This window comes from Microcella alkalica, assembly GCF_014137945.1.
GTDB lineage: Bacteria > Actinomycetota > Actinomycetes > Actinomycetales > Microbacteriaceae > Microcella > Microcella alkalica.
The window spans coordinates 226,719-313,518 of the sequence record NZ_JACGWX010000003.1; the positions used below are offsets into that span (position 1 = coordinate 226,719).

At 71.2% G+C, this 86,800-nt stretch carries 90 protein-coding genes, 4 tRNA genes, 1 pseudogene and 1 riboswitch (1 of these 96 running past the window's edge); of the genes and pseudogenes, 34 read left to right on the forward strand and 61 right to left on the reverse strand.

What is annotated here, in order from left to right; all coding sequences use genetic code 11:
• Together sufU and FHX53_RS07860 are read right to left on the reverse strand one after the other, a co-directional pair.
• Positions 1–461 carry the 5' portion of a Fe-S cluster assembly sulfur transfer protein SufU gene (gene sufU / locus FHX53_RS07855; RefSeq protein WP_182490800.1) on the reverse strand. Its footprint begins 10 nt before the window's first position, so 461 of the gene's 471 nt are visible here — the first part of the coding sequence; the start codon lies at positions 459–461; its stop codon lies off the left edge, out of view.
• Positions 458–1,813 carry a SufS family cysteine desulfurase gene (locus FHX53_RS07860; RefSeq protein ID WP_182490801.1) on the reverse strand — a complete coding sequence of 452 codons (1,356 nt, stop codon included), beginning with the start codon at positions 1,811–1,813 and terminating at the stop codon, positions 458–460. The genes sufU and FHX53_RS07860 overlap by 4 nt, the downstream gene beginning before the upstream one ends.
• Before the next feature lie 170 nt (positions 1,814–1,983).
• Here FHX53_RS07860 and FHX53_RS07865 point away from each other — a divergent pair, with 170 nt between their 5' ends.
• On the forward strand, positions 1,984–2,724 hold the full coding sequence (locus tag FHX53_RS07865) for a helix-turn-helix transcriptional regulator (RefSeq protein ID WP_182490802.1): 741 nt from the start codon (positions 1,984–1,986) through the stop codon (positions 2,722–2,724).
• 67 nt (positions 2,725–2,791) lie between these two features.
• Positions 2,792–3,067, forward strand: coding sequence for a DUF1206 domain-containing protein (locus FHX53_RS07870; protein WP_182490803.1), 276 nt, complete (start codon positions 2,792–2,794; stop codon positions 3,065–3,067).
• Positions 3,068–3,122: 55 nt separating this feature from the next.
• On the opposite strand, the gene FHX53_RS07875 is transcribed toward FHX53_RS07870, so the two are convergent.
• The 3 genes from FHX53_RS07875 to FHX53_RS07885 are packed head-to-tail and all read right to left on the reverse strand — an operon-like array spanning position 3,123 to position 5,979.
• Positions 3,123–4,496 (reverse strand): NAD(P)(+) transhydrogenase (Re/Si-specific) subunit beta, encoded by a 1,374-nt coding sequence (locus tag FHX53_RS07875; protein WP_182490804.1) that lies wholly within the window; start codon positions 4,494–4,496, stop codon positions 3,123–3,125.
• Complete coding sequence (locus FHX53_RS07880) at positions 4,493–4,807, reverse strand: NAD(P) transhydrogenase subunit alpha part 2 (protein WP_182490805.1); 315 nt, start codon at positions 4,805–4,807, stop codon at positions 4,493–4,495. The genes FHX53_RS07875 and FHX53_RS07880 overlap by 4 nt, the downstream gene beginning before the upstream one ends.
• Complete coding sequence (locus FHX53_RS07885; RefSeq protein ID WP_182490806.1) at positions 4,807–5,979, reverse strand: Re/Si-specific NAD(P)(+) transhydrogenase subunit alpha; 1,173 nt, start codon at positions 5,977–5,979, stop codon at positions 4,807–4,809. Before FHX53_RS07885 ends, FHX53_RS07880 begins: the two co-directional genes overlap by 1 nt.
• Before the next feature lie 358 nt (positions 5,980–6,337).
• Between FHX53_RS07885 and FHX53_RS07890 the strand changes: the two genes are divergently transcribed.
• From FHX53_RS07890 to FHX53_RS07905, 4 genes are read left to right on the forward strand one after another with little or no spacing between them, the layout of a single operon-like run.
• On the forward strand, positions 6,338–7,363 hold the full coding sequence (locus tag FHX53_RS07890) for an iron-containing redox enzyme family protein (protein WP_182490899.1): 1,026 nt from the start codon (positions 6,338–6,340) through the stop codon (positions 7,361–7,363).
• Positions 7,360–8,334: a glycosyltransferase family 2 protein gene (locus tag FHX53_RS07895; protein WP_343050909.1), complete on the forward strand. Its 975-nt coding sequence runs from the start codon at positions 7,360–7,362 to the stop codon at positions 8,332–8,334. Before FHX53_RS07890 ends, FHX53_RS07895 begins: the two co-directional genes overlap by 4 nt.
• Positions 8,327–8,542: a CDGSH iron-sulfur domain-containing protein gene (locus FHX53_RS07900; protein WP_182490807.1), complete on the forward strand. Its 216-nt coding sequence runs from the start codon at positions 8,327–8,329 to the stop codon at positions 8,540–8,542. The genes FHX53_RS07895 and FHX53_RS07900 overlap by 8 nt, the downstream gene beginning before the upstream one ends.
• Before the next feature lie 20 nt (positions 8,543–8,562).
• On the forward strand, positions 8,563–9,117 hold the full coding sequence (locus FHX53_RS07905; protein ID WP_182490808.1) for a dihydrofolate reductase family protein: 555 nt from the start codon (positions 8,563–8,565) through the stop codon (positions 9,115–9,117).
• 9 nt (positions 9,118–9,126) lie between these two features.
• Here FHX53_RS07905 and FHX53_RS07910 read toward each other — a convergent pair whose 3' ends face one another.
• From FHX53_RS07910 to galU, 5 genes are all read right to left on the reverse strand, one after another.
• Positions 9,127–9,351: an SCO4848 family membrane protein gene (locus tag FHX53_RS07910; protein ID WP_182490809.1), complete on the reverse strand. Its 225-nt coding sequence runs from the start codon at positions 9,349–9,351 to the stop codon at positions 9,127–9,129.
• Positions 9,352–9,430: 79 nt separating this feature from the next.
• A tRNA-Ala gene (locus tag FHX53_RS07915) sits at positions 9,431–9,503 on the reverse strand.
• Between the two features lie 48 nt (positions 9,504–9,551).
• Positions 9,552–10,547, reverse strand: a complete 996-nt coding sequence (locus FHX53_RS07920) for a hypothetical protein (RefSeq protein WP_182490810.1) — start codon at positions 10,545–10,547, stop codon at positions 9,552–9,554.
• A gap of 27 nt (positions 10,548–10,574) precedes the next feature.
• The gene (locus FHX53_RS07925) at positions 10,575–11,228 is read right to left on the reverse strand and encodes a GNAT family N-acetyltransferase (RefSeq protein WP_182490811.1); all 654 of its coding nucleotides are present in this window, start codon (positions 11,226–11,228) and stop codon (positions 10,575–10,577) included.
• Positions 11,229–11,234: 6 nt separating this feature from the next.
• Positions 11,235–12,125: a UTP--glucose-1-phosphate uridylyltransferase GalU gene (galU, locus tag FHX53_RS07930; RefSeq protein WP_182490812.1), complete on the reverse strand. Its 891-nt coding sequence runs from the start codon at positions 12,123–12,125 to the stop codon at positions 11,235–11,237.
• A 58-nt stretch (positions 12,126–12,183) separates the two neighbouring features.
• Between galU and FHX53_RS07935 the strand changes: the two genes are divergently transcribed.
• The 3 genes from FHX53_RS07935 to mscL all read left to right on the forward strand — a co-directional run bounded on the left by FHX53_RS07935 (position 12,184) and on the right by mscL (position 13,665).
• Positions 12,184–12,786, forward strand: coding sequence for a 5-formyltetrahydrofolate cyclo-ligase (locus FHX53_RS07935; protein ID WP_182490813.1), 603 nt, complete (start codon positions 12,184–12,186; stop codon positions 12,784–12,786).
• A gap of 76 nt (positions 12,787–12,862) precedes the next feature.
• Complete coding sequence (locus tag FHX53_RS07940; RefSeq protein ID WP_182490814.1) at positions 12,863–13,156, forward strand: FmdB family zinc ribbon protein; 294 nt, start codon at positions 12,863–12,865, stop codon at positions 13,154–13,156.
• A gap of 71 nt (positions 13,157–13,227) precedes the next feature.
• Positions 13,228–13,665 (forward strand): large conductance mechanosensitive channel protein MscL, encoded by a 438-nt coding sequence (mscL, locus tag FHX53_RS07945; protein WP_182490815.1) that lies wholly within the window; start codon positions 13,228–13,230, stop codon positions 13,663–13,665.
• A 122-nt stretch (positions 13,666–13,787) separates the two neighbouring features.
• On the opposite strand, the gene FHX53_RS07950 is transcribed toward mscL, so the two are convergent.
• The 4 genes from FHX53_RS07950 to FHX53_RS07965 all read right to left on the reverse strand — a co-directional run bounded on the left by FHX53_RS07950 (position 13,788) and on the right by FHX53_RS07965 (position 20,088).
• Positions 13,788–14,063, reverse strand: coding sequence for a hypothetical protein (locus FHX53_RS07950; RefSeq protein WP_182490816.1), 276 nt, complete (start codon positions 14,061–14,063; stop codon positions 13,788–13,790).
• A 6-nt stretch (positions 14,064–14,069) separates the two neighbouring features.
• Positions 14,070–17,873: a DEAD/DEAH box helicase gene (locus FHX53_RS07955; RefSeq protein WP_343050910.1), complete on the reverse strand. Its 3,804-nt coding sequence runs from the start codon at positions 17,871–17,873 to the stop codon at positions 14,070–14,072.
• An 80-nt stretch (positions 17,874–17,953) separates the two neighbouring features.
• Entirely contained in the window at positions 17,954–19,330 is a 1,377-nt protein-coding gene (locus tag FHX53_RS07960) for a GNAT family N-acetyltransferase (protein WP_182490817.1), read from the reverse strand.
• A complete protein-coding gene (locus tag FHX53_RS07965; protein WP_182490818.1) occupies positions 19,327–20,088 on the reverse strand; it encodes a CDP-alcohol phosphatidyltransferase family protein in 762 nt (253 codons plus the stop codon). The genes FHX53_RS07960 and FHX53_RS07965 overlap by 4 nt, the downstream gene beginning before the upstream one ends.
• A 356-nt stretch (positions 20,089–20,444) precedes the next feature.
• Between FHX53_RS07965 and FHX53_RS07970 the strand changes: the two genes are divergently transcribed.
• On the forward strand, positions 20,445–20,777 hold the full coding sequence (locus tag FHX53_RS07970; RefSeq protein WP_182490819.1) for a ribonuclease E inhibitor RraB: 333 nt from the start codon (positions 20,445–20,447) through the stop codon (positions 20,775–20,777).
• On the opposite strand, the gene FHX53_RS13465 is transcribed toward FHX53_RS07970, so the two are convergent.
• Genes FHX53_RS13465 through FHX53_RS07990 form a run of 4 tightly spaced genes read right to left on the reverse strand, consistent with a single transcriptional unit; the run spans position 20,764 to position 24,739 of the window.
• The gene (locus tag FHX53_RS13465; protein ID WP_220476290.1) at positions 20,764–21,456 is read right to left on the reverse strand and encodes an HIT family protein; all 693 of its coding nucleotides are present in this window, start codon (positions 21,454–21,456) and stop codon (positions 20,764–20,766) included. The genes FHX53_RS07970 and FHX53_RS13465 overlap by 14 nt on opposite strands.
• Positions 21,457–21,479: 23 nt before the next feature.
• On the reverse strand, positions 21,480–21,872 hold the full coding sequence (locus tag FHX53_RS07980; RefSeq protein ID WP_182490820.1) for an iron chaperone: 393 nt from the start codon (positions 21,870–21,872) through the stop codon (positions 21,480–21,482).
• 51 nt (positions 21,873–21,923) lie between these two features.
• Positions 21,924–23,648 (reverse strand): amidase, encoded by a 1,725-nt coding sequence (locus FHX53_RS07985; protein ID WP_182490821.1) that lies wholly within the window; start codon positions 23,646–23,648, stop codon positions 21,924–21,926.
• Positions 23,645–24,739 carry an agmatine deiminase family protein gene (locus tag FHX53_RS07990; RefSeq protein ID WP_182490822.1) on the reverse strand — a complete coding sequence of 365 codons (1,095 nt, stop codon included), beginning with the start codon at positions 24,737–24,739 and terminating at the stop codon, positions 23,645–23,647. The genes FHX53_RS07985 and FHX53_RS07990 overlap by 4 nt, the downstream gene beginning before the upstream one ends.
• Before the next feature lie 102 nt (positions 24,740–24,841).
• On the opposite strand from FHX53_RS07990, the gene FHX53_RS07995 reads away from it, so the two are divergent.
• Positions 24,842–25,525, forward strand: a complete 684-nt coding sequence (locus FHX53_RS07995) for a TetR family transcriptional regulator C-terminal domain-containing protein (RefSeq protein WP_182490823.1) — start codon at positions 24,842–24,844, stop codon at positions 25,523–25,525.
• Between the two features lie 393 nt (positions 25,526–25,918).
• Here FHX53_RS07995 and FHX53_RS08000 read toward each other — a convergent pair whose 3' ends face one another.
• The 4 genes from FHX53_RS08000 to FHX53_RS08015 form a co-directional block, all read right to left on the reverse strand.
• The gene (locus FHX53_RS08000; protein WP_182490824.1) at positions 25,919–26,731 is read right to left on the reverse strand and encodes an ABC transporter permease; all 813 of its coding nucleotides are present in this window, start codon (positions 26,729–26,731) and stop codon (positions 25,919–25,921) included.
• A gap of 11 nt (positions 26,732–26,742) precedes the next feature.
• On the reverse strand, positions 26,743–27,612 hold the full coding sequence (locus FHX53_RS08005) for an ABC transporter permease subunit (protein WP_182490825.1): 870 nt from the start codon (positions 27,610–27,612) through the stop codon (positions 26,743–26,745).
• 117 nt (positions 27,613–27,729) lie between these two features.
• Positions 27,730–28,908: an extracellular solute-binding protein gene (locus FHX53_RS08010; protein WP_182490826.1), complete on the reverse strand. Its 1,179-nt coding sequence runs from the start codon at positions 28,906–28,908 to the stop codon at positions 27,730–27,732.
• Positions 28,909–29,030: 122 nt separating this feature from the next.
• On the reverse strand, positions 29,031–30,071 hold the full coding sequence (locus tag FHX53_RS08015) for an ABC transporter ATP-binding protein (RefSeq protein ID WP_182490827.1): 1,041 nt from the start codon (positions 30,069–30,071) through the stop codon (positions 29,031–29,033).
• A 127-nt stretch (positions 30,072–30,198) separates the two neighbouring features.
• On the opposite strand from FHX53_RS08015, the gene FHX53_RS08020 reads away from it, so the two are divergent.
• Positions 30,199–31,056, forward strand: a complete 858-nt coding sequence (locus tag FHX53_RS08020; RefSeq protein ID WP_182490828.1) for a FadR/GntR family transcriptional regulator — start codon at positions 30,199–30,201, stop codon at positions 31,054–31,056.
• Positions 31,053–31,772, forward strand: a complete 720-nt coding sequence (locus tag FHX53_RS08025; protein WP_182490829.1) for a cache domain-containing protein — start codon at positions 31,053–31,055, stop codon at positions 31,770–31,772. The genes FHX53_RS08020 and FHX53_RS08025 overlap by 4 nt, the downstream gene beginning before the upstream one ends.
• A gap of 4 nt (positions 31,773–31,776) precedes the next feature.
• Here the strand turns inward: FHX53_RS08025 and FHX53_RS08030 are convergent, their stop codons facing one another.
• Complete coding sequence (locus tag FHX53_RS08030; protein ID WP_425488307.1) at positions 31,777–32,934, reverse strand: Glu/Leu/Phe/Val dehydrogenase family protein; 1,158 nt, start codon at positions 32,932–32,934, stop codon at positions 31,777–31,779.
• Between the two features lie 94 nt (positions 32,935–33,028).
• Between FHX53_RS08030 and FHX53_RS08035 the strand changes: the two genes are divergently transcribed.
• The 3 genes from FHX53_RS08035 to FHX53_RS08045 all read left to right on the forward strand — a co-directional run bounded on the left by FHX53_RS08035 (position 33,029) and on the right by FHX53_RS08045 (position 36,006).
• Positions 33,029–33,499, forward strand: a complete 471-nt coding sequence (locus FHX53_RS08035; protein ID WP_182490830.1) for an Lrp/AsnC family transcriptional regulator — start codon at positions 33,029–33,031, stop codon at positions 33,497–33,499.
• A gap of 211 nt (positions 33,500–33,710) precedes the next feature.
• A complete protein-coding gene (locus FHX53_RS08040; RefSeq protein WP_182490831.1) occupies positions 33,711–34,292 on the forward strand; it encodes a PadR family transcriptional regulator in 582 nt (193 codons plus the stop codon).
• 82 nt (positions 34,293–34,374) lie between these two features.
• On the forward strand, positions 34,375–36,006 hold the full coding sequence (locus FHX53_RS08045) for an ABC1 kinase family protein (protein ID WP_182490902.1): 1,632 nt from the start codon (positions 34,375–34,377) through the stop codon (positions 36,004–36,006).
• A gap of 4 nt (positions 36,007–36,010) precedes the next feature.
• On the opposite strand, the gene FHX53_RS08050 is transcribed toward FHX53_RS08045, so the two are convergent.
• Together FHX53_RS08050 and FHX53_RS08055 are read right to left on the reverse strand one after the other, a co-directional pair.
• Positions 36,011–36,601 (reverse strand): hypothetical protein, encoded by a 591-nt coding sequence (locus FHX53_RS08050; protein ID WP_182490832.1) that lies wholly within the window; start codon positions 36,599–36,601, stop codon positions 36,011–36,013.
• A gap of 260 nt (positions 36,602–36,861) precedes the next feature.
• Positions 36,862–36,936: transfer RNA gene (locus FHX53_RS08055), tRNA-Arg, on the reverse strand.
• Positions 36,937–37,016: 80 nt separating this feature from the next.
• Between FHX53_RS08055 and FHX53_RS08060 the strand changes: the two genes are divergently transcribed.
• Both FHX53_RS08060 and FHX53_RS08065 read left to right on the forward strand, forming a co-directional pair.
• Complete coding sequence (locus tag FHX53_RS08060) at positions 37,017–37,391, forward strand: iron chaperone (RefSeq protein WP_182490833.1); 375 nt, start codon at positions 37,017–37,019, stop codon at positions 37,389–37,391.
• Between the two features lie 34 nt (positions 37,392–37,425).
• Entirely contained in the window at positions 37,426–37,614 is a 189-nt protein-coding gene (locus tag FHX53_RS08065) for a hypothetical protein (protein ID WP_182490834.1), read from the forward strand.
• 49 nt (positions 37,615–37,663) lie between these two features.
• Here FHX53_RS08065 and FHX53_RS08070 read toward each other — a convergent pair whose 3' ends face one another.
• The 3 genes from FHX53_RS08070 to FHX53_RS08080 form a co-directional block, all read right to left on the reverse strand.
• Complete coding sequence (locus FHX53_RS08070) at positions 37,664–38,164, reverse strand: HNH endonuclease (protein WP_182490835.1); 501 nt, start codon at positions 38,162–38,164, stop codon at positions 37,664–37,666.
• Positions 38,165–38,526: 362 nt separating this feature from the next.
• Entirely contained in the window at positions 38,527–39,216 is a 690-nt protein-coding gene (locus FHX53_RS08075; protein WP_182490836.1) for a C40 family peptidase, read from the reverse strand.
• Positions 39,217–39,528: 312 nt separating this feature from the next.
• Positions 39,529–40,218, reverse strand: a complete 690-nt coding sequence (locus tag FHX53_RS08080; protein ID WP_182490837.1) for an iron-dependent transcriptional repressor DtxR — start codon at positions 40,216–40,218, stop codon at positions 39,529–39,531.
• Between the two features lie 92 nt (positions 40,219–40,310).
• Between FHX53_RS08080 and serC the strand changes: the two genes are divergently transcribed.
• The gene (gene serC / locus FHX53_RS08085) at positions 40,311–41,426 is read left to right on the forward strand and encodes a phosphoserine transaminase (protein WP_182490838.1); all 1,116 of its coding nucleotides are present in this window, start codon (positions 40,311–40,313) and stop codon (positions 41,424–41,426) included.
• Between the two features lie 15 nt (positions 41,427–41,441).
• Complete coding sequence (locus tag FHX53_RS08090) at positions 41,442–41,660, forward strand: hypothetical protein (protein ID WP_182490839.1); 219 nt, start codon at positions 41,442–41,444, stop codon at positions 41,658–41,660.
• Between the two features lie 18 nt (positions 41,661–41,678).
• On the opposite strand, the gene FHX53_RS08095 is transcribed toward FHX53_RS08090, so the two are convergent.
• The gene (locus tag FHX53_RS08095) at positions 41,679–42,290 is read right to left on the reverse strand and encodes a DUF3027 domain-containing protein (protein ID WP_343050911.1); all 612 of its coding nucleotides are present in this window, start codon (positions 42,288–42,290) and stop codon (positions 41,679–41,681) included.
• Between the two features lie 10 nt (positions 42,291–42,300).
• Positions 42,301–42,681: a cold-shock protein gene (locus FHX53_RS08100; protein WP_055856929.1), complete on the reverse strand. Its 381-nt coding sequence runs from the start codon at positions 42,679–42,681 to the stop codon at positions 42,301–42,303.
• Between the two features lie 128 nt (positions 42,682–42,809).
• Between FHX53_RS08100 and FHX53_RS08105 the strand changes: the two genes are divergently transcribed.
• The 3 genes from FHX53_RS08105 (at position 42,810) to FHX53_RS08115 (ending at position 46,689) form a co-directional block, all read left to right on the forward strand.
• A complete protein-coding gene (locus FHX53_RS08105) occupies positions 42,810–43,061 on the forward strand; it encodes a hypothetical protein (RefSeq protein WP_055856932.1) in 252 nt (83 codons plus the stop codon).
• Positions 43,048–44,949 (forward strand): helicase-associated domain-containing protein, encoded by a 1,902-nt coding sequence (locus FHX53_RS08110; protein WP_182490841.1) that lies wholly within the window; start codon positions 43,048–43,050, stop codon positions 44,947–44,949. The genes FHX53_RS08105 and FHX53_RS08110 overlap by 14 nt, the downstream gene beginning before the upstream one ends.
• A gap of 87 nt (positions 44,950–45,036) precedes the next feature.
• Positions 45,037–46,689: a DNA repair helicase XPB gene (locus FHX53_RS08115; RefSeq protein WP_182490842.1), complete on the forward strand. Its 1,653-nt coding sequence runs from the start codon at positions 45,037–45,039 to the stop codon at positions 46,687–46,689.
• On the opposite strand, the gene FHX53_RS08120 is transcribed toward FHX53_RS08115, so the two are convergent.
• The 3 genes from FHX53_RS08120 to FHX53_RS08130 all read right to left on the reverse strand — a co-directional run bounded on the left by FHX53_RS08120 (position 46,644) and on the right by FHX53_RS08130 (position 48,897).
• Positions 46,644–47,024 carry a hypothetical protein gene (locus FHX53_RS08120; RefSeq protein ID WP_182490843.1) on the reverse strand — a complete coding sequence of 127 codons (381 nt, stop codon included), beginning with the start codon at positions 47,022–47,024 and terminating at the stop codon, positions 46,644–46,646. The two genes, FHX53_RS08115 and FHX53_RS08120, sit on opposite strands and share 46 nt — an antisense overlap.
• A 153-nt stretch (positions 47,025–47,177) precedes the next feature.
• Positions 47,178–48,173 (reverse strand): UDP-glucose 4-epimerase GalE, encoded by a 996-nt coding sequence (gene galE, locus FHX53_RS08125; protein ID WP_343050914.1) that lies wholly within the window; start codon positions 48,171–48,173, stop codon positions 47,178–47,180.
• A gap of 10 nt (positions 48,174–48,183) precedes the next feature.
• Entirely contained in the window at positions 48,184–48,897 is a 714-nt protein-coding gene (locus tag FHX53_RS08130) for an alpha/beta fold hydrolase (RefSeq protein WP_182490845.1), read from the reverse strand.
• A 135-nt stretch (positions 48,898–49,032) separates the two neighbouring features.
• On the opposite strand from FHX53_RS08130, the gene FHX53_RS08135 reads away from it, so the two are divergent.
• Genes FHX53_RS08135 through FHX53_RS08145 form a run of 3 tightly spaced genes read left to right on the forward strand, consistent with a single transcriptional unit; the run spans position 49,033 to position 51,818 of the window.
• Entirely contained in the window at positions 49,033–49,725 is a 693-nt protein-coding gene (locus tag FHX53_RS08135; protein ID WP_055896996.1) for a response regulator transcription factor, read from the forward strand.
• Between the two features lie 28 nt (positions 49,726–49,753).
• Positions 49,754–51,475 carry a sensor histidine kinase gene (locus FHX53_RS08140; RefSeq protein WP_182490846.1) on the forward strand — a complete coding sequence of 574 codons (1,722 nt, stop codon included), beginning with the start codon at positions 49,754–49,756 and terminating at the stop codon, positions 51,473–51,475.
• 52 nt (positions 51,476–51,527) lie between these two features.
• On the forward strand, positions 51,528–51,818 hold the full coding sequence (locus tag FHX53_RS08145) for a WXG100 family type VII secretion target (protein ID WP_055856949.1): 291 nt from the start codon (positions 51,528–51,530) through the stop codon (positions 51,816–51,818).
• Between the two features lie 77 nt (positions 51,819–51,895).
• Here the strand turns inward: FHX53_RS08145 and groL are convergent, their stop codons facing one another.
• From groL to FHX53_RS08180, 7 genes are all read right to left on the reverse strand, one after another.
• Positions 51,896–53,524 carry a chaperonin GroEL gene (gene groL / locus FHX53_RS08150; RefSeq protein WP_182490847.1) on the reverse strand — a complete coding sequence of 543 codons (1,629 nt, stop codon included), beginning with the start codon at positions 53,522–53,524 and terminating at the stop codon, positions 51,896–51,898.
• Between the two features lie 132 nt (positions 53,525–53,656).
• Positions 53,657–54,715 (reverse strand): DUF3048 domain-containing protein, encoded by a 1,059-nt coding sequence (locus FHX53_RS08155; RefSeq protein WP_182490848.1) that lies wholly within the window; start codon positions 54,713–54,715, stop codon positions 53,657–53,659.
• 58 nt (positions 54,716–54,773) lie between these two features.
• Positions 54,774–54,977 (reverse strand): cold-shock protein, encoded by a 204-nt coding sequence (locus FHX53_RS08160; RefSeq protein WP_182490849.1) that lies wholly within the window; start codon positions 54,975–54,977, stop codon positions 54,774–54,776.
• 144 nt (positions 54,978–55,121) lie between these two features.
• Positions 55,122–55,670, reverse strand: coding sequence for a LytR C-terminal domain-containing protein (locus tag FHX53_RS08165; RefSeq protein WP_182490850.1), 549 nt, complete (start codon positions 55,668–55,670; stop codon positions 55,122–55,124).
• 87 nt (positions 55,671–55,757) lie between these two features.
• The gene (locus FHX53_RS08170) at positions 55,758–56,024 is read right to left on the reverse strand and encodes a DUF3263 domain-containing protein (RefSeq protein WP_182490851.1); all 267 of its coding nucleotides are present in this window, start codon (positions 56,022–56,024) and stop codon (positions 55,758–55,760) included.
• Positions 56,025–56,080: 56 nt separating this feature from the next.
• On the reverse strand, positions 56,081–57,055 hold the full coding sequence (locus FHX53_RS08175) for a DUF2332 family protein (protein WP_182490852.1): 975 nt from the start codon (positions 57,053–57,055) through the stop codon (positions 56,081–56,083).
• Between the two features lie 38 nt (positions 57,056–57,093).
• Positions 57,094–57,561, reverse strand: coding sequence for a GNAT family N-acetyltransferase (locus FHX53_RS08180; protein WP_220476292.1), 468 nt, complete (start codon positions 57,559–57,561; stop codon positions 57,094–57,096).
• A 57-nt stretch (positions 57,562–57,618) separates the two neighbouring features.
• Between FHX53_RS08180 and msrB the strand changes: the two genes are divergently transcribed.
• Positions 57,619–58,044, forward strand: coding sequence for a peptide-methionine (R)-S-oxide reductase MsrB (msrB, locus tag FHX53_RS08185; RefSeq protein ID WP_182490853.1), 426 nt, complete (start codon positions 57,619–57,621; stop codon positions 58,042–58,044).
• Positions 58,045–58,056: 12 nt separating this feature from the next.
• Here msrB and FHX53_RS08190 read toward each other — a convergent pair whose 3' ends face one another.
• Entirely contained in the window at positions 58,057–59,469 is a 1,413-nt protein-coding gene (locus tag FHX53_RS08190) for an LLM class flavin-dependent oxidoreductase (protein WP_182490854.1), read from the reverse strand.
• 162 nt (positions 59,470–59,631) lie between these two features.
• Between FHX53_RS08190 and msuE the strand changes: the two genes are divergently transcribed.
• Positions 59,632–60,213 carry an FMN reductase gene (msuE, locus tag FHX53_RS08195; protein WP_182490855.1) on the forward strand — a complete coding sequence of 194 codons (582 nt, stop codon included), beginning with the start codon at positions 59,632–59,634 and terminating at the stop codon, positions 60,211–60,213.
• Here msuE and FHX53_RS08200 read toward each other — a convergent pair.
• The 11 genes from FHX53_RS08200 to FHX53_RS08250 form a co-directional block, all read right to left on the reverse strand.
• Complete coding sequence (locus FHX53_RS08200) at positions 60,210–61,187, reverse strand: DMT family transporter (protein WP_182490856.1); 978 nt, start codon at positions 61,185–61,187, stop codon at positions 60,210–60,212. The genes msuE and FHX53_RS08200 overlap by 4 nt on opposite strands.
• Before the next feature lie 92 nt (positions 61,188–61,279).
• Positions 61,280–61,355 (reverse strand) — tRNA-Thr (locus tag FHX53_RS08205).
• Between the two features lie 99 nt (positions 61,356–61,454).
• A complete protein-coding gene (locus FHX53_RS08210; RefSeq protein ID WP_182490857.1) occupies positions 61,455–62,996 on the reverse strand; it encodes an alpha/beta fold hydrolase in 1,542 nt (513 codons plus the stop codon).
• A complete protein-coding gene (locus tag FHX53_RS08215; RefSeq protein WP_182490858.1) occupies positions 62,993–64,147 on the reverse strand; it encodes a DNA polymerase III subunit delta' in 1,155 nt (384 codons plus the stop codon). The genes FHX53_RS08210 and FHX53_RS08215 overlap by 4 nt, the downstream gene beginning before the upstream one ends.
• A complete protein-coding gene (tmk, locus tag FHX53_RS08220; RefSeq protein ID WP_182490859.1) occupies positions 64,144–64,776 on the reverse strand; it encodes a dTMP kinase in 633 nt (210 codons plus the stop codon). The genes FHX53_RS08215 and tmk overlap by 4 nt, the downstream gene beginning before the upstream one ends.
• 5 nt (positions 64,777–64,781) lie before the next feature.
• Complete coding sequence (gene topA, locus FHX53_RS08225; RefSeq protein WP_182490860.1) at positions 64,782–67,553, reverse strand: type I DNA topoisomerase; 2,772 nt, start codon at positions 67,551–67,553, stop codon at positions 64,782–64,784.
• A gap of 126 nt (positions 67,554–67,679) precedes the next feature.
• Entirely contained in the window at positions 67,680–68,000 is a 321-nt protein-coding gene (locus FHX53_RS08230; RefSeq protein ID WP_182490861.1) for an Rv3654c family TadE-like protein, read from the reverse strand.
• Positions 68,000–68,344 (reverse strand): TadE family type IV pilus minor pilin, encoded by a 345-nt coding sequence (locus FHX53_RS08235; protein ID WP_182490862.1) that lies wholly within the window; start codon positions 68,342–68,344, stop codon positions 68,000–68,002. Before FHX53_RS08235 ends, FHX53_RS08230 begins: the two co-directional genes overlap by 1 nt.
• Positions 68,341–68,532: a DUF4244 domain-containing protein gene (locus FHX53_RS13820; RefSeq protein ID WP_343050925.1), complete on the reverse strand. Its 192-nt coding sequence runs from the start codon at positions 68,530–68,532 to the stop codon at positions 68,341–68,343. Before FHX53_RS13820 ends, FHX53_RS08235 begins: the two co-directional genes overlap by 4 nt.
• Before the next feature lie 225 nt (positions 68,533–68,757).
• Positions 68,758–69,672, reverse strand: a complete 915-nt coding sequence (locus FHX53_RS08245) for a type II secretion system F family protein (protein WP_182490864.1) — start codon at positions 69,670–69,672, stop codon at positions 68,758–68,760.
• Positions 69,669–70,688, reverse strand: a complete 1,020-nt coding sequence (locus FHX53_RS08250; RefSeq protein ID WP_182490865.1) for a TadA family conjugal transfer-associated ATPase — start codon at positions 70,686–70,688, stop codon at positions 69,669–69,671. Before FHX53_RS08250 ends, FHX53_RS08245 begins: the two co-directional genes overlap by 4 nt.
• Before the next feature lie 486 nt (positions 70,689–71,174).
• Between FHX53_RS08250 and acs the strand changes: the two genes are divergently transcribed.
• Positions 71,175–73,124, forward strand: a complete 1,950-nt coding sequence (gene acs, locus FHX53_RS08255) for an acetate--CoA ligase (protein ID WP_182490866.1) — start codon at positions 71,175–71,177, stop codon at positions 73,122–73,124.
• 82 nt (positions 73,125–73,206) lie between these two features.
• On the opposite strand, the gene FHX53_RS08260 is transcribed toward acs, so the two are convergent.
• Entirely contained in the window at positions 73,207–73,671 is a 465-nt protein-coding gene (locus tag FHX53_RS08260; protein ID WP_182490867.1) for a RidA family protein, read from the reverse strand.
• 11 nt (positions 73,672–73,682) lie between these two features.
• Positions 73,683–73,826: pseudogene (sp36, locus tag FHX53_RS08265) on the reverse strand (Sp36 family protein); the annotation flags it as partial.
• A 50-nt stretch (positions 73,827–73,876) separates the two neighbouring features.
• Here sp36 and FHX53_RS08270 point away from each other — a divergent pair.
• From FHX53_RS08270 to FHX53_RS08280, 3 genes are all read left to right on the forward strand, one after another.
• Positions 73,877–76,519: a transglycosylase domain-containing protein gene (locus FHX53_RS08270; protein WP_182490869.1), complete on the forward strand. Its 2,643-nt coding sequence runs from the start codon at positions 73,877–73,879 to the stop codon at positions 76,517–76,519.
• Positions 76,506–77,462, forward strand: a complete 957-nt coding sequence (locus FHX53_RS08275) for a metallophosphoesterase (RefSeq protein ID WP_182490870.1) — start codon at positions 76,506–76,508, stop codon at positions 77,460–77,462. Before FHX53_RS08270 ends, FHX53_RS08275 begins: the two co-directional genes overlap by 14 nt.
• Before the next feature lie 24 nt (positions 77,463–77,486).
• Positions 77,487–77,560 (forward strand) — tRNA-Pro (locus FHX53_RS08280).
• A 253-nt stretch (positions 77,561–77,813) separates the two neighbouring features.
• Here FHX53_RS08280 and FHX53_RS08285 read toward each other — a convergent pair.
• From FHX53_RS08285 to FHX53_RS08295, 3 genes are all read right to left on the reverse strand, one after another.
• On the reverse strand, positions 77,814–78,482 hold the full coding sequence (locus FHX53_RS08285; protein ID WP_182490871.1) for a thymidine kinase: 669 nt from the start codon (positions 78,480–78,482) through the stop codon (positions 77,814–77,816).
• Positions 78,482–79,138 (reverse strand): response regulator transcription factor, encoded by a 657-nt coding sequence (locus tag FHX53_RS08290; RefSeq protein ID WP_182490872.1) that lies wholly within the window; start codon positions 79,136–79,138, stop codon positions 78,482–78,484. The genes FHX53_RS08285 and FHX53_RS08290 overlap by 1 nt, the downstream gene beginning before the upstream one ends.
• 79 nt (positions 79,139–79,217) lie before the next feature.
• Positions 79,218–80,300, reverse strand: coding sequence for an Rv2578c family radical SAM protein (locus FHX53_RS08295; RefSeq protein WP_182490873.1), 1,083 nt, complete (start codon positions 80,298–80,300; stop codon positions 79,218–79,220).
• Between the two features lie 78 nt (positions 80,301–80,378).
• On the opposite strand from FHX53_RS08295, the gene FHX53_RS08300 reads away from it, so the two are divergent.
• Together FHX53_RS08300 and FHX53_RS08305 are read left to right on the forward strand one after the other, a co-directional pair.
• Positions 80,379–81,140 (forward strand): LamB/YcsF family protein, encoded by a 762-nt coding sequence (locus FHX53_RS08300; protein WP_182490874.1) that lies wholly within the window; start codon positions 80,379–80,381, stop codon positions 81,138–81,140.
• On the forward strand, positions 81,137–82,768 hold the full coding sequence (locus FHX53_RS08305) for a 5-oxoprolinase subunit B/C family protein (protein ID WP_182490875.1): 1,632 nt from the start codon (positions 81,137–81,139) through the stop codon (positions 82,766–82,768). The genes FHX53_RS08300 and FHX53_RS08305 overlap by 4 nt, the downstream gene beginning before the upstream one ends.
• A gap of 10 nt (positions 82,769–82,778) precedes the next feature.
• Here the strand turns inward: FHX53_RS08305 and FHX53_RS08310 are convergent, their stop codons facing one another.
• The 4 genes from FHX53_RS08310 to FHX53_RS08325 form a co-directional block, all read right to left on the reverse strand.
• Positions 82,779–83,687 (reverse strand): bifunctional methylenetetrahydrofolate dehydrogenase/methenyltetrahydrofolate cyclohydrolase, encoded by a 909-nt coding sequence (locus FHX53_RS08310; RefSeq protein ID WP_182490876.1) that lies wholly within the window; start codon positions 83,685–83,687, stop codon positions 82,779–82,781.
• A gap of 2 nt (positions 83,688–83,689) precedes the next feature.
• On the reverse strand, positions 83,690–84,964 hold the full coding sequence (gene glyA / locus FHX53_RS08315; protein ID WP_182490877.1) for a serine hydroxymethyltransferase: 1,275 nt from the start codon (positions 84,962–84,964) through the stop codon (positions 83,690–83,692).
• A gap of 51 nt (positions 84,965–85,015) precedes the next feature.
• A riboswitch (ZMP/ZTP riboswitch) is annotated at positions 85,016–85,099 on the reverse strand.
• A gap of 46 nt (positions 85,100–85,145) precedes the next feature.
• The gene (locus FHX53_RS08320; protein WP_182490878.1) at positions 85,146–86,420 is read right to left on the reverse strand and encodes an MFS transporter; all 1,275 of its coding nucleotides are present in this window, start codon (positions 86,418–86,420) and stop codon (positions 85,146–85,148) included.
• Between the two features lie 69 nt (positions 86,421–86,489).
• The coding region (locus FHX53_RS08325) for a hypothetical protein (RefSeq protein ID WP_220476293.1) at positions 86,490–86,800 on the reverse strand (311 nt) is incomplete at its 5' end.

The window sequence follows — 86,800 nt, forward strand, 5'->3', positions numbered from 1 at the left end:
ACGCCCGTGCGCCGGAGTAGCAGGTCCTCCGCCGCGACCCAGGCGAGCATCGCGCATTTCACGCGCGCGACGTACTTCGAGACGCCGCTGAGGGCCGCGGCGTCGCCGAAGCGCTCCTCGTCGAGCGGGATCGCCCCGCGCGAGCGCAGCGCCTCGCGGAAATCCTCGATGAGCGCGGTCAGCTCCTCCGGCGTCCAGGGCTCGCCCTCGGCGGCCCTCTCCTCCGCGAGCGTCGCCAGCAGCGAAGCGCTCGCCTGAGAGATCGAGCAGCCGCTGCCCTCCCACGCGACATCCGCGATGCGGTCGCCCGCGGCATCCCACCGCAGCGTGAGCGTGACCTCGTCGCCGCAGACAGGATTGCGCTGGTGGCTCGTCTCGTCGCGTGCCACCAGGCCCGTGCCGTGAGGGTGCTTCGCGTGATCCATGATGATCTGCTGGTACAGCTGCTCGAGGTCGCTCATGCTCCCGCCCCCTCGCCGAGACCGAAGAACGGGCGGATGCCCGCGACCGCGTCGATCGCGAGATCGAGCTCGTCCGGCGTCGTGTGGATTCCCGCGCTCAGCCGGAGACTCGCGCTCACGCCGAAGCGGCGGTGCAGCGGCTGCGCGCAGTGGTGGCCGACGCGCGCCGCGATGCCGCGGTCGTCGAGCACCTGACCGGCGTCGTGCGCGTGCACGCCGTCGATGACGATCGAGGCGAGGGCCACGCGCGGCGCCGGGTTGTCGACGCCGAGCATGCGGACGCCCGGTACGCGCACGAGGCCGTCGAGGAGGCGCGCGGCGAGTGCGTGCTCGGTCGCGGCGATGCGCGCCATGCCGAACTCCTCGACGAAGCGGACCGCCGCGGCGAGCCCGACCGCCTGCGAGAGACGGGGAGTGCCGGGCTCGAAGCGCTGCGGCGACGGCAGGTACTCGGCGCGGTCCATGGTGACGGTCGTGATCATCGAGCCGCCGTAGAGGAACGGCGGAAGCGCGTCGAGGAGCTCCGCGCGGCCGTAGAGCACGCCGATGCCCGTCGGGCCGTAGAGCTTGTGGCCGCTGAACACGGCGACGTCGACGTCGAGCTCTCGCGGCCTCAGCGGCAGATGCGGGGCCGACTGGCACGCGTCGAGAACGACGAGCGCGCCCACCGCGCGAGCGAGCGGAACGAGCCGATCGAGGGGCGTCACGGCGCCCGTCACGTTCGAGACGTGCGTCACGGCCAGCACGCGCGTGCGCTCGCCGATGATCTCCGCGGCCGCGTCGAGGTCGAGCCCGCCGTGGTCCAGCACCGGGATGTACCGCAGCGTCGCGCCCGTGCGGGCCGCGAGCTCCTGCCACGGGATGAGGTTGGCGTGGTGCTCGAGCTCGGTGACGACGATCTCGTCGCCCTCATGCAGCGCGAAGCGCGCGGCGTCGGTGTGCGACCCGGCTCCCCTGCCGCTGCTCGCGGTGCCGAGCGCGTACGCGACGAGGTTGAGCGCCTCGGTAGCGTGGCTCGTGAACACGACCTCGTTGTCGTCGACGCCGAGGAAGCGCGCGATCGTGTCACGGGCATCCTCGTACGCCTCGGTGGCCTCGCCGGCGAGGAAGTGGGCTCCGCGGTTGACGGCTGCGTTCGAGGTGCGCACGAAGTCGCTCTCGGCATCGATCACCGAGTCCGGCTTCTGCGCGGTGGCCGCCGAGTCGAGGTAGACGAGGGGATGCCCGTGCACCTCACGGCGCAGGATCGGGAAACGGGCGCGGATGCCCTCGATCTCGGCGGAGGTCAGCGGGGTGGCGAGCACCCTTCCAGGGTAGGCCGTGCCGCTGGGGCGCGAGCATGTTCGCTGCATGCACTACGAGGAGAAATTCGTCAATCCCTTTCCGCAGACCACGTCATGTGCTCGGATTGCGGAGATGCATCGGCGGCCCGCGCCGCCCCGAACACCCTTGAGAGTCAATCGATGACGAGAGCCGCCTGCGCCGGCCCCGCCCCCGCCCCCGCCCCCCTCCCCGCGGCCCGATGAGGGAGAGCGAACTCCTGACCTGCCTCGCCGAGCTCGCCCGCATCTGCGCGAATCGGCCCGAGCGCACGTCGTTCGCGAGCTCGCTCGTGCTGCAGGTGCTGCGCCCGTTCGAGGCACGCAGCGCTGCGGTGGGCGTGATCGACAGTCAGAGCTTCCTGGACGTGCGCACGATGTTCGGGTTCCCTGCGGGCGTGCTCCGAGACGGGCCTCGGTATCCGCTCCGGAGTCCCATTCCACTGGCGGACTCCGTGCGTCGCGGCGTCGTCGTCGAGGGCACGGTTCCCGAGCTGACGGCTCGATACCAGGGCTTGGAGGGTCTCGAGCTCCGCGGGGCCCACGTCATCTGCCTGCCGCTCCTCTTCCGCAGCGCCACCATCGGTGGAGTGGCCATCGCGACCGACATCGCCCCCGATCACGCCCGGCACGCCGTCTTCTGGTCGGCCGTCGCCGACCTCGTGTCTGCGTCGATCGCGAGCGACGAGCCCACGCCGCCCGCGCGAGACCGCCCGCGCCGCTCGGCCCCGCTGAACCCGCGCCAGCGCGAGATCCTCGCGCACATGCAGCAGGGGCGCACGAACGCCCAGATCGCGCGCGCGATGAACTTCGGCACGTCCACGATCGGGCATGACATCATGCGAATCTTCGACGCCCTCGGCGTCGAGTCGAGGCGGGAAGCGGTCGCCGAGGCGGAGCGGGCGGGGCTTCTCGCGCCCAGGGAGCACGACTCCGTCGAGTAGCGGACGGCCGGCTGCGACCGGTCAACCCCCTGCCGTGGGGCCCTCCCGATCCGCTCTCATGGAGTGCATGAACGACATCGACGCTCGTCCTGAATCCGCACCCGACCCCACGCCGTCGTCCGGCTGGGGGCTCATCGCTCCCGGGGCGGTCCTCCTCATCATCGGGATCACGGTCGCCGCGGTGATGTTCGGCCGCGAGACTCCGGGCTCGAACGATCCGGGCGAGTTCATCGCCTGGAACGCCGGCCTCACGATCGGCGCTGCGGTCCTGGCGGGTATCGGCGCGCTGCTGCTGGCGCTGGGCTTCGTCCGTCGGCGACGCCGCGCCGCCGATCGCCGCTGACGACCGTCGCGCGGTGCGAGGCCTGCTCGGGCCCCGCACCGCGCGATGATCGACGCTAGAGCGCCTTGACCGCGCCGAGCACCTTCGTGAGCGACTCCTTCGCGTCGCCGAACAGGAGCGTCGTCTGCGGCTCGAACAGGAGCTCGTTCTCGATGCCGGCGAATCCGGGGCGCATGGAGCGCTTGAGGAAGACGACCTGACGCGCGGACGCGACATCGAGGATGGGCATACCGTAGATCGGCGATCCGGGGCTCGACTTCGCCGCGGGGTTCACGACGTCGTTCGCGCCGACCACGAGAGCGACATCGGCGGTCTTGAACTGCGGGTTGACCTCGTCCATCTCCTGCAGCACCTCGTACGGGACGTTGGCCTCGGCGAGGAGCACGTTCATGTGCCCGGGCATGCGGCCGGCGACGGGGTGGATGCCGAAGACGACCTCGATGCCCTTGGCCTCGAGCGTCGTGGCGAGCTCGGCCATCGTGTGCTGCGCCTGAGCGACGGCGAGGCCGTAACCGGGGACGACGATGACGCGCTGGGCATAGCCGAGCAGGATAGCGACGTCCTCCGCGCTCGACGAGCGCACCGGGCGGTCGGAGGCGATCGTCGAGCCCGCGGTCGATCCGCCCTTGAACGCCCCGAACAGGATGCCCGCGACGCTGCGCCCCATCGCCGACGCCATCGCGCGGGTCAGGATCGTGCCAGAGGCTCCGACGAGCGTGCCCGCGACGAGCAGGAGCGTGTTGCCGAGCACGAGGCCGGAAGCGGCGACCGTGAGGCCCGTGAAAGCGTTGAGCAGCGAGATCACGATCGGCACGTCCGCGCCGCCGACCGGCAGCACGAACAGCACGCCGAGCACGAGTCCGAGCGCGAGCAGCACGTACGCGGCTGTCGGGTCGCTGGTCACGACGAGCCAGCCCGCCGCGGCGACCGACGCGATCGCGACGACCGCCATGACGACCGGGCCGCCGGGGAAGACGATCGGTCGGGTCGGCATGAGCTCCTGCAGCTTCGCGAAGGTGATGACCGAGCCGGAGAACGAAACCGCGCCGACGAGCACCGTGAAGGCGACCGCGGCGACCGCGCCGATGCCCTCCACGTGCGTGAGCTCGAGCAGAGCGACGAGCGCCGCGGCGCCGCCGCCGACGCCGTTGAACAGCGCGACGAGCTGCGGCATCTGCGTCATCGCGACCTTCCGCGAGACCGGGGCCGCGATCGCCGAGCCGACGAGGATCGTCGCGATGATGAGCGCGACGTTGTCGAGCTCGGTCGACAGGAACACCGTCACGAGGGCGATGACCGCGCCGGCCGCGCCGATGAGGTTGCCGCGTCGCGCCGACTTCGGCGAGCTGAGGCCCTTGAGGGCGAGGATGAAGCAGACCGCGGCGACCAGGTAGAGCAGCGCCGTCCATTCGACCGACAGGATGCTCATCGCGCGCCCTCCTCGGTCGTCGCCTTCGCGACCGGCTTGCGCCCGCCGAACATCTCGAGCATGCGGTCGGTGACGACGAACCCGCCCACGAGGTTGATCGTCGCGAGAAGGACGGCGATGAGCGCGACGATCAGCAGACCGACGTTCTCGGCCTGACCGGCGACGATGATCGCGCCGACCAGGATGATGCCGTGGATGGCGTTGGCGCCCGACATGAGGGGCGTGTGCAGGGTGCTGGAGACCTTCGAGACGACTTCGAAGCCGACGAAGACCGAGAGCACGAAGAAGGTCAGCAGGGTGATGGGGTCCATCAGTGCGCTCCCGTCGTTCCGGTCGAGGAGGTGGCGGCGGCCGCGATCGCGGCGGCCGTGGGCTCGTGGCGCACCTCGCCCGCGTGGGCGAGGCAGGCGCCGGCGATGACCTCGTCGTCGAAGTCGGGCGCGATGACGCCCTCGACGGTCATGAGCCCGATGAGGTTGGCGATGTTCTGAGCGAGCAGGCGGCTCGCGTCGAAGGCCATGGTCGAGGGGGCGTCCTTCATCCCCACGATCGTGACGAATCCGCCGGAGACCTCGACCCGGGCATCCTCGCCCGCGACCGCGCCCTCGACGTTGCCGCCCGTCTCGGCGGCGAGGTCGACGATGACGGACCCGGACTTCATGCCCTGCAGCATCGATGCGGTGATGAGGCGCGGCGCCGGGCGGCCGGGGATGGCCGCCGTCGTGATGATGACGTCGGCGTCGGCGACGTGCGGCGCGAGCAGTTCGCGCTGGCGGTCGGCGCGGTCGGCGGCGAGCTCCTTGGCGTACCCGCCTGCGGCGTCGGCCGCGGCGTCGAGGTCGAGGTGGATGAACGTGCCGCCCATCGAGCGCACTTCATCGGCGGATGCCGAGCGCACGTCGTACGCCGAGACCTTCGCACCGAGGCGCTTCGCCGTCGCGATCGCCTGCAAGCCCGCGACGCCGGCGCCGAGCACGAGGACGCGCGCGGGCGGGATCGTGCCGGCCGCGGTCATGTAGAGCGGGAAGAAGCGCGGGAAGCGCATCCCCGCCTCAAGGACGCAGCGGTAGCCCGCGATGAGCGACTGCGAGGTGAGGGCGTCCATCGACTGCGCGCGCGAGATGCGCGGGATGAGCTCGAGCGAGAAGGCGGTGACGCCATGCGCGGCGAACGCTGCGACCCCCTCGAGCTCGGAGGCGGGGGAGCCGAAGCCCACCGTGACTGCGCCGCTCGGCAGCGAGGCGATCGTCGCGCCGTCGAGCGGACGCACGTGCGCGAGCACGTCGACGCCGCTCAGGTCGATCGCGTCGACGAGCGTCGCGCCCGCTGCCTCGTAGTCGGCGTCGGCGTAGCCGGCGGCGAGACCGGCGCTTCTCTCGATCGTCACGGTGAGGCCGTTCTTCAGATACTGCGCCGTCGAAGCGGGTGTCGCGGCGACGCGGCGCTCCCCCTCGATCGGTTCGCGGCGGACGGCGATGTCCATGCAGCTCCCTCGGTCGTGTGCTGTGGTGTTGGTGCACTGTATCCATCAGGAGCGTGGGAATCGATGTTCATTCTGACTGGACAGAGTGAAGGAACAGCGAATCTTTCGCATGAGGAAAGACGGACGAGCGGGAACAGCACTCCGGCGCTCGGCAGGAGAGCCAAAGAGTGACTCGCGCAACCCCGTTTCGCGCAGCGGGCGATCACGGAAACATGGCTCGCATGATCAAGAGAGCTATCGGAGCAGCGATCGTCGCCTGGGCCGCTCGACGAGTCGTCGCAGGCATCGAACGCAGGCGGTCTCGCCGCCGAGTGCGGTCCTACCCGAATCCCGCGCTGTGACGCGCGCCGTGCAGACCATGCGCGCCCCCGGATCCCGCGGCGCTGTCAGCGCTGCCGTGATCGACGTCCTTCTCGCCGACCCCGACGCCGCCGACGGCCCGCTCGAGCGCCTTCGCGAAGCGACCGACGGTCGCGCAGCGGCGGATGCCCTCCTCGACGAGGATCTGCAGCTCGCCCTCTTCCTCCTCTACGAGCAGCACTACACGGGGATGGACGCGGCGAGCGAGCGGTGGGAGTGGGACTCCCGTCTGATCGCGGCGCGACGGACGCTCGAGAGGCTCCACGAGTCCGAGCTCACGGCCCGCGTCACCATTCCGGGCACTCCGGAGGCCGAGGCGTCCGCCGTCGCGGAGACGCTGTTCGCACTGACCACGCCGACTCCCGGCCCGAGCCTCGCCCGGGCGGTGGCCGCCGACGCAACAGCCGACCAGCTTCGCGAGTTCCTCATCCTGCGCTCCATCTACACGCTCAAAGAGGCGGACCCGCACAGCTGGGGGATCCCGCGACTGCGCGGGCGACCCAAGGCAGCCCTGGTAGAGGTTCAGAGCGACGAGTACGGCGGCGGCCGACCCGAACGGGTCCACGCGACGATGTTCGCCCGGGCGATGCGCGCCGCCGGGCTCGACGACGCCTACGGGGCCTACCTCGACGCCGTCCCCGCGGCGACGCTCGCCTCGATGAACACGATGTCGATGTTCGGGCTCCACCGTCGGTGGATAGGGGCCCTGTGCGGCCACCTCGCCGCGTTCGAGATGACCTCGTCGCTGCCCAGCCGAATGGTCGCCAAAGGAGTCCGCCGACTCGGCTTCGGCGACGAGGTCGCGGCCTACTTCGACGAGCACGTGGAAGCGGATGCCGTGCATGAGCAGGTCGCGGCGCGGGACCTCGCTGGCGGCCTGGCCGAGCAGCAGCCCGAACTCGTCGAGGACATCCTCTTCGGCGCCGCCGCCTGTCTCCTCGTCGACGGCCTCGCGGCGGAGCATGCGCGGCTCGCGTGGGCAGAGGATCGGAGCGCCCTGCGGGATGCGACGGTCGGGGTGTGATCGGGCGCGAGCTCGGGGATTGCGAGTACCTGATCCCTCTCCGATGGAATGATGACGGCCCGCTCGAGGAGTTCACCGCCTATCTCCGCGAGATCGCACTGGCGATGCCCGTCACCGTCGTCGACGGCTCGCCGGAGGCGCTCTGGCGCCACCACCGGGAGGTCTGGAGCGGCATCGCCGCTCGCCACCTCCGGGCGCCCGGCCGGACGGGGAACGGGAAGACGGATGGCGTGCTCGCGGGCCTCGCCGTGACGACTGCTGTCGTGGTCGTCATCGCCGACGACGACGTCCGTTGGGGTCGTGCCGGACTCACTCGGGCTCTCAGCCTGCTCGACGGCGCCGCGATCGTGCGCCCTCAGAACGTCTTCGATCCCCTTCCGTGGCACGCGAGATGGGACACCGCTCGCAGCCTCATCAACCGCTCGATGCGCTCGGATTACCCCGGCACCCTCGTGCTCCGTCGTGCGGCGCTCCCGTCCGACTCCGACGGCGCTCCGCACTACGACGGCGATGCGCTCTTCGAGAACCTCGAGCTCATCCGCACCGTGATCGCGCGCGGCGGACGCGAGGTCCGCGCGGACGACCTCTTCGTGCAACGGCGACCGCCGACCGTTCGACGATTCATCGAGCAGAGAGTGCGGCAGGCCTACGACAGCGGCGCGCAGCCCTGGCGGCTCGCCGTCGAACTGGCCGTGCTGCCGAGCATCCTCCTCGCGGAGCGTCCCCTCCGGCGCGGGCTCCTCGTCGCCGCCGCGACCGTCCTGCTCGCGGAGATCGGACTGCGGCGAGCGCACGGGCGCGAGGTCTTCCCCGCGAGCTCGGCAGCGTGGGCTCCCCTCTGGGGGCTCGAGAGGATGATCTGCGCCTGGATCGCCGTGCTGCATCGAGCAGCAGGCGGGATGCCGTACCGAGGGCGGCGGCTGCGGCTGGCCGCCCACAGCGTGCGTCACCTCCGGAGAGCCCATGCCTGAGGCGGGGTGGCGAGGCGACGGGCCCGGCGAGATCATCGTCTGCCCGAACGGGCCGCTGCTCGTGCGCGGCGACGTCGATCTCGTCGACGCGGACGGAGCTCCCGTCGAACGCCGTCGTGCGACCGTCGCCGTCTGCCGGTGCGGGGCGTCCGCCATCAAGCCGTGGTGCGACGGCAGTCACAAGCTGATGCCGCGCGACGAGCCGTGAGCGCTGGGTAGCGTGAGGCCATGTCACGCCTCGTGTACTCGGTCGCTTGCTCTCTCGACGGTTACAACTCCGACGCAGGGGGCGGCTTCGACTGGGCCCTCCCGAGCGACGAGGTCGTCAGGGCGATCAATGACGACATGGACGGCATCTGCACGTTCCTCTACGGACGGCGGATGTACGAGACGATGTCCGGCTGGGAGACCGAGCCGGAGTGGGCCGACACCCCACAGATGGCGCGCTTCGCCGAGATCTGGCAGCGCGCGGAGAAGGTCGTCTACTCTCGGACCCTCGAGCGCGTTGTCACAACGAGGACGCGGCTCGAGCGCGAGCTCACCGCTGAGTCGATCGCACGCGCCCTCGACTCGGCTGCCGGGGACGTGACGATCGAGGGGCCGACCCTCGCCGCGACGGCCTTCCGGCTCGGCCTCGTCGACGTCGTCCAGCTCCTGATCTGCCCCGTGATCGTCGGCGGCGGCATCCGCGCCCTCCCCGACGATGCGCGTCTCGCCCTGCGGCTCGTACGCGAGCGGCGGTTCGAGAACGGCATGGTGCAGATCACGTACGAGCGGCTCTGAGCGCCCGCGTCAGCCGACGATGAGGAGCACCGCGGCGATCGCCGAGAGCACGGCGATGGCGAGAGCGATCGCGATGAGCACGACGTGCACGTGGAAGAAGGCGGTCGGCCGACCGTCGGCATCGCGCGAGCGGGGGTCGGCGGCGATGCGCGGGTAGAACCGCGGCCACACGACGATATTGAAGACGGCGCCGAGAAGCAGAGCGATGATGGCGGTGACGACAGGAGCATCCATTGTTCGACGCTAGCGCGCTCGAGCGAGCTCCGAACGAGCGAGAACCCCGGCGCAGCCGAGCCGGGGTTCTGCGTTCCGGTGGACCTGAGGGGATTCGAACCCCTGACCTCTTCATTGCGAACGAAGCGCGCTACCAACTGCGCCACAGGCCCGTGAACGACGACAACACTATCACTGCGGACGAGGGCGTCCGCACGTGCTCAGCCGGCCGCGCGACGCCGGGCGAGCACCTCGTCGAGGTCGGGCGCCGCGGTCGGCAGCCCGTCGAGGAGACCCATGCGCGCGAACCGGCTCACGGGCTCGGAGGTGCTGCGCCCGGTCGCGTCAGCAGCAGGGACGGCGACCGGAGCGGCAGGAACGGGGGCCGCCTCGGCGAGGTGCGAGGCGGCGGGGGATGCGGCGCTCGCGACCGCGGGCGCGCTCGGCGCCGTCGCTGCGCGCTGCGCTCTCTCCGCCTCGGCCGCGGCGGCGGCGAGCACCGCGGTGTGGTCGATCGAGCCGAGGCCGGGGCGGCCGGAGCTCGCGGTGGGCACCGCGAGGTAGCGCGGCTTCGGCAGCGGCACGGGCGTCCAGTCGCGCGGCTCGGCGGCGCGGGAGGACGACTCGGCGGCAACGGCGAAATCCACGAATCGCGGGGCGCGGCGGGGCGCGGAGACTCCGGTCGAGCGGCGGCGCGTGGCGCGAGCGAGCCCAACGAGCAGAGTGATCCCGCTCACGACGATGAACGCGGAGAGGGTCGTCCAGGCCCACGCCCCTGTCGCGGCCGACGCGACGGCACCGATGACGGCAGCGAGCGTGAGCAGCGACGTGACCAGCCGGGAGCGGCGCACGCGCGCCTGTCCGCGCTGGGCGGCATCGACCTCCGCGGCGAGACCGGGAGCGGTCTGCTGCAGCCGTTCGCGAACCGCTCGCTGCGCGGCGGCCTCGCGAGCCCGGGCGATCGCCTGCTCCTCGCGGTGACGCGCCGCGAGAGTGCGCTCCTGGTTGGCGACCTCGCGCGCCGTCATCTCGGCCCGCACCGCCTCGGGCAGCTCGGCTGTCTGCGCCATGATGCGCAGGGTCTGCTGCAGTCGCAGGGCGTTCCGCTCGGTCGACAGGTACTCGGTTCGGCGGCGCCACATCGGCACGAGGTAGACGAGCCAGAGCCCCGCGGCAAGCGCGATGAGGATCGCCGTTCCGCCGCCTGTGAACTCCATGGCCGCAACGGTATGCCCGAGCGGACGCTACGGCAGGGCGATCCCCCGGCGTGCCGCGATGAGGTCGACCTCGGGGATGCTCGCTGCCGTCGCGGGGGCGCGTCCGGCCCGCCAGCGCTGCAGAACCCCCTGCGGCACCTCTTCGACCGTGAGCGCGAAGCAGAAGTGATCGCGCCAGTCGCCGTTGATGTGGATGTATCGGCGACGAAGACCCTCGTAGCGGAAGCCGAGCTTCTCCACGACTCGGAGGCTCGGGCCGTTCTCAGGGCGGATGCAGATCTCCATCCGGTGCAGCCCGAGGGTGAAGAAGACGTGGTCGGTCGCGAGGGCGACGGCGGTGGGGGTGATTCCGCGACCGGCGAAGCGCTCCCCCACCCAGTAGCCGATCGTCGCGGAGGCGAGCGAGCCGTAGGTCATGCCGGAGACGTTGAGCTGACCGGCGAGCTCCCCGCCGCTCTCGATGACGAACGGCAGCCCTGATCCGGTGCGGGCGGCGGCGAGGAGGCCCCGGATGCTCCCCCGCGTGTCCCACGACACGGGAGCGACGGGGCTCGTCGCCTCCCACGGGCGCAGCCACGCGCGGTTCGCGAGCAGCTCGCGCTCGAGCGCCTTGGCGTCGCGGACGCGGATGGGCCGGAGAGTCGTGGCCCCGTCGCGGAGGGTCGGGATGCTCGTCGCCACTGCCGGTCAGTCGAGGGTCGCGGCGAAGTCGCGCAGCCAGGGCCGCAGGTCGACGCCGAGGTCCTCCCGCTCGACTGCGAGCTGGACGATCGCCTTGATGTAGTCGAGCCGGTCGCCCGTGTCGTACCGGCGGCCGCGGAACACGACGCCGTAGACGCCGCCGGAGGCGTCGTCGTTCGCGAGCTCGAGCAGGGCATCCGTCAGCTGGATCTCGCCGCCCTTGCCCGGCTGCGTGTGCTCGAGGACCGCGAATATCTCAGGCTTGAGCACGTACCGACCGATGATCGCGTAGTTCGAGGGGGCCTCGCCCTGAGAGGGCTTCTCGACGAGACCGGTGATGCGGACGACGTCGTCGTCCTCGGTCCCCTCGACGGTGGCGATGCCGTACATGTGGGTCTGCGAGGCGGGCACCTCGAGGAGGGCGACGACGGTGGCGTCGCGCATATGGTGCACCTCGGTCATGCGCGACAGTAGGGGGTCGCGGGGGTCGATGATGTCATCACCGAGGAGGACGGCGAACGGCTCGTGACCGACGTGCATCTTCGCGCGGAGGACGGCGTGGCCGAGCCCGAGCGGATCGCCCTGGCGGACGTAGTGCACGTCGGCGAGGTCGGTCGAGTACTCGACCTTCCGCAGCCTCTCGCGGTCGCCCTTCGCCTCGAGCGTCTGCTCGAGCTCGTACATGCGGTCGAAGTGGTTCTCCAGGGCCGCCTTGTTGCGCCCCGTGATCATGAGGACGTCGCGCAGTCCTGCGCCGACCGCCTCCTCCACCACGTACTGGATGGCCGGCTTGTCGACGACGGGGAGCATCTCCTTGGGCATGGCTTTCGTCGCCGGGAGGAAGCGCGTTCCGAGCCCGGCGGCGGGAATGACGGCCTTCGTGAGTGCGGGAGTCATGCCCGCAACCCTAGCGAAACGCCTTCGGCGGGCATCCGGTGAACTCTAGGATTGGCTCATGCCGAGCGACGCCGAGCAGGCCGCCCACGCCAAGCGCGCCCTCCGAGCCGAGCTCCGCGAGCGCCGCCGGATCCGCCCCCGGCACGAGCGCGAGGTCGCGGAGGAGGAGCTCACACGGCAGCTGATCGCGCTCGTCTCCGAACTCGGTCCTCGCCGCCTCAGCTGCTACCTGTCCACCCCCGATGAGCCGCCGACGCGCGGGTTCCTCGACTGGGCGCGCGAGCAGGGCATCGAGGTGCTCCTGCCGGTGTCGCGCGATGACGGCCTGCTCGACTGGGCGCCGTTGCCGGCATCGGGGGCGGATGCCCTCGCCGAGCTCGTCGATGCGGCGGGCTTGCCCGTGCCGGACGCCGAGCTGCTGAGCCCCCTCGCGATCAACGACGCCGGGCTCATCCTCGTGCCGGCCGCCGCCGTCGACCGCTCGGGCATGCGGATGGGCTGGGGCCGCGGATACTTCGACAAGACCCTCGGCTCGATGGAACGCAGGCCCCCCGTGTTCGCCGTCGTCTTCGACGACGAGCTCGTCGACGAGCTGCCGAGCGAGCCGCACGACGAGCGCGTCGACGGGATCGTCACGCCGAGCGGCACGACGCGGTTCTGAGGATCCGGCCGGGCGAAGGTAACAGCGCGGTCGAGCGGGCACCCGCGCGACCGTATCCTTGTCCAGGAGGATCGCCATGCCCACGTACTCGTACCGCTGCACGGAATGCTCGACCGCGTTCGACATCCAGCAGGCGTTCGCCGACGATTCGCTCACCGAGTGCCCCGAGTGCTCGGGCCGGCTCCGCAAGCTCTTCTCCGCGGTCGGCGTGACCTTCAACGGGTCGGGCTTCTACCGCACGGACAGCCGTGCGGGCGCGTCGACGGGCGGCTCGTCGACCGACTCGCCCGGCGACTCGTCGGGAGTGTCGAGCACCTCGACGTCGTCGGCGGCCCCGGCTGCCGCGAGCGCTCCCGCCGCCGCGAGCTGACCGGTTCGCGGTCCCGTCACGCCGCCGGTTAGGGTCGAGGCATCGTCAGCCACCACACCCTCGGGGGTTCCATGTTCAGCGGCTTCAAGGCCTTCATCCTGCGCGGCAACGTCATCGAGCTCGCCGTCGCCGTCGTCGTCGGCACGGCGTTCACCGCCCTCGTCAACGCGATCGTCACCGCGGTCATCAACCCGGCGATCGGGGCGCTCTTCAGCGCCAAGAGCCTCAGCACGGCCCTCGTCGTCGAGATCCCGACCGTCATGGGCGACGAGCCTGCGAGGCTCATGGTCGGCGCTGTGCTCGCCGCGCTCCTGAACTTCCTCATCGTCGCGGCCGTTGTGTACTTCGCCCTCGTCATGCCCATGAACGCCCTCGCCAAGCGAGCCGAGGCAGCCCGGCAGGCGGGTCAGCCGGTCACCGCGGCCGACGAGCCGCCGTCCGAGCGTGAACTGCTCAGCGATATCCGCGATCTGCTCGCGCGGCGCGACGCGGCCGGGCCCCAGGCCTAGGGCGACGCGGGGCGCGGAGAGCCGCGGCCCTGGCCGCCGCCCCCAGCGGCAGCCCGACGCCCGGCCAGAGCCCGGCGAGAATCCGCGTTCGAGGCGTGACCGGATCAGGCCCCGCTCGCCGATCAGTAGTGCGGAGGCTTCTCGGCCGTCAGTCGCGCATCGTTCTCGTCGACACGGTGGCGCTCCGGCTCGCCGATCGGGCTCGGGTCGCTTCCGGGCGGGGGCGGCGTCGTCGCGCGCCTGCGCTGGGGCGGTCGCCGCGGCTCGGCCGGAATGGACGCGACGGTCGCGGTCTCGCCGGGTGCGGGCTTGCCGGGTGCGGGCTTGCCGGGTGCGCATGCCCGGTCTGCAGGGGCCTGATCCTCGGCGGGGAGGCGCTCGGCCATGTCGTCGACCACCGCGGCCTATCGAGGCATCGGGGGCAGCGCGTCGATCGGCTGCGTCTCGCTGAGCGCGGCACGGTGCCGGGCGGCTGCGGCCTCGGTCGCCGCCGAGGGGCGCCCGGTCGAGCCGGCACTCGCACCCGCCATCGCGGCGATGCGGTCGGCCACGGCGTCGGGCTGGCTGAACAGCTCGAAGACGTGCACGCGGGCGTAGTGCCAGCCGAGGCGACGCAGCAGGTCGGGTCGCAGGCGCAGCGACTCGCGCAGGCTCATCTCCATGAGCGATGCGTCGGTGTCGACCGCTATGCAGTAGCCGCCGCGGCTCGCGACGAGCCGGAACTTCCCGCGGTGTCCGAGGGAAACACGCAGTCCGCGTGCCTCGAGGCGACGCGCCAGATCGATGAGCATCGGGTCGCTGTCGTCGGGCAGCTCGATGCGCGAGCGTCGCGCCTCGATGTCGGCGAGGAGGTCGGCGAGGGCGCGCGCGCCGTGCGAGAGGCGATCGTCGTCCAGGTCCTCGGCGCGGACGCTGCTGACGATCCGGACGAACCGGCGGGCGCGGGTCATCGCGACGGCGAGCAGACGGTCTCCGCCAGGGCGGCCGAGCGCGCCGAACTCGCTCAGCACCCGGCCGTGCGGCGTGCGGCCGAAGCCGATCGAGAAGATCACTCGGTCTCGGCTCTGAGCGACGGCCTGCTCGATCGTGAGCACCGCGAACGGCTCGGGGCGGTCTCCGAGCACGAAGTCGTGCAGGTCCGGGCGCGTGCCGATCGCCTCGAGCACGGCGGCATGCACGCGCGAAGCGTGCTTCGCGCTCGCCGTGATGACCATGAGCGACTCGTGCGGCCGCGCCGTCGCGTGCTCGAGCACGAGATCGACGACGCGCTCGACCTCGACATCGACGCTCTCGATCGCTCCCGATTCGTCGTCGGGCATCCCGACGCCGTCGGCGAGGTAGTCAACCGCGATCGACGGGTGCCCGAGGAAGGACCCGGCCCAGGGCAGCGAGTCGATGCGGCCGGCGTAGAAGCGGCGGTTGACGAGCTCGGCGAGGTCCTCGCCGCCGGCGCGGTACGAGCGGGTGAGTGACATCGACGGCAGCAGCTCGGCCAGCTGGAAGAGGGCCGAGGCGGCGTGCCGGGCATCCACGTCGGAATCGCCATCGGGCGCGTCGGCGTCGAGCGCGACGGTGAAAGGCGAGGGGGTCTGGGTCACCGGGTCGCCGATCGCGACGACCTGCCTGGCCCGGCGGATCGCCCCGGCGACCTCGGGGATCGTCACGGCCCCGGCGTCGAGCAGGAAGACCGCGTCGAACGGGATGTCATCGCTGATGCCGTGGATGTCGTACGGCGAGGCGAGCCACACGGGAGCGATCGGCCGACTGAGGTGCGGGGCGCACTTCTGCAGATCGCCCGAGGTGAGCATCCCCGCCTTGAGCAGCGCCTTCAGCGCGGCCGCCTCGTCCGGCCAGTCGGTGATCCCGATCGACCAGTTCTCGGCGAGCTGCCACGCGAGCAGCGACGCGGTGCCCGCGGCGTGCGCCTCATCGACGAGGCGGAAGTCGGCCTCGAGCCGGTCGAGGACGGCGGTGTCGGCGCCGAGCAGAGCCCGGTCGCTCTGCAGCAGGGCGTCGAGCGCCGAGCGCCACCACGCGAGCTCGAGCTCGGCCGCGACCTGGTCGTGCGGCACGTGGCGCGCCGACAGGTCGCTCAGCAGCGGGCCGACCTCCCAGCGCTCCATCTCGCGCAGCAGCTCGGTGCGCTCCTGCAGGTTGTTGAGCACATCGCTCTCTGCGGCGAGCGACGCCACGAGCTCGACGAGATCGGCGATGCGGCGCTGGCGCAGCAGCTGGGGCTTCGACTCGTGCCCGAGCGGGGCATCCAGGGCGTCGAGATCCTGCTCCACCTGCTGGAAGGCGTGATGCACGTCCGCGATGCCGACGGGCACCTGAGGGGTGATGCCGACGGGGACGAAGCGCTGCCAGAGCACGCGCTGCTGCTGGATGCGGGTGAGCGCCTCGTGCAGATCGCCGATGTGGACGCCCGGACGCAGGTACTCCTTCGCGAGCGACTTCAGGCGCCGGCGGGTCGAGGCGGGCATCGACGAGCCCTCGCGGCGCGGGGCGGTCGCCGCGATGAGCTCGCTGAGCGAGCGGTCGAACACGGAGGGCTGGAACTTGTCGAGGGTGTCGCGGATGTCGATGAGCAGCCGCAGGTAGATGCCGAGCTCGGCGACCGACTCGAACGGGCGCATGTGCGTCGAGCCGATGAGGGCGTTGGCCCGCTCGAGCAGACGGGGAAGCAGCTCGTGATGGAGTCGCTTCGCGCGGTCGTGGGCGCGCTCGGCCTCCTGGCCCGTCGAGAACCGGGCACCGTACCAGGGCGAGTCGTCGGGACCGTACTTGAACTGCCCGAGCTGCGCGGCCTGCACCATGACCGAGCTCGCGTGAGCGCGGTCCTTCGCGAGCAGCTCGACGGCCTGGCGGCTCAGTCGCGCGCGCGTCGTCGGCGGCGTCGGCAGCAGAGCGAGGCGGCTGAGCTCGGTGACGCAGTCGTACACGCTGATGCCGAGCGCGGCGTCGGGGCGCGCGAGCGCCTCCCGGTAGTCGACGAGCACGCCGCGCAGCCGGGCGAGGGCCTCGTTGACATCGGCCACCTGCGGCCGCGAGGCCTTCTCGTTGCGTGAGATCGCACGGATGACATCGCGACGCAGCGACCGTGAGGTGACCGCGATGCCGGGAAGACCGATCTCCGCGAAGCGACTCGCGACCGATCGCACGCTCGCGCGGCGCGGGCTCACGACGAGCACGCGCTTGTTCTGTGCGACCAGGGCTCCGACCGCGTTGACGACGGTCTGAGTGCCGCCCGTGCCCGGCAGCGTCTTCACGACGATCGAGTTGCCCGCGGCGATGCTCGCGATGACCTGCTCCTGCTCGGCGTCGGCGTCCAGCAGCAGCAGGTCGGTCTCGGGCGGCCGCTTGTCGGCGTGCACGAGCTCGACCGGAGTCGAGCTCTCGCGCACCGCCCATCGCGCGCTCTGATTGCCGGCGAGGGCGTCGAGCACGGGATGCGCGAGGTCGTGCGCGTCGGCCGCCATCGGTGCGCCGATCTCGGCGAAGGTGCTCACGACGAGGCGTGGCGAGATCGTGAAGCCGTCGAGGTGGGCGGTCAGCCCGCGCAGCCGATCGAGGGGCGGGTTGGGCTTGAAGGTGCCCTCGTCGTCGGTGAGGGCGACGAAGGCGTGGGTGTCGAGGTGCAGCGAGAACTGCTGCGAGAGAGCGCGGACCAGGGCGGGGTTCACGGCCACGGCCCCACGGAGCGTGAGCTCGACATCCCGGCCCCGGCGACGCAGGCGCAGCGGACGCAGCAGGAGCGGCGCGCGGTAGTCGGCGCCGTCGTGGTGCCAGGCGACCATGCCGATGCCGAGGGCGACGGCGTCGATGCCGCGCACGCTCGCGAGCTCGAGGCCCTTGTCGGCGATGCGCTCGGCGGCGAACCGTGCGCGGCGCAGGGCGATGTCGTCGCGCACGAGGTTGCTCAGCAGGGTGGGACTCCCGGCGATGAATCGGGCGAGGCCCCCCGGGTGGCTCGTGCCGAGCTCGATGCGCGTGCGGTCGGAGTCGTCGAAGTGCAGCAGAGGCGACCGGCCGCCGAGAGCCGCCAGCTCATCCCGCCAGCGCTCCCACACCGGGGTCGCGATGTTGCCGACGCTCACCGTCGGGTCGCCGATCGTGAGCGCGCTCGCGCTCGTGCCCCCGGCTGCCGAGGTCGCGGGAGCGTCGTCGTCAGCGACATCGGGATCGTCGTATCGGTCGGCACGCCACACGCCGACACCCTACGCGCGGTGCGGGCCCTCTTCGGGGATTGCGCACCGTTCGGCGGCAAATCGGGCGGGCGCTCCGGGTCTCACGCGATCTCGAGCACGACGACCGACACGGCGATCGTGACGGCGATCGGCTCATCGCGCGCGACGAGCAGGTCGCTGAGGGCCTCGCGCTGCTGATGGAAGGCGTTCGGCCCCATCATCACGAGGTCGAGCACCTGGTCGCGACCGAGCTCGTGCACCGCTCGAACCCGCGTCGACGAGACCAACCGGGCGCCCGGGATGCTCGCCTCCGCCTCCTCCGCCTTGCCGGCCGGCACACGCAGCAGACGCAGGCTCTCGACGAGCTCGCGATGATGGTCAGCCTCGGGCACCGCGATCACGACTCGCGCGCGGGGGGCGAGGATCCGCTCGAGCTCGGCTGCGCCGCGCTCTCCGCCGCCCGGCGCGAACACCCGGAGCACGACGTCGACGCTCGCATCCTGCACGGGAACCCCCCGCCAGACGTCGCTCGCCACGGCCGCGAGCCGCTCGTGCGCGCGGGCCGCGCGGCGCAGGGCGGGAACGGAGGCGTCGAGCACGATGCCGCGCAGCGATGGCCGCGCGTCGAGGACGCGCGCCGCGTGCCAGCCGGTTCCGCCGCCGAGGTCGACGAGCCAGCGCGCATCCACCGGTACGGCCTCGGCGATCGCCGCCGCGATGGCGTCGTGGGCGCCAGAGGCCTGCACGCGCTCTCGGGCCTCGACCATCGCCACCGTGTCGCCCGTCGCGGTCGAGGCCCCGCCCCGCAGGCTCGCATAGCCCTGGCGGGCGACGTCGAAGTGATGGCCCGCCTCGCATCGGACTCCCCCGTCGACGCGCTCGAGCGCCTCGCGGCAGAGCGGGCACTCGACGATCTCGAGGGCGGCGGTCAGAGCGTCGGAGTCGTGCGGCGGGGCCGGGGTCACGCCGCTACTGTACGGGTCGCTCCAGACGACCTCGCCCCGCTCGTCGTTCGTGACGTGCTGCGCGATGAACCCGACCTTCGCGGCGACACGCAGAGACGCGAGGTTGCTCGCCGCGATCGTGGTCCAGAGCCGCTCGCGTCCCGTGCGCCAGGCGGCGGCGATGAGCTCGTAAGCCGCCTCGGTCGCGAGCCCGTGGCCGCGGACGGCCGGCAGGAGCTCCGAGACGAGCTCTGGCTCGTCGACGGTGGCGCGACCGGGGATGAGCGCGATGTAGCCGACCGGCCAGCGCTCGCCCGCGAGCCGCAGCATCCGCAGGCCGAGGCCGTGCTGAGCGAGGCCGTGCTCGAGAGCGGGGATCCGTTCGAGGATCGTGGCAGGATCCGCCGGCTCCCCTCCGCGCGCCGCGCAGATGGCGGCGTAGGCGACTGCGTCGTCCGAGTGGAAAGGGGTGAGCGCGAGACGCTCGGTCGTCAGCTCGGTGTCGAGGGGGCGGTAGGGAGCGGTGCGCGTCATGCTGCCACCTCCCCGAGCGAGCCTCGGGCATCCCTCGCGGACGCCGCATCGCGCCTCGCGCCCACGAGCCGGCCGATCGCGCGCGCTCCGATGATGACCTCGACGACGGCGGCCGGCCTCATCCACGCCGAGCGGGGCAGATCGACGACTCCGCCGCGCGCGAAGCTCACCGCGGCGAGCGCCGCGACCGGTGCCGCCCACGCCGCGAACGTGATCGCGCGCCACGTCGGGCTCGGCTCGTGCTTGAGCACGAACCACGTCCAGAGCACGGTGTCGGAGAGGTAGTCGCCCTGCGTGCCGAAGCGCGTGACCGTTCCCGTGCCACGCGCGAGCTTCCCGTCGACGAAGTCGGTCGCGAGCGCGAGGACGGGCACGGCACCGCCGAGGCGGGCGGACGCCGCGGGCAGATTGGCTCGTGCGATCGTGAGCAGGTTGGGGGCTCCGAGCGTGCGGCGCTGCTCGAGCATCCCCAGGTGGGTGACGGTCATGATCCAGCTCGTGAGCACCCAGGCGCGCCCCCTGGGGTGCGCGAGGGCCGCCATCGCGGCGTGCACCGCGGTCGCCTCGACGACCGCGCGCGGCCGCTTGCGCGCCTCGAGGATGCTGCGCGCCGTCGTCTCGACGACGAATCGACCCCAGGCGCCCGGCCCGAATCGCCCCGCACGCAGGCCATCGAGGAGCGCGTTCGACGCGGCTCGACTGTCGTCGGCCGTGAGGGCACGACGATGCGACGCGTCGCGCGCGCGCGCTCGGGTCATGCGCACCTCCTGGAGGAAGGCTAGGACTAACGGGAGGAGAACTCGATACCCGCGTCAGGGTGCCATTCGTGACGCAGCCGCGCCGGTGCGCACCCCGGCCTCGAGCAGGGCATCCCAGCCCGATGCATCGAGGGCATCGAGGGCATCGAGCCGGGGGGCGGTGGACGCGACCGCGCACGGTGACGGCATCCAAGCCGTCGAGCGGGAGCCCGCCGAGATCCCAGGCGTTGTGGAGCCCGCTGATGGGGAGCGCACGCGCCATGGAGTCACAGGAATACGAATCCTCAGGTATTGCGAGTGAGTTCTGCGGCGCTCGACTACGCGGGCGCGCCCCGGCGGGTCTATGCTCGACCGCCGTGGGAGACATCCGGCCGCACCTGACCTCGAACGTCGAGCAGTTCAGCCAGCGCATCAAGATGCGGGATGACGTCGACCTCCCCCGTGAGGTCGAGCACTTCGCCAACTTCGCCGCCATCAAGGATGCCCGCGGGGCCGCTCGCGACCTCGAGGCGCTCGGGTACGCGGTGTCGGTGACCCGCCGCATGATCTTCCGCGCGACGCTGCGCGCGACGAAGCAGTCGACCGTCGACATCGAGACCGCCGACGCGATGGTCGAGGAGGTCTTCGGGGTGGTCGAGTCCCGTCGCGGCGACTACGACGGCTGGGGTGCTCCGGTCATTCAGCGGTAGGCGCCGGCTCGGGCGCCGATTCCGGCTCGGTGCTGACCGGGCCCTCGAGGTCGACTTCGTGCGGCTGCGCTAGCGGGCCCTCGGGCTCCTCCTTGATGCCCGAAAGCTCCCGGAGCTGCGCAGTGATCGCGTCGCGGAGCGGCTGGTGCCCCGGCTTGTACTGATGAAGGTCGTCCGTCCAGTGCGTCTCGCGGTAGTCCCAGACGGGGCGCTGGGCCTTCGGCCCCTCCCACTCGTAGCGGGGGAAGACGTGCGCGTGCACGTACTCGTCGGTGTTGCCGAGGATCTCGATGTTGACGCGGCGAAACGCCGGGTCCTTCTCGATGCAGGCGCGCTCGACCGCGACCGCGAGGAGGTCCAGGTCGGCGAGGAACTGCAGGCGCTGCTCGCGAGTGAGCTCGCTCAGCATCGCGGCATCGCGGTGCTTGCTGATCAGGAGCGAGTAGCCGGGCAGGAACTGCGTGTCGCCGACGACGGCCCAGCCGCTCGATAGCTCGAGCATGACCATGGGGTTCTCGCCTCGCGCGCTCGCCCCGACGCGGTCGTCGCGCCACGAGATCGCGGAGTCCTCCGAGGAGGAGGGGGAGGAGGAGGAGGAGGGATGCGCGCTGCCGACGGGAGCGGAGCCGGTGGGGACGTCGGCGGGATCCGCGTCGGCCTTCTTCGAGAAGAGGTTCATGAGGCGACCCTACTGAAGCGGATTCAGCCGCGTGCGGGGGTTGCGTGCTCAGGGCGCTCGTGCTCGGGGCGCTCGTGCTCGGCGGCGTGGCGCGCAGCGTGCTCGGCGATCCGTGTCACGAGCTCGTACGGCATGGGCTTGGAGTACAGCAGATTGACCGTGTCCTTCGCCGACCGGTACTCCGCGATCGCCGCCTCGAACTCCTCGTCGCCGCCCGGGACGGGGTAGATGCCCGCGTGGTTCTTCCATCCCGCGAAGTGCAGCCAACAACCGCCGTCGAGTCGGATGGCGGGCATCCCGTACCGGATGCGCTCGTCGCCGCCCGGGGATGCGGCCCGGATGGCCTGACGGAGGCCGCGCAGGATCGGCTGCACATCGGTCGGGAATCGCGCGATGTAGTCGTCGACGTCGCTCATGGTGCCGCCAGCATGAACCCCGGGCGAGAGAAGGTCAAGAGCGCGTCTGGATCACAGCTCGGGCGCCCGCGGCGCGGCGACGCGAGTCACCCCGAGCGTCGAACCCGGTTCGTTCGCCGACGCCTCGAACGCGGCGGCGAGACCGAGGAGGCGCGCGTCGTCGTAGGCGCGACCGGCGAAGGTGAGCCCCACGGGCATTCCGATGTCGCTCATCAGCCCCATGCCTACCTGGACGCACGGGATGCCGAGGTGGCGCGGCACCAGGTTGCCGTTCGCGACCCAGGTTCCGTTGCGCCAGGCGAGCTCGGCGCTCGCGGGGTTCACGTCGGCATCAGCAGGGCCCACGTCGGCAACGGCGGGGAACACGACGGCATCGAGCCCGAGATCGTCCATCCACGCCTCGAGGTCGACTCGACGCGCCTCCTCGAGCCCGCGGACGCCCGCCTCGACATTGGGGATTTCCGTGAGCGCCGGCACGCCGTCGCGTCGGGCCCTGCGCACGTACTCCTCGAGCGGCACGTCCTCGGGCGCGAACCGACCGAGGTGGTCGTCGTACCGACCGGGGAGCGCGCCCGGTGAGGTCGGAAAGATGAGCTCGGGGTCGACGTCGGCGAGATGCTGAAGGTTGGGGTCGCCGTTCGCCTGCAGGAACTCCTCCCAGCCCCACATCGAGAGCTCCCACAGCTCGGAGTCGGCGAATCCTGCGGGCACGAGTCCGCGCGCGGTCAGAGAGCGGTCAACCGCACGACCGCGGCTCTCGTAGTTCGTCACGACCGGGAAGTCGACCTCGACCACCACCGCGCCGGCCGACTCCAGGTCGCGCCTGGCCTTCTCCCACTGGGTGATCACGGTTCCGCGCGTCTCGATCCGGTCGGGCGAATCGGGGTCGGCACCGATGTACATGCGCGGGACGCCGAGCCGAGCGCCCTCGAGCGCTGTCGCCCGAGCGGCGGGTGTACCGAGAGCGGCATATGACAGCGGGCGCACCGACGACGCGGCGGGGATGCTCACCCATGGCTGGACCCGCCAGAAGTCGCCGCGCGCTTCGAGGTCGTCAGCGACGATCTGGTCGAGCACGAGCAGGAGATCGTCGACCGAGCGCGTGTAGGGCACGACGACGTCCATCGTCGGGACGAGCGGCCAGTTGCCGCGCACGGAGATGACGCCGCGGCTCGGGGTGTAGCAGACGAGGCCGTTGTTCGAGGCGGGCCCGCGCCCGCTCGACCAGGTCTCCTCCGCGAGGGCGAAGGCGCACAGCGACGCCCCAGCGGCGGTGCCTGAACCGTTCGACGACCCCGAGCCGAAGGGCGCGGTCAGCCAGTCAGGGTTGTACGGGCTCTCGGCCCGGCCGTAGAGGCCGCGCTGCATTCCGCCGTTGGCCATGGGCGGCATGTTGGTGAGCCCGAGGCAGATCGCTCCCCCCGCCCGGAGCCGCTCGATCGTGAAGGCGTCGCGCTGGGCGACGAGGTCGGCGAACGCGGGTGATCCGCTCGCGACGGTGAGGCCGCGCACCATGAAGCTGTCCTTCGCCCCGTACGGGATCCCGTCGAGCGGGCTCAGCACGTCTCCGCGCGCCCGGCGCTCGTCGCTCGCCCTCGCCTCGTCGAGGGCGTCAGGGTTCATCACGACGAAGGCGTTGAGCTGCGGGCCCGACGCGTCGTGAGCGGCGATGCGCTCGAGGTAGCCGTCGACGAGCTCGACTGCGGTCGTGCGCCCCTCGTCGAGCGCACGTCGCAGTTCGACGATCGAGGTCTCGACGAGAGGGATGCGCGTCATCGGTCGCCCTCGGCCGTCGCGCCGGCGCCGGTGCCGGCGCCGCCGCTGTCGCCGTCGCTGCGGAGCGTCTCGAGCCCGGCCCTCGGCTGCTGCTGAGTGATGCAGTGGATGCCGCCGCCGCGGGCGAAGATCTCGCGCGCATCGACCGTCACTGCCTCGCGCCCGTACTCCTCGCGCAGAATGTCGCGAGCCCGCGCATCCGCCACCTCGTCGTCGAAGCCGCACGCGATGACGCCGCCGTTGACGACGAGGTGATTGACGTAGCTGTAGTCGACGAACCCCTCGTCGTCGCGCAGCTGCGCGGGAGCGGGAAGCTCGATGAGCTCGAGGCGGCGGCCGCGCGCGTCGGTCGAGTTCCGGAGGGCCTCGTGGATGGCGGGCATGACCGCGTGGTCGGGATGCGCGGGGTCGGGCTGCGCGTGCACGAGCACGCGGCCCGGGCTCGCGAAGGTCGCGACGATGTCGACGTGCCCGCGCGTTCCGAGATCGTCGTAGTCGCGGGTGAGGCCGCGCGGCAGCCAGATCGCGGTCGTCGCGCCGATCGTGCGGACGAGCTCGGCCTCGACGCGCTCCTTCGTCGCCCACGGGTTGCGGTCGCGATCGAGCTGCACCGTCTCGGTCACGAGCACGGTGCCCTCGCCGTCGACGTGGATGCCGCCGCCCTCGTTGACGAGCAGGCTCGGCACGCGCGTCACGCCGAGACCGTCGAGCACGAGCGCGGCGATGAGGGCATCGTGCTCGCAGTCGGCGCCCTGGCCCCAGGCGTTGAAGATCCAGTCGACGCCGCCGAGCTCGCCCGTCTCGTCGTCGATGACGAAGGTCGGGCCGAAGTCGCGCATCCAGAAGTCGTCCAGCGGTGCCTCGACGATGTCGATATCGGTGCTCAACATGCGACGGGCGCGCTCGCGCTCGCTGGGGTCGACGACCATGGTGACCGGCTCGAACGGGACGATCGCGTGCGCGACGGCCGTCCACGCGGCGTACGTCGACTCGCGCGCGGCCGAGCTGTAGCCCATCACCTCGCCCTCTCGCGGGAACGCCATCCAGATGCGATCGTGGGGTGCGGTCTCCGCGGGCATGCGCCAGGCCATCGTCGGCTCCTCTTCGTGGGCGGGCCGTCATCCTCGCCGGCCTCTTGTTGATCGAGCGATCAATATCTAGACTGCTCGAAAGCTACCGAAGCGAGGGCGGGGATGTCAACAGCGGGCGAGGGGGACGGCGAGGGCGACGGTCGATCCGCGCCGATCGGGTCCGCCCCGTCGGCGGATGCTCGGCCCCGTGCCGCCCGCACCTCGCCCACCGAGCGCGCCGCCCAGCTGGCCGCGGCTGCCGAGGCCCTCGCGCTCGAGGAGGGCCTGGACGCCCTCACTCTGCGCGCGGTCGCCGCGCGCGCCGGAGTCGCCTCGAGCCTCGTCGCGCACTACGCCCCGAGCATGGAGCGGCTCGTCGCCGACACCTTCACCGCGATCGTCGCCGCCGAGCTCGCCGAGGTGCGCGCGCACGCGAGCGCCGTGCGCGATCCGGCCGTCCGGCTGCGGGCGCTGCTCGCGACCCTGCTCGACGGCAGCCGCGACGACGTCACGGGCGTGTGGGTCGACGCGTGGAGCATCGCGCGCCGGTCATCCGTGCTCGCCGAGGCGGTGCGCGAGCAGATGATCGCCTGGCACGCCGCGATCGTCGACGCGCTGCGGGCCGCCGCGCCCGCGTCGATGCGCGAGCGCGAGCTCGACCGGGTCGCGGCGCACGTGCTCGCCATGGTCGACGGGCTCAACGCGCACGAGCTCGTCGACTACGGCCCGACCGTCTCGGGACTCGAGCTCATCGCTCGCGTCGTCGAGCGCGAGCTGTCGCTCCCCGAGGGCGCACTCACGCGCTGAGCGACCGCGGTCCTCCGCGCGCAGTGCGCCAAGACACTCGGCGAGCCGCACGGCCTCGCCCGAGCATCCGACGGCCACCGGGTTCGCGCGCGCAGAACCGCGCCTATCGGGCGCTTCTTGCGGTCTCCGACCCCCATGGGCGCGACGACTGCCCGATAGAGGGCCTGCATAGCCCGATCGCCGGGCCCGGGCCGAGCATCACGACACTCCCCACCCGACCATCTCGACCAAATGAAGGGAGGCTGCGCACCGAGAACGGCGTGTCGCAGCCAACACGCCGTTGGCGACGGGCCCGCTCTCTTCATTTGGTCGAGGCGGGCGAGCGCGGCCTGGTGCGCTGACGCGCGTGAGCGGATGCCCGAGCCCGGGCCGCGACCCGCGCCGAGCAACCGCCTACCGCTCGTCCTCCTCCGCGCGCGTGAGGCGCTGCGAGACGTAGACCGGGATGAACGACAGGAGGATGAGCAGGGTCGCGATGACGTTGACCTGGGTCGCCTCGTTGGGGCGCGACATCTGGTTGAAGATCCACAGCGGCAGCGTGTCGACGCCGGCCGGAGCGGTGAAGATCGTCACGACGAGCTCGTCGAAGCTCAGCGCGAACGCGAGCAGCGCGCCCGCCACGAACGCCGTTCGGAACTGCGGGAACGTCACGAGCCGGAAGGTCTGCCACAGGCTCGCGCCGAGATCCATCGAGGCCTCCTGCATGCTCGGGCTCATGCGTCGCAGGCGAGCGAACACGTTGTTGAAGACCATGACGATGCAGAAGGTCGCGTGCGCGACGATCATTCCGAGGTACCCCAGCTGGATGCCGATCGGCTCCAGAATGTTGTTGTAGGTGTTGCTGAAGGCGACGCCCGTCACGACGCCGGGCAACGCGATCGGCAGCACGATGAGCAGGTTCACGGTCTGCTTGCCGAAGAAGTCGAAGCGCTGCAGCGCGAATGCCGCGAGCGTGCCGAGCAGGAGAGCGATGACCATGGCGCCGAGGCCGACGATGACCGAGTTGCCGACCGCCGTCCACAGCGCCTCGTTCGCGAACGCCGCGCCCCACCAGCGGAGCGAGAACTCCTGGATCGGCCAGCTGGGGATCCGTGCCGCGTTGAACGAGTTCACGATGACGAGCATGAGCGGCACGTACATGAACACGAGCACGACCGCGACGATGGCGCCGAGGGCGACGCGGGCCCCGCGAGTGAGTCTGAGCATGAGCGGCCTCCCTACATCCGCTCGAGCGCGCCGGTGCGACGGGTTCCGAGCAGGTACAGCACGACGAACGCGACGGGCACGAACGCGAACGCCGCGGCGACGGGCGGATTGAGGTTGATGTTGTTGGCGATGATCGAGCCGATCATCTGCGTGCGCCCGCCGACGAGTTCGGCGGCGATGTAGTCTCCGAGGCTGAGCGAGAAGGTGAAGACCGAGCCGGCGATGAGGGCGGGCATCAGGAGGGGCATCACGACGGTGCGCACGGTCGTCCAGCCGCGGGCGCCCAGGTCGGCGCTCGCGTCGAAGAGGTTCACGGGGATCTGTCGGATGGCGGTGTAGACGGGCAGTGCCATGTACGGGAACCACAGGTAGGTGAGCGTGAGCACGACAGTCGGCTGGCTGAAGCCCGGCCCCGAGATGCCGAGCACGCCGAAGAAGGAGTTGAAGAACCCCTCCTCGGTGAAGGTCACGCGCATCGCCAGGATCTTGACGAGGTAGCCGGCCCATAGCGGCAGCGTGATGGCGACGGCGAGGAAGCCCCGCATCCAGGGCGAGGCGATCTTGGCCATGTAGATGCCGAGCGGGATGGCGAACGCCGCGCTCAGCAGCGTCACGGTGAGGGCGATGCCGAGCGTGCGCAGCGAGGTGGACAGGTACGCCTGGTTCGAGAGCAGCTGCTCGAAGGCGTCGAACTGGAACGCCGGCGTCACCTTCGAGGTGAAGGGGTCGACGCGCCAGAACGCGGTCGCGAGCAGCAGCGCGAGCGAGACGATGTAGAGCCCGACGAGCCACACGAGCGGCAGGGTCAGGAGCGAGCCGAGCCGCAGCCGACGACTGCGGTACAGCAGCGCCGAGACGGGCTTGGTGGCGGTCGACGTCACGAGCGTCCTCCGGGGATGGCGGGCGAGCAGGCGGAGTGATGAGAGGGATGCTCCGGGTGGGGTCGAGCGTCGGCCCCACCCGGAGCGGCGGTCAGTCAGGCCCGGAGGCCCCGGGCGTCAGCCCTTGACCGACACCCATGCGTCGGTCCACTCCTGGAACGAGGTGCACTGAACGTCCGTGCGACCGTCGAGGCACTGCTCGATCGGGGTCGTCCAGTACCAGACCTGCTCGAAGTACTCCTCGTTGAGGGCGTTGAACTCCTCGCAGTGAGCCGCGGCTTCATCGTTGAGCTCGCAGAACGCGCCGTTGGCGGGCGCCATGCCGAAGTTCATGGCGATCTTGCCGTTGACCTCCGCACCGCTGGTGTAGTTCATCCACTCGTAGGCGCAGTTCGGCGAGTCCGACTCGGTCGAGATCATCCACGCGTCCGACCAGCCGGTCGAGCCCTCGACGGGCAGGGTGCCCTTGAACTTGTCGTCGGCGGCGAACTTCCGCAGGATCTCCCACGACGTGCCGATGGCGGTGGTGCCACCCGCGAACGAGGTGATCTGGGCGACCGGGTCGCTCCAGTACTCGGAGATCAGCCCGTTCTGCTGCTGCAGGAGCTCGATCGCCGCGGCGAGCTGATCCTCGTCGAGCGCGTAGGGGTTCTCGATGCCGAGCTCGGGCTCGTGGTGCATCAGGTACACGGCCGCGTCGGCGATGTAGATCGGGGCGTCGTACGCCGTGATCTGGCCGGCGTAGGGGCTGTCGGCCTCCCAGACGACGTCCCAGCTCGTCGGCTCCTCGGTCACGATCTCGGAGTTGTACTGCAGGATGTTGGCGCCGCGGCCGATCGGGATCCCGTAGACCTTGCCGTTGATCGTGTCGTAGAGCTGGCCCTTCATACCCTCGACGATGTCGTCGGAGAAGTTCGGGATGAGTTCGGTGTTGATCGGGGCGACGTCGCCGCCGACGATCAGGCGCAGGCTCGCATCGCCCGATGCCGACACGAGGTCGTAGTCGCCCGTGCGCATGAGCTGCACCATCTCGTCGGAGGTGCCGGCGACGCGGCGGTTGACGACGCAGCCGGTCTCCTCGGTGAACACGTCGGCCCACTCGGGCTCGACGAAGCCGGACCATGCGATGATGTCGACCGCGTCCTCGTAGTCGCCCTTCTCCTCGAGCGTGGGCACGTCGGGCACGTCGAACGTGAGCTCGCCGGCGCCGTCGGATCCCGCGTCGGCTGCGCAGCCCGCCAGCACCAGCGCCGCTGCTGCTGCCATGGCGGGGAGCGCGCGATAACGCTTCTTCATGGTTCTCCTCTGTTTCTCTCGGTGGGTGATGCAGGTGGGTGGATCGGGTGATGCGAGTGGTGCTGTGTCGCGATCGGTCGAGGATGCTCGGCGCGCGGTCGGCGCGAGCCCGAGCATCCGCGTCATGGCACGACGGCCGCGTGCTCCGTGGCCCAGACGACGCGCACGCGATCGCCGCGCGACCATGGAGCGGTGTCGTTCGGCGCGTGGTCGTTGTGGCGCTCGGCGATGACGCGGAGGCCGTGCTCGCCCTCGACGATGTAGCGCGTCGCGGGGCCGGTGTAGACGAGCTCGGAGATCGTTCCGAGGACGCTCGTCTCGTGCGCCGCCGGGGCCATGTCGGCCGGGGCGATGCGCACGCGCTCGGGGCGCACCGTGAACGCGCGCGATTCTCCGATGAGGCGCTCAGCGAGGTCGGGGGCGATGAGGTTCGAGACGCCGAGGAAGCCCGCGACGAAGGCGGTCTGCGGGAACTCGTACACCTCTCTCGGGGTGCCGACCTGCTCGACGCGGCCCTGGTTGAAGACCGCGATGCGGTCGCTCAGAGTCAGCGCCTCCTCCTGGTCGTGGGTGACGAAGATGAAGGTGATGCCGACCTCGCGCTGGATCTGCTTGAGCTCGATCTGCATCTGCTCGCGCAGCTGCTTGTCGAGCGCACCCAGCGGCTCGTCGAGGAGCAGGACGCGCGGGCGCAGGATGAGCGCGCGGGCGAGGGCGATGCGCTGGCGCTGACCGCCCGAGAGCTGGTGCGGCAGCCGGTCGCCGGTGTGGCCGAGGCGCATCTGCTCGAGGGCGTCCGCGACGCGCCGCCGGATCTCCGCCTTCGGCGTCTTGCGCACCGTGAGCCCGTAGGCGACGTTCTGCGCGATCGTCATGTGCGGGAAGAGCGCGTAGTCCTGGAAGACGGTGTTGACGGGGCGGTCGAAGGGGGCCGAGCGGGTCACGTCCTCCCCCTCGAGCAGGATGCTCCCGCTCGTCACCTCCTCGAAGCCCGCGATCATGCGCAGGACCGTCGTCTTGCCCGAGCCGGACGGGCCGAGCATGGAGAAGAACTCGCCCGATCGGACACCCAGGTCCAGCTCGGCGACGGCGATCGTGTCGCCGAATCGCTTGCTGACGCCGCGCAGCTCGACGGCGTGGGGGGTGGCGGCGGTGTCTGCCATGGGCGGCGGCTCCTGGGTGCGTCGGTGGACCGAGGTGATAACTATAAACATATGGTTTCATAGGTAATGTTGCAAGGACGTAACAGTCCTGTGACGGTTCGCCTCGCGACCGGGAGAGGAGAAGGGCATGACCGAGTCCTCCTCCCTGCGCACCGCCAGCCCCCGCAGCGCGCCGCACGCGGACCGCGCCGACAGGGCGGAGAATGACCGGGTGAGCTCCGCCACTCGATCCGGCCGCCCGACACGACTGCACCGCGCGGTGTTCCAGCCGATCGGCGATGCCGGGCGCGCCGCTCTCGTGGAGCGGCGCATCGCCGACGCGATCACGGCCGGCGTGCTGCCATCCGGCGAGCGCCTGCCCGCGGAGACGGAGCTCGCTCGCTCGTTCGGCGTCGCCCCGGCGACCGCTCGCGAAGCGCTCCTCGCCCTTCGCGAGCGCGGCCTCATCGTCACGCGCCGCGGGCGCAACGGCGGGAGCTTCGTCAGCGACGACGCCGACCCGACCGCCTTCGCCCTGCGCGCGCTGGCCGAGACCTCGCGCGTCGCCCTGCGCGACCTCGCGGCCCACTACCTCGCCATCACGAACGCGTGCGTCGAGCTTGCCGCGCGCCGTGCCGACCCGAGCGAGATCGCCGCCATCCGCACACGCCTCGACCGCGTGCGGGATGACGAGGTCGCCGCGTGGAGGCGCGTGACCGACGACACCCAGATCGAGCTCGCCGCCCTCAGTCAGTCGGCGAGACTCACACGCGAGCAAATGCGATTGCAAGGCGAGCTCTCGCCGTTCTTCGCCCTCGTCGACACCGACGCGCATGCTCGGCTCGCCAATCGCGCCGCGCTTCTCGCCCTGCTCGACGCAGTCGCCGAGGGCGACGAGGCTCGAGCCGGATCGATCATCCGACACAAGATCCACCGCTGCGTCGACTGGCTCATCGACCTGCGCGAATCCCCCACCGCGAGCCACTCCGAGAGGACCAGCCCGTGACCTCAGCCACCGCATCCGCCCCCGCCGAGCGGACATCCGCCGATCCGGTCGCGCTCGTCACCGAGTACTTCGGGCGCGCCATCCACTCGCTCTCGTCCTGGACGGGCGAGCTCGCGGGCGCCCTGCACGAGGCGGGCGGACGAGGCGCCGTGACCACCGAGGTGCTCGACGACCTCGTCGAGCCCTATGCGCGCCGCACCTTCGACTCTCTCGACCTGCCTGTCTACGGGGCCGGGTTCATCGCCGCCCTCGACTGGCTCTCCGATGCGCGCAGCCACCTCGCATGGTGGCAGGGGGCTGATCGCGCCAAGCTCGTCCTCGCCTCGCAGTCGGTCAACAAGGAGCTCATCGACTACAGCGAGCTGGAGTGGTACCGGGTTCCGCAGTCGAGCGGGGCTCCCCACGTCGCCGGCCCCTACGTCGACTACCTGTGCAGCGACGAGTACACGATCACCGTGGCCGCGCCCGTGGAGCTCGACGGCCAGTTCGTCGGCGTCGCGGGACTCGACCTGCTCATCGATCAGGTCGAGCGCGACCTCCTGCCGCGGCTGAGCGCCTTCGGCAGCGACGTCTCGATCGTGAACGGAGTCGGCCGTCTGCTGCTGTCGACGAGCGCACGACGCGAAACGGGCGACTCGATCCGCGGATCCTCGCTCGAGGGCTTCGAGCGGGGGGCGTGCCCCGGCATGGCACTCGAGGTGCTGACGGCGCGCTGATGCGCTAGCCGGCGAGCAGCATCCCGGCGCGCGCCCGCTCGACGCGATCGACAGCGAGCGCCTCGGCCGCCGCGAGCGGCGTCACGCCCTTCGCTCGGGCGGCGCACAGGACCTCCGAGAGCGTGTCGCCGATGCCGCGCAGCCGCGCATCGATCGCCGCCGGCGAGGCCCCGTCGCCGGTGAGCGCGAGGTGGATCACGCCACCGGCGTTCACGACGAAGTCGGGGGCGTACAGGATGCCGCGGGCCGCCAGGTGCTCGGCCCCCGACCGGTAGGCCAACGGATTGTTGGCCGGGCCGACGACGGCGCGCACGGGCAGTGTCGCGATCGCGGCGGGCGTGAGGACGCCGCCGAGACCGGCGGGCACGAACACGTCGGCGGGGGTCGTGAGGGCGGCGTCGACGTCGATCCAGGTCGCTCCGAGGTCGGCGGCGAGGGCCCGCTTCGACTCGGCGATGTCGGTGACGAAGAGCTGAGCGCCGGCGCGGGCGAGGCGCTCGGCGAGGCGCGAGCCCACCTGCCCGAGGCCCGAGATGACGAACGAGCGACCGACGAGCGAGCCCGAGTCGAAGAGCTCCTCGATCACGCGCTCGATCGAGACGTACACCCCGAGCGCGGTGCCCTCCGCGGGCTCCCCCGCTCCCCCGCTGGCCGCGGGCAGGCCGACGACGTGCTCGGTGCGCTCGCGCACGACGAGCATGTCGTGCTCGGTCGTGCCGACGTCCTCGGCCGTCCGGTAGCGGCCGTCGAAGGTCTCGATCAGGTCGCCGAGGTCAAGGAGCGCGGCGCGGCGGCGCTCGTCGTCGACGACATCATCGGGGCCGAGCGCGATGACCGACTTGCCTCCGCCCGCGCCGATGTCGGCGAGCGCGTTCTTCATCGTCATCGCCGAGGCGAGGCGCATGGCGTCGGCGACGCCGTCGATCCATTGCGGGTAGCGCCACATGCGGCAGCCGCCGAGCGCGGGGCCGATCGCCGAGGAGTGCAGGGCGACGGTGATCGCGAGACTCGAGCGCTCGCCGCGCACGGTCGAGACGCGCTCGTGGGTGAAGTCGGGCAGGGGTGCGGTCGGCATGATGACTCCAGAGAGATCGGTGCGGTCGTGGGCGGGATCGATCCGGGGCCCGCGCGGGATCGCCGCTCGCGCACCGGTGCGCATCATGACCAGTGAGTCAACGCCGAACGCGCCAGTTTCGCCAGACCGACCCCGAGAACTGATCGATTCGAGCATCGTGAGCGCGTACAGTGAGCGCACCATGGTCAAATCGCCCAGACTCCTCGATGCGTCGAGCCGGCGCATCCTCGCCGCTCTCGATCGCGACCCGCGCGCGACGGTCGGCTGGCTCGCCGACAGCCTCGGCCTCGCGCGCGGCACGGTGCAGAACCGGATCAGCCAGCTGTTCGACGGCCGCACACTGCGCCCGCACTCGATCACCGCGCATCCCGAATCGCTCGGCTACGCCGTACGGGCGATGGTGACCGCCGAGGTCGATCAGCACCGCTTCGACGATGCGATGGTCGCGCTGCGCGAGATTCCCGAGATCATCGAGTGCGTCGCGATGTCGGGCGTGAACGACCTGCTCATCCAGGTCGTCGCGCGCGATGCCGACCACCTCTACGAGATCGGCCAGCAGATCCTTCGATGCCCGGGCATCCGCCGCACTGCGACCTCTCTCGTGCTCAAGGAGCTCATCGAGCACCGCATCGCCCAGCTCCTGGCCGACTGAGCGGGGGGCGGACTCCAGCAGACCGCGCCTCAGCGCACCTCCCGATCGCGCCGCCCAGTCGAGGTGAAACGCATCGCGAAAGGATAGGCAGGCGCTCAGCCCGCACATCAGGTGCTTGCGGTCAGCGGTGAGCGCGCATCCAGCGACGCGGCGTAGCGTCGGCATCAGTCCGGCGGCCGTTCGCGCCGCCCTCTCCCGAAGGGACACTCCGATGCGCAGCTCCTCCTCCGCCGGCTTCGACATCCGCGAGGCCGTCGACGGCATCCGCGACGCGTTCGCGCCTCGATCCGGCGCTCGCTCCTCGACCTCGACTCGCGGCGACATCCGAGTGGCCGTGCTCTCCGCCCTCTCGCGCGAGCCGATGAACGGCCACCAGGTCATGCAGACGATCGCCGCATCGAGCGGCGGGGCGTGGATGCCCGGCGCGAGCGAGGTCTACCCGATGCTGCAGCAGCTCACCGACGAAGGTCTCCTCCACACGCAGAACGACGGAGAGCGCACGGTCTACTCGCTCACCGAGACGGGCCGCGCGGCCGCCGCCGAGACGCTCGCGGCGGCCGCCGCCTCCGCGGCGGACCGCGACGACGCCGACCCCGCCGACCACGACCGCCGTGAGCACTGGCGCGGCCCGCGCTGGGACGAGAGCACGGCAGCCGTGCCGCGCGCCGGCGCGAAGCTCGTCCAGGCCGCAGCGCAGGTCGCGCAGTCGGGCTCGCGCGAGCAGAAGGAGCGCGCCGCAGCCCTGCTCGACGAGACGCGCCGCAAGCTCTACGCGCTCCTCGCCGAAGGCTAGGAGGGTGCCGACGCCCGGCGACGAATCGCTCTCCGCCGAGGTTCAGCGCGATCCGGCCCTGCGTGCGCGCTACCGCCGAATCATGCGCTTCGCGGCGCGCGCGCTCGTGCAGGCCTGGTGGTTCGAGCTGGTGCTGCCGCGGTTCGGTCTCTCCCGTCTCGCCGCGCGCGGGCGCATCCGGCGCCTGCAGCGGCTCTCGCGACGCTTCCACGGCCTCGCCGCCGACCTCGGCGGGCTCATGATCAAGGTCGGCCAGTTCCTCTCATCGCGCCTCGACGTCCTGCCGCCCGAGATCACGCGCGAGCTCGAGGGGCTGCAGGACGAGGTGGCTCCCGAGCCGTTCGCGGCGATCGTCGCGCAAGCCGAGCGCGAGCTGGGCATCCCCCTTGCTCGCGCCTTCGCGTTCGTCGACCCGACGCCGATCGCGGCCGCTTCCCTCGGCCAGGCGCATCGCGCCCGGCTCTCCCCCGGCATCGCCGCCGATGTCGGCTTCGACGAGGTCGTCGTCAAGGTGCTGCGGCCCGGCATCGAGCAGATCGTCGAGGTCGATCTCGCCGCCCTGCGCCGCGTCGGCCGCTGGCTGTCGCGCGTGAAGCTCGTCAACCGCCGCACCGACGCCCCCGCGCTCGTCGAGGAGTTCGCGACGACCAGCCTCGAGGAGATCGACTACGTCCACGAGGCGATCAACGTCGAGCGCTTCGCCGCCGACTTCGCCGACGACCCGCGCGTCGGCACGCCCGTCGTCGTCTGGGAGCGAAGCGCCCGCCGCCTGCTGACGCTCTCCGACGTCACGGCGATCAAGATCGCCGACGTCGCCGCGCTGCAGGCCGCGGGCATCGACCCGAACGCCGTCGCCGCCGAGCTCGCGCGCGCCACCTTCGAGCAGATCTTCGTCGCCGGGTTCTTCCACGCCGACCCGCACCCCGGCAACATCTTCGTCACCCCCGCTGTCAACGGCGACCCCGGCGGCTTCGCGCTGACCTTCATCGACTTCGGGATGATGGGCGAGATCGACGACGAGCTGCGCGACGGGCTGCGGCAGTTCATCTTCGCCGTCGCCGCCCGCGACGCCCGCGGCTGGGTCGCGGCGACGCAGCGTCTCGGCGTGCTGCTGCCCTCGGCCGACACGGTCGAGCTCGAGCGCGCGATCACGGCCCTCTTCGACCGCTTCGGCGGCATGGGCGTCGCCGAGCTCACCCGCATCGACCCGCGCGAGCTCGAGGCGTTCGCCCGCCAGTTCAGCGAGGTCATCCGCACGCTGCCGTTCCAGCTGCCGGAGAGCTTCCTCCTGCTGATCCGCACCATCTCGCTCATCTCGGGCGTCACGAGCGCGCTCAACCGCGACTTCAACATGTGGGATGCCGTCGACCCCTTCGCCCGCACCCTCCTCAACGGCGGCGGCGCATCTACGGCCCGATCGCTCGGTCGCGAGGCCGTGTCGATCCTGTCGGCGCTCGCCCGGCTCCCCCAACGACTGGATGCTCTCGCCACCCGCGTCGACCGCGGCGAGCTCGCCGTCCGCAGCCCTGAGCTCGAGCAGCGATTGCGCGTCATCGACGGCAGCGTGCGCCGCACGACCTCGGCGATCCTCTTCGCAGCCCTTCTCATCGGGGGCGTTCTGCTCCGTCCGACCGACGAGGTCCTCGGCTGGGTACTGATGGGCGCCTCGGCGGCTCCCCTCCTGCACGCGATCGCGCCCTGGCGTCTGCGATAGGGGGTCAGATCCCCCAGTCGTAGCCGTCGAGGCTGGAGACTTCGGCGACGTCCTCTTGCCATTCGGGCCGATCGGGCTGGAGCTCCCTGGTGCGCGACTCGAGGATCTCGACCATGTGCGCGTCGGCGAGGTCGATGTCGAACTCGGCCGTGGGCACCGACAGCATCTGGCTCGCCGGCCCGAGCAGGATGTGCGCGACGCCCTTGCCGAAGTTCTCCGTGAAGGCGGGGAGGACGACGAGGTCGGACGACCCGCTGCGGGCGAGCGCGCGCCCGTAGCGCAGTATCGACTTGCACACCTGGTCGCTGATGATGATGGATCCGCCTGCGTAGTAGAGCTTTCTCATGCCCCAAGCCTCGACCCCGGCCGCGGATCGTCCCACGGCCTTGCCCTCCGCGGCCGCGGCCGAAATAATTCGACTCCTGTCGCCGTGCCGGCCGGATGTCGAGCGCGCTGCGACCTCGGCCGAGCATCCGACCCGAAGGAGCACTGCGATGACCGCGTACATGATCTCCTTCCCGAGCGGCGTCATGGAGGTGCCGGACGGCGAGTGGCAGCAGGCCGTCGACGAGTCGCACCAGGTGATCCGCGACATCAAGGCCGCGGGCGCCTACGTCTTCGGCGGGGGGATCAACGAGGATGTCGAGCCGGTCGCGGTGTCCGCCGACGGCGCGGTGAGCGCGCCGATCTACCCGCCCTTCGACGGAGGCGTCACCATCATTCAGGTGCCGACGCGCGAGGAGGCGCTGCACTGGGCGCAGCGGATCGCGATCGCTGCCGGTGCCCGCAGGAGCTGCGCGAGTTCATGTACGACGCGGAGTCGTGACGCCGGAGAACAGCCGCGGCGAGCGACGTTGGTGCCCCTGGAGGGACTCGAACCCCCAACCCTTTCCTTAGGACGGAACTGCTCTTCCATTGAGCTACAGAGGCTGACCCCTCCACTCTAATCGGCGACGGCCGCGGCATCGCCGCCCCTTTCCGCGGCCGGCGGCCTCTGCGAGCATGCGCGGATGCCCGACACGAGCCCCGAGCATCCGGTCGCCGCCGCGATCGCCGCCGCCCCGCAGCCCGCCCGTGAGGTTCGCGCCGGCTGGCACGCTCGCGCACTCGAGCTCGAGCCGCGCTCCACCGAGGGAGTCTCGTACGGCATGCCCGCGCTGCGGTACCGCGGGCGTCCGCTCATCGCCGTCGCGGCGACTTCCGCCGGATACTCGGTCCACCCCTTCAGCCCCGCCGTCATCGAGGCGGGAGCCCACCTGCTGGGCGACCTCAAGCGCTCGAAGGGCGCAATCGCCTTCACGGATGCTTGCCCGCTCCCGCGCGAGGCCTCCGACGCGATGCTGATCGCCCGTCGGGCCGAGATCGACGCGGCTCTCGACCGCTGAGAGTGAGAGGTCCGGCATCGCCGCTGTGATCGTGATGCCCGTCAGCGGAGAGATGAGCCCGGACAGCCGCCCCTGCGGGGGTGACGGCGGCTCGGCACGGGCCGCTGCGGAGCAGCCGTGTCTGCTGCACCGACACTCCGCGTCGCCGATCACGGGCTGCGGCGTCACGGGCGAGGACTCCCCCGAGCTCCGCGCGTTCTACGACGCGGCCTTCGCGGGCTGACAGCTGGGGGGCCGCCACGCCGGTCGACGACGATCGGCGGATGCCCGCCCTACGCCGCGATCGGTGCGAGGTACTCGTCCCACGCCGGCTGCGGGCGCTCGATGCCGCGCACGAGCCAGGCAGTCCCGTGCGGGGCCTTGGGCTGGACGCGCAGTCGCCACCCCATCTCCGCCGGCGTGCGGTCGCTCTTGATGTTGTTGCACTTCAGGCAGCAGGCGACGAGGTTGTCCCACGAGTCGGCGCCGCCGCGCGAGCGCGGCATGACGTGATCGATCGTCGTGGCCGTCGAGCCGCAGTAGGCGCAGCGGTTGCCGTCGCGCCGCAGCACTCCGCGTCGGGTGAGCGGGACCTGCCGCGAATGCGGGATGCGCACGTAGCGCCGGAGCACGATGACGCTCGGCCGCTCGAATGCGTCGTGGATCCCGATGACGGGGTGCGCGTCGTCGCGGGCGAGGACGACGGCCTTGCCGTTCATGACGAGCACGAGGGCTCGTCGGAACGAGACGACCGCGAGGGGCTCGTAACCGGCGTTGAGAACGAGAGTGCGCATCCGCTGACCTCCATGAACGGAGCCCGCATGGCCTGCGGGCTGTCCTTGCGTCCCGATGCGATCGCGGGCGGGAGGTTCAGCGCGCCCGACGTGGCGGGCACAAAAAAAGCACCGCAGTCAGACTGCGGTGCTCGTCCTCGCGCGACCCTGACAGGGCAGGGCCGTGCGAACGCTGTGCCGTATGCGGAAGACGGCGCGCGCATCCACGGTTTGGATGTCGCGTCGCTCGCACATGGCCTCTCCCGGTTGTGTCCTCTGATGGCGCCGAGGCCTTCAGGCTAACCCAGAATCGGCGCACCCGGCTGAGCGGGCGCGCCGATTCACGGGCTGTTCACCCCTGCGGGGCGGAGTGCGCTAGCCGTTCAGCCGATGCGGACGATGTAGTACGCGTCGGTCCAGAGCGGGCGCGCCTGCACGGTCTTGCCGGGGTAGGGCGCGTCGAGGATCGCGCCGTTGCCCATGTAGATGCCGACGTGACTGTGGTCGTTGAGGATGACGAGATCGCCGGGCACGGCATCCGCGCGCGAGATCTTGGTGCCCATCGACGCCTGGCCGGAGACGCTGTGCGGGAGGGAGATGCCGACCTGGGCGAATACGTAGGCGGTGAAGCCCGAGCAGTCGAAGCCCGCGGGCGTCGTTCCGCCATACCGGTACGGGGTGCCCACGTACTGGAGGCCGATGTTCACGACCGCGCTCTGGCTGTAGGACGCGGGGGGCGCCGCAAGGAAGTCCTGCGCGGTCGGTCCGCTGTACGCCGTGTAGGTCGCAGCGAGCTCGGCGCGACGCTCGGCGGCGGCCGCTGATGCCGCCGCGGCCTGAGCCGCGGCCTGCGCCGCGGCCTGCGCTGCAGCGAGCTCTTCCTCGGTGGTCGCTGTGAACTGGTCGCGCGAGACGGTCTGCGCCGTCGCCGCCTCGACCGTGAGGCTCTGCGACTGCGTCGAACGCAGCTGCGCCATAGCCTCGGCCGCCTCGACGCCGTCGGCGTTCGCCGCGGGATTCACGGCGTAGCCGGGGAGGGCGAGCGTCGCCACGAGGCCGGTTGCGACGGCCATGACGGTGACGTTGAGCGTCGTGCCGCGAAGAGAGGATCGACGGGAGCGTGCGGTGGAGCCGCCGGTCTCCGTCCGAGAAACGGAACCGGGAACAGTGCCTTGGATCAAGAGTGTGACCTCCTGCGCCTCGCCGCTCCTTGGTGCGGCCCGTCCTCTTTCGTGTAATCCACGGTCCGCGCGCGAGACGGGCAAGCGAGAGCGCCGCGCGCAGAGCCCTAGTCGGCTGGGTGGCCGTGTCGGACTTTGCGAGTGTACTCGAGGTTACGAGAAGGTCACAATCGAGATGCGAACACTAGATGTTGTGTAAATACGTCAGTCACCGACGTAAATATGCCGCGCGACCTCGAGAGGCAGCTCGATCCCCTCGGCGCGGCCGACGATGTCGACACTGATCCAGCCGTTCGATTCGCCACGTATCGTCGCCTCCGCACCGGGCAGAACGCCCGCCTCGTGCAGCTGGTGGAGCAGGTCGGCATCGAACTGGACGGGCTCGGCGAGGCGCCGGATCGTGCAGTGCCGCGTGCCGGCCGCGACCGCGGCGGGCACGGAGATGACGCCGTCGAGGAACTGCTCCGCCGCGACGCCGCCGATCTCCTCCAGGCCAGGGATCGGGTTGCCGTACGGTGACTCGGTCGGCGACTCCAGGAGCTCAAGGAGCCGGCGCTCGACCTGCTCGCTCATGACGTGCTCCCACCGGCAGGCCTCCTCGTGCACGAGCGACCAGTCGAGCCCGATGACGTCTGCGAGGAGCCGCTCGGCCAGACGGTGCTTGCGCATGACGCCGATGGCCTTGCGCCGACCGCCCTCCGTGAGCTCGAGGTGCCGGTCGCCCTCGACCCTCACGAGGCCGTCGCGCTCCATCCGCGCGACCGTCTGGGAGACCGTGGGGCCCGAGTGCCCGATGCGCTCGGAGATGCGAGCCCGAAGGGGGGTTATCCCCTCCTCCTCGAGATCGAGGATCGTTCGCAGGTACATCTCGGTGGTGTCGACCAGATCGGTCACGCGGTCTCCTCCTCCGTCGCACTACAAGCTAAGAAGCTAAGGAGAGCCTAACCGTCGGCGGTCGGTCCTCCCTCCCGGCATAGGATCGAGCCATGGCCGAGTCCGTGATCCCCGCCGAGCTCCTCCCCCGCGACGGCCGGTTCGGCTGCGGGCCGTCGAAGGTCCGCCCCGAGCAGCTCGCCGCCCTTTCCGCCGCACGAGACCTTCTCGGCACCTCACATCGTCAGGCGCCCGTGAAGGATCTCGTCACGAGCGTGCGCAGCGGTCTCGCGGACCTCTTCCGCCTTCCCGACGGCTACGAGGTCGTCATCGGCAACGGCGGCTCGACTGCCTTCTGGGATGTCGCCGCGTTCGGTCTGATCGAGCAGCGCAGCGCCCACCTGGACTTCGGCGAGTTCGGCAGCAAATTTGTCGCCTCGGCGAGCGCGCCCTGGCTCCGCACCCCCCACGTGGTCACAACGCCGGGCGGCACGCGGGGCGCGCTCGAGGTCGTCGACGGCGTCGACGTGTACGCATACCCCCACAACGAGACGTCGACGGGCGTGAGCGCTCCGGTGACGCGGGTCGGGGCATCCCACGATGCGCTCACTGTCGTCGACGCGACGAGCGCCGCGGGCGGCATCGACTTCGACGTCACCGAGACCGACGTCTACTACTTCGCCCCCCAGAAGAACTTCGCCGGCGACGGCGGACTCTGGCTCGCACTCATGAGCCCCGCCGCCATCGAGCGCGCAGAGCGGATCGCGGCGAGCGAGCGGTACATCCCTCCCTTCCTCTCCCTCACGGCCGCGATCGACAACTCGCGCCTGCAGCAGACCCTCAACACGCCCGCGCTCGCGACGCTCGTCCTGCTCGACGAGCAGGTGCGCTGGATCAACGGCGAGGGCGGTCTCCCCTGGGCGAGCGCCCGCACCGCCGAGAGCTCGAACCACCTCTACGCCTGGGCCGAGGCGCACGCGCTCGCGACGCCCTTCGTGACCGACCCAGCCCACCGATCGCAGGTGGTCGTCACGATCGACTTCGACGACTCGGTCGACGCCGCCGCGGTCGCGAAGATCCTGCGCGCGAACGGCATCGTCGACACCGAGCCCTACCGCAAGCTCGGCCGCAACCAGCTGCGCATCGCGACCTTCGTGGCGATCGAGCCCGACGACGTGCGCCAGCTGACGCGCGCCATCGACTTCGTGCTCGAGAGCACGGCGGGCTGACCGTTGCGACTGTGGGTGCGCAGCGCCGAGCGCCGGCCCGACCCGGCGCCGCTACGCACCGATGACCGCCTCGCCTTCACGATCGGTCTCATCGGCTGGATCATCGCGGGCGTCATCACCGTCGGGATCATCGTGCTGACCGATCGGGACGCCAGCGTCGGCAGTCTGATCACGATCGGCGTCGGGCTCCTGCTCGGCATGGCCGGCTGGGTCGTCTCCTCCCGGCGGACCTAGCCGCAGCGCCAGCAGGGCTCAGAGCCCGGAGTCGTCGTCCTCATCGAGGTCGTCGTCGGCGTCGGCGTCCTCGTCATCGTCGAGGTCGTCCTCTTCGTCGCCGTCGTCGTCTTCGTCGTCTTCGTCGTCTTCGTCGTCGTCGTCATCGCCGTCATCGTCGTCGTCGTCATCGCCGTCGTCCGGATCCTCGTCATCCGCATGCAGATCGATGTCGACCCCGTCGACGTCGTCATCGAGCTCGTGGTCGTCGTCGTCCTCGTCATCGAGCTCGTGGTCGTCGTCGTCCTCGTCGTCGTCCTCATCGCCGTCAGCGCCGTCGGAAGCGCCCGTCTCGGCCTGCTGCGCGAGGTAGTCCTCGAGCCGGTCGGCCCAGGGAACCCAGTCGGGAGCGACGAGCGCGCCGTCGCCCGGCATGAGCTCGGTCTCGAGGATCCCGGGCTCCATGCCGGGGTTGACGGCGATGCTGACCGTCCACGCCCATCCGGGATAGCCGCCCTGCGTCGTCGAGAAGCGAACCGTCGCGATGTCGTCGGCGATCGTCACGTCGCGCAGCGCACCGACCTGCCTCGGGTTCGTGATCGCCCCGAGCGCGTCCCGAGCGAGAGGCTCGAGCGCGGATCGATCGGGCACCGCGCCAGACTCAGGCATCCAGCTCGTCCGCGACGCGGCGCAGCACGGCCGCGATCTTGGCGCCGTGCTCGCCGTCGGGGTAGCGCCCGCCCTTGAGCCGGCCGCCGACGCCGTCGAGGAGCTTGATGAGGTCCTCCACGATGATCGACATCTCATCGGCGGGCTTGCGGTGGGCCTTCGCGAGGCTCGGCTTGGCGTCGAGCACGCGCACCGAGAGGGCCTGCGCGCCGCGCTTGCCGTCCGCCACCCCGAACTCGAGGCGGCTTCCCGCCTTCACGACCGCCCCCTCGGGCAGTGCGGAGGCGTGCAGGAAGACCTCGGAGCCATCGTCGCCGCTGATGAACCCGAATCCCTTTTCCTGGTCGTAGAACTTGACCTTGCCGGTGGGCATGCGCTCACTCCTCGCCTGTGGATGATCCAGCCTTCGAGGATACCGCGATACGGCGACCCCAGGATCGGGGGTACTGCGGGGTCGGCGGCGGCACCTATCCTGGTCACGTGCCAGAAGAATCCGTCGTGATGACCAACCGCGTGGAGCGCATTCTGGCCTACATGGTCGCCGGCATCATCGTGCTCAGCCTCGCGAGCTTCGTGGCCGTGATCATCGCGACGGCTTCCGGGCTCGAACGCGGCGACTTCGCCGTCGGCATCTGGCCGGCCGTGACCGTCCTGCCCCTCATCGGGCTGCCCATCGGGTTCGTCCTCATCATCACGCTGCTCGTCGTGAGCGCCGTGCGCCGGGGGCGGGCCGCGCGGGATGCCGGGCACTAGCGCCGCCTCCCTGGCCCTGGCCGCGCGGCTGCGCGACCGGGATGACGCGAGCCTCGCTCGCCTGATCCGCGACCGAGGCGTGAGCCCCGCCGGGCTGCGCGACGTCTTCGACCTCGCCGAGGCGCTCCTCGACGGCGGCACCGTCGCCTCCTCGCTCGCAGCGCTCAGCCGCCGCGCGCTCGCCGCGATCGCGACCGCCGGCCAGCACCCCGACGGCCTGCCGCTGTCCGAGCTCGCGGCAGCGCTCGACCGCGAGCCGACGGCGCTGCTGCACGACCTCGTTCCCGCCGAGCGGGCCGCTCTCGTGGCGCTCGGCGACGCGGCCGACGGCCGGACAGCGCCCACCGTCGCGGCCGACCCCACCGTGCTCGTCTGGCCCTCCGTCGCCGCCGAGCTCGCGAGCTGGCCGGCGCGCGGTCTGCCGAGCTCCGAGGCGCTCCGCGACGAGCCCGCTCCCCCCGCCCTCGAACCGGTCGACGACTCCGACCGCCGATTCCTCGACCGGGGAGCCGCCGAGAAGGCCTACACGACGGTCACGCGCGTGACCGAGCTGCTCATCGCCCTCCAAGAGAGCCCCGCGCGGCTCCTCGCCAAGGGCGGACTCTCGCTTCCCGAGGCGAAGCGTCTCGCGTCCGCCGCCGAAGCGGAGCTCGACGAGATCCCCGTGCTGCTCGATCTCGCCGTCCTCGCCGGGCTCGTCGACGACTCCGCCGGCCACACGCGCCCTCTGCCTGCCGTGGACGAGTGGCGCGGCCGCCCCGTCGCCGACCGGTGGGCCGCGCTCGCCGACGCGTGGGCATCCGCCCTTCCCGAGGAGCTGCGCGAGCTGCTCGCCGACCGCGTCGACGCCCGCTGGGGCGAAGGCATCGCCGACTTCGTCGACTGGCTGTACCCGGCCGGCGGGGATGCCCTCCTGCGCCGCCTGCACCGACGCGGCGCCCAGGGCGATCGCCTCGGCATCGCGACCGACGGTCGCCCGTCATCCATCGGCGCGGCCCTCGTCACCGCCGGAGCCGCGGCGGCCGCCGACGTGCTCGCTCCGCTCGTGCCTCCCGCCGTCGACAGGGTGTACTTGCAGCACGACCTCACCATCGTCTCGCCCGGGCCACTCGAAGGCGCTGTCGACGAGCGCCTGCGCCGCGTTGCGGCCATGGAGTCCGCGGGGCTCGCCGGCCGGTACCGCATCACCCAGGAGTCCGTGACGCGGGCGATCGCGCTCGGCGAGACCGCGGACACTCTCGTTCGGTTCCTCCAGGAGATCTCGCTCACGGGGGTGCCGCAGCCGGTGGAGTACCTCGTGCGGGAGACCGCGCGGCGCTACGGCGCAGTGCGCGTCGGTCCGCTCGACCACGACGAGAGCTCAGCGATCGGCGCCCGGACGGCGGTCCGCAGCGATGACGGCGTCATGCTCGAGGCCGTCCTCGTGGACGCGGCCACCGCATCCCTCGGTCTGCGACGCACTGGCGCCCACCGGCTCGTCAGCCGCGTCGAGCCCGCCATCGTGCTCTGGACCCTCATCGATGCCCGGTACCCCGCCGCCCCCGAGGACGGAGCGCTGCCGCCCGAGCGCCCGCGTTCGACGGCCGCGCGCCCTCCCGCTCCCCCCGTCGAGGATGCGGTGCTGGCGGCGGTCGCGCGCCTGCGGCACGCAGCCGCCTCGACGACCAACGAGAGCGGGGCCGCCTGGGTCTCGCGCCAGTGGGAGCTCGCGGTGCGCGGAAAGCTCGGCGTGCGTGCGACGATCGCGATGCCCGACGGCACCGAGCGGGTGTTCGAGCTCGAGCCCACCGGAATCGCCGGTTCACGCGTCCGCGGCCGTGACCTGCAGGCCGACGTCGAGCGCACCCTGCCGATCTCGAGCATCACGGCGCTCGAGCCGCTCGAGTAGACCGCGGGCGCCGGGCGCCCCTGCCGGTGCCGAGTCGGCCCGTGCCGCGCCAGCCCCTCTCAGGCGACGCACCTAGACTGGCCCGTTATGAATCCTGAGGGCCCGCTCATCGTCCAGAGCGACCGCACCGTGCTGCTGGAGGTCGCCAACCCGCTCGCCGACGAGGCCCGCCACGCGCTCGCCGTGTTCACCGAGCTCGAGCGCGCCCCCGAGCACGTGCACACCTACCGCATCACGCGCCTCGGCCTCTGGAACGCCCGCGCCGCTGGTCACGAGGCCGCGGAGATGCTCGCGGTGCTCGAGAGGTATGCGAAGTTCCCGGTGCCGCAGTCCGTCGCGATCGACATCACCGAGACGGTCGGCCGCTACGGGCGCCTCATCATCGTGCGCGACGAGGAGGGCAATCTCGTTCTCCGTTCGACGGATGCCGCGGTGCTGACCGAGATCTCGCACAACAAGCGAGTCGCCCCCCTTCTCACCCGGCGCATCGACCACTCGGCGTTCGAGCTCGCCGCCTGGGCCCGCGGCCAGATCAAGCAGGAGCTCGTGAAGATCGGCTGGCCCGCCGAGGACCTCGCCGGCTACACGCCGGGCACTCCGCACGAGATCGACCTCGACCTGAGCGGGTGGAGCATGCGGCCGTACCAGCAGACCGCCGTCGATCACTTCTTCGAGGGCGGCTCGGGCGTCGTGGTCCTGCCCTGCGGCGCGGGCAAGACCCTCGTCGGTGCGGCGGCCATGGCGGCGGCCGACACCACGACGCTGATCCTCGTCACCAACACCGTCTCCGCCCGCCAGTGGCGCGATGAGCTCCTGCGCCGGACCTCGCTCACGGCGGACGAGATCGGCGAGTACTCGGGCCAGCTCAAGGAGATCAAGCCCGTCACGATCGCGACCTACCAGATCCTCACCGCGAAGCGGAAGGGCGAGTACGCCCACCTCGCGCTGCTCGACGCTCTCGACTGGGGCCTCGTGATCTACGACGAGGTCCACCTCCTGCCCGCCCCGGTCTTCAAGCTCACTGCCGAGCTGCAGGCCCGCCGTCGCCTCGGTCTGACCGCGACGCTCGTGCGCGAGGACGGCCGCGAGGGCGACGTGTTCAGCCTCATCGGGCCGAAGCGCTTCGACGCCCCGTGGAAGGAGATCGAGGCGCAGGGGTACATCTCCCCCGCCTCCTGCTACGAGGTCCGCGTCGACCTGCCCGCGACCGAGCGGCTCGAGTACGCGGCGAGCGCCGACGACCAGCGCTACAGACTCGCAGCGACCGCCCCGGCGAAGCTCGAGGTCGTGAAGCAGCTCGTGGCCCAGCACGAGGGCGAGCGCATCCTCATCATCGGGCAGTACCTCGACCAGATCGACGAGCTCGCCGAAGCGCTCGGAGTGCCGCAGCTGACCGGGTCGACTCCCGTCGACGAGCGCGAGCGGCTCTTCCAGGAGTTCCGCGTCGGCGAGACGCCCGTGCTCGTAGTGTCGAAGGTCGCGAACTTCTCGGTCGATCTGCCCGAGGCGACCGTCGCGATCCAGGTCTCGGGCTCGTTCGGCTCGCGGCAGGAGGAGGCGCAGCGGCTCGGACGACTGCTGCGCCCGAAGGAGAGCGGGCTGCCCGCGCACTTCTACACCCTCGTCGCCCGAGACACGGTCGACCAGGACTTCGCGCAGAATCGCCAGCGGTTCCTCGCCGAGCAGGGCTACAGCTACACGATCATGGACGCGACCTCGATCGGCGCCGCTGCCGCGTAGCTCCGCGCTCGAGGGATGGGGCGATCGGCCGGCCACCCACCGAGCGACCCTGGGAGAACGAGGCGCGCGACTGCGAGCGTGACGGTGATGCACGCCGTCGCGATGACGCCGGCGGCGAGCGCCGCCGCTCGATGGCGCGGCGCCAGCCCGATGACCGTGACGAGGGCGGCGATGGCCAGAACGGTGATCGCGCCCGCTACGAGCGCCTCGTCGAAACTGGAGACGAAGCAGGTAGGAGGAGCAGGGAACACGGCGCCGCAGATCTCCCGCGGGCCGCGTGGCGCTCTAAGCGGAGATGCCGCGCCGATCGCCGCGATGACCAAGGGAACGAGCAACCACCCGCCGGCTCAGCGTGCCGTTGTCAGGCGATCGGCCAGCACTTGCGTCGACATCGGCATGCCTCTGATCAAGCCTCACCTGCGCTCCCGAGTCGAACCGTCGACCGGGCAGGTGCCGACGCTGCGCCCGACGCGTGTGACCCGGCCGACTCACACGATCGCGCCGGCGAGAAGGCGCTCCCGCCACGCGAGGGCATCGCGGATGCCCTGCTCGAGGTCGAGCTCGGCCCTCCATCCGAGTAGCTCGCGCGCTCGCTCACTGCGCGTGTAAACGCCCGCGCTGTCACCGGAGCGCGGGGGCAGATCGATGGTCGCGATGGGCTCGCCGACGACGCGCTCGAATGCGGCGACGAGCTCACGCACGGTGACACCCTCTCCCGTGCCGAGGTTGATGACGGCGGCCGGGCCCTCGCTGGCGGCGACCGCGTCGAAGCGCTGCACCGCGGCGACGTGGGCGCGGGCGAGATCCCACACGTGGATGTAGTCGCGGATTCCCGTGCCGTCGCGAGTCGGCCAGTCGACGCCCGTGATCGTGAAGGGCTTCCCCTCTTCGTTGAGCCGGATGAGCCGCCCGAGTGCGTGCGACGGCTCGGCGAGCTGCAGGCCCGTGCGCAGTCGCGGGTCGGCGCCGATCGGGTTGAAGTAGCGGAGGCTCAGGGCGTGCACGTCGCCTGCGAGCGCCGCGTCGCGGAGGATCGCCTCGAACATCGCCTTAGTCGCCGCGTACGGACTCAGCGGCTCGATCGCCGACTGCTCGTCGACGGCGAAGTCCTCGCTCGCACGGTAGATCGAGGCTGACGACGAGAACACGACGCGCTCGATGCCGTTGCGGCGCAGGTGACGAAGCAGGTCGATGCCCTTGCCGACGTTGTTCTCGTAGTAGTCGACGGGCTGCTCAACCGATTGGGGCACGATGATCTTTGCCGCGCAGTGGATGACGATGTCAATGCCAGGGTGCTCGGCGACGATCCGGTCGATGAGCGCCCCGTCGGCGACGTCCCCCTCGTAGAAGGCACCCTCGGTAGTGAACGCGCGCACTCCCGTCGACAGATCGTCGAGCACGACCGTCTGCAGGCCCGCATCCCGGCAAGCGGTCGCGACGGTGCTGCCGATGAATCCGGCACCGCCGGTGATGAGGACGGTCACGCCCGCCATTCTAGGCGGGGCCGACGGCGGCAAGGATGCTCTCGCCCAGGTCGACCGGCCGCGTCAGCTGGGGCCAGTGCCCGGTCGGCAGCTCCACGATCTCGAGGCTCTCGATGCGCGCGAGCTCTCCCGCCCAGGCCGCGCCGGAAGCGATCGACCCCTCGACCATTTCGCGCGGGAACTCGCACGCGATGATCGTCACCGGGATGCGGAAGCGCGCCTCGTTCGTCAGATGGAGCGGGTCACGCGCGACGCCCGCGGGCTCGGGCACGGCGATTGCCGCGAACTGTGCGCGGCGCTCGTCATCGAGGTCCGCCAGGTCGGCCGCCTCGAAGACATGCCACGCCGGCAGCGGCACGGAGTCGCCCTCGACGGGCAGTTCATCGTTGACGACGCTGCCCTCGCCCGACGGGATCGCGTCGACGAACACGAGGCGGCCGACGAGGTCTGGCCGGGCATCCGCCGCGCCCCACGCGATCGCCGCACCGCCGCTGTGCCCGACGAGCGCGACTGGAACGGAGCCGGCCGCCGCGAGTTCGTCGATCGTCACGACGACCGCGTCGATGTGCGTCCGGAGGCCGATGCCGGCGTGGGCGATCGCCTCCGCCTCCTTCCCGGGGAGCGTGAGCGGGTGCACGCGGTGACCGGCGACCGCGAGCGGCGGGGTCACCGTGCTCCACGAGTCGCCGTCGAGCCAGAATCCCGGGATGAGCACGATGTCCATGCGGCGAATCTAGAGCCGGGCACCGACCTCGCGCGGGCGGCTCACAGCGCGTTCGCGCCGAAGCCGGGCTTCCCGTTCCGAGATCGTTGGCGCGGCGTTCAGGAAACTCGCAACGGACGCGCAGATACTGATGCCATGGCTGATGGACCGAAGATCCTCATCGTTGATGACGAACCCAACATCCGCGACCTCCTCACCACGTCGCTCCGCTTCGCGGGCTTCATGGTGCGAGCGGTCGGCAACGGCGCCCAGGCGATCTCGGCCGTGCTCGAGGAGGAGCCCGACCTGATCATTCTCGACGTCATGCTTCCCGACATCAACGGGTTCGGTGTGACAAAGCGGCTGCGGTCGAGCGGGTACACGAGCCCCATTCTCTTCCTCACCGCCAAGGACGACACCGACGACAAGATCATGGGTCTGACCGTCGGCGGTGACGACTACGTCACGAAGCCCTTCAGCCTCGACGAGATCGTCGCGCGCATTAAGGCGATCCTCCGCCGCACCATGCAGGAGGAGGACGACGCGATCATCCGCACCGGCGAGCTCACGATGGACCAGGACACGCACGAGGTCACCGTCGGCGACGCCGTGATCGAGCTCAGCCCCACCGAGTTCAAGCTGCTGCGCTACCTCATGCTCAACCCGAACCGGGTGCTGTCGAAGGCGCAGATCCTAGACCACGTGTGGGAGTACGACTTCAACGGCGACGCCGGCATCGTCGAGAGCTACATCTCGTACCTTCGTCGCAAGCTCGACCAGCACACCGACGAGCCGCTCATCCAGACCAAGCGCGGCTTCGGCTACATGCTGAAGGCCGCGAAGGCCTAGGCCGTGCCGACGGGCGCCGTCGTGCACGATGCATGAGCAGCTGAGCCAGTGGTGGGAGGGCATCTCCCTCCGATCCAAGATCACGGGCGTCACCGTCCTCGTCGTGACCGTGGGCCTGCTCGTCGTGGGCATGGGCACCCTGACAGTCCTCCAGCAGACCCTCCTCGGAGAGGTCGATCGGCAGCTGCGCCAGGCGGCGACCGAGCTCCCGCAGGCCCCTGATCAGCTCTCGATCGACGACTTCGACGAATTCAGCGACTTGACGGGCTCGGTCTTCTCGAGCCCCTTCTACTTCGCCGCGGTCGATGCGGGCGGCGACGTTCTCGTCGACAACGTCGACGCCAGCCAGCTCGGGCAGGCGCCCGACGTCAGTCGCCTCAGCTTCGATGCGATCGGGGGGCGCTACGGGGAGGGCCTCACCGTCGCGAGCATCGACCGAACCGTCCAATGGCGCCTCGCGCCGTTCTCGCTGACCCTCCTCGATGAGGAGGAGGGCGACCCCATGCGCGCGACGCTCGTCATCGGCGCGAATCTCACCGAGACCAACGGCATCATCGGCTCGTTCGCCTCGATCTTCCTCGGCTTCGGGATCGTCGCAGTCATCGTGAGCGCCGCGCTCACGCGGCTCCTCGTCACCTCAACCTTCCGACCCCTCCGCGACGTCGAGGCGACCGCCGCACGCTTCGCGGGCGGCGACTTCAGCCAGCGACTCGGCGGCGCGACCCCCAACACCGAGGTCGGTCGCCTCAGCCGCTCGCTCAACACGATGCTGTCCCGCATCGACCGCGCCTTCGCCGACCGGGCTGCGACCATCGACCAGATGCGCCGCTTCGTCGGCGACGCGAGCCACGAGCTGCGCACACCGCTCGTGTCGTTGCGAGGCTACGCGGAGCTGTACCGGATGGGCGCCATCCAGAAACCGGAGGACGTCGCCCAGGCCATGGAGCGCATCGAGAAGGAGGCGATCCGCATGGGCGCGCTCGTCTCCGACCTCCTCGAGCTCGCTCGCCTCGACGAGTCGAAGCCGCTCGAGGCCGGCCCCGTGGATCTCGTGCCGCTCGCGCGCGACGCGGCCCTCGACGCGATGGCGGGCGCCCCCGATCGTGACGTGACGGTCTCGGTCGACGAGGCGGCCGCATCCCCCGCCGCCCCGACGACGGATGCCCGGCCGGAGCCCGCACGGACTCCCGAGCCCACCACCTCGTCCCTGAGCACCGCGGCCATCGCCGCGATCGCCCGCCTGCGCGGGCGGCGAGGCCGAGGGGCTGCGACCACTGCGCAGCCCGCCCTCGAGCTCGCCGTCCCCGAGCTCCCCGCCGCCGAGGCAGTTGTGAGCGGAGACGAGAACAAGATCCGCCAGGTCGTCACGAACCTCGTCGGAAACGCCATGCGCTTCACTCCGGCCGGCTCGCCCATCGAGCTCATCGTCGGCATCGACCGTGCTCGGAGCATGGGCACGATCTCGATCGTCGATCACGGCGAAGGGATCCCCGGCGCCCTCAAGGAGAAGATCTTCCAGCGGTTCTTCCGGGCAGACTCCTCGCGCACGCGCGACACCGGCGGGTCGGGGCTGGGGCTCGCGATCGTCGCCTCCATCGTCAATCAGCACGGCGGGCGCATCGATGTGCTCGACACCCCGGGAGGCGGGGCGACGTTCATGATCTCGCTGCCGCTCCTCCCCACCCCGCGCCGCGCGACGCTCTCCGCCGACGCCGGCTCCGCGCCGCGCAGCGCCGAGTCCGCCTCCTAGCCTGCTCGCGACGACGGGGGCACGCCCCGTCGCATCGAGCTCAGGAGGCACCATGACCCGGTATCAGGTCGACAGCGATGCGATCATCAGCGCGACGGGCGCCGCCCGCGCCTCGATCGGGCGACTGCAGGCGGAGGTGGCCTCACTCAGCGGCCAGCTCGGCGCCCTGCAGGGCTCGTGGCAGGGCTCGGCGGCGACGGCGTTCCAGTCGCTCGTCGGCGAGTGGACGGCCACGCAGCAGCGCATCGAGCAGACGCTCGCCGCGCTCACCGAGGCGCTCGGCAGCGCCGGCCAGCACTACGCGGAGATCGAGCAGGCCAACGCGCGTCTCTTCGCGCGCTGACGCGGCGCCGGGACGCGCAGAACGGGGCGGCTCCCGAAGGAACCGCCCCGTTCTCGTGTCTTGCGAGAGGCTCGGACTTAGAAGTCCATGCCGCCCGACGGGTCGCCCATGGGAGCGGGGTGCTTCTCGGGCTTGTCCGCGACGACGGCCTCCGTGGTGAGGAAGAGACCGGCGATCGACGCGGCATTGAGCAGGGCCGAGCGCGTGACCTTCACCGGGTCGGCGATGCCGGCGCCGAGCATGTCGACGTACTCGCCGGTCGCGGCGTTGAGGCCGTGGCCGACCGCGAGGTGGCGTACCTTGTCGACGACGACGCCGGGCTCCATGCCGGCGTTGAGCGCGATCTGCTTGAGCGGGGCGTCGATCGCGACCTTCACGATGTTCGCACCCGTCGCCTCATCGCCGACGAGGCTCGTGAGTGCCTCGGACTCGAAGGCGAGCTTGCCGGCCTGGATGAGCGCGACGCCACCACCGGCGACGATGCCCTCCTCGACCGCGGCCTTCGCGTTGCGCACGGCGTCCTCGATGCGGTGCTTGCGCTCCTTGAGCTCGACCTCGGTCGCAGCACCCGCCTTGATGACGGCGACGCCGCCGGCGAGCTTGGCGAGGCGCTCCTGGAGCTTCTCGCGGTCGTAGTCAGAGTCGGTGTTCTCGATCTCAGAGCGGATCTGCTTCACGCGACCGGCGATCGCGTCGGCCTCGCCAGCACCCTCGACGATCGTGGTCTCATCCTTGGTGATGACGACCTTGCGCGCGCGGCCGAGCAGATCGAGGGTCGCGTTCTCGAGCTTGAGACCGACCTCCTCGCTGATGACCTGACCGCCCGTGAGGATCGCGATGTCCTGGAGCATGGCCTTGCGGCGGTCGCCGAAGCCGGGCGCCTTCACGGCGACCGACTTGAAGATGCCGCGGATCTTGTTGACGACGAGCGTCGCGAGCGCCTCACCCTCGACGTCCTCCGCGATGATGAGGAGCTGCTTGCCGCTCTGGATCACCTTGTCCACGATGGGCAGGAGGTCCTTGATCGCGGAGATCTTGCCGTTGACGATGAGGATGTACGGGTCCTCGAAGACCGCCTCCTGGCGCTCCGGGTCCGTGACGAAGTACGCCGAAAGGTAGCCCTTGTCGAAGCGCATGCCCTCGGTGAGCTCGAGCTCGGTGCCGAAGGTGTTCGACTCCTCGACGGTGACGACGCCCTCCTTGCCGACCTTATCGATCGCCTCGGCGATGAGCGCGCCGATCTCGGGGTCGGCGGCGGAGATGCTCGCCGTCGCGGCGATCTCCTCCTTGGTCTCGACCTCCTTGGCGTTCTTCAGCAGCTGCTCCGAGACGGCCGCGACGGCCTTCTCGATGCCGCGCTTGAGGCTGATGGGGTCGGCGCCGGCGGCGACGTTGCGGAGGCCCTCACGCACGAGCGCCTGGGCGAGAACGACCGAGGTGGTCGTGCCGTCTCCGGCGACGTCGTCGGTCTTCTTCGCGACCTCCTTGACCAGCTCGGCGCCGATCTTCTCGTACGGGTCGTCGAGCTCGATCTCCTTGGCGATCGAGACGCCGTCGTTCGTGATCGTGGGGGCGCCCCACTTCTTCTCCAGCACGACGTTGCGACCACGGGGGCCGAGCGTGACCTTGACGGCGTCGGCCAGGATGTTGAGGCCGCGCTCGAGGCCGCGACGGGCCTCCTCGTTGAAAGCGATGATCTTAGCCATGTGTGTCTTTCGTCCCTCCCGGACGCAGTACGTACGGTAGCTTCTGGCACTCGCAGAACCGGAGTGCTAACACCGATTCTGGCACTCTCGTAGAGCGAGTGCAAGCCGAGGAGAGGCGACGACGACCCCGCGTCAGCGGATCGTGACCGAGCCCGCGTTCGGAACGAGCTCGACCCAGGTGTTCCCCGGGGCAAGACGAACCACGAGCCCGTCGGCGGCGACGAGACGCACAGGGGCGTTCCGCTCGGGCTTGCTCCAGGTCGCCGCGAGCGCCTTCCCTCCCGTCATCACCCAGGCCTCGCCGCTTCCGATCATCTGCGTCGTCGGGATGTCCTGGATGACCGTCACAGGCACGCGCATGATGACGAGGTTGACCGCCGACAGACGCGCACCGTCGGCGGCGAGGTCGGGAGCGCCGCCCGTCATGGAGCGCAGCCATGTCGAGGAGCCGGCATCCCACGCCCAGGACGGCGTCGCGAGCGAGCCGAAGACGAGCGAGGCGCTGGCGGCCGGGGCGCCGTCGCGCGATGCAGACGCGGACGCGAGGTCGGCGGCGAAGGCGAAGTGCTGCTGGGGCGCGGCGAGCTGAGCGTGCTGGGAGATGAGCTGCGGGGCGCGGACGATGACGTTGTGCGGGGCCGGGGCCCTGCCCCCGCGGAGAATCACGGCGCTCGTGTCCGGTTGCCCGTGGATGGCGTTGTACACCTCGGTCGCGCGCATCATGTCGATGAATCGTGACTGCCCTCCCGAATAGGCGATGATGCCGCGCAGCGGCGAGACGATGTCCGGGTCCATGGGGCGGATCGAGCGGATCGGTCCGATCTCGGCGGGGACGTCGGAGTGCCAGACCGCGACGTAGCGCGTGAGACCGCCCTCGACGAGCTCCTCGAAGACGATGTCGGCGCGATCGATCCCGATCTGCGGGCGAGCACGGGGGTGGTTGTCGATCTTCGCGGCGAGCGAGGGCGATGCGAGCCCGCCGACCGCGGTTCGCTCGCCCGTCAGCGGAGCGAGGTCGAAGTCCTCTGGCGCGACGTACGCCGAGGTGAAGGCGGGCTCCGGCGTCGGCTGCGGCGCCGCGCTGGTCAAGACGGGTGCGGGCTCGGGCTGGCCCGCACAGCCGACCAGCAACGCGGCGACCGCTCCGAGCGCGATGAGAGCTTTCGAGCGACGGCGTGCGAGGCGATCCATTGGGTCACGGTAACCCCGCAGGCGCGCTCCGGAGCGCATCGGGTCGGGCGAGTCGCCGTCAGACCGGTCGCACGCCTTCGGCCTGCGGCCCCTTCGTCCCTGTCCCGACCTCGAACGTGACCGCCTGGCCCCCCTCGAGCACCCTGAAGCCGGGCATGTCGATCGAGGAGTAGTGGACGAAGACGTCACTGGCTCCTCCCTCGAGCGTGATGAACCCGAACCCCTTCTCGGCGTTGAACCACTTGACGGTGCCGTTGGCCATGGAGACTCCCCGCTGTGCTGACGAGCCAGATGCTAGCCCGGCGAAAGTCCTCCGCACCAGGGATTCCACGCGCTCACGGCGGACTGTCGCACGACGGTCGCACGAGCGAAACACGCCGTTCACGCCGAGAGGCTGGGGACGGCGTCAGGAGGCGGCGTCCGCTCCGACGACGATCGTGATGGGGGCGCCGGGGAACGCGTCGGACAACTCGATCTCGCCGAGCCCGAGCAGCTCGACCATGCCGAGCGCGATCCCCTCGTCCGCCTCGTTCGAGTAATAGACCGTCGTCGTAACGATGTCGTCGGCTGCGGCGTTCGTCACCGCACCCACCGTCCACCCGGCCGCGGTGAGGGCGTCGGCGCTGGCCTGCCCGAGCCCCGCGACGCCCGCGCCGTTGAGGACCGTAATCGTGAAGCCCTCCGGAAGCCGAATGGTCGACGGGTCGGTCACGGGCGTGATCTCGGGCTCCGGGTCTGCTGGCGGAGCCGCCATAGGCGGCGCGGCGCCGAGGTCGAGGCCGCTGTCGATGGCCTGCAGGGCGAGCAAACCGAGCCCCACGAGCACCCCGGTGGCCAGGGCGATGACGCCCGCCACCACCCAGCCGCGCGAGCGCGGAGCGGGGGCCCGGTGCGCGCCGACGCGACCGAGCTCGGCGGGCACATCGTCGAATCGATCGCTCGGATACTCGGCCATGCTGTCGGCTGCCTCCGGGTGGGCTGGGCGAGGGCGGGTGGACGGGCGCTGGCGGTGAGCGACGAGCGCTCGGCGGACCGATGGATCTCAGGCGGCCCCGGTGCCGGGCCGTCGCGTGCGGCGCAGCTCCGCACGGGAGCCTCGCACCTCGCGCAGCCGGCCGACGAGCACGGGGTCGTAGCGCACGGCGGCCTCCTCATCGAGGAGAGCGTTCAGCACCTGATAGTACCGGGCGGGGCTCCAGCCGAACTCCTGACGGATCCTGACCTCCTTGCGGCCCGTCGCGCCGCCCCACCAGCGGCGCTCGAACTCGAGCACGCACGCGATGCGGTCGGCGTCGGGGAGGGTGGTCACGGTCGAATGCTACGGCCGGGCAGGCCCGCTGCTCGGGTGACGCGCGCGTCGAGGGATCAGTCGGCGGCGACCCAGCGGTCGATTCGCTCGCCGCGAGGGCTGACGACCGCGAGGGGATGCCCGTCACGACTCAGGAGCGCGTCGCCGTCGGCGCCGGGCAGGTTCGCCCGGGAGCCGGCCTCGGCTGCTGGGACGACGGGCCAGTCGTCCAACGAGACCCAGTGGCCGGGGAGACCGCGCGCGGTGCGGGCGAAGCGCTCGCGCTCGGGCGGCGAGAAGCGGTCGAGCAGGAACGGGCTCCACACCACGAGCGTCGCGTCGGGCGGCGCGTGGGCGGCGAGCGCCGCGACCCCGTCGACGGCGTCCGCCGCGACCAGGTGCGGCGGATGCTCGCGCGCGATGCCGATCGCGGCGTCGAGCTGGGCGGCGCTTGTCCGCTCCTCCGGCCAGACGAGCGTGCGCAGCCAGCGCTCGTCGTCGGCGCGATCGAGGCGGAGGGGGCTGCGATCGAGACCGGCGCGCCAGACGATGTCGGGCATCCGCGCCGGGAGCGGCACCCCCCTGCCGAGCTCGCAGCGCAGCTCGAGGATCGACGGCCCGTCGACGGGGTCGAGACGACGCTCGCCCTCCGGTCCGGCGAAGACGTGGCTGTAGCGGTCGGCGAGCAGGCCGAGCCCCGCGGAGGCGCCGACCTCCAGGAGCGCGATCGGGCCGGCGATGCCCTGCAGGGCGGCGACGAGGGTCCCCGTCCGGCGGAGGTCGTCGCTCCGAGCAGAGCGAAGACGCGCGACCGCCGCGACGGCGTCCCACTCCCCCTCGAGCCAGGTGCGCACGTCGCCGCGCGGGCTGAGGCCCGTGAAGCGCGCCGCGGTGAGCACGAGCAGCGGCTCCCGGTCGGCGACGGGAAGGGTGTCGATGAGGGCGACGAGCTCGTCATCGAGCGCGATTGCCTCCGACCAGGCGGCGTAGATCGGCGACCGCCGTGCGGCCTCGCGAGCGAAGCGGCTGTACCTCTCGGCGGTCGAGCTCACGCTCGCATCCTCGCAGATGCACGACGCGCGGGGCGCGGTCAGGCGGTCGGCGCGCGGCGCATTCCGATGTGCGGGATGCCCGCCTCGAGGTACTCGTCCCCGTACGGCTCGAAGCCGACCGAGGCGTACAGCGGCTGCACGTAGCTCTGACTGTGCAGCGCGATCGGCTCGTGCCCGAAGCGCGCGATGACGCGCTCGAGCAGGAGGCGGCTCAGACCCTGGTGGCGGCGATCCGCGCGGGTCACGACGCGGCCGATCAGGCGCCGGGCATCCGCATCGCCGGGGCGGGGCTCGTCGTTGTGGACGACGCGCAGGTAGCTCGCGACGCCGCGGTCGTCGCGGATCCAGAGGTGCAGGGTCGATTCGTTCCGGTCTCGTTCATCGAGCTCCTCCTCGTCGATGCGCTGCTCGAGGTAGAAGACGCTCGTGCGCAGGGAGAAGACCTCGAACGCGTCATCGGGCGTCATCTGGCTCCAGGAACGCTCGATCGGGGAAGAGTCCGCCACGGCGTCGAGTTTAATGAGAACGATGTGATCGCCGACGCGGCGAGAGGGAGGGTCGTCATGACCGAGCAGGAGACCGGCACGTACGCCGTCCAGAAGACCGAGGAGCAGTGGCGCGAGGAGCTCGGCGAGGAGCGCTACCAGGTGCTGCGCCAGGCGGGGACGGAACGCGCGTGGACGGGCGAGCTGCTCGACGAGAGCCGCTCCGGCGTTTACACGTGCGGCGCATGCCAGGCCGAGCTATTCGTCGCCGGAACCAAGTTCGACTCCGGGTGCGGCTGGCCGAGCTTCTACGAGTCGGTGCGGCCCGATGCGGTCGAGCTCATCGAGGACACGTCGCTCGGCATGGTGCGCACCGAGGTCCGGTGCGCGAAGTGCGGCTCTCACCTTGGTCACGTCTTCCCCGACGGCTTCGGCACGCCGACCGGAGACCGCTACTGCATGAATTCGCTCGCACTCGACTTCCAGGCGGACGACGAGGCGTAGCTTCGCCGAGGCTCAGACCGCGAGGCGCTCCCCGACGCGGAACCGAGCGCCCCGGTGCTCGGTCGGCAGGCGGTCGCCGCGCCCGTGGAGCTTCTCGCGGAGAGTCCCCTCCTCGTAGACCTCGGGGTACACCCCGCGCTCGCGAAGCACCGGGATTACGTGCTCGACGATGTCGGCGAAGGTGCCGGGCGTGATCGCGTAGGCGAGGTTGAAGCCGTCCACATCCGTCTCGGCCACCCACTCCTGCAGCTGGTCGGCGATCTGCTCGCCCGAGCCGACGATCAGCGGGCCGAGGCCGCCGATCGCGCCGTGCCGACCGATGTCGGCGACCGTGAACTCGTGCCCGTGCTCGGCGGCCGCCGCGAAGTTGGCGATGACCGACTGGATCGCGTTGCTCCTCACGTTCCCGATCGGCTCGTCGAGCGCGTACTGCGAGAGGTCGATGCCCATCCAGCCCGACATGAACACGAGGGCGCCCTCGGGGCTCGCGAACCGCAGGTAGTCGGTGTACTTCGCCTGCGCCCTCTCGGGCGTGGAGTCGGTGATCACCGTCAGCAGGGTGTAGATGCGGGCCGCGTACCGGTCGCGACCGGCCGCCTCGAGGGCATCGCGGATGCGCTTTACCGTCCCGCGCAGGACCTCCTTCGTCGGCGCGGCCACGAAGATGGCCTCCGCGTTGCCGGCGGCGAAGGCGACCCCTCGCGGGCTCGCCCCCGCCTGGTAAATGACGGGGGTGCGCTGCGGGCTGGGCTCGGAGATGTGGATGCCGGGCACCGTGAAGTGCGTGCCCTCGTGCCCGATCTCGTGGACCTTGCTCGGGTCGGTGTACACGCCGGTCTCGCGATCGCGGACTACGGCGTCGTCCTCCCAGGACCCCTCCCAGAGCTTGTAGAGGACTTCCAGATACTCGTCGGCGTGGTCGTAGCGGTCGTCGTGCTCGCGCTGGTCGTCGTGCCCCATGTTGCGCGCAGCGCTCGGCAGGTAGCCCGTGACGACGTTCCAGCCCACCCGGCCGTTCGTCAGGTGGTCGAGCGTGGTCATGCGCCGGGCGAAGGGGTAGGGATGCTCGTAGGCGGTGCCCGCCGTGACACCGAACCCGAGGTGCTCGGTGGCGGCGGCCATGGCCGAGACGAGCAGGATCGGATCGTTGACCGGCACCTGCGCGCCGTGGCGGATCGCCGCCTCGTTCGAACCGGCGTAGACGTCGTACGTGCCGAGCACGTCAGCGATGAAGATGCCGTCGAACGTGCCTCGCTCGAGAAGCTTCGCTAGCTCCGTCCAGTACGACAGCTCGGTGTAGCGGTGCGACTGGTCGTCGGGGTGGCGCCACAGGCCGGAGGACTGGTGCGCGACGCAGTTCATGTCGAACGCGTTGAAGCGGATGCGGCGCGCGGGTCGGAGGGAGGAGTCGGTCTGGTCGGACATGCCCGCCATCGTGGCCCGAGCCGGGGTGCCGCGGCGAGCGCCGACGTCACCCCGCGTCACCGGAGGTCATCCGGTTACGCCCCGCGACGCCGCGTTACCCCGAGCGTCGTTCCGTGACGCGCGCGCTGGAGCGGCTCGTCGGCCGCGCCTACCGTGCTCGGCATGACCGCGATCACTCTGGCCCGCCCGCTCTCCGTCGTCGGAGTGTCGGGCAGCACCCACTCGCCCTCGCGAACGACCGCGCTCGTGGACGAGATCCTCGCCGTGGTCGCGCGCAATCGCGACGTCGAGACGCACCTGGTCGAGGTGGATCGCATCGGGCCCGGCCTCGCGGGCACCGTGCGGAGGTCGGAGCTGGCTCCCTCCGTGGAGGCCGAGCTATCTCGGATCGAGACGGCCGACCTGCTCGTCGTCGCGAGCCCCGTGTACCGCGCCTCGTACACGGGTCTCTTCAAGCACCTGTTCGACTTCGTCGAGCAGTACGCCCTCGTCGGCACGCCCGTGCTACTCGCGGCCACGGGGGGCAGCGAGCGCCATGGGCTCATGATCGAGCACCAGCTGCGCCCGCTGTTCGGATTCTTCCAGTCGCTCACCCTGCCCAACGGCATCTACGCATCCGACGGCGACTTCACCGACTACCGCATCTCGAACGCCGAGCTGCGCGAGCGCATCGAGACGGCGGTCGCGCGCGCCCTCCCCGTCGTGGCGCGCGTAGCGCCCGAGGTGCGCTCGGCGTACTTCTAGGCGCCTGCCTGCGATGCGCGCCGAGGACGGTCGCGGCGCCGGGACGGGATGGCGGCGATGAGCACCCCGACGAGAGTGAGCGCGGCTCCGATCGCCGTCGATGCCGTCGTCGCGACGCCGATGGGGAGGACGAGGTCGAGGACGAGCGCGCCGACGAGCTGACCCATGACGAGGCACAGCCCGAGGATGAGCACACCGATGCGCGCCACAGTTATCGTCTGGATGGCGATGAACCCCGCGCCAAGCGCCCCGCCGATGTAGAGCGCTGGGTCCGATGGCAGCCGGTCCGGCAACCCCGCGATGAGCAGGTGGACGCCCGTGGCGACGGCGAGCGCGGTGGTGCCGATGATGAAGTTGATCGTCGTCGCGGCGATGGGCGATCCGGTCGCCGTGCGCACGCGGCCGTTGACGGCGGCCTGGGCTCCCACGCCGAGGCCAGCCAGCAGCGGCAGCAGGAGCGCGGCGACCGGCACCCGCCCGCCGATCTCGGGAGCGACGGCAACGACCACGGCCGCGAGGGTGAGGAGCGTGCCGAGCAGCCTCTGGGTCGTGACGGGAGCACGGCGCGATCCGGCGAAGCCCGTCGCGTCGATCCAGAGCCCCATCGCGGTCTGGCCCGTCACCGTCGCCACCGTGAATATCGCGACCCCCAGGATGCTCGCGACGAGGCTCTGGCCGAGCACCAGGAACGCGCCGCCGAACCCGCCAAGGAGCATCCACCATCGCAGCTCGCCCGACGCGAGAAGCGGCCGGATCGCCCGGAAGGCCGCTCGGGCGCGCGGCGAGGCGGCGGTGGCGACGAGCAAGAGGACGAGCCCGGAGGAGAACGAGATGAGCGCGGCGGTGAATCCGTCGTCGATGACCTGACCGAGCTCGCCGTTGACGCGGTGCTGGGCGGCGACCCCGAGTCCGGCGACGACCGTGGCCGCGCATGCGGCCGCGACCAGGAGAGCGCTTCGCCGATCAGTGGTCATCATGGCCTTCCGCGCTCACGAGGCGATGGATTCGGCGGGGATCCGTCCGGCACGACGCCGCGGTTCGACGCTGTCGCCGCGTGTGGAAGGAGTGGGGCCGCCTGTGGGAATCGAACCCACGACCTATTCATTACGAGTGAATCGCTCTGCCGACTGAGCTAAGGCGGCGTGCTCGGTTTCTCACCGGGACACGGCTATGGAGTCTAGCCCATCCTGCGGGTGCGATTGGTCCGCGGGCGCCGTCGCCGTCGCCGACCGCTCGCGAGCTCAGCCGGCGCAGACGGGGTCCTCCGCCGGCGCGACCCCGGTGAGGAAGAACTCGTCGACGAGGTCGTTGATGCAGGGGTCGCCCTCGTCATAGGCGATGTGCCCCTCGCCGTCGTAGGTCAGCAGCACCCCGCTCTCGAGCTGCTCCGCGAGCGATTCGGCCCAGATGTATGGCGTCGCCGGGTCGCCCGTCGTCCCGATCACGAGGATGGGCGGGGCGCCCTCGGCGCGGACGGGCCCGAGCTCACCTTCGAACTCGTGGGGCCAGTGCTGGCAGACCACGTCGCCCAGCACGCTCGGGTCCGAGGTCACCGGAGCGGATTCGGCGATCGCCGTGTTCTGGTCGATGATCACCTGGGGATCGCGCTCGACCGGGTAGTCGAGGCAGTTGATCGCGATGAACGCCTCGAGGGAGTTGTCGAGGTACTCCCCGTTCTCCCGGCCGTAGTAGAAGTCGGCGAGGAGAAAGCCGGTCTCCACGACCCCCGTGCGCAGCTCGGTGAACATCTGGCTCAGGAACTCCCACGAGCCTTCGTCGTAGAGCGCGGTCGCGACGGCGATGTCGAGCACGGAGTCGGTGAAGAGCCGACCGTCGGGGCCGGGGATGGGATCCGTCTCGAGTCGCTCGTAGAGCTGCTCGACGATGGCGAGCGCGGCGGTCGTATCGGTCGGGAACGGGCAGGTCGCGGCGGCGGCGCATTCCGTCAGATAGGTCGTCAGAGCGGCCTCGAATCCGATCGACTGCGCGAGGACCACCTCGAACTGGGTGCTCGTGGGGTCGGTGGCGCCGTCGAGGACCAGCCGACCGACGCGCTCGGGGAAACGATCGGCGTAGCGCGCCCCGATCTCGGTGCCGTAGGAGTAGCCGAAGTAGTTCAGCGCCTCGTCCCCGACGAGGGCACGGAGCATGTCGAGGTCGCGCACGGTGGAGTCGGTGTCGACGTGCTCGAGCAGCGGGCCGGAGTTCTCGGCGCAGGCCTCGACGAAGCGCTGAGCGCTCTGCTCGACCTCGGCGACCCACTCAGGAGTCTGCGGCTCGGCCTCGGGGACTCCGTAGATGAACTCGTCCATGTCGGCGGGATCGGTGAAGCAGGTGACGGCCGATGAGCGACCCACGCCGCGGGGATCCCAACCGATCACGTCGAAGCTCTCGCGGAGCCGCTCGCTCACGGCGAAGTCGACGCTGTCGCGGATGAAGTCGAAACCGGAGGCGCCGGGGCCGCCCGGGTTCACGAAGAGAGAGCCCAGCGCGGTCTCGGTCGCGCGGTAGCGGACGAGAGCGAGGTCGATGTCGTCGCCCGCGGCGGGGTCGTCCCAGTCCAGCGGGGCGGTCGCGGTCGCGCACTGCGCGCCGCCCCCGCAGCGCTCCCAGACGAGCGACTGCCGGTAGTAGGGCTCGAGCGCCCCATCCACCTCCTCGCCCGTCGGGGTCGAGGTGTCCTGGCCCGTCAGCCCGGTCAGCCACGTGGGCACGCAGCCGGACAGCGCGAGCACCGCGACGAGGGTGAGGGCGACGGCGGAGAGTCGGGTGCGGTGCGTCACGCGGGCGAGCCTAACGCGGGCACCCGTCCGCTGGCGGTGATGAGCATCGCCTCGAGAGCGAGAACGGGGGGCGTGTTGCCCTCGACGCGGCGTCGAGCCTGGCCGATCGCGCCGAGGGCTGCGAGCGACTGCTCGGCGGTGCTCGACCGGGCGACCTCCTCCAGACGGTCGCGCTGCGCCTCGTTCACGAGCTCGACGCCGGCGTCGAGCTGGAGCAGGAGGAGGTCGCGGTAGAGCGAGAGCAGATCGACGAGCACGCGGTCGATGCCGTCGCGCACCGACCGGGTGGCGCGTCGCTTCTGGTCCTCCTCCAGCGCCTTGAGCGCGCCGCGCATCGCCGGAGGGACGGTGCCGCCCGGCTCGAGGCCGAGCGAGCGCAGAGCGGCCTCGCGCTCGAGGGTCTCGCGCTCCGCCGTGAACGCCTTGGCGTCATCGGTCGCGAGGGCGACCAGCTGCTCCGCCGCGAGGACGGCCCGTGACACGCTCGTCACCCCGAGCGCGAGCTCGAGGGTGCGGGCGCGCCGCTCGCGAGCCTCGGCGTCCGTCGCGAGCCGGTGGGCCATCCCGATATGGCTCTGCGCCTCGCGGGCGGCCCGCTCGGCGAGCTCGGCATCGACGCCGTCGCGACTCGCGAGCAGATCGGCGACCTCGCGCACGCTCGGGACGCGCAGCCGGACGGCGCGGACGCGCGAGCGGATCGTGGGGATGAGGTCGGCGGCGCTCGGCGCGCACAGGATCCACACCGTGCGGGGCGGGGGCTCCTCCAGCGCCTTGAGGAGCACGTTGGAGGTGCGCTCGGTCATGCGATCGGCGTCCTCCACGATGATGACGCGATACGGCGCGACACTGGGCGAGTACTGACTCTGGGAGACGAGCTGACGAACCTCGTCGATCGAGATGATGACCCGCTCGGTGGCGAGCACGGCGAGGTCGGGGTGGGTGCGGGCCGAGACCTGCGCGGCGGTGGTCGACGCCGCGGCGGGCTCCGCAGTGAGGAGCTCGGTCGCGAAGGCGAAGGCGAGATTCGACCTGCCTGAGCCCGGCGGGCCCGTGATGAGCCAGGCGTGGGTCATCGATGCGGGGTCGCTCGCGGCGGTGCGAAGAAGTGCGATCGCCGCTTCCTGCCCGGTGAGGTCGTCCCAGCCCGTCATGGGGTCAGAGTATCGAGCAGCGCGGACACCCTGGAGCGGATGCGCTCCTGCAGCGCGCCCACGGGCTCCGTCGCATCGAGCACGAGGAACCGGCCGGGCTCGGCCTCGGCGAGCGCGAGATACGCGTCGCGGACCCGCTCGTGGAAGATCGCGGCCTCCGCCTCGAGCCGGTCGTACCGCGTGCGGCTCGCGTCGAGCCGCTCGCGACCGAGCGCGGGATCCAGATCGAGCAGCACCGTGAGATGAGGCAGGAGCCCTTCGGTCGCCCAGAGAGAGAGCTCGCGCACCTCCGTCGTCGACAGCACGCGACCCGCCCCCTGGTAGGCGACCGAGGAATCGAGATATCGGTCCTGGATGACGACGTCGCCGCGATCGAGCCCCGGTCGCACGACGGTGGCGACGTTGTGGGCGCGGTCGGCGGCGTAGAGCAGCGCCTCGGCCCTCGGCGCCATGTAGCCGCGCCGGTGCAGGATGATCTCGCGCAGTTCGAGCCCGAGCTCGGTGCCCCCCGGCTCGCGCGCGTGCACCACGGTCTCGCCCCGGTCGGTCAGCCACTCCGTGAGGAGCGCCGACTGCGTCGACTTTCCCGAGCCGTCGCCGCCCTCGAAGGTCAGGAAGAGGCCGGTCACGCCGGCTACTTCTTCTTGGCGGCGGTCGTGCGCTTGGCCGCGGGCTTCTTGGCCGCGGCGCGCTTGACCGGCTTCTTCGCCGGCCCCTTGGCGCGCTTGTCGGCGAGCAGCTGCACGGCGCGGTCGAAGTCGACCGACTCGACCTCCTCGCCGCGCGGGATGGTCGCGTTCGTCTCTCCGTCGGTGACGTAGGGGCCGAAGCGGCCGTCCTTGACCTTTATCGGCTTCCCGCTCACGGGGTCGGCGTCGAACTCCTTGAGCGCGCTGGAGGCGCGACGCGCGCCGTACTTCGGCTCGGCGAACTTGGCGAGCGCGCCGTCGAGGTCGATCTCGAAGATCTGGTCCTCCGAGTCGAGCGAGCGGGTGTCCGTGCCTTTCTTCAGGTACGGGCCGTACCGGCCGTTCTGCGCGGTGATCGGCTCGTTCGACTCGGGGTCGAGCCCGACCTCGCGAGGCAGGGCGAGCAGCTTGAGCGCCGTATCGAAGTCGACCGTCGCCGGGTCCATGTCCTTGAAGAGGGATGCCGTTCGCGGCTTCTCCGCGGCCTTCTTCTTGGCGGGCGCGCGCTTCTTGGGCGGCTCGATGACCTCGCCCGTCGCGGGGTCGACAGCGGGCTCGGCGCCGGATGCGGCGTCGGCCTGCTCCTCCGGCTCCGGGTCGAGCTCGGTGACGTAGGGGCCGAAGCGGCCGTCCTTCGCGACGACCTGCTTTCCGTTCTCGGGGTTGATGCCGAGCACGCGGTCGCCGACGACGGGAGCGTCGATGAGCTCCTGGGCCTTCGCGGGCGTGAGCTCGTCCGGCGCGAGATCCTCGGGAAGGTTGACGCGGCGCAGGGTCTCGGAGCCCTCCTCCGCCACCTCGAGGTAGGGGCCGTACTTGCCTATGCGCAGCGTGATCTCGTCGGTGATCACCATGGAGTTGAGCGTCTTGGCGTCGATGTCGCCGAGGTTGTCGATCACGGGGCGCAACCCGGGCTGATGAGCGTCGCCGAAGTAGAAGCCCGTCAGCCAGTCGGTGCGGTCGGCCTCCCCGTTGGCGATGCGGTCGAGGTCGGCCTCCATCTCTGCGGTGAAGTCGTACTCGACGAGGTCGGCGAAGTTCTCCTCCAGGAGGCGCACGACCGAGAAGGCGATCCAGTTCGGCACGAGCGCGGTGCCGCGCGGCGTGACGTAGCCGCGGTCCACGATCGTCGAGATGATCGCCGCGTAGGTCGAGGGGCGGCCGATGCCGCGCTCCTCGAGCGCCTTGACGAGGCTCGCCTCGGTGTAGCGCGGCGGAGGGCTCGTCTCGTGGCCCTTGGCCTCGACGTCCTGCACGGAGAGGGACTGGCCCTCCGCGAGCGGCGGCAGCTTCGCCTCCGCGGTCTCGGCCGCCTTCTCGGCGTCCCGCTCCTCGTCGCGTCCTTCCTCGTACGCGGCGAGGAAGCCGCGGAAGGTGATGACGGTGCCGCTCGCGGCGAACTCGGCGAGCGCGCCGACCTCGGCCGAGTCGGAGAGCGGGCCTGCCTGGATGGCGACCGACGCGGTCTGGCCGCGGGCATCCGCCATCTGGCTCGCGATCGTCCGCTTCCAGATGAGGTCGTATAGCTTCCAGTCGTTGCCGCGCAGAGTGCCCTCGAGCGCGCTCGGCGTGCGGAAGGTGTCGCCCGCGGGACGGATGGCCTCGTGGGCCTCCTGCGCGTTCTTGGACTTGCTCGCATAGACGCGGGGCTTGTCGGGGATGCTGTCTGCTCCGTAGAGCGAGGACGCCTGCGAGCGCGCGGCGGCGATCGCCTGCTGCGACAGCGACGACGAATCGGTGCGCATGTAGGTGATGTAGCCGTTCTCGTAGAGCGACTGCGCGACGGACATCGTCTGGCGAGCGGTGAAGCGGAGCTTGCGCGCGGCCTCCTGCTGGAGCGTCGACGTGGTGAAGGGTGCGGCTGGCCGCCGGGTGTGCGGCTTCGACTCCACCTTGGTCACGGTGACGGCGACGTCGGGCGCGCGGAGCGCCTCGGCGAGCGCCGACGCCGTCGCCTCGTCGAGGGCGACCGCGCCCGAGCCCTTGAGCCGGCCGCGATCGTCGAAGTCGCGGCCGCTCGCGACCTTCTTGCCGGCCAGACGCGTGAGCCGAGCGGTGAACGCGGTCTCGGCGTCGGTCGGGCAAAGGGTCGTGTCGAGATCCCAGTACTGCGCGGCGACGAAAGCGAGGCGCTCGCGCTCGCGGTCGACGACGAGCCGGGTCGCCGCCGACTGCACGCGACCGGCGCTGAGGCCGGGACCGACCTTGCGCCAGAGCACGGGGCTCACCTCGTAGCCGTAGAGGCGGTCGAGGATGCGCCGGGTCTCCTGCGCGTCCACGAGCGCGGTGTCGAGCTCGCGCGTCGACTCCGTCGCCCGAGCGATCGCCTCGGCCGTGATCTCGTGGAAGACCATCCGCTTGACGGGGACGGACGGCTTGAGCACCTGGAGCAGGTGCCACGCGATGGCCTCGCCCTCGCGATCCTCATCCGTGGCGAGGAAGAGCTCGTCGGCGCCCTTGAGCGCCTTCTTGAGGTCGGCGATGACGCGCTTCTTCTCGTCGGAGACGACGTAGTAGGGCTCGAAGCCGTTGTCGACGTCGATCGAGAACTTGCCGAGCGGGCCCTTCTTGAGCTCGGCGGGGAGGTTCTTCGGCTCGATGAGGTCGCGCACGTGTCCGACGGAGGCCTGCACCTCGTAGCCGTCGCCCAGGTACTTGCCGATCGTCTTCGCCTTCGCGGGGGACTCGACGATGACCAGCTTCTTCGTGCTCGGCACGGTACTCCTCGATCTCGGGGGCGTCCGGGGGGATGTCTCCGCACCCCGGCGGTCGCTGCGGCTCGCATGCCGCGGTCAGGCACACCATACACAGGTTGTCGAAGCCATCGCCCGAGGGCCGGCGGCTCAGGACCGCGCGGGCCCGGCGCGGGCGGACCTCTCGACGGGGATGCCCGCGGCCGCTCCGGAGACGGTCACCACGATCTCGACACCGTCGACGCGGCATGCGGAGAGTCGCGCCCTGTTGACCTCCGCGACGCGCGCCGCCGACGCGCACGGGGCCTCGGCGACCCACCCGAGAAGGGCGTCCGCCCCGGCGAGCGCGGCCGCATCCGCGGCCCCGGAGATCCGCTGCGACTCGACGAGCGCGACGCTGACCGCGACAGCTCCGCCCCCGGAGAGGGCGACCGCGGCGGCGAGCCCGACCACGAGCGGGGCGCCCGCCATCACCGCCCTCCGTCGAGGGCGCACGACCGGGCTTCCAGGGCGATGGGGATCGACAGGATGCGGGGCCGCACGGTCACCGTCGCGCACACGACATCGCCGGAGCGGTCGGAGCGGAGCGCTCCGCCCGGGAGCGCGGCGACCGCCCGCCCCGCGGCGGACGTGGTCGAGGCGTCGCGCGCCAGGGCGCGCGCTGCGTCGGCGGCCGCATCCTGCGCACGCAGCAGGGCCACACCGGCGCCGAGCCCATTGAGGCTCGCGACGAGCACGAGCACGACGGCCGGGATCGCGATCGCGATCTCCGCCGTGACGGCCCCGCGATCGCCGCGCGCGCCCCTCGGAGTCATCCGCCGAACGAGAGCGCCGTGCGCACCATGTCGGTGAGGATGCCCCGCACCTCGTCGCTGCGCATGATCACGACGAGCAGACTCGCGAATCCGACGGCAGCCATTGTCGCGATCGCGTACTCGGCGGTGGCGGCGCCGCGATCGTCGGCGAGAGCGATTCGGCGCCGCACCCGTTCGGCGCCGGGAATCGCGGCGGCGAGCTCGGAGCGCTGCCTCGCGGGAGACCGAAGGCCCGGGGCCCGGCTCGATGCGCGGGAGTGAAGGAGAGAAGTGGAACGGTTGCGGGACATGGGGATCGGGCCTTTCTGATGGGTGCGCGGCGGGCCGCCTGCACGGTCGGGGGCACGAACGGGGACAAGTGTGCGACGGGGCGATGCCCGCCGCGGTGCCGGCTCGAGATCGGAGGGCGATCGCTAGTACCCGCTTGCTGTGGAGGAGAGGAGCCCGACGAGCATCGGCACGACGCCGAGCAGCAGGAAGGAGGGCAGGACGCAGACGCCGAGCGGCAGCATCAGTCGCACTGCGAGCTCCTCGGCCGAGCGGCGCGCCCTCGATCGCTCGGCCGATCGGGCCTCGGCGGCTTCGGCGCGGGCGAGCGCCCCCAACGGTGCTCCCGAAGCGCGGGAGAGCTCGACCAGTCGCGCGAGCGCGTCATCGCCCTTCGCGCCGCGGTGCGGCACCGCGAGCCCGCATGCGGCGAGGGCATGCAGGACCGTCGTGCGCGCGGCCTCGGGAGAGCCGCCCCCGGCAGCAGCGACCGCGAGCAGGTCGAGGTCGAGCCCGATCGTCGGCGGCGGCGGCTCGGCGGCGCGGAGCATCCGCCGCATCCAGCCGCGGGCGAGCACCCCGAGAGCGAGCCCCGCGATGACGCTCGCCATGCCGATCGGATGGCAGAGGCTCGCGGCGAGATCGCTGCCGGCGAGGAGGGCCAGCCCGATCGCGACGAGCGGGAGGGCGAGCACGATGCGCGCGGTCGCTCGCGGGCCGGCGAGCGCGACCGCGATGTCGCGCTGAGCGGCCGACCGATCGCGGACGGCGTCGGCGAAGGCCGCGAGAGCGGGGGCCAACGGTGCTCCGCTCACCGCGGCGACTGACCAGGCGGCCGCGAGACCGCGCCATCCGGCGCCGTGCTCACGTGCGACGGACGCCAGCGCGACGCCGAGCGGCTCGCCGGCGTCGAGTGCGCGGACGACCGCGGCGAGCGCCGGATCCGCTGGACGGGCCGCAGCCGCGACGTGGCGCCAGGCCGATATGGGTGCGATCCCCGCCCCGATGAGGACGGAGAGCCGGTGAACATGGCTCGCGAGGGCCTCGGGCTCCTCCGTCACGGCAGCGGCACTCGGTCGATCGCAAGCCGGTCGCGACCGTCGAGTCGGAAGCGCCCGAGCTCGGCGCGGCGGCCGCCTTCGCTGTCACGGGCGAGATGGACGACGAGGTCGAGTCCGCTGAGCGCCTGGCGCGCGAGCGTCGCCGGATCGAGACCAGCGATCATTCCGACGGACTCGAGCCTGCTCGGGACATCAGCGAGGGAGTTCGCGTGCAGCGTGCCGGACCCGCCGCGATGACCCGTGTTCAGCGCGGCGAGGAACTCACGAACCTCCGCGCCCCGACACTCGCCGACGACCAGGCGATCCGGGCGCATGCGGAGCGCCTCGCGCACGAGCCGAGCGAGATCCACCTCGCCAGCCCCTTCGAGGTTCGCCTGTCGGCATTCGAGACCGACGACGTGCGGGTGAAGGATGCGCGCCTCGGCGACATCCTCGATGACCACGATGCGCTCGGTCGGCGCCGCTTCGGAGAGCCAAGCGGAGAGCAGCGTGGTCTTGCCGCTGCCGGTCGCCCCCGTGAACAACACAGTGCTCCGATCGGAGAGCGCCTCGCGAAGAGCGTCGACGACCGCGGGGGCGAGCCCAGCATCCCCCAGTTCGACGGGTCGGGAGCGAGGGAGCCGGATCGACAGCGAGGGGCCGGCCCACGCGATGGGAGGCAGCGCCGCGTGCACGCGAACCCCGTCGCCGATGCGCACGTCGACGCACGGAGAAGCCTCGTCGATGTGGCGGCCGCCGAACTCGATGAGGCGAACCGCGAGATCGCGCGCGGTCTGCGCATCGAGCCCGATGCCGGGCACGCGCTCGACTCCTCGCCCGGCGTCGCGCCAGACCGCACCGTCACCGGTCACGAACACGTCGGTCGTCGCATCGTCGTCGACCGCCCGGGCGAGCGGGCCGAGCGCCGCGCGGATCTCGACCGCGAGCGAACGGGCCACGGGCGCGGCGGCGGGGCGCGGACCGCCGGTCGCGGCGCGGCGACGGGGGTCGAGTGGGACGAACGGCGCGCGATGCATCGCACGATCGTGCCCGAGCCCTCATCGTCGGGGTCGCTGGCAGTGATCTCGCGGGGAGAAACGAAGAACGGCTCCTCATGAGGAGGAGCCGTTCTCGAGCTGTGTGACAGGTTTGGGGGGCGGCGCCCAACTTTGGGGGGAAATGGGCGCCGCCTCAGCAGCACGCGATTGGGGGGAATCGTAGCCGTGCTGCTCAAGTCAGTCTTGCTGCTGACATATCTCAGTGTACGACAGCGCATCCCTGCGTCAAGACCTCCGGACAGGGAATTGTCCTCCAAAGTGCCGACACCCGCTCGGGGGCCGCGACGGGCCTGTCCGCGGCCCCTCTCCGAAGCGCGAATGCGGCCGTTCGTCGCCTCATCGCGCACGCTCGTCGCACCGGTCGCCCTGAGCCTGGCGGCCGTCGAGCACGTGAATAGGATTGTCCTTGACCCCCTCAGCGTTGCGGCAGTCCAGGCCTGTTACGCACATCGACCAAGGATGACGATGTCCACGACCTCGATCGACAGCCTCCTGCACGAGGAACGGCGCTTCGCGCCCGACCCCGACTTCACCGCCCGCGCGGTCGCCGGCCCCGAGCTCTACGCGCGGGCCGCCGACGACCGGCTGGGCTTCTGGGCCGACCAGGCCCGCGAGCTGCACTGGCACACTCCCTTCACGCAGACCCTCGATTGGTCGAACCCGCCGTTCGCGCGCTGGTTCCACGACGGCGAGCTCAACGTCGCCTACAACTGCCTCGACCGCCACGTCGAGGCGGGAAACGGCGATAGGGTCGCGATCCACTGGGAGGGCGAGCCCGGCGACACCCGCACGATCACGTACTCCGAGCTCACCGCCGAGGTGAAGCGCGCGGCGAACATGCTCGCCGGCCTCGGCGTCGGGCAGGGCGATCGGGTCGCGATCTACCTGCCGATGATCCCGGAGGCCGTGATCTCGATGCTCGCCGTCGCGCGGCTGGGCGCGATCCACTCGGTGATCTTCGGCGGCTTCAGCGCCGAGAGCATCCGGGCCCGCGTCGAAGACGCCGACGCCAAGCTCGTCATCACCGCGGACGGGGGGTGGCGCAAGGGCAAGGTGTTCCCCCTCAAGCACGCCGTCGACGCCGCGCTGGCGGCCGCCGAGACCGACGTCACGAGCGTCGTGGTCGTCCGCCGTGGCGAGAACGACGTCGACTGGCAGCACGGTCGAGACGTGTGGTGGCACGAGGCGATGTCGGAGTCCTCGGAAGAGCACGAGGCGCAGGGGTTCGACGCCGAGAACCCGCTCTTCATCCTCTACACGAGCGGGACGACCGGGCGGCCCAAGGGGATCCTGCACACGAGCGGCGGGTACCTCACGCAGGCCGCCTTCACTCACCGCAGCGTCTTCGACCTCAAGCCCGAGACCGACATCTACTGGTGCACCGCGGACGTCGGCTGGGTCACCGGCCACTCGTACATGGTCTACGGGCCGCTCGCGAACGGCGCGACGCAGGTCATGTACGAGGGCACCCCCGACACCCCGCACCCCGGCCGGTGGTGGGAGATCATCCAGAAGTACGGCGTGACCATCTTCTACACCGCGCCCACGGCCATCCGGTCGTTCATGAAGGCGGGCCGCGAGATCCCGCTCGCCTACGACCTGTCGAGCCTGCGCGTGCTCGGATCGGTGGGCGAGCCCATCAACCCCGAGGCCTGGGTCTGGTACCGGGAGATCATCGGCGGCGGGAAGACCCCCATCGTCGACACTTGGTGGCAGACCGAGACGGGCGCGATCATGATCAGCGCGCTGCCCGGGGTCACGACGACGAAGCCGGGATCGGCCCAGGTGCCCATCCCCGGAATCTCGATCGACGTGCTCGACGAGGACGGCACGCACGTCGGCATGGAGGCGGGCGGCCTCCTCGTGGTCACCGAGCCATGGCCGAGCATGCTGCGCGGCATCTGGGGCGACCCGGAGAGGTTCCAGGAGACCTACTGGTCGAAGTTCGGCACGAAGTACTTCGCCGGCGACGGTGCGCACCTCGACGCCGACGGCGACGTCTGGCTGCTCGGCCGCGTCGACGACGTCATGAACGTCTCCGGCCACCGCCTGTCGACCATGGAGATCGAGTCGGCCCTCGTGTCGCACCCCATCGTGGCGGAGGCCGCCGTCGTCGGCGCGAGTGACGACACGACCGGCCAGGCGGTCGTCGCCTTCGTGATCCTCCGCTCGAAGAAGGCGAAGAGCGTCTCGGCCACCGAGGCGAGCCAGCAGCTCCGGGCGCACGTGGCCGAGCAGATCGGCGCGATCGCCCGACCCCGCGAGATCTTCGTGGTGGCCGAGCTGCCGAAGACGCGCTCGGGGAAGATCATGCGTCGTCTGCTTCGGGACGTCGCCGAGGGCCGCGAGATCGGCGACACGACGACGCTCACGGACTCGACCGTCATCACCGTCATCACGGACACGATGCGCTGACCCTGTCAGACGTCGAGCCGCCGGGAAGGACGAACGGGGCCCCTGCCAGGCGGGGGCCTCGTTCCTCATTCCCCGAGGGTCGCTAGGCGAACTCGACGACGAGCTCGACCTCGACGGGCGCATCGAGCGGCAGCACCGCGACGCCCACGGCGCTCCGGGCGTGCGCGCCGATCTCGTCACCGAAGATTTCGCGGAGGAGGGTGCTCGCACCGTTGAGCACGGCGGGCTGGCCGGTGAACCCGGGGGTCGAGGCGACGAAGCCCGTGACCTTGACGACGCGCGTCACGCGATCGAGCGAGCCGATGACGCTCTGCACCGCCGCGAGCGCGTTGAGGACGCACTGGCCGGCGAAGCCGGCCGCAGCCTCTGCCGAGACCGCGTCGCCCACCTTGCCGGTCGCCGGGAGCGCGCCGTCGACGAACGGCAGCTGACCGGCGGTGAAGACGAGGTGGCCCGAGATCGTCGCGGGCACGTAGGCGGCGACCGGCTTCGCCAGTGCCGGGATGCTCAGCCCGAGCTCGGCGAGACGCGCGTCGATGCGGCTCATCACGCGTCCTTCGGACGCTTCAGGTAGGCCACGAGGCCGCCCTCGGGGCCCGTGACGATCTGCACGAGCTCCCAGCCCTGCTCGCCCCAGTTGTTGAGGATGGCGGTCGTGGTGTGGATGAGGAGCGGAGTGGTCGTGTACTCCCATTGAGTCATCGTCGGATCCTTCGGTCTTCCTCATAGGGTGATCGCGTACCCTTGAGTCTATGTCTGCGCAGAATCAAGGGGCTCCTGGCGCGATCCGCGCACTCTTCGGGATGGTTGCCCTGTCGGCCGTCGCGGGAGTGCTCGCCACCGTCATGGTCACGCCCGCGATCGCCCTCACCGGCATCGCGGCGAGCAACACCATCGGGATCTTCGACAGCCTTCCCGAGTACATCGAGATCAACGAGCTCCCGGAGCGCAACGCGCTCTACGCGCAGAACACCGCCAACCCGGAGGACGGCTACACCCGGATCGCGAGCGTGTTCGCGCAGAACCGCGAAGAAGTCGCCTTCGATCAACTGAATGACTTCGTGAAGAACGCCACGCTCGCGGGCGAGGACCGCCGGTTCTACGAGCACAACGGCGTCGACGTTCAGTCGGTCGTCCGCGCCGCCGTTGGCAACGTGGTCTCGGGTGGCATCGAGTCGGGCGCATCGACGCTCACGATGCAACTCGTCAAGAACATCTGCATTCAGGAAGCGCTGAAGACGGAGGACCTCGACCGGGAAGCGGCGCTCGCCGGGGTCGCTGACTGCCAGGTGTCGAGCCTGGAGCGCAAGCTCAACGAGGCCAAGCTCGCGATCAACCTCGAGAAGGAGTTCACGAAGGACGAGATCCTTCTCGGCTACCTCAACATCGCCGGCTTCGGGGGCAACACGTACGGCATCCAGGCGGCCGCCCAGGAGTACTTCAGCGTCAACGCCGTGGACCTCACCCTCCCGCAGGCGGCGAGCCTGATCGCGATCGTGCAGCAGCCCGGCGCCCGCTCACTCAAGGCTCCCGACAACTTCGAGGCGAACCAGGCGCGACGCGACGTGATCCTGGGCAACATGCTCGCCTACGACATGATCACGCAGGACGAGTACGACGCTGCTATCGCGATCCCCGTCGATGAGAACTTCGTCCTGCCGCAGCCGCCGCGCAACGGGTGCATCGCGGCGAACGACTACGCGCGGTTCTTCTGCGACTACGTCGTGCGCAACGTGGCCAACTTCGGGTCGCTCGGGCCCGACGCCGAGACTCGCCTCAGCGCATGGAAGACCGGCGGCATCGACGTGTACACCACGCTCAACATGTCTCTCCAGCAGGTCGCGTACGACGCCGTCCTCCGATACGCGCCTGCGGGCGAGACGCGCCTCCAACTCGGTGCCGTCGCAGTATCCGTGGAGCCGGGAACGGGTCGGATCCTGACGATGACGCAGAACAAGCTCTTCGACAACAGTGAGACCCCACCGGGCACGGAGTACACCGCAGTCAACTTCAACACGGACCGCGCGTACGGAGGCTCCAGTGGCTTCCAGCCCGGCTCGACGTACAAAATGTTCACCCTCATCGAATGGCTGAACCAGGGCCGAGGACTGCGCGAGATCGTCGATGCGTCGACGTTCGAGTATCCGTTCTCAGCCTTCACCAACACCTGCTCCGACATCGGAGTGGACGTCTTCGAGTTCGGGAATGACGAAGGTGCGGGAAGCTCGATGGACGCACTTCAGGCCACCCGGCGATCCGTCAACTCGGCCTTCGTCTCCATGGCCACGCAACTCGACCTGTGCGAGATTCGGAATCGCGCGGCTGACCTGGGAGTCCATCGTGCAGACGGAAACGAGCTGACCACCGTTCCGTCCTCCGTACTCGGCGTCGATGAGGTCGCGCCTCTCTCGATGGCCGCCGCGTACGCGGGCATCGCGAACAACGGCCAGTACTGCGAGCCCATCATGGTGGACCGCTTCGTCTCGCGCGAGGGAGAGGAGCTCCCCGGCCAGGCGCCCGTCTGCAACCAGGGACTCGACCCCGAGGTGGCCGCCGCGGCGGCGTCTGCGATGTCCACGACCATGGTCGACGGAGGCACGGCGACGCTGAGCAACCCGTTCGACGGAACACCGATCATCGGAAAGACGGGGACGACCGACCGATCGCGCCACACGTGGGTGATCACCTCCACCACGGAGTTCGCGACCGCGGTCTGGGTCGGCAACATCGTCGGCGACGCCCGCATCCGCCAGTACCAGAACCCCGAGGGCTTCTGGGGGGGCGAGCTACGCCACCGGATCATGCGCGAGATCCTCGGCGCCGCGAACGCCCAGTACGGTGGCGCCGCGTTCCCCGAACCGCCGGCTCGCCTGATCCGCGGAAGTGGCATCGAGCTGCCGAACCTGATCGGGCAGTCACCGTCCCAGGCGCGGGCCATCCTCGAGGGCCTCGGACTTCGGTACGGCGAGGGCGGGACGATCGACTCCGGCCAGCCGCAGGGAACGGTTGCGGCGACCTCGCCGTCGCCAGGCGCCGTCGTCGGCCGTGGCCTCATCGTGCGCGTTCAGCTCAGCAACGGCAATCTCGGCACCGTGCCTGATGTGACGAGCGCCGGCTTCGACGAGGCGCAGGCGCGAGCCGCCCTGCAAGGAGCAGGCTTCGGGAACATCGCCACCGCCTGCGTGCCGATCAACGGGGGCCCCGACCCCGCGCGCGAAGGCATCGTGGAGTCGCAGAACCCCGCGGCCGGCACCTCGACGAACCGCAGCACCCTCGTCACGATCGGCGTCGCGAGCCAGAGCTGCGGTTCAGGCGGTGGCGGGGGAGGCGGCGACAACGGCGGCGGCGGCGGCGGCTCGCCGGCTCCGTCGCCGAGCCCCGGTGACGGCGGTTAGCGCCCGGCTGGCGGCCGTCGCGGCTATCGCAGCCGCCACGGCCGCCGCCGTGTACGCGACGACGGTCGAGCGCCGCGCCTACGGGCTGCGCCGTGAGGTCGTCCCTGTGCTCTCCCCCGGCGCCGACCCGATCCGCATCCTGCACCTCAGCGACCTGCATCTCGCGCCGTGGCAGCTGGACCGCATCGACTTCGTGCGGTCGCTCACCGACCTTCGACCGGATCTGATCGTCAACACGGGCGACAGCATGGGCCACCCGGACGCGCTGCCCGCGTTGGACGAGGCGCTCTCCGTCTTCGACGGCGTGCCCGGCGTCTTCGTGCACGGCTCGAACGACTATTTCGCGCCGATCTTCAAGAACCCGCTTCGGTACTTCGTCGGGCCGTCAGGTTCCGGCGCCACCGCCGAGCCCGAACTGCTGGACATCGACGCGCTCGAGCGCCTGTACACCGGGCGCTTCGGGTGGCACTCGCTCAACAACGACGTCGCCCAGATCGCCGTGAACGGCTCGATCCTGGAATTCATGGGCACGAACGACGCCCACCGCGGCTGGGACCGCCTCGACGTGCTCCCGGGGCTCGTGGATGCTCTGCGCGAGCTCGACGAGGACGACAGTGACGACCCCGCCATCATGATCGGCGTCACCCACGCCCCGTACCAGCGGGTGCTCAACGCGTTCACGACGCAGGCCGCCGATGTCATCTTCGCTGGCCACACCCACGGCGGCCAGGTCGCTCTGCCCGGCTACGGAGCGATCATCACCAACTGCGACATCCCGCGCGAGCGCGCGCGCGGCCTCAGCATGTGGCACCACGCGCACCGGGCGGCGTTCCTCAACGTCTCGGCAGGCCTCGGGCACTCCATCTACGCGCCCTTCCGCTTCGCCTGCCCGCCCGAGGCTGTGCTCGTGACGCTCGTGCCCGACGACATCGGCTATTCTTGACAAGTTGCCGCTCGCGCGGCGCACCGGGGTATGGCGCAGCTTGGTAGCGCGCGTCGTTCGGGACGACGAGGCCGCAGGTTCAAATCCTGTTACCCCGACCGCATGAGAAAAGGGACCGCCCATCGGGCGGTCCCTTTTCTCATGTCGTCGTGTGTATCCGGACGCGAAGCTGCCCCCAGCAGGTGGGCCCACGCCGCCGGTAACGACGCAGCGCGAAGCGCTGTGGCGTCCGAGCGGTGGGGACAAATCCAGTGACGCGAGCAGGAGTGTCGCGGGGCCCGCGCTCCGAAGCCGCGCGAAGCATACGGCGGCCGCATCGCGGCAGCCGCCCCGCGAGCCTCTTCTGAGCAACTACGCGAAATCCGGATCCGGCCCCAGTTCCGCGCCCCCGAGCGCCACCGGCGCTCGCCACCCCGACGCGAGCGAGTCGCCGGACTCGTCGAGGTAGCACCCTCCGCACAGGCTCTCGTACGTGACATCCGCCCCGTCGATCGCGACCTGGTCGCCGTCGAATACGAACACGCCCCCGATGGTGCGTGCGTTGAAGACGGCTTTGCGTCCGCAGCAGCAGATGGTCTTGAGCTCCTCGAGGGAGTGGGCGATCTCGAGCAGACGGCGGCTTCCGGGGAACGCGGCGGTCTGGAAGTCGGTGCGAATGCCGTAGGCGATGACGGGGATGTCCTCACGGATGGCGATGCGCAGCAGGTCGTCGACCTGCTGCGGGGTCAGGAACTGCGACTCGTCGAGCAGCAGGCAAGAGACGTCGCGCGCCGCGGAGCGGATGACCGCTTCGCGCTCGCGCTGGAAGAGCGCGTACACGTCGTCGTCCGGGCCGATCGTGAAGTCGACGGCGCGTGTGACGCCGAGCCGGGAGATGATGAGTCGATCACCCTTCGTGTCGACGCGCGGTTTCGCGAGCAGAACCCTCTGCCCCCGCTCCTCGTAGTTGAATGCGGCCTGCAGCAGAGCCGTGCTCTTGCCGCTGTTCATCGCCCCGTATCGGAAGTACAGCTTCGCCATCAGCGCAAATGCCCGTCTTCAGCAGCTCGTCGGATGAGATCGGTCTTGCTGCTCGCGGGCCGCCCGGCGCGCGCGTACTTCTCCCGCACGCGGCGCAGGTACGTCTTCGCGGTCTCGTACTGGACGTGCATCTGCTTGGCGACCTCGGAGGTCGAGTTGCCGTTGACGTAGAGCACGAGCGCCTCGCGCTCGCTCGTGGAGAGCTTCGGTCGCGCCGGGTGCTGCGCTCCTGAGGGCAGCGGTCGCCAGTCGCGAGCGGGCTCCCCCGAAGACTCCATCCCCATCACCCGGCGCGCAGTCTCCATGACCTCGCCGAGCGGGAGCGCCTTCGACAGGAACGCCGACGCGCCGGCGTCGAACGCGCGGTCGCGGTCATCCGCGGTCTCGAGGCTCGAGAGCACGATCACCTTCGCCCCTGCCGCACGGCACGTTCGCACGCGGGCCTCGATCGAGACGGGCTCCTGCAGCTGGAAGTCGATGAGCACCAGATCGGTCGGGAAGCGATCGCTCTGGACGAGACCGAACCACGTCGACGCCGTGAGCACGAGGTCGAAGTCGGGGGCGTTGGCCGTGATCCAGGAGGCGATGCTGTCGAGCAGGAGCTCGTGGTCGTCGAGGATCGCGAGCCGCACCGGCGTCCGCGCACTCGGTTCCATGGGTCGACTCTAGAACCTCGGCCGCGACGCCGCGCCGCGCCGCGCGCGTCAAGACCGTGCACATCGCGGGAGGGGCGCGTCAGAACAGGGTCGCAGGCCCGGCGCTCACCGCGACGCGCTGACCGGCCGCGACCGCCGCGCCTGGCTGGGCAGCACGGCTGCGCACCGTGCCGGTCGCCGCATCGAGCGGACGCGAGGCGAGCCCGTGCCGTGCGCGCAGCTCGCGCGCGCGCGCGGCGAGCCACTCGCGGTAGCCGGCGGGGGCGTAGGGTCCGGCCGCGTAGAGGGCGCGGTAGCGGGTGACGAGCTCCGGATGCTCCCGCTCGAGCCAGGCGAACCACCACTCGCGCACGCCCGGCTTGAGGTGCAGCGCGGAGGTCATGACCGTGGTGGCTCCGGTCTCGCGGATGCGGGCGAAGGCCTCGTCGAGGTGCGCCCGGGTGTCGGTGAGATGGGGCAGGACCGGCATGAGGAACACGGCGGGGTCGAGCCCCGCGGCGACGGCGGCGGCGACGGTCGCGAGCCGGGCATCCGTCGAGGGCGTGCCCGGCTCGATCGAGCGCTGCAGCGCGTCGTCGTAGATGGCGATCGACATCGCGACGTCGACGGGGACGAGCTCGGCCGCGCGCACGAGAAGGGGCAGATCGCGGCGCAGAAGCGTACCCTTCGTAAGGATGCTGAGGGGCGTGCCGCTCTCAGCGAGCGCCGTGACGATGCCGGGCATGAGCGCATAGCGGCCCTCGGCGCGCTGGTAGGGGTCGGTGTTGGTGCCGAGAGCGACCGGGTGCCGCCCCCACGAGGCGCGGCGCACCTCGCGCGCGAGGACCTCGGCGACGTTGATCTTCACGACGATCTCGCGGTCGAAGCCCTCCCCGGTGTCGAGGTCGAGGTAGGCGTGGGTCGGGCGAGCGAAGCAGTAGACGCACGCATGCGCGCACCCGCGGTACGGGTTCACGGTGTGGCCGAACGGCAGCGCCCCTCCCCCGCCGGGCACGCGGTTGAGCGCGCTCTTCGCGAGCACCTCGTGGAAGATGAGGCCCGCGAACTCGGGCGGGCGGACCGTGCGCTGCAGGCCCGACAGGCGAGCGATCGCCGCCGTGCTCCCCAGGTCGGGCAGCGCGTCGGGGGTCGTCGTGCTCGTCGACTGGCCGCTCCACCGCATGCCCTACATTCGAACACATGTTCGATCGATGAGCAAGGGGGCGGTTGCCCGGCGCGCGCCGCGCCGTAGGCTCGCAGCATGCCCGCCATCGACCTCAACAGCGACCTCGGCGAGTCGTGGCTGCCCGAGATCGTGGGCGACGACGAGGCGATGCTCGCCCTCGTCTCGAGCGCGAACCTGGCCTGCGGAGCGCACGGGGGCGATCCGAACACGATGGCCGCCGCATGCCGCTCGGCGGTCGCGGGCGGCGTCGTGATCGGCGCACATCCCTCGTACGACGACCGCGAGGGGTTCGGGCGTCGCGACCTCGACGTCGAGCCGAGGGTGCTCGAGACGCAGCTGCGCGAGCAGGTCGCGCGCCTCGCGGAGACCGCCGCGGCGGCGGGCGGTTCCGCTCGCTATCTCAAGCCGCACGGCGCTCTCTATAACCGCATCGTCCACGACGAGGAGCGCGCCGAGGTCGTCGCGGGCGTCGCGGCCATCGCCGGGCTCTCCGTGATGGGGATGCCCGGGTCGGCGATCGAGCGCGCCGCGCTCCGGGCGGGCATCCGCTTCGTGACCGAGGCCTTCGTCGATCGCGCATACCGGCCCGATGGGTCGCTCGTGCCGCGGTCGGAGCCGGGTGCCGTGCTGCACGACGTCGCCGAGGTCGCCGCCCGCGCCGTGCGGCTCGCCGTCGACGGCGAGGTCGCCGCAGTCGACGGGTCGCTCGTTCGCATCGAGGCCGAGTCGCTCTGCGTGCACGGCGACACCCCCGGCGCGGTCGCGATGGCGCGCTCCGTGCGCGAGTCGCTCGCGGCCGCGGGCGTCGATGTGCGGCCCGTGCTCGGGTCGACATGAGCGCGGGCGGCGCCCAGAGCGCAGCAGGGGCGCTCGCTGCGCGCATCCTGCCCTGCGGCGATCGCGCGCTGCTCGTCGAGGTCGACGCGCTCGAGCAGTCGCTCGCGGCGCACGCCGCGCTCGCCGCGAGCGCGCCCGATGGCGTGCTCGAGCTCGTTCCCGCCGCCCGCACCGTGCTCGTGCGGCTCGACCCGCGCACGCTCGGCCTCAGGCACGCCGAGCACTGGCTGCGCGCGACCCTCGCCGCGGCCGACCCGGCGGCACCCCTGCCGGAGGGTCCGGTCGTCGCGCTGCCCGTCGTCTACGACGGCGACGACCTCGAGGCGGTCGCCGCGGTCTGGGGGTGCTCGCCCGCCGGGGTCGCCGAGCGGCACGCTCGCGCGGAGTGGCGCTGCGCCTTCGTCGGATTCGCGCCCGGCTTCCCGTACCTCGTGCCCGCCGCCGACGGTGGGGACCCGACCGCGGCCCTCCCGCCCGTCCCGCGCCGTGCGACCTCGCGGCCGGCGGTGCCGCCCGGCGCCGTCGCCCTCGCCGCCGAGTACACGGGCGTGTACCCGCGCAGCTCGCCTGGCGGCTGGCAGCTCATCGGCCGCACCGACGCCGTGCTGTGGGATGCCCGGCGCGACCCGCCCGCGCTCCTCCCGCCGGGCGCCCGCGTGCGCTTCGTTCCCGTGCGCGGGCTCGCGGCGGGGAGGCCCCCCTCGAGGGCCGTGCCCGCGACCACCGTGCCGACCGCCGCCACCGCTCGTTCGATCACGGTCGTCGACCCCGGCGCGCTCACCCTCGTGCAGGATCTCGGGCGCCCCGGCCGCGCGGCCCTCGGCGTGGGGGCCGCGGGCGCCTTCGATCGCGCGGCCCATCGGCTCGCGAACCGGCTCGTCGGGAACGACGAGGCGGCAGCCGCCCTCGAGGTGCTTCTCGGGGGGCTGACCCTCGACCTGCCGGCCGGCACCTGGGTCGCGGTCACGGGCGGCTCAGGGCCCGTGACGCTCGACGGCGCGAGCGTACCGCCGCGCGCGGCCGTGCGATCGGAGCGGGACGGCGCGCTCCTGCACGTCGGCCGCATCGACGCGGGGCTGCGCGCCACGGTGGCCGTCCGCGGCGGGGTCGACGCCCCGATCGAGCTCGGGTCGCGATCGCGCGACACGCTCTCGGGGATCGGGCCCGACCCGATCACGGCCGGGGGCATCCTCGCGATCGGCGACGCGATCGCCGGGCCCGTTCCGAGCGTCGATGTCGTTCCGGTGGGCGCCCCCGCCGACGGGCTGATCGACCTGCCCGTCCGCCCCGGTCCGCGGCGCGACTGGTTCACCGACGCGGCATGGCAGACGCTGCTGGGCGCCGAGTGGCGCGTCTCCGCGCGCTCCGACCGCACGGGCGTCCGACTCGAGGGCCCGGCGCTCGCGCGCACGGCGGCGGCGACCGGTCGCGAGCTGCCGAGCGAGGGGATGCTGCCGGGCGGCATCCAGGTCTCCCCCGACGGCGCGCCCACGGCGCTCGGCCCCGACGCGCCCGTCACGGGCGGCTACCCCGTCATCGCGGTCGTCGCGGATGCCGGGCTCGACGCCCTCGCGCAGGCGCGGCCCGGTCAGGCGGTGCGCCTCCGCCTCGTCGCGGGTCGGCCCTAGGCGCGGCCGGTCAGAGCCCCGCGACGCGCTCCGCCGTCTCGACGACGTTGGCGAGCAGCAGCGCGCGCGTCATCGGCCCGACCCCACCGGGGTTCGGCGAGACCCACGCGGCCACCGAGCGCACGTCGTCGGCGACGTCTCCCGCGATGCGCGACTGCCCCGTATCCGGGTCGGTCACGCGCGAGACGCCCACGTCGAGGACGATCGCGCCCGGCTTGACGTCGGCGGCCGACACGATTCCGGGCACGCCGGCAGCGGCCACGATGACGTCGGCCCGGCGCAGGTGCGCGGCGAGATCGCGCGTGCCGGTGTGCGTGAGAGTGACGGTCGCGTTGTTCTCGCGCCGCGTGAGGAGCGCGCCGATCGCGCGGCCGACGGTGACGCCGCGGCCGACGACCACGACATCCGCGCCCGCCCACGACAGCCCGTGGCGCTCGACGAGCTCGATGACGCCGCGGGGCGTGCACGGCAGGGGCGTGTCGATCGCGCGGTCGACGCGCAGCACGAGACGGCCGAGGTTCGTCGGGTGGAGGCCGTCGGCGTCCTTCTCCGGCGCCACGCGCTCGAGGATCGCGTCGGTGTCGATGTGCTTTGGCAGCGGCAGCTGCACGATGAAGCCCGTGACGGCCGGGTCGGCGTTGAGCTCGTCGATCACGGCCTCGAGCTCCGCCTGCGTCGTCGACGCGGGCAGGTCTCGGCGGATCGACTCGATTCCGACCTCGGCGCAGTCCTTGTGCTTGCCCGCGACGTACCAGCGCGAGCCGGGGTCATCGCCTACGAGCACCGTCGCGAGTCCAGGCACGATGCCGCGCTCGCGCAGGGCGGCGACCCGCGTCGTCAGCTCGGCCTTGATGGCGCGAGCGGTCGAGGTGCCGTCGAGGAGCTGGGCGGATGCGCCGGCGGGCCGGGGATCCGTCATGCTCACAGCCCCGGGTAGAGGGGGAACGCGGCCGTGAGCGCGTCGACGCGCCCGCGCAGCGCGGCGACGTCGGGGCTCGGCATGAGCGTGTGCGCGATGATGTCGGCGACCTCTGCGAACTCGTCCTCGCCGAACCCGCGCGTGGCGAGCGCGGGCGTGCCGATGCGCACGCCGCTCGTGACCATCGGCGGGCGGGGGTCGAACGGCACGCCGTTGCGGTTGACGGTGATGCCGACCTCGTGGAGGAGGTCCTCCGCCTCCTGGCCGTTGATCGGCGAGGTGCGCAGGTCGACGAGAGCGAGGTGCACGTCGGTGCCGCCCGTCAGAACGTTCACGCCGGCGTCGATCGCGTCGTCCTGCGTGAGGCGGTCGGCGAGGATGCGCGCGCCGGCGATCGTGCGCTCCTGGCGCTCGACGAACTCCGGCAGGGCCGCGAGCTTGAACGCGACGGCCTTCGCGGCGATCACGTGCATGAGCGGGCCGCCCTGCTGGCCGGGGAAGACGGCGGAGTTGAGCTTCTTGAACAGCGACTCGTCGTTGCTCAGAATGATGCCCGAGCGGGGGCCGGCGAGGGTCTTGTGCACGGTCGAGCTGACGACATGGGCGTGCGGTAGCGGTGAGGGGTGCAGGCCGGCAGCGACGAGACCCGCGAAGTGCGCCATGTCGACCCAGAGCTTGGCGCCCACCTCGTCGGCGATCGCGCGGAAGGCCGCGAAGTCGAGCTGGCGCGAGTACGCCGACCAGCCGGCGATGATGACGGCGGGCTTGACCTCGAGGGCCTTCGCGCGCACGACGTCCATGTCGACGAGCATCGTCTCGGGGTCGACGCCGTAGCTCGTGGCGTTGTAGACCTTGCCCGAGAAGTTGAGCTTCATGCCGTGCGTCAGGTGACCGCCGTGGGCGAGCTCGAGGCCGAGGATCGTGTCGCCGGGCTGCGCGAGAGCGTGGAGCACCGCCGCGCTCGCCGAGGCGCCCGAGTGGGGCTGCACGTTCGCGAACTCGGCGCCGAAGAGCGCCTTCGCCCGCTCGATCGCGAGGTTCTCGGCGATGTCGACGAACTCGCAGCCGCCGTAGTAGCGCTTGCCCGGGTAGCCCTCGGCGTACTTGTTGGTGAGCACCGACCCCTGCGCCTCGAGGATGGCGCGCGAGACGAAGTTCTCGCTCGCGATCATCTCGAGGGTGTCGCGCTGCCGGCCGAGCTCCTGCTCGAGGACGGCGGCGATCTCGGGGTCGACGATCGACAGGGGCTCATTGAACGAGCTGGGCAGTGCGGACACGGAGTGCTCCTCGGTACGGGCGGAGGCCAGCGGCCCTCGCAGGTCGGCCGGACGAGCGGCCCAGGCGGACGGCAGCTCACCGTGTCGGTCGCTCCCTGATGGTTCACCATCTCAACGCCAGTCGCGACTGCCCTCAGTCTACGGCGGTTTGACGGAGCGCGCGCCCGACAGCGGCAGAGACTCAGCCGTCGCGGTCGGTCGTCGGGATGGGCCCGGTGAGCGGTGAGCCGAACTCCGGCTCGCGTCGCGCCTCAGCGCGCCGGGCGGCGCGATCGCGGCGCGAGCGGGCGTCGACGACGACGAGCACGAGGATCGCGAGGACGATGACAACCGCCTCCACGACGGGCAGCACGAGCAGCCCCGCGCTGTCGAGCAGGAGGCCGCCGATGAGCGCGCCGCCGCCGATCGCGATGTTGAACGACGTCGTCAGCAGCGCCGCGCCGAGGTCGCGCACGCGCGGCGATGCGACATGCAGCAGCCGCGTCTGGAGGAGGGCGGGGATGCCGCCGAACGCGACGCCCCACACGACGATCGCGACGACGACGATGACGGGGATGCCCGGCGCGGCGGCGAGGACGGCCACCGACAGCGCGACGCCCGCGAGCATCCCGTACAGACCCGCGCGCGGGAACCGGCTGCCGACCACGCCGGCGAGCACGAGACCGATCGCGCCGGCGCCTCCGTAGAGGAAGAGCATGATGCTCACCGAGTCGCGCGGGAACCCCGCCTCGTCGATGATGAACGGCGCGATGTAGGTGTAGAAGATGTTGTGCCCCATGACGATGATGATCACGAGCAGGCACACGAGCAGCACGCCGGGGAAGGTCGGGTCGCGGCGAGCGGGAACGGGGATCTCCCCGGTCGCGAGGCTCACGCGGTGGTCGACGGCCGGCAGGAAGCGAAGCACGAGGAACGCCAGCAGCACGACCGAGGCGGCGATGATGCCGAACGCCGAGCGCCAGCCGAGCGCCTGCCCGATCGCGGTGCCCACCGGGACGCCGAGCACGAACGCCGTCGTGCCGCCGGCGCTCGTCACGGCGACCGCGCGGGCGATCTGGTGGCGCGGCACGAGGTGGCCGGCGTACGCGCCCGCGATCGCCCAGAACAGGCCGTGCGCGAGCCCGCCCAGCACGCGCGCGCCCACCAGCAGCTCGTAGCTCGGCGCGATCGCGGCGAGCACGTTGGCGAGAGCGAACACCCCGAGGACGCCGATCAGCAGCCACTTGCGCGAGTAGCGGTGCGTGAGCGCGGCGAGCGGGGCGGTCGTGAGCGCGACGGTCGCGGCGAAGATCGTCACGAGCAGGCCGATCTGAGACTGGCTGACTTCGAGGTCGCGGGCCATGTCGGGCAGGAGGCCCGTCGGCAGGAACTCGCTCGTGACCAGGACGAAGATCGCGACGGCGAGCGTCAGCAGGCCGATCCACGGGAACGGGCGATCGGGGTGCGGGGCGGTCATAGAGCACGGCTTTCGCGGTCGGCGTGACGGGCCGACAAGAACGGGGAGCCTCGAGTCGAGGCTCCGTGTCTACGCTAGTCGGCTCGTCGGCTCGTCGCGCGACACCGTCATGGCGAGCGCGGTGGCGGTGAGCGCCGCACCACCGAACTCCCCCGGCGACGAGTCCTCGGCGACGGCGAGCTGCTGGAGGCCGATGACCGCAGCGAGCGCGATCGTCGCGCGACGGGCTGCCTCTGACTCGTCGAAGCCCACCTGAACGAGAAGCTCCGAGAGGTCGTCGATGCGGCGGCGGGAGACGCGCAGCACCGCATCGCCGACGCCTTCCTCCGACGCCTCGACGTACAGCCTGGCCTCGCCGCCCCGGTGGGGGGCGGAGGCCG

What these genes read in the sequence shown, in the direction of transcription:
- FHX53_RS07860 (WP_182490801.1), bottom strand. Translation starts at nt 1,813, where the DNA reads ATGCAGCGAACATGCTCGCGCCCCAGCGGCACGGCCTACCCTGGAAGG.
- FHX53_RS07865 (WP_182490802.1), top strand. Translation starts at nt 1,984, where the DNA reads ATGAGGGAGAGCGAACTCCTGACCTGCCTCGCCGAGCTCGCCCGCATC.
- FHX53_RS07870 (WP_182490803.1), top strand. Translation starts at nt 2,792, where the DNA reads ATGAACGACATCGACGCTCGTCCTGAATCCGCACCCGACCCCACGCCG.
- FHX53_RS07875 (WP_182490804.1), bottom strand. Translation starts at nt 4,496, where the DNA reads ATGAGCATCCTGTCGGTCGAATGGACGGCGCTGCTCTACCTGGTCGCC.
- FHX53_RS07880 (WP_182490805.1), bottom strand. Translation starts at nt 4,807, where the DNA reads ATGGACCCCATCACCCTGCTGACCTTCTTCGTGCTCTCGGTCTTCGTC.
- FHX53_RS07885 (WP_182490806.1), bottom strand. Translation starts at nt 5,979, where the DNA reads ATGGACATCGCCGTCCGCCGCGAACCGATCGAGGGGGAGCGCCGCGTC.
- FHX53_RS07890 (WP_182490899.1), top strand. Translation starts at nt 6,338, where the DNA reads ATGCGCGCCCCCGGATCCCGCGGCGCTGTCAGCGCTGCCGTGATCGAC.
- FHX53_RS07900 (WP_182490807.1), top strand. Translation starts at nt 8,327, where the DNA reads ATGCCTGAGGCGGGGTGGCGAGGCGACGGGCCCGGCGAGATCATCGTC.
- FHX53_RS07905 (WP_182490808.1), top strand. Translation starts at nt 8,563, where the DNA reads ATGTCACGCCTCGTGTACTCGGTCGCTTGCTCTCTCGACGGTTACAAC.
- FHX53_RS07910 (WP_182490809.1), bottom strand. Translation starts at nt 9,351, where the DNA reads ATGGATGCTCCTGTCGTCACCGCCATCATCGCTCTGCTTCTCGGCGCC.
- FHX53_RS07920 (WP_182490810.1), bottom strand. Translation starts at nt 10,547, where the DNA reads ATGGAGTTCACAGGCGGCGGAACGGCGATCCTCATCGCGCTTGCCGCG.
- galU (WP_182490812.1), bottom strand. Translation starts at nt 12,125, where the DNA reads ATGACTCCCGCACTCACGAAGGCCGTCATTCCCGCCGCCGGGCTCGGA.
- FHX53_RS07935 (WP_182490813.1), top strand. Translation starts at nt 12,184, where the DNA reads ATGCCGAGCGACGCCGAGCAGGCCGCCCACGCCAAGCGCGCCCTCCGA.
- FHX53_RS07940 (WP_182490814.1), top strand. Translation starts at nt 12,863, where the DNA reads ATGCCCACGTACTCGTACCGCTGCACGGAATGCTCGACCGCGTTCGAC.
- mscL (WP_182490815.1), top strand. Translation starts at nt 13,228, where the DNA reads ATGTTCAGCGGCTTCAAGGCCTTCATCCTGCGCGGCAACGTCATCGAG.
- FHX53_RS07960 (WP_182490817.1), bottom strand. Translation starts at nt 19,330, where the DNA reads ATGACGCGCACCGCTCCCTACCGCCCCCTCGACACCGAGCTGACGACC.
- FHX53_RS07965 (WP_182490818.1), bottom strand. Translation starts at nt 20,088, where the DNA reads ATGACCCGAGCGCGCGCGCGCGACGCGTCGCATCGTCGTGCCCTCACG.
- FHX53_RS13465 (WP_220476290.1), bottom strand. Translation starts at nt 21,456, where the DNA reads ATGAACCTCTTCTCGAAGAAGGCCGACGCGGATCCCGCCGACGTCCCC.
- FHX53_RS07980 (WP_182490820.1), bottom strand. Translation starts at nt 21,872, where the DNA reads ATGAGCGACGTCGACGACTACATCGCGCGATTCCCGACCGATGTGCAG.
- FHX53_RS07985 (WP_182490821.1), bottom strand. Translation starts at nt 23,648, where the DNA reads ATGACGCGCATCCCTCTCGTCGAGACCTCGATCGTCGAACTGCGACGT.
- FHX53_RS07990 (WP_182490822.1), bottom strand. Translation starts at nt 24,739, where the DNA reads ATGGCCTGGCGCATGCCCGCGGAGACCGCACCCCACGATCGCATCTGG.
- FHX53_RS07995 (WP_182490823.1), top strand. Translation starts at nt 24,842, where the DNA reads ATGTCAACAGCGGGCGAGGGGGACGGCGAGGGCGACGGTCGATCCGCG.
- FHX53_RS08000 (WP_182490824.1), bottom strand. Translation starts at nt 26,731, where the DNA reads ATGCTCAGACTCACTCGCGGGGCCCGCGTCGCCCTCGGCGCCATCGTC.
- FHX53_RS08010 (WP_182490826.1), bottom strand. Translation starts at nt 28,908, where the DNA reads ATGAAGAAGCGTTATCGCGCGCTCCCCGCCATGGCAGCAGCAGCGGCG.
- FHX53_RS08015 (WP_182490827.1), bottom strand. Translation starts at nt 30,071, where the DNA reads ATGGCAGACACCGCCGCCACCCCCCACGCCGTCGAGCTGCGCGGCGTC.
- FHX53_RS08020 (WP_182490828.1), top strand. Translation starts at nt 30,199, where the DNA reads ATGACCGAGTCCTCCTCCCTGCGCACCGCCAGCCCCCGCAGCGCGCCG.
- FHX53_RS08030 (WP_425488307.1), bottom strand. Translation starts at nt 32,934, where the DNA reads ATGATGCGCACCGGTGCGCGAGCGGCGATCCCGCGCGGGCCCCGGATC.
- FHX53_RS08035 (WP_182490830.1), top strand. Translation starts at nt 33,029, where the DNA reads ATGGTCAAATCGCCCAGACTCCTCGATGCGTCGAGCCGGCGCATCCTC.
- FHX53_RS08040 (WP_182490831.1), top strand. Translation starts at nt 33,711, where the DNA reads ATGCGCAGCTCCTCCTCCGCCGGCTTCGACATCCGCGAGGCCGTCGAC.
- FHX53_RS08045 (WP_182490902.1), top strand. Translation starts at nt 34,375, where the DNA reads ATGCGCTTCGCGGCGCGCGCGCTCGTGCAGGCCTGGTGGTTCGAGCTG.
- FHX53_RS08050 (WP_182490832.1), bottom strand. Translation starts at nt 36,601, where the DNA reads ATGTCGCGGATCACCTGGTGCGACTCGTCGACGGCCTGCTGCCACTCG.
- FHX53_RS08060 (WP_182490833.1), top strand. Translation starts at nt 37,017, where the DNA reads ATGCCCGACACGAGCCCCGAGCATCCGGTCGCCGCCGCGATCGCCGCC.
- FHX53_RS08065 (WP_182490834.1), top strand. Translation starts at nt 37,426, where the DNA reads ATGCCCGTCAGCGGAGAGATGAGCCCGGACAGCCGCCCCTGCGGGGGT.
- FHX53_RS08070 (WP_182490835.1), bottom strand. Translation starts at nt 38,164, where the DNA reads ATGCGCACTCTCGTTCTCAACGCCGGTTACGAGCCCCTCGCGGTCGTC.
- FHX53_RS08075 (WP_182490836.1), bottom strand. Translation starts at nt 39,216, where the DNA reads ATGGCCGTCGCAACCGGCCTCGTGGCGACGCTCGCCCTCCCCGGCTAC.
- serC (WP_182490838.1), top strand. Translation starts at nt 40,311, where the DNA reads ATGGCCGAGTCCGTGATCCCCGCCGAGCTCCTCCCCCGCGACGGCCGG.
- FHX53_RS08100 (WP_055856929.1), bottom strand. Translation starts at nt 42,681, where the DNA reads ATGCCCACCGGCAAGGTCAAGTTCTACGACCAGGAAAAGGGATTCGGG.
- FHX53_RS08105 (WP_055856932.1), top strand. Translation starts at nt 42,810, where the DNA reads ATGACCAACCGCGTGGAGCGCATTCTGGCCTACATGGTCGCCGGCATC.
- FHX53_RS08110 (WP_182490841.1), top strand. Translation starts at nt 43,048, where the DNA reads ATGCCGGGCACTAGCGCCGCCTCCCTGGCCCTGGCCGCGCGGCTGCGC.
- FHX53_RS08115 (WP_182490842.1), top strand. Translation starts at nt 45,037, where the DNA reads ATGAATCCTGAGGGCCCGCTCATCGTCCAGAGCGACCGCACCGTGCTG.
- FHX53_RS08130 (WP_182490845.1), bottom strand. Translation starts at nt 48,897, where the DNA reads ATGGACATCGTGCTCATCCCGGGATTCTGGCTCGACGGCGACTCGTGG.
- FHX53_RS08135 (WP_055896996.1), top strand. Translation starts at nt 49,033, where the DNA reads ATGGCTGATGGACCGAAGATCCTCATCGTTGATGACGAACCCAACATC.
- FHX53_RS08140 (WP_182490846.1), top strand. Translation starts at nt 49,754, where the DNA reads ATGCATGAGCAGCTGAGCCAGTGGTGGGAGGGCATCTCCCTCCGATCC.
- FHX53_RS08145 (WP_055856949.1), top strand. Translation starts at nt 51,528, where the DNA reads ATGACCCGGTATCAGGTCGACAGCGATGCGATCATCAGCGCGACGGGC.
- groL (WP_182490847.1), bottom strand. Translation starts at nt 53,524, where the DNA reads ATGGCTAAGATCATCGCTTTCAACGAGGAGGCCCGTCGCGGCCTCGAG.
- FHX53_RS08155 (WP_182490848.1), bottom strand. Translation starts at nt 54,715, where the DNA reads ATGGATCGCCTCGCACGCCGTCGCTCGAAAGCTCTCATCGCGCTCGGA.
- FHX53_RS08160 (WP_182490849.1), bottom strand. Translation starts at nt 54,977, where the DNA reads ATGGCCAACGGCACCGTCAAGTGGTTCAACGCCGAGAAGGGGTTCGGG.
- FHX53_RS08165 (WP_182490850.1), bottom strand. Translation starts at nt 55,670, where the DNA reads ATGGCCGAGTATCCGAGCGATCGATTCGACGATGTGCCCGCCGAGCTC.
- msrB (WP_182490853.1), top strand. Translation starts at nt 57,619, where the DNA reads ATGACCGAGCAGGAGACCGGCACGTACGCCGTCCAGAAGACCGAGGAG.
- FHX53_RS08190 (WP_182490854.1), bottom strand. Translation starts at nt 59,469, where the DNA reads ATGTCCGACCAGACCGACTCCTCCCTCCGACCCGCGCGCCGCATCCGC.
- msuE (WP_182490855.1), top strand. Translation starts at nt 59,632, where the DNA reads ATGACCGCGATCACTCTGGCCCGCCCGCTCTCCGTCGTCGGAGTGTCG.
- FHX53_RS08200 (WP_182490856.1), bottom strand. Translation starts at nt 61,187, where the DNA reads ATGACCACTGATCGGCGAAGCGCTCTCCTGGTCGCGGCCGCATGCGCG.
- FHX53_RS08215 (WP_182490858.1), bottom strand. Translation starts at nt 64,147, where the DNA reads ATGACGGGCTGGGACGACCTCACCGGGCAGGAAGCGGCGATCGCACTT.
- FHX53_RS08230 (WP_182490861.1), bottom strand. Translation starts at nt 68,000, where the DNA reads ATGGCGGGCGCCCCGCTCGTGGTCGGGCTCGCCGCCGCGGTCGCCCTC.
- FHX53_RS08235 (WP_182490862.1), bottom strand. Translation starts at nt 68,344, where the DNA reads ATGACTCCGAGGGGCGCGCGCGGCGATCGCGGGGCCGTCACGGCGGAG.
- FHX53_RS08250 (WP_182490865.1), bottom strand. Translation starts at nt 70,688, where the DNA reads ATGCATCGCGCGCCGTTCGTCCCACTCGACCCCCGTCGCCGCGCCGCG.
- acs (WP_182490866.1), top strand. Translation starts at nt 71,175, where the DNA reads ATGTCCACGACCTCGATCGACAGCCTCCTGCACGAGGAACGGCGCTTC.
- FHX53_RS08260 (WP_182490867.1), bottom strand. Translation starts at nt 73,671, where the DNA reads ATGAGCCGCATCGACGCGCGTCTCGCCGAGCTCGGGCTGAGCATCCCG.
- FHX53_RS08270 (WP_182490869.1), top strand. Translation starts at nt 73,877, where the DNA reads ATGTCTGCGCAGAATCAAGGGGCTCCTGGCGCGATCCGCGCACTCTTC.
- FHX53_RS08285 (WP_182490871.1), bottom strand. Translation starts at nt 78,482, where the DNA reads ATGGCGAAGCTGTACTTCCGATACGGGGCGATGAACAGCGGCAAGAGC.
- FHX53_RS08290 (WP_182490872.1), bottom strand. Translation starts at nt 79,138, where the DNA reads ATGGAACCGAGTGCGCGGACGCCGGTGCGGCTCGCGATCCTCGACGAC.
- FHX53_RS08295 (WP_182490873.1), bottom strand. Translation starts at nt 80,300, where the DNA reads ATGCGGTGGAGCGGCCAGTCGACGAGCACGACGACCCCCGACGCGCTG.
- FHX53_RS08300 (WP_182490874.1), top strand. Translation starts at nt 80,379, where the DNA reads ATGCCCGCCATCGACCTCAACAGCGACCTCGGCGAGTCGTGGCTGCCC.
- FHX53_RS08305 (WP_182490875.1), top strand. Translation starts at nt 81,137, where the DNA reads ATGAGCGCGGGCGGCGCCCAGAGCGCAGCAGGGGCGCTCGCTGCGCGC.
- FHX53_RS08310 (WP_182490876.1), bottom strand. Translation starts at nt 83,687, where the DNA reads ATGACGGATCCCCGGCCCGCCGGCGCATCCGCCCAGCTCCTCGACGGC.
- FHX53_RS08320 (WP_182490878.1), bottom strand. Translation starts at nt 86,420, where the DNA reads ATGACCGCCCCGCACCCCGATCGCCCGTTCCCGTGGATCGGCCTGCTG.